The organism is Microbacterium sp. Root61, assembly GCF_001427525.1.
Taxonomy (GTDB): Bacteria; Actinomycetota; Actinomycetes; order Actinomycetales; family Microbacteriaceae; genus Microbacterium.
Map to the genome: position 1 here is coordinate 287,276 of NZ_LMGU01000002.1, position 113,453 is coordinate 400,728.

The following is a 113,453-nucleotide window of genomic DNA, read 5'->3' on the forward strand; positions in this document are numbered from 1 at the left end:
ACGCCGTGGACTCGGTGCTGGATGCCTGGGAGCGCGTCACGGCGCGGCATCCGCGCGCTGACCACCGGCTGCGGCTCGAGCACGTCGGGGCGATGCGCGCCGACCAGTTCCGGCGTGCGGCATCCCTCGGCGTCACCGCGAGCGTGTTCGTGGACCACCTGTACTACTGGGGCGATGTCCTTGTCGACGACCTGTTCGGACCGGAGCACGGTGCGACCTGGGCGCGCGCGGGGTCGGCGCTGGCCGCCGGCCTGCGGATCTCGTTCCACAACGACGGCCAGGTCACGCCGCCCGAGCCGCTGCGCAACATCGAGATCGCCGTGACGCGCCGCAGTCGGTCGGGGCGCATCCTCGCCCCGGAGGAGCGCCTCACGGTGGCCCAGGCGCTGCGCGCGCAGACCATCGACAGCGCGTACCAGCTCTTCTCGGACCACGAGATCGGGTCGATCGCGCCGGGCAAGCTCGCTGACTTCGTGGTGCTCGCGTCCTCCCCGTTGGATGCGGATGCCGCGGCCGAACCCGCCGGCAGCATCGCCGGCATCCCGATCCTGGAGACGATCCTCGGCGGGGTGACGGTCTTCCAGGCGCACGCCTGATCACCTGCCGTAGACTTGTCGCACAATGGACGACCCTCCTAGTTGCAGACCCTCGCCCCACCGCTCCGCCCCTGCTTCGAAGGGGGGTGATGCTTGATGGAATTCGTCATGCTGGGCGTGGGGCTTCTCCTCACCGTGGGAACGGGACTCTTCGTCGCGAGCGAGTTCGCGCTGGTCAATCTCGACCGCGCAGACCTGGAAGCGCGACGCGACAAGGGCGAGACCCGACTCGCGCTGACGATCAGCGCGCTGAAGATTACCTCGACCCACCTCTCCAGCGCGCAGCTGGGCATCACGCTCACCACGCTGCTCACGGGCTATGCCATGGAGCCCGCGCTCTCGAGCCTGCTGCGCCCAGTGCTGACCGGATGGGGCGTGCCGGAGGCGGCCGTCTCGCCGATCGCCGTGTTCATCGCGATCACCGTCGCGACGGTGCTGTCGATGATCCTCGGCGAGCTCGTCCCGAAGAACTTCGCACTGGCGCTCCCGCGCCAGACCGCCAAACTGGTCCTGCCCTTCCAAGTGGGCTTCACGGCGGTCTTCCGCCCCGCGATCACGGTGCTCAACGGCAGCGCCAACGGTGTGCTGCGCATGATCGGCATCGAACCGAAGGAGGAGCTCTCCGGTGCGCGCACCGCGGAGGAGCTCTCCAGCCTCGTGCGTCGCTCGGCCAGCGCCGGCGTCCTCGAGGAGGACACCGCGTCGCTCCTGAACCGCAGCCTCACGTTCTCCCGCCTCAGCGCTGCGGACGTCATGACGCCGCGCCCCAGTGTGCACGCGCTCGCGGCCGGCGACAGCGCGGATGACGTCATCCAGCTCGCTCGTCGCACCGGCCACAGCCGCTTCCCGGTGTATGACGACTCGATGGACGACATCGTCGGCATCGTGCACCTCAAGGCGGCCGTCAGCGTGCCGCGCGACCGTCGCGCCGACGTGCCCGTCGCCGCGCTCTCCAGCGACCCCCTGCGGGTGCCGGAGGCGGTGCATCTGGACACCCTGATCGCCGAGCTCCGCGCCCGCGGCTACCAGATGGCGATCGTGGTCGACGAGTACGGCGGCACCGCCGGTGTGGTCACCCTCGAAGACCTCGTCGAAGAGATCGTCGGCGAGGTGCTCGACGAGCACGACCGTCGTCGCGCCGGGATCGTGCGCTTCGAAGGCTCCGTCACGCTGCCGGGCGACCTTCGTCCCGACGAGGTGCTGGATCGCACCGGCATCCGCGTTCCCGAGGGCGATGTCTACGACACCGTCGGCGGGTATCTGATGAGCGTGCTCGAGCGCATCCCGGTGGCCGGCGATGTGGTCGAGATCGACGACGGCACCCTCACGGTGCAACGGATGGACGGCCGGCGCGTGGATCGGGTGAAGTTCACACCCACGAGCACCCCGATGGATGCCGCGACCACCGAGGCGGGTGAGCGCGATGAGTGACTGGGCCGGAATCGCATGGCTGGTCGTGCTGCTGATCGTCAACGCCTTCTTCGTCGGCGCGGAGTTCGCCGTCATCTCGGCGCGCCGCTCGCAGATCGAGCCGCTCGCCGAGCGGGGCTCGCGCGCCGCCAAGACCGCGCTGTACGCGATGGAGCACGCGACGCTCATGCTGGCCACCAGCCAGCTGGGCATCACGATCTGCTCGCTGCTGATCCTGAACGTCTCCGAACCCGCGATCCACCACCTCCTGGCGGGTCCACTGGGACTCACCGGACTCCCCACCGCCGCGGTGGACGCCATCGGCTTCATCGTCGCGCTGCTGGTGGTGTCGTACCTGCACGTCGTCTTCGGCGAGATGGTGCCGAAGAACCTCGCGTTCTCGGTGCCCGACCGCGCCGTGCTGATGCTGGCGACACCGCTGGTGTGGGTCTCGAAGGTTTTCCACCCGGTCATCGTCGCGCTCAACTGGATCGCCAACAGCATCCTGCGGCTGTTCCGGGTCGAGCCGAAGGACGAGGCGGCCTCCACCTTCACCCTGGATGAGGTGGCCACGATCGTGAATCAGTCGCGCATCGAGGGCGTGCTGGATGACGCGGCCGGAACGGTCGCGGCGGCGGTCGAGTTCACCGACAAGAAGGCGAAGGACATCGCCGTGCCGCTGGCCGACCTGGTCACGCTTCCCGAGACGGTCACCCCGGACGAGATCGAGCGCGCAGTCGCGACGCACGGCTTCTCGCGCTACGTGATCGTGGACGGCGAGGGTGTGCCGGTGGGCTACGTGCACCTCAAGGACATCCTCCGCGCGGCAGAAGGCCCGGGCAGCGCCACCGAGGTGGCCAGGTCCATCCCGGCGAAACGGATCCACCTGATGGTGCCCGTGATGGAGTCCACAGACCTGGAGGACGCCCTCGCGCTGATGCGCCGGGCCGGGCGCCACCTCGCGCAGGTGCGCGACCAGGACGGCGCCACCACCGCCGTGCTGTTCCTGGAGGACATCATCGAAGAGCTCGTCGGCGAGGTGCAGGACGCGACACGGCGCCGCCGTTGAGGTTCCGGAAGGCGGTCATCCACTCGCTAGCGTGAGGGGATGACCGCCTTTCGCATCGACGTCCCGCAGGAGCAGCTCGACGACCTGCAGATCCGCCTCGACCGCGTGCGCTGGCCGGACGCCGTCGCCGACGGCGACGACTGGTCGTGGGGCACCCCGCCGGCGACGATGCGGGTGCTGATGGACCGCTGGCGCGACGGCTACGACTGGCGGGCCACCGAGCGGCGCCTGAACGCCGCCGAGCAGCACCTCGTCGAAGTCGACGGATGCGGTATCCATGCCGTGCGCGCCGGCACTCCAGGGGCGACCCCGCTCCTGCTGCTGCACGGGTGGCCGGACTCGATCCTCCGGTTCGAGAAGGCGCTGCCCCTGCTGGCCGACCGCTTCGACATCGTCGTGCCCAGCCTGCCCGGCTACGGTTTCTCGCAGCGCCCGGCCGTGCCGGGGATGGGCCCGGCGCGCGTGGCGGACCTGCTGACCGGGCTGATGGACGGCTTCGGCTTCACCCGATTCGGCGTGCACGGGGCGGACATCGGCAGCACCATCGCCGAGGCGATCGCGCGGAACGCTCCGGGCCGGGTGATCGGCCTGCACCTGGGCGATGTGCCGCCGTGGCGACGGGCGGGCGTCGATCCCGACACACTCTCTGCCGAGGAGACCGCCTACTTCGCCGAGGTCGCGGAGTGGTTCGGCACGGAAGCCGCGTACCTGATCCTGCAGCGCACCAAGCCGCAGACCCTCGCGTACGGGTTGACGGATTCGCCCGTCGCGCTCGCCGCCTGGTTCGTGGAGAAGTTCCGCGGCTGGAGCGACTGCGACGGCGACGTGTTCACGCGCTTCACGCCGGACGAGCTCATCGACAACCTCATGGTCTATTGGGTCACCGGCACCGCGGGATCGGCCGCGCGCTACTACCGGGAGGCCGCGGCCGGCCCCGGGGGAGACCCCCGCGTGCGTCTGGCCGTGCCCACCGGGTTCGCGAGCTTCCCGTTCGACATGATCCGCGCGCCCCGCGGCTATGCCGAGCGCTTCTACGACGTGCGGCGGTGGACGGAGCCCGCCCGCGGCGGGCACTTCGGACCGTGGGAGGAGCCGGAGCTCTTCGCCGCCGAGGTCCGCGCGTTCTTCGACGAGGTGTAGTGAGAAGCCCGAATGCACCGGGCTCAGCGGCCGAACCGGCCCAGCGATCGAACCGACTCAGCGCCGGGCGCGGAGGTACTGCTTCGGCCAGTAGTCGATGTCGGCGGCGAGCTCGGCGGACGCCCGCAGCGCGAAATGCGGGTCCCGCAGCCATTCGCGTGCGGCCAGGATGACGTCCGCCTCACCTGCGGCGAGCACCTGCTCGGCGTGCGCGGCGTCGGAGATGAGCCCGACGGCGCCGACGGGCAGCCCGGTGGCCCGGCGCACCGCGGCGGCGAACTCGACCTGGTAGCCGGGGAACGGCGTGATCTGCTGGTGCGCGACGAGGCCACCGGTGGATACGTCGAAGAAGTCGGCTCCGCGCTCGGCGGTCCATGTCGCGACCTGGGCGACGTCGGAGACATCGAGTCCGCCCTCGGCCCAGTCGGTCGCCGAGAAGCGCACGATGAGCGGCGTCCGGGGCGCGGCGTCCCGCACCTGCGTGACGATACGCAGCAGCAGGCGGGCGCGGTTCTCCAGGCTGCCGCCGTACTCGTCGGTGCGCAGGTTCGACAGCGGCGAGAGGAACTGGTGCAGCAGGTAGCCGTGCGCGGCGTGGATCTCGAGCACGTCGAATCCGGCGGCGATGGCGCGCTCGGCGGCCGCGACGAAGTCCGCGACGACGGCGTCGATGCCGGCGAGATCCAGCGCCACGGGCTCGGCGTAGCCGTCGAACGCCACCGCGGAGGGGGCGACGGTCGGCCAGCCGCCCTCGACGACGGGCACGCTGCCTCGGTGACCGGAGAACGGCGACCACGTCGAGGCCTTACGGCCGGCGTGGGCGAGCTGCACGCCGGCGAGGGCGCCGCGCGCCTGGATCGCCGTCACGATCGGTGCCCACGCGTCGCGCTGCGCGTCGGTCCACAGGCCGGTGTCGTCGGGGGAGATGCGTCCCTCCGGCGAGACCGCGGTCGCCTCGGCGATGACGACGCCCGCGCCGCCCGAGGCGAACTGCGCCAGATGCGTGTGGTGCCACTCCTGCACGAGACCGTCCACCGCGCTGTACTGGCACATCGGGGCGACCCACAGGCGGTTGCGCGCGGTGACGCCGCGCAGCGTCAGGGGGGAGAACAGCAGGGTCATCGAGGGCTCCGAGCGGGGTGTTTCGCGGGCCAGTATCGTGAGGGCATGGCCGAGCTGTGGGGTGCGACGGACGCGGGACGCGTACTCCGGATGCCAACGGCCGCCGACGACAAGTATTCCCGTGGCGTGCTGGGCATGCGAACCGGATCGACCCGCTACCCGGGTGCCGCGGTGCTCGGTGTCGAGGCCGCGTGGCGCACCGGCATCGGCCTGGTGCGCTACCTCGGCCCGCCCGCACCCACCGATCTGGTGCTGAACCGCCGTCCCGAGACCGTGACGGTCGACGGTCGTGTGCAGGCCTGGGTGATCGGGTCGGGCACGGATCCGCAGGACAGAGCGGATGCCGAGACCGCCGCACTGCGCGGCATCCTCTCCGGCGCCGTGCCCGTCGTGGTCGACGCCGGCGCGCTCGATCTCGCGGTGGGCGCGACGGCGCCGCGCATCCTGACCCCGCACGATCGCGAGCACGATCGGCTCCGGGCGGCACTCGGACTGCGCGCGGTCGGCGCCTCCCGGGAAGATGCGGCTGTGGAGACCGCTCGTGCGCTGGGCGCCACCGTGCTGCTGAAGGGCTCCGTGACGATCGTGGCCGACGCCGACGGATGGATCGCCCACGTGGCATCGGGCACCCCATGGCTGGCGACGGCCGGCACGGGCGACGTGCTGGCCGGTGCCATCGGTGCGGTGCTCGCGGGTGCCGCAGCGGGTGCCGGCGGACCGGTGCACCTCGGTCGGGTCGCCGCGACGGGCGCCTGGCTGCACGGCCGCGCCGCGACGCTGTGCACGCAGGCCGCGGTAGGCGGGGCGGGGACGGGGCCGATCACGGCACTGGATGCCGCCGGGTACTTGCCGCGGGCCGTGGCCGAGGTGCTGCGGGCATCGCCCTAGACTCGGAGGGTGTCGAGGCGGGCGGTCCTGTGGGTGGCGTTCGTCGTCGTCCATGTCGGCGTCGCGCTGTTGGGCTGGTTCCTGCCGAACGCCCCGATGGGGGATGTCTACCTCGTCTACGAACCCTGGTCGAGTGCCGCACTCAGCGGCGGCATCGTCAACGGGGAGAACGTCGGCATCGTCGGTCTGACCGTGCCGTGGGTCTATCCGCAGCTGGCGTTGCTGCCGATGGTGCTGGCTCAGGCGCTCGCCTGGATCGGCGGCGGCGGGGTCTTCGCCTACATCATCGCGTGGGCCGTGCTGGTGACCATCGCCGACGCGCTCGCGTTCGCGATGCTCGTCGGGCGCGGCCGAGCGACCGGCCGCACGGTCGCCGCGTGGTTCTGGCTCGCCCTCATCGCCATGCTCGGACCGGTCGGCATGTATCGACTCGACGGCCTGACCGTGCCGCTCGCGATCGCCGGCTCGCTGTGGCTGGTCGGCCGCCCCTGGATCGGCGCCACTCTCCTCGCGATCGCCACCTGGATCAAGGTCTGGCCGGCTGCGCTGATCGCCGCCGCCGTCATCGCGGTGCGCCGTCGGCTCGCCGTGCTCGGCGCCGCTGTGGCGGTCTCGGCCGTGACGCTGGCGGTGGTGATCGCCTCCGGGGGCGGTGCCTACGCGTTCGGCTTCATCGGCGACCAGACCGGTCGCGGACTGCAGATCGAGGCGCCGATCAGCACCGTCTACATGTGGCGCAGCGCACTGCTCATGCCGGATTCGGCCATCATCTACGACCCGGACATGCTCACCTTCCAGGTGACCGGCCCGCTGCTGGACGTCGTCATCGCCGTGATGACGCCCGTGCTCGTGCTGGCCGTACTCTCGGTCGCGGCGCTCGGCGCGTACAAGGCATGGCGCGGCGCCTCGTTCGTGCGGCTGTTCCCGCCGCTCGCGCTCGGCCTCGTGCTCGCCTTCATCGTCTTCAACAAGGTCGGATCGCCGCAGTACATGACGTGGATCATCGCGCCGCTCGTGGTCGGCCTCGTGATCGACCGGCGGCGCTGGTTCACGCCGGCCGCCCTCGGGCTGGGCATCGCGCTGCTGACCCAGGCGATCTACCCCCTCACCTACGACGGCCTCATGCTGATGTGGCCTCAGGTGTTCCCCGTCGTGCTGCTGACGATCCGCAACATCCTGCTGATCGTCCTGTTCGTGTGGGTGGTGATGCGCCTCGTGCAGGTGCCCGCCCACCGCCGGCAGGCCTCACCTCATCGCGCAACCGCCGTCTCGGCGCCCTGACCCCCACAGGAGGCCTCATGCTGATCGCATTCTCCGTCGCTCCCAGCGGCACCGGAAACGTGGACGGGTCGGTGCACGATGCCGTCGCCGCAGCGGTCCGCGTCGTGCGCGACTCGGGCCTGCCGCACCGCACCACCTCGATGTTCACCGAGGTGGAGGGGGAGTGGGACGAGGTCATGGATGTCGTGCGCCGCGCCACCGACGCGGTGATGCCGTTCGGGTCCCGCGTGTCGCTGGTGCTCAAGGCCGACATCCGGCCCGGCTTCACCGGGGAACTCGACGCGAAGGTCGAGCGGCTCGAAGCGGCGATCGACGACGCGGCACAGCAGTCCGACTGATACTCGGCCCGTCCGGTCGAGCCGATCTCCATCTCGTCTTGGCAGAAATCGAATCGATTCGATAGAATGATGGGCTGGTGCTGAACGTGGCGCCGCTGTCTTCGGTCCGCACTCTCTGTTCTGCGAGCACTTCTCATGGCCACTTCCCTGACCACAGGGCGCCCCTGGCGCGTCATCCTCACCTTCTCCGTACCCCTGCTGATCGGCAACATCGTCCAGCAGATGTACCAGTTCGTCGACGCCATCGTCGTCGGAAGACACCTCGGCGTGGAGTCGCTGGCCGCCGTCGGCGCCACCGGCAGCCTGCTGTTCCTGCTGCTCGGCTTCGCCTGGGGACTCACGAGCGGATTCGCAATCCCCACGGCGCAGGCTTTCGGTGCGGGGGACCACCCGGCCGTGCGCCGCTCGGTGGCCGCGGGCGCGGTCCTCACCGCCATCACCAGCGTTCTGCTGACGGTGATCGCGCCGCTGATCGCCGCGCCGGTCCTCGAGCTGATGAAGACACCGCCGGAGCTCATGGCCGAGGCGACGATCTTCACCCAGGTGAGCTTCATCGGCGCGGGCGCCATGATGTTCTTCAACTTCCTCGCGGCGATCATCCGCGCGATCGGCGATTCCCGCACGCCCCTGGTGTTCCTCACCCTGGCCTGCGTGCTGAACATCGGTCTCGTCATCCTGATGGTGGGGCCCCTGGCCTGGGGCGTCGCGGGTGCGGCGTGGGCGACGGTCATCTCGCAGGCCGTCTCGGTGCTGCTGTGCCTCGAGTACGTCCGCCGGCGCGTTCCCGTGCTGCACCTGCGCCGGGCCGACTGGCGCGTCACGCGTGCCGACCTCGCGGAGCACCTGCGACTCGGTCTGCCGATGGGCTTCCAGGCGTCGATCATCGCCATTGGAACCCTCACGGTGCAGATCGCGCTGAACACGCTGGGCACCGACGCGGTCGCCGCGTACACCACGGCATCCCGTGTCGACGGGATCGCGGTGGCCATGCTCTCCTCGCTCGGCCTGGCCGTGTCGATGTACGCCGCACAGAACCTCGGCGGGCGCCGCCCCGACCGCATCCGCAAGGGTGTCGTGCAGGCGATCTGGATCTCGCTGGCGGCGGGCGCCGTGATCGGTGCCGTCATCATCGCCTTCGGCGTGCCGATGGTCCGCCTGTTCATCGGTGATGGATCCGACGAGGTCGTCGATCTCGCGCACCTCATGCTCGTGGTCAACGGCGCGACCTACTGGGCGCTGGGCGTGCTGTTCGTCGTGCGCGGGGCCCTGCAGGGGCTGGGCTACACCCTCATCCCGACCGTCACCGGCATCGTCGAACTGGCCATGCGCATCTCGGCGGCGATCGTCCTTGGCGCGATGTTCGGCTTCATCGGAGTCGCGCTGAGCAATCCGCTGGCGTGGCTGGGGGCGATCGCGCTCCTCCTGCCCGCGTACGTGCGTGCGCATCGCAAGCTCGGACGGATGCCGGTGGAACCGGTGGAGATGACACTCACCACCCCCATCCCCGTGATCGGCCCGACCGACGGCTCGATGACCGTCGACGCGGTCGTGACCTCGCCGATCCCGGTGGTGTCGCCGAGCCGACGCCGGCGCACCGCACGCAAAGTCGACGCGTGACGTCCGCAACGCCGTCGCGGTCTGCCGCGAGATGGGCGCTCCTGTCGCTCGCCATCGGCAGCTTCGGCATCGGCATGACCGAGTTCGTGATGATGGGGCTGCTGCCTGACGTCGCGTCCGACCTCCTCCCTGACGCCGCGAGCCCTGAGACGGCCATCGCCCAGGCCGGCTGGCTGATCAGCCTGTACGCGCTCGGCGTCGTCATCGGCGCTCCGACGATCGCCGGATCGGTGGCGCGTTTCCCGCGACACCGCGTGATGATCACGCTAGCCGTGGCACTCACCCTGTTCAACGCGCTGACCTTCCTCGCCCCGACGTTCGAGATGGTCGCGGCATCCCGCTTCCTCGCGGGCCTCCCGCACGGCGCCTACTTCGGGATCGGCGCGCTCGTCGCAGCCGACGTCCTCGGGCCGGGCAACCGGGCCAAGGGGGTGGCCTACATTCTCACCGGCCTGACCATCGCCAACGTGGTGGGGGTGCCGCTGGGCACCTTCCTCGGCCAGCAGTTCGGCTGGCGGTACGCGTTCGTGATCGTCGCGGGGATCTTCGCCCTGGCGACGGTGTGCATCGGGTTCTTCGTGCCTGCGCATCCGGGGGACCCGGGGCGGACTCTGCGCGCCGAGCTCGGGGTGTTCCGCATCGGACAGGTCTGGCTGACGCTGGGTATCGGCGCGATCGGCTTCGGCGGGTTCTTCGCGGTCTACAGCTACGTCGCCCCGCTGATCACCGAGGTCTCCGGGTCGCCGGAGTGGGCCGTGCCGATCGTCCTGGTCGTGATGGGCATCGGGATGACGATCGGCAACCTCGTGGGCGGGCATCTCGCCGACCGCGATCTCAAGGGCACGCTGATGTGGGGTTTCGCGGCCCTGGCCGTCGTGCTGGCCGGCGTCGGGATCAGCGCGCCGTGGCTCATCGCCCTCATCCTCTTCATCTTCGCGACGGGGTTCATCTCCGCCGGGCTCAGCCCGTCGATCCAGACGCGGCTGATGGACGTCGCGCACGACAACCAGTCGATCGCCGCCGCGCTGAACCACTCCGCCCTGAACATCGGCAACAGCATGGGGGCTTTCGTCGGCGGGCTCGTGATCGCCCTCGGGTGGGGTTTCGCGGCTCCGCCGTGGGTCGGCGCCGCCCTCGCCCTGGGTGGCCTGGCCATCACGGCGGTGAGCTTCCGCGTGGAGGCTCGGTCGGCGGCGCGTCGTGCGGTGAGTGCCACCGCGGCCTAGAGTCGGTCTCGATGGACGACACGACACCGGGCGAGACGAACGCCGCACGCACGTTCCGAGAACTCGCCGACGCGTTGGGTGAGGCTCGTCCTCGCACCGACGCGGATGCGCACGACCCCGCCATCCCGGTCGCCGCGACCGTCATCCTGCTGCGCGACACGGACGCAGGCCCGGAGGTGCTTCTCATCGAGCGCCCCGATCGTGGCTCGTTCGCCGGCGCCTGGGTCTTCCCGGGCGGCAAGGTCGAGGCAGCGGATCGGATCGGTCTGCCTGCGGATGCTGCGGAAGAGACCGTCGCGCGCGTCGCGGGCGTGCGCGAGACCCTCGAGGAGGTCGGGCTCGTCCTCCCCGAGGACGCCCTGACCACCCTGTCGTGCTGGGATCCGCCGCCGGGTGCGCCGCTGCGTATCCGCACATGGTTCTTCCTCGCCCCGGTGCCCGAGGGCGAGCTCCTCCTGCAGCAGGCGGAGGCCATCGCCTCCCTGTGGGTGCGGCCGAGCGAGATGCTCGCCCGGCATGGACGGGGCGAAGTGCTGCTCTACCCGCCCACCTGGGTCACCCTGCACGGGCTCTCGGATCAGCCGGACGTCGCCACGACGCTCGCCGAGGCCCGGCTGGCCGGCCCGGCGTCCTTCCACACGGCGGTGCGATCCGGGCCGGTGGGGCCCGTCTTCTACTGGGCTGAGGATGCCGAGTACGCCGCCGACCGCCAGGACGAGGCATCCGGGGCCCGTCACCGCCTCGAAGCGGGCGCGCTGCCCTGGACCTACGTCCGCACGCCGTAGCGCGTCAGGGCTCCAGCAGTCGCCGCAGGTGCCTGCCGACCTCGTGGGTCTCGATGAGGAACCCGTCGTGGCCGAAGTCGCTGGTCAGCACGACCGCCTCGTCACCGTCGAGGGTGTTCGGGATGCTGCGCGCGATGCGGTGCTGTCCGTCCACGGGGAAGAGCCGGTCGGTGTCGATGCCGAGCACGAGCGTCGTCGCGGTGACGCGCGCGAGCGCCTCTTCCACCCCACCGCGGTCGCGGCCCACGTCGTGCGAGTTCATCGCCTCGACGACGCGGATGTAGGCGTTCGCGTCGAAGCGGCGCGTGAACTTGTTGCCGTGGAAGTCCAGATACGACTCGACGGCGAACCGGCCGCCGTGCCCGAGCGGGCTGACGCCGGACTGCCAGGAGCGCTGGAAGCGCTGGTTCAGCTCCGTGGGGGAACGGTAGTTCAGCAGCGCCATGCGCCGGGCCAGGGCCAGCCCGCGGTGCGGCCCGTCGCCGGCGTCGGCGTCGTAGTACTCGCCGCCCTGGAAACGAGGGTCGATCTGGATCGCCTCGAGCTGCACCGAGTTCAGAGCGATCTGGTCGGCCGTGTTGGTCGGCGGCGCGGAGAGGACGGCGGCGCGCAGGACGCGATCGGGTAGCCCGACGGCCCACTCGAGGGCGTGCATGCCACCCATCGAGCCGCCCACCACGGCGGCCCACACGTCGATGCCGAGGGCATCGGCCAGACGCGCCTGCGCGGCGACCTGGTCGCGGATCGTGACATATGGGAAGCGTGCGGCCCACTCGTAGCCGTTGGGGGCGATGCTGGCCGGTCCGGTGGACCCCTGGCAGCCGCCGAGCATGTTCGGCGCCACCACGAACCAGCGGTCGGTGTCGATCGGCGCACCGGGTCCGACGATGTCGTCCCACCAGCCGGCGGTGGGATGCCCGGGACCCGCGGGGCCGCGGACGTGGCTGTCGCCGGTGAGCGCGTGCAGGACGAGCACGGCGTTGTCGCGCGCGGCGTTGAGCTCGCCCCACGTCTCGTACGCGACGCGGATGCTGGGCAGCTGCTGCCCGCCCTCGGTGCGGAACGAGCCGAACGAGGCGAAGTGACGGTCGCCGGCCGGGTCGCCGTCGCGCCAGGCTCCCGTGACCGGGGGGCGCCCGAGCAGGGAGCGCGCGTCGGCCTCCGTCACCGGTGCCGAGGGCACGGTGTCTTCGGAAGTCTGCCAGTCCATACGACCATTCTCCCGTGTTCCGGGGAGCACCCCGGTGTTGTTACGCCTCGGGGGCGTTTCGCGGCAGTCGACGCGTGTCGGAGCGGGGGAGTACGGTGCACTGCGTGGACACGATCGAATACCTGCTCGAGGGCGATCCCGCGATCCGTTGGCAGGTGATGCGGGATCTGACGGATGCCTCGTCCGACGAGGTTGCGAAGGCGCGCTCCCGGGTCGCGCACGAGGGATGGGGGGCCCGGCTGCTGGCGGAGCAGGCGGCAGACGGCTACTGGGACGGCGGGGTGTATCGCCCGGGGTGGGTCGATGAGGATCGGCCGTTCTACGACGCCTGGACCGCGACGCATCCCTCGCTGGAGTTGCTGCGGCACTACGGGGCCGACCCGGACGATCCGCTCGTGCAGGAGGCGATCGGTCGCGTGCACGCGAATGTCCGCTGGAACTACGCCGACGAGCCGTACTTCGACGGCGAGGTCGAACCGTGCATCAACGGCGGCGCGCTCGCCGTGGCCGCGTACTTCGGTCAGGACGGCAGTCCGATCGCCGCGACCCTGCTGCGCACCCAGCTCCCGGACGGCGGGTGGAACTGCTGGGACGAGGACGGAACGAGCGCGTCCTCGCTGCACTCCACCCTGTGCGCTCTGGAGGGCCTGTGGGAGTGGGAGAGGGCGTCGGGCACGAGCGTCGATGTGACGACCGCGCGGCTCCGCGGCGAGGAGTATCTCCTGCAGCGGCGGCTGCTGTGGCGCGTCTCGACCGGCGAGATCATCGACCCGCGCTTCGCGATGGCCTCCTTCCCGAGCCGGTGGTACTACGACGTGCTCCGCGCCCTGGACTACTTCCGTCTCGCGCGGCCGGAGGGCGACCCGCGGTGCGCGGATGCCGTCGCGCTGGTCCGCGGCAAGATGCTGCCGACCGGACTGTGGGTGCTCGAGAACAACCACGAGGGGCCGACGCTGTTCAGCATGGACGGGGAGGGCGAGGGCTACCCCAGCCGGTGGGTCACACTCAGGGCTCTTCGGGTCTTGCGCTGGTGGGACGCGACCACGGGGTGATGCGGTGAAACGACGGATGCCCCGACCCTGAGGTCGAGGCATCCGTTCGATGAGGCGGTGGATCAGGCGCGCGCGGCCTCGGAGACCTTGCGCGCGGCGGCGAGCGCCTGCTCGAGGTCGGCGATGAGGTCGGCGATGTTCTCGATGCCGACGGACAGTCGCACCAGTCCGGGGGTCACGCCCGCGGTGAGCTGGGCCTCGGGGCTCAGCTGTGCGTGGGTCGTGGATGCCGGGTGGATCACGAGGGAGCGCACGTCGCCGATGTTGGCGAGATGGCTGAACAGGTCGAGGCTGTTCACGAACTCGCGACCGGCTTCGACGCCGCCCTTCAGCTCGAACGAGAGCACCGCGCCGACGCCCTTCGGGGCGTAACGGTTCGCCGCGGCATACCAGGGCGACGTGGGCAGTCCCGAGTAGTTGACGGTGGCGACATCCTCGTGGTTCTCGAGCCACTCGGCGATCTCCTGGGCGTTCTGCACGTGACGCTCGACACGCAGCGACAGCGTCTCGATGCCCTGCAGGAGGAGCCAGGCGCTCAGCGGGGCGATCGCCGCACCGAGGTCGCGCAGCAGCTGGACGCGCGCCTTGATGATGTAGGCGAGGCCGTCACCGACCGCGGTCGTGTAGCTGGCGCCGTGGTACGACGGGTCGGGCACGGTGAGGCCGGGGAACTTCTCGACGTTCTGCGACCAGGCGAACTTGCCGCCGTCGACGATGACGCCGCCGATCGTGGTGCCGTGGCCGCCGAGGAACTTGGTGGCGGAGTGCACGATGATGTCGGCGCCGTGCTCGAACGGCTTGATGAGGTACGGCGTCGCGATCGTGTTGTCGACGATCAGCGGCACGCCGCTCTCGTGCGCGGCATCGGCGACGGCGCGGATGTCCAGCACGTTGATCTTCGGGTTGCCGATGGTCTCGGCGAAGAACAGCTTGGTGTTGGGGCGCACGGCGGCGCGCCACTCCTCGGGGTCGTCCTGGTTCTCGACGAAGGTCGTCTCGATGCCGAGCTTGGCCAGCGTGTACTTGAAGAGGTTGTACGTGCCGCCGTAGATGGAGGAGGAAGAGACGATGTGGTCGCCGGCTTCGGCGATGTTCAGGACCGCGAAAGTCGTCGCCGACTGGCCGCTGGAGAGCAGCAGGGCGCCGGTGCCGCCTTCGAGAGCGGCCACGCGCTGCTCGACGACATCCTGCGTCGGGTTCTGGATGCGCGTGTAGATGTTGCCGAACTCGGCCAGGGCGAAGAGGTTCGCGGCGTGGTCGGCGTTGTCGAAGACGTACGACGTGGTCTGGTAGATCGGCGTCGCGCGGGCCTTCGTGACCGGGTCGGGCGCAGCGCCCGAGTGGATCTGCTTGGTCTCGAAACGCCAGTTCTCGGGTGCGGACATGACTCACTCCTGCGGGTATCGGGGCCGCGCGGCGGGTTGTTGCGGCTTCTGCGAGAGTACGGATATCGGCGCCTTGTCAACAACGAAGGGGTCATGTTACGTAACCTGCGGCCGATCGGGAGGGGCTTGCGGGGTCGGCGTCTGGGTAGCCTGGAGCCATGAGCAGACGCGCGGTGGTCACGGGAGCGAGTTCGGGAATCGGCGAAGCCACGGTGCGGACGCTCCGCGCCGCGGGCTGGGACGTCGTCGGGGTCGCCCGTCGGGCCGAGCGATTGGAGCAGCTCGAGGCCGAGACCGGGGCATCCGTCTTCGCCGCCGACCTGACGCAGCAGGCGGATGTCGACGCGCTGGCCGCGTGGCTGGCCGAGACCGGCCCCGTGCACGCTGCGGTCATGGTCGCCGGTGGCGCGCGCGGCACCGACCGGGTGGAGGACGGGTCGGCCGACGACTGGCGCTGGATGTTCGAGATCAACGTGCTCGCGACCCAGCGGGTGATCGCGGCCTTGATGCCCCAGCTGCGGGATGCCGCCGCCGCCGATGGTCACGCCGACACGGTGTTCGTCACGTCGACGGCCGCGTACACGCCATATCCGGGCGGGTCGGGCTACAACGCGACCAAAGCCGGGGAGTCGATGATCGCGCACGTGCTGCGCCTCGAGCTCAACGGGGAGCCGATCCGCGTCATCGAGGTCGCGCCCGGCATGGTCTTCACGGAGGAGTTCACCCTCAACAGGCTCGGAGGCGACGCCGACGCCGCCGACCGCGTGTACGAGGGCGTCGAGGCGCCGCTCGTCGCGCAGGACGTCGCGGACGTCATCGGCTACGCCCTGAACGCCCCGGCGCACGTCAACCTCGACTACATCGCGATGCGGCCCGTGGCCCAGTCGGCCCAGCACCTCCTGGCGCGCGGTCCGCTCCGCGTCCGCAGCACCCAGGACTGACCCCCGGGCTCAGATCATCGGGTCGATGACCGGCGCGGCGGTCTCGGCGGCGGTATCCGTCTCCTGGTCCTCGGGCAGCGTGTCGCCGAACGCGACCTTCGGAACGAAGAACAGCAGCACCGCTGCCAGGAAGCCGCCGGCGGCGCAGATCGCCCACACGGTCAGGTAGCCGCCGAGGGATGCCGCGGTCTGGCTGGCAACTGTGCCCGCACCGGCGGCGAGGACTACACCGAAGACCGCGGACGAGAACGTTCCGCCGATCGTCTTGGTCGTATTGGTCAGGGCCGACGAGATGCCGGTCTGCCCGCGCGGAGCCGCCGCGGCGGCCGCCGCAGGCAGCGCCGCGACGAGGGCCCCGGAGCCGAGCCCGGCGATCATGAGGTTCATCAGCACCTGCCACAGCTCCAGGTGGAACGGGATGAACAGGGCGTACCCGACACCGACGAGGGCGGCGGCGCCGATCAGGATGACGCGGGGATTGCCGCGACGCGAGGTCACGGCGAACAGCACGGCGCCGATGATGAGCGAGACGAGGTAGATGCCGATCACGTTCGATCGATCCGTCGCATCCAGCCCGAGGCCGTACCCGAGCGAGCTGTCGGTGCCGGCATACGTCGACAGCGGACCCTGCGCGCCGAGCAGGCTGATGCCGACCAGGAACGCCGTCGCCTGCACGGGCCACATCTCCGGCCGCCGCAGCACGCGGATGTCGACCGCGGGATCGGGCTGGCGCAGCTCGAACCAGACGAACCACGCGAACACGATCAGCCCGAGCAGGATGAGCGGCACGACGATCGCGGCGCCGGGTCCGTCCGGGAGTCGCATGAAGGTCAGCGCACTGGTGATCAGCAGCAGACCCAGCGCGAGGATGACGAAACCGCCGGTGTCGAGCTTGCGACCGGGGAGCGGCTCGGACTCGGGCACACCGAACCAGATGACGAACACGATCGCGGTGACCACAACCGCGGGCACCATCAGCGCGGTGGTGATGTCGCCGCCGTTGGCCGCGAAGATGCGGCCGGCAGCGAGGGCGCCGATGATGGCACCGGCCTGCAGGCCGACCACGAGCAGACCGGCGGCCCGGCGGGTGGTCGAGACGCCGCGCGACTGCGTGCGCCCGCGTTCGAAGATGAGCGCGATCTCCAACGGCAGCCACACGACGTAGAAGCCCTGCAGCGCCCAGGCGAACAGGAACGACCAGAAGTCATCGGCGAACACCAGCCACCAGCTCGCACCGGCGGTCATGATCGCGGCGCCGAGCAGGATCTTCTTGTGCCCGTACATGTCGCCGAGCTTGGCGAGCACGGGCAGCACGAGCGCCGACAGCAGCAGCTGGGCCGCCTCGAACCAGTTCACGTCGGAGTCGTGGATGCCCAGATGCACCACGATGTCGCTGAGCAGCGGTACGTAGTACCCCTGGAGGATGCCGCTGGTGAGCTCGACGAGCACGAACCAGCCGATCAGACCGGCCGTGATACCGAGGGACGAGCCGCGAAGTCGATCGGCGGCGGCAGATGCGCGTGACACGAGGGTGAGAGTAACAGTTCGAAGCCTGAGGGCAGACGTGCCGGACGTAGGCTTGTGGAAACGACCGAAAGGATGCCGGTGACCGGTCAGCGCGAGCAGCTCACATGGGACGCATTCGGAGAGGCGACCCGTCAGATGGCGCGCGCCGTGCTCCGGGACGGATTCGAACCCGAGGTGGTCGTCGCGATCGCCCGCGGTGGTCTGCTGCCCGGGGGAGCTATGGCCTACGCGCTCGGCGCGAAGAACTGCGGCGCGCTGAACGTCGAGTTCTACACGGGCATCGGCGAGGTCCTGGATGCACCCCTGGTGCTGCCTCCGGCCCTGGACATCACCTACCTGTCGGGTCGACGGGTGCTTCTGGTGGACGACGTCGCCGACAGCGGCCGCACCCTGGCGCTCGCCGTCGAACTGCTGCGCACCGCCGGCGCCGACGTGCGCTCGGCCACCATCTTCACGAAGCCGGGATCCATCGCGATGCCGGACTACTCGTGGAAGGAGACCGGGCTGTGGATCGACTTCCCGTGGTCGTTCCAGGGCACCGTCCGCGAAGAGGACGCCGGCATCGCCGCCTCGGGTGCCGCCGGAGTCTGACCCAGTGGTTCTGACCCTCACGCAGCTGGTGGATGCCGGGCTGATGGATCCGGGATGGGCGGAGGCACTGGCCCCCGTTGCCCCGGACATCGCCGCCCTGAGCGACCGGCTCCGCGCCGAGACCGCGGCCGGGCGCGAGTACCTGCCGGCGCCCGACCGTGTTCTCCGCGCCTTTCAGCGCCCGCTCGACGACGTCAAGGTGCTCATCGTCGGACAGGACCCGTACCCGACGCCGGGGCATCCGATCGGGCTGGCGTTCGCGGTCGACCGGCACGTGCGGCCGCTCCCGCCCAGTCTCCGGAACATCTACAAGGAGCTCGACGCCGATCTCGGTATCCCTCCCGCCGCGCACGGCGATCTGGCCGCCTGGAGCGATCAGGGCGTGCTGCTGCTGAACCGCGTGCTCACCGTCGCTCCGGGCGATGCCGGTTCGCATCGCGGGTGGGGCTGGGAGAAGGTAACGCAGCACGCGATCCGCGTGCTCGCCGCGCGTGACCGGCCGCTCGTGGCGATCCTGTGGGGGAAGGATGCTTCGAACCTCCGCCCGTGGCTCGGAGAGACGCCCATCGTGGAGTCGCCGCATCCATCGCCGCTGTCTGCGCGTCGGGGGTTCTTCGGATCACGGCCGTTCTCGCGTGCCGACGACCTGCTCGTGGAGCAGGGCGCGACTCCCGTGGATTGGCGACTTCCGGCGTGAGCCGGGCTAGGATTTCCGCCATGCTCGAAGAGGAATACGAGAAGAAGCGCGTGCTGCCGCGGCACCTGCGCAAGCAGCCGCCCGCTGACGCGCCCTTCACGTTCTCGATCCGCCCCGTGGCCGAGCGCGACATCCCCGATATCCGGGAGATCTACAACTACTACGTCACCAACTCGGTCGTCACGTTCGACGAGAAGAAGTGGACGCTCGCCCAGTGGCGTGACAAGTTCGACCACCTGAAGAAGCTCGGACTGCCGTTCCTGGTCGCCGAGGCGCCCAGCGGCAGCATCCTGGGCTACGCCCTGGTGCAGCCGATGTCCAGCAAGTCCGCGTACCGGTTCTCTGTCGAGAACTCCATCTACCTCGGGCCCGGGGCTGCCGGCAAGGGGCTCGGCCGCGCACTGCTGGAGGCGCTGATCGTCGCGTGCGAGCAGGCCGGGATCCGCGAGATCGTCGCCGTGATCAGCGACAAGGGCGCCGAGGCATCCGTCGCCCTGCACGAGAAGCTCGGGTTCGCGGAAGTCGGACGGATGGGCCGGGTCGGCTTCAAGTTCGGCCGGTGGCTCGGAACGATCTACCTGCAGAAGTCGCTCAAGCCGGTCAAGACCGGACTCTTCCGCCGTCGCTCTCGCGACGCCGACGCCTGAGTCACCGCGGCGTCGTAGGCGGCGTCGTCGCGTCGCGCACGGCGTCGATGAGTTCCCGCCACGGACCCTGCACCTCGGGGTCGGCCAAAGCCGCCGCACGGGCATCCTCGCCGCAGCGGGCGTCCACTCGCCAGACGAACCGGTCCGCGCCGTAGGGCGGCAGCGGTCGGGTCGGGTCCGCCGCATCCCACGGGCACTCCTCGAGCAGTGCGATCCACTGCGGAGCCCCCGCGGTGTCGGCCTCGGCCGCCCAGGTGCGCCGCAGCCCGGCGAAGCCGCCGGAGCGGGTCACGGTGATGCGCACGACGACGCGATCCGTGCGTGCCGAGTCGCGGGGCTCCTCGCCGGGGCCCGTCTCATCAGCGTTCGGTGAACTCATCCTCCAGCACGCCGACACCGATCCACCCCGCGCGGACGGCGTCGACCACCTCCGACTGTTCACCGTACTCCCGCGCGGCCTCTGCCACGGTCGCCCGGGCGAACGCCGCGAAGTCGGTGGTGGGGGAGAGTCCGCTGGTCAGCGTGCGGTACCAGACCAGTCCGGCCCGCTCCCAGGCATGGCCCCCCAGGGCCGCTGCGGCCAGGTAGAAGGCCCGATTCGGGATGCCGGAGTTGATGTGCACCCCGCCGTTGTCGTCGAGGGTGTGCACGTAGCCGTCCATGTGCGCCGGCTGCGGGTCGCGGCCCAGCACGTCGTCGTCGTACGCGGTGCCGGGTGCCTTCATCGAGCGCAGCGCGGCACCCTGCACCTGGTCGGTGAAGATCCCCTCGCCGATCAGCCAGCTCGCCTCGGCCGCGGTCTGCCCGCGGGTGTACTGCTCGGCGAGGGCGCCGAACACGTCGGAGATCGACTCATTGAGCGCACCGGACTGGCCCTGGTAGCGGAGCCCGCCCTCGTCTTCGGTGACGCCGTGGGTCAGCTCGTGGGCGATGACGGTGAGGGATTCCGTGAACCCGCTGAACACGTCGCCGTCGCCGTCGCCGAACACCATGCGCTCGCCGTTCCAGAAGGCGTTGTCGTAGTCGCGGCCGTAATGGACGGTCGCCCGCAGCGGTGCACCCGCCCCATCGATGCTGCTGCGCCCGTAGGCGTCCCAGAAGAAGTCGAAGGTCGCTCCCAGCCCGTCGAAGGCCTGGTCGACGGCGGTGTCACCCGTCGGCGGATCGTCTTCGCCGCGCACCCGCACGCCGGGGAGCACCTCCCGGTTGCGGGCATCGGAGATGGTCCGATCCGGCGCGGGGGCGCTCTCCATCACGAGCGTGCCGGGCTCCTCGATCGACAGACGCACCCGCGACCGCGGCTCGTACCCGCGCGGTGCCGCGAGCGTCGCCTGGGCCGCCGCCGAGGCGCGCGCCAGTCGTGGCTCCTGCGCGGCGGCGATTCGTGCCAGCAGGTACGGCGGAACGATCGCGTGCCTCATGCCTGAAGGCTAGCCCCGCCCCGCGACATCCCTCCGCTGACTCTCAGGACGGGGCGGAGCCGGGGTCGATCGCGGGGATCGAGGCCAGGAGGTGCCGCGTGTAGGCGGCCTGCGGCTGCAGCAGCACCTTCTCGGTCGGGCCCTCCTCGACCACACGTCCGTCCTTCATCACGAGGACCTCGTTGCACAGGTTCTGCACGACGCCGATGTCGTGCGACACGAGCAGCAGGGTGAGGCCGTCGCGGGCGCGCAGTTCGCCGAGCAGTTCGAGGATCTGCGCGCGCACCGTCACATCCAGCGCCGACAGCGGCTCGTCGCCGACCAGCAGCCGCGGGCGGTGGGCGATCGCCCGGGCGATCGCGATGCGTTGACGCTGTCCGCCGGAGAACTCGTGTGCGAAGCGTCCGGCCATGTCGGCCTCGAGTCCGACGTCCTCCAGCACCTCCCGCACCCGTGCGCGCCGGTCGCCCGGGATGCCGAGGGCCCAGAGGGGCTCGGCGATGATGCGCCCGACGCTCATCCGGGGATCCAGCGACGCGTACGGGTCCTGGAACACGATCCCGGTCTGCCGCCGCAGCCAGTGCAGCTTCTTGGCGTGCGCCGTCGGGTCCAGCATCCGCCCGTCGAACTCGACGGTCCCCTCGGTCGGCGCATCCAACGCCAGCAGCAGCCGGACGAGCGTGGACTTGCCCGAGCCCGACTCGCCGATGATCCCGACGGCGGAGCCTTCGCGCACGTCGATGTCGGCGTCCTCGAGGGCGGTCGTGGTGCGCGCCCGCTGGAACAGCGACTCCTTCGGCAGACGGTACCGGCGGGTCAGGCCGCGTCCGCGCAGCAGCACGTCGTCGGTCATGGCAGCCCTCCCGGTCGCCACAGGGTGGCGGTGGCATCCCGCAGCAGACCCTGGGTGACGGGGGAGCGCGGCGCGGTCAGCAGCGTCGCGATGGGCGCCTCCTCCACGACGCGCCCGTCCTCCAGGACGACGCCGTGCGTCGCGATCTGGGACAGCACGGCGAGGTCGTGGGTGATGAAGATGAGCGACATGCCGGAGTCGTCCACGAGCGACTGCAGCAGCTCGAGGATCTCGGCCTGGATCGTGACGTCCAGCGCCGTGGTCGGCTCGTCGGCGATGAGCAGACGCGGCCGGCACGCCAGCGCCATGGCGATCGCCACGCGCTGTCGCTGTCCGCCGGAGAGCTGGTGCGGGTAGCGGCCGACGATGCGCTCGGGGTCGGGCAGGGCGACGCGTGCCGCCTCCGCGATCGCCCGGACCTTCGCCTCGGCGCGGGTCGCTCGCTCGTGGATGCGGATCGACTCGGCGATCTGCCGTCCCACGGTCCGGATCGGGTTCAGGGCCGTGCGCGGCTCCTGGAAGACGATGCCGATGTCGTCGCCGCGGAGTTCGGCGAGCTCCTTGTCGGACAGCCCGATCAGCTCGCGATCACGCCAGCGGATGCTGCCGTGCATCTCGGCGCCCTCCGGAAGCAGCCCGAGGATGGCCAGGGCGGTCAGGGACTTGCCCGAACCGGATTCACCGATCAGGCCGACGCGGGAGCCGTCCGGCACCGAGAACGACACCCCGTCCACGACGCGCCGTCCGCCCAGGTCGATGCACAGGTCGCGTACCTTGAGGCTCACGAGACCACCTCCGGGATGTGGATGCGCGCCTCGGCGGTCCGGCGCGACAGCGTCGGGTCGGTGGCGTCCCGCAGACCGTCGCCGAGCAGGTTCAGTCCGAGCACGGTCAAGGTGATCGCGATGCCCGGCCAGACCACCGACAGCGGATGCACCGCGATGTAGCGCTGCAGATCGGCCAGCAGCAGGCCCCAGGAGGGCTCGGTCACCGGGGCGCCGAAGCCGAGGTAGGAGAGCCCCGCCTCGGCGAGCACCGCCACCGCCATGCCCCAGGACAGCTGCACGATGAACACCGGGGCGACGTTGGGCATCAGGTGGCGCCACAGGTTCTGGCCGGAGGTCAGGCCTGATGCCCGCCCCGCCAGCACGAAATCGCTGTGCAGCACGCGGCGCAGCTCGGGGCGCGTCACGCGCGCGATGTTGACGCCGAATCCGATGCCGACCGACCAGATCACGACCCAGAGCGAGCCGCCCCACAGCGCCGAGATCATCATCGCGATGATCAGCACCGGGAACGCGATCAGGATGTCGACGAGCACCGCGACCGATTCGCGCACCCACCGCGCGGTCAGCGCACCGAGTGCCGCCAGCGCGATGCCGATGATCGTCGCGATGATCCCGGCGCCGACCGCGACGATCACGGTGGTGCGGGAACCGGCCATGATCAGGCTCAGGATGTCGCGTCCCGACCCGTCGGTGCCCAGCAGGTGCGGCCAGCCCGGCGGCGCCCACCGGTCGGTGAGGTTCGTCTGCTGCGGGTCGAAGGGCGTCCAGAAGAGCGAGACCACTGCGGTCGCGAGGATCACGACGACCACGATCAGCCCGAAGCGCCCGGTGGACAGCGCCCACAGCCGGCGCAGCCAGGTCCAGCGGGACGGCGCGGGGTGCTCGAGCGCGCTCACGATGCCTCCCGCTGTCGGGGGTCGATCACGCGGTGCAGCAGGTCGACGAGGAACCCGACGACCAGCACGAATCCGGTCAGGACGAGCAGCTCGCCCTGCACCTTCGGCAGATCGCGGTTGCCGACGTCGGTCACCAGCATCCGTCCGATCCCGGGGAGGTTGAACAGCTGCTCGATGATGACCGCGCCGACGATGATGCCGGCCACCTGGAGTCCCAGCACCGTGATGACGGACAGTCCGACGTTGGGGAGGCCGTGGCGGATGAGCGCCGTGTTGCGGGTCAGGCCCTTCGCGGCCGCGGTGCGGACGTAGTCCTGGCCCACGGCCTGCAGCGTCGCGCTGCGCACGAAGCGCATGAGCATCGCGCCCTCGACGATGCCGATCGTGATCGCGGGCAGCAGCAGCGACCGGATCGCGGCGGCCGGGTCGTCCCATCCGGCGCGCGGGAAGCCCTGGGCGGGCAGCCAGCCGAGCCAGACCGCGAAGACCACGACGAGCATCATGCCGGCCCACACCACCGGCACGGCGGCCAGGGTCTGGGCGCCGACACTCAGCGCCGTCCCATCGGCGCGACCGCGGCGCATCGCCGCGAGCACACCGAACGGCACGCTGAACAACAGGGCGATGGTCATCGCCATGACCCCCAGCGGCACCGTCACCTGCGCCTTCTGCGCGAGCTCGGCCACCACCGACATACCGGTGATCAGCGAGGTGCCCAGGTCGCCGCGGAAGATGCCGCCCAGCCAGTCCAGGTACTGCACCAGCAGTGGCTGATCCAGTCCGAGACTCTCCCTGATCGCCGCAACCTGCGAGGGGGTCCCCGAGGTTCCGGCGATCAGTTGGGCGACGTCACCGGGCAGCACCCGCAACGACACGAGGATCAGCACGCTGGCGACAAGCAGCCCCACCACAAGCAGGGCCAATCTCGTCAGCGCGTATCGAATCACTCCGTCGACACCGTCGCACCGGCGAGCGGGAGCCGCACGTTGAGGGAGTTCTCCGGGAACCCGCTCACGTTCGTGCCGACCGCGGCGATCGGGGTGGCCAGGAACAGCCAGTCGGCCGCGTGGTCCTCCGACACGATACGGGCGGCCTCGGCCAGCAGCTTCTGCGTCTCGGCCTCATCGGTGGACGCCAGCGCCTCGGCATACAGCGACTGCACCTTCGGGTTGTCGTAGTTGAAGTAGTAGTCCGGGTTCGCCCAGTTGGAGAAGTCGCGCGCCTCGACGTGCCGCACGAAGCTCAGGTCGTAGTCCTTGTTCGTGTAGACGTCCTGCAGCCAGCTGGTGAACTCGACCGAATCGACCTTCAGCGTCACGCCGATCTCGTTGAAGTCCGAGACCAGGATCGTCGGGATGGTGGTGCCGTACACCGACGGGATGGTGAGGGTCAGAGTGAGGTTCTTCACGCCGGCCTCGGCGAGCAGCTCCTTGGCCTTCGCCGGGTCGTACGTGACGACATCCGAGAGGTCCTCGTAGCCGGGGTCGAGCGGCGGGATCGGTCCGAACAAGGTGTCACCGGAGCCGAGCGTCTCGATGAGCGCGTCGTGGTCGATGGCCAGGCGCAGCGCCTCGCGGACGCGGACGTCGTCCAGCGGCGCCTTCTTGTTGTTGAACGCGAGGGTGCCCTTGTCGGTCGTCTCACCGCTGACCAGCGTGTAGCCGACGTCGCCTTCGAGCTGCGGGGCGAGTTCGGGGTCGACCTCGGTGACGACGTCGACGCTGCCCTCGAGGGCGGCGTTGACGGCGGCGGTGCTGTCGGCGAAGTACGTCAGGACGACCTCGGCCACGCCGGCCGGGTCTCCCCAGTAGGCGTCGTTGCGCTCGAGGGTCAGGCTGTCGCCCTGCAGCCACGTGCCGACGGTGAAGGGGCCGGTGCCGTTGGCCGCGGTCTTCAGGTCGGTGGTGTCGCCGGTCTTGACGACGAGCCCGGCGCGGCCGGTGAGGTTGAACAGGAAGTTCGAGTTCGGCTCGGTCAGGGTGATGACCACCGTGGTCGCATCCGGTGCCTCGATGGTGGCGACGCCCTGCAGGTCGGCGTGACCCTGGATCGTCTCGTCGTCCTTGGCCGCGGTCAGCGATGACACGACGTCCGCCGAGGTCATCGGGGTGCCGTCGTGGAAGGTCACGTCGTCGCGGATCGTGAAGGTGTACGTCAGACCGTCGGACGACACCTCCCAGTCCGAGGCGAGTCGCGGCACGATCTCGTTGCCGGCGTCGGCGTCGCGCGTGACGAGGCCTTCGTAGACGTTGTCGATGAGGGCCTGCTCGAGGGCGGCGCCGCTCTGGTGGCGGATGTCGAGGTTGGACGGCTCCAGCAGGAGCCCGACCGTCAGCGTCGCGGCGGCATCGGGAGTCCCCGAGCTGCTCGGGCTGGGTTCGGTGCCTCCACCGGTGCAGGCGGTGAGCAGGAGCGCGGTCGTGGCAAGCAGTGCCGTGGCAGCGAGGGTGATGCGGCGGTGCATGTGGGTCCTTTCGCAGGGCCGCGGCATCCGTCCGTTGCTGTGGGGGGATGCCGGGGGGAGTCGACGACTCGGTGCGGTGACCAGCCTAGAGTCCGTTTCGCGATGGCGTGGCCGCTGCTACTTCGAACGAAACAGAAGCGTTAACCCTTCCCGGTCTGCGCGCGCAGCCGGCGGCCGAGATCGACCGGCAGCTCTTCCTGCACATTGTGCCCGGAGGGCACGATCTCGACGGATGCCTGGGGCACCCGTCGAGCGAACTCCGCGGCATCCGCCTCGGTGACATAGCCGTGGTCGCCGCGGATCAGGGTGATCGGGCCCGTGACCTCGGCGAGGTCCTCCCAGCCGGATTCGCCGAGGACCGCGCCGACCGCGTCCTGCTGTGCCGCGGCGGCCCGTGCCATCTCGGGGGAGGCGGCCATCGCGGCGGCGAGGTGGGCGAAGTGGTGCTTCCATTCGACGCGTCCATCGGGACGGATGCGGGAGTTGAGGAAGACGCCGCGCTCGGCGGCCGTTCGGGTTCCGCCGAGTCCGAACGCCAGGGCGCGCTCGACCAGCTCATCGCGCGAGGCCCAGTCGGTGGGGCCGGCGAAGAACTCCCGGATCTGGCTCGCGTCGGCGTTCGGGTCGATGCCGGGCGTGATGTCGATCACGACGAGCTCGCGCACCAGGTCCGGCCGCGAGGCGGCGACGGCCGCGGCGGTCAACCCGCCGAGGGACTGGCCGACCAGCAGTTGCGGGGCATCCGTCCAGGTCTCCAGCGCCACGACCACATCGGCCGCAAGGACCCGCGCGACGTACGCCATGTCGTCGCGCCACGAGGAGTCGCCGTGGCCGGCGAGGTCGATCGCCAGGGCCGGCAGCCCGAGCGCCAGGATCGTGGTGTCCCACGTATGGGCGTTCAGGCCGGCGCCGTGCAGGAACGTGACCTCGGGTGGTCCGTCGCCGTAGCGGAGGGCACTCAGGGTGCGTCCGTCCGGCAGAGTCAGATCGACCCGCTCGGACCGGGGGAGCGGCCCGTCCAGGCCCGCGTCGGCCGCCTGGGCGGGCAGGAAGGAGAACTCGTCGAACTCGATATCGGTCACGCGGCATCCTCGGGGTGACGGAACAGGACAAGCCCATTCTGGCCTCTCCGACGCGGCCTTGGCTCCCATCGGTCTGGATAGGCTGGCTCCATGACCGAAGAACGCCGCGTGCACCTCTCGCGCTCCGCCCCCGAGGCCTACAAGGCCCTCGACGCCTTCTCGCAGGCGGTCGGCGGGATCGCGACCGCCAACGGCATCGAAGACCGGCTCAAGGAACTCGTCCAGATCCACGCGTCGCAGCTCAACGGCTGTGCGTTCTGCGTGCGCATCCACGTCGATCGGGCCGTCGCGGTGGGCATGACCGCCGACGAGATCGCCCAGCTGGCCACGTGGCGCGAGTCGGGCGTCTTCACCGAGCGGGAGCGCGCCGCCCTCGAACTGACCGAGGCGTTCACCTTCATCCACGACGACGGCATCCCCGCCCACGTGTACGACCACGTCGGCGGCATCCTCAGCGAGCAGGAGTACGTCGGCCTCAGCTGGATCCTGGTGTCGATCAACGCCTTCAACCGCGTTGCGATCGCCGGACGCTACCCGGTGCCGCCGCGGACGGCGGCGTCCGCATGACGGCGGCATCCCTGGTTCCCGGGGCGCTGAACTTCCGCGATGTCGGCGGGCTCCCCGCCGCGGACCGCGTCACCCGCTCGGGTGTGCTGTTCCGCTCGGGCAACCTCGCCCAGATCGAGGAGGACGGCACGGCCGCCCTGCGCGGGATCGGGCTGCGGCGCATCATCGACCTCCGCGACGACGACGAGGTGCGCATCTCTCCGAGTCGCGTGGAGGGGCTCGACCTGCAGACGCAGCGGGTGCCGCTGTTCCTGGGCTCGATCGCCTCCTTCTTCGAGCGGGATGCCTCGCTCGACGAGTTCTACCAGGCGCTCGTGGACGACTCGGCCCCGCAGATCCTCGAGGTGGTGCGCGGCATCCTCGCCGATCAGCCCGTGCTCGTGCACTGCACGGTCGGCAAGGACCGCACCGGCGTCACCGTCGCCCTCACGCTCGCCGCCGCGGGCGTGGATGAGGACGCCGTGGTGGCCGACTACGCGCGCACCGAGACGATGCTGCCCGAGGAGCGCAACCGCGCCATCATCGAGCGGCTGCGGGTGCGGCATCCCGATGCCGTGCACCTCGTGGATCTGACGACACGGTCACCCGCACCGGTGATGCGGGGGATGCTCGACGGTCTCACCGCCCAGTACGGCGCGCCGGTCGAGTACCTGCGGTCGCTCGGGCTCACCGACGACGAGCTGACCGAGCTGCGCAGCATCCTGATTTCCTGAGGGTTTGGAACAAAGGTTAGGCAACCCTTTGTTCGTGGGTATACTGGGTGAGCCATGACCCACACCACCGAGCACAACGCGAGCGCGTGCCGCACGTCGCGTCACTCGCGCGTGCAGCACCTGATCACGGCCGACGAGACCTCGCTCACCGAGCTCGAAGCGCTGCTGACGACGCTGCCGCTGTGCTCGACCGGTCGCATCTTCGTCGAGACGCCGGATGCTTCGTGGCAGGCGCCGCTGGACATTCCGGCCCGCATGATCGTGACGTGGCTCGACCGCTCCAGCCGCTCGGGCGCCCCCGGCACCGGACGCGGCTGCGCGCCCGGCGAAGCGCTGTCCCGTGCGGTCAACGCCTGGGCCGACGAGATGCTCTGCGACGCCCCGGAGCACACTGCCGGCGACGGCACCCGCATCTTCCTGCTCGGCGGCTACCTCGGTACGGCCGACATCGTCGATCACCTCACCGTGAGCCGCGGGGTGGACGCGCACGCGATCCACACGCCGGCGCGCTTCGGTCTGGCCACCGCGGTCTGAGGCGCGACCCGCCGCGTGAGCGACGGCACCGACGCGGCGCGCGCCGCTAACGTCGGGCCCATGAGCGCGACCGCCCCCGCACCCGTCTCCGCACGCGACCTGCGCCTGCCGACGTGGGTGATCGTGTGGCTGACCGCCTCGGCGATCATCCAGACCTATGACGCCTGCTACGTGCTGCTCGGCCCGCTCTCGCACTCCGGCGGGCCGCTGGCCGGCATGTGGCCCGGGCACGTCTTCTACTCGAGCTTCGACCACCGCTATGCGGGCTTCGACGCGTTCGGCAGCGCGCAGAGCTGGGCGAACCTGCTCGAGGTGATCGTGATCGTGATCGCCCTGACCCGGGCGAAGCGATGGGCGGGCGTCGTGCTCGCCCTCATCGTGACGACGGCGACCTTCTGGAAGACCGTCATCTACTTCCTCGTGGAAGCCTCCAGCGGACTGGAGATGACCCGCCAGTCCCTCGAGCGCGGAGATCTCCTCGGGTTCCTCGTGGTCGCGATCCTGCCGAACCTCTTCTGGATCGGCTTCCCGCTGGCCGTGGTGATCACGCTCGGACGGCAGGTCTATCGCGTGGGCAGCGCGACGGTCTCCGCCTGATCAGGCTCCGCGCGGCACGTAGTTGCCGTCCTCGAGTCCGGCCTCGATCTCGAAGCGGTTGCGCAGCGGGTTGCGGCCGGCGAGCCCGTACAGCAGCGGCATGAGGAGGCCGTAACGCTGCCATTGGCGCGCGTGCACGGCTTCGTGGCGCAGCAGCGCCTCGGTCACGGGGAGGTCCCCGGTCAGGAAGCAGTCGCCCACGCACGATCCGCCGCGTGGGAACGTCCATTTCGGCATGCCGCGGAAGATCCACAGCCCGGCACGCCGTTCGACCCGGCCGGTGCTCCACAGCGAGCCCCAGATCCATCCGACGGTCCGGCCGTACCAGAAGCCGAGGCGGCTGATGGGGGAGTCCAGTAGGAACCCGGGGATGAACCGGTCGAAGCGCTCGCCGCGGGCGACGGCGCTCGCCGCCTCGGCACGCCACTGCGCCGGAGGCCGGGGGATCGGACTCACGCGAGTGCCCCGACGATGCGCAGGATCGCCCCCAGGTCGTCCACGGCGGCATCCGGCGACGACGGGGAGAAGCCGGTGATGGCAGCGCCCACGAGCGGCGCGGCCTCGCGGAGGGCTGTGATGGTCGCGGTGAGGGCCGAGACGTCCAGCCCGAACGGCTCCGGGCGGCTCAGTCCGTTCAGCGCCGACGGATCGAGCACGTCGAGGTCGACGTGGATGAAGACGCCGGTCGCCGCGCGGTCGGCGACGGCGTCGGCGATCGCCTCGGGTGTGGCGTCGTCGACGGACAGCATCAGGATGCCGAGCCGCTCCACCGCGGTGATCTCCTCCGGGTCGATCGCCCGCACGCCGGCCAGGACGAGCTGGGCGGGCGCGAGAGGCGCCTCGGCGGGCTGCGGAGCCGCGGCATCCACCACGGCGCGCGCGGCCATGGTGTCGAAGGCGCCGGACGGGGAGGTGATGGTGTCGTGCATGCCGGCGTGCGCGCTGAGCCACACGACGACGACTCCGGGGTCGATCCGGCCGCGGGTCGCACCCGCGGCGAAGAGTGCGCTCGTGGTGGCCACGCCGGCGTCTCCGCCGACGGTGACGACCGGCGCTGCCGAGAGGGCGAGCGCCTCGAGCTGGGTCCGCGCGGTGTGGTGCAGCGAGCTGAGCCGGCGTACTCCGGAATCGAGCGACTCGCCGGCCTCGAGCGGGACCTCGACGATCGTGGTCCGCGCGCGCGGGAGATCGCCGGCGATCGCGGCCGCACCGTCCACGAGCTGCATCGCGCGGGAGGACGAAGAGCCCTGCCACTGGGGGACGACGATGAAACTCGTCACGGGCGTGGCCCTGTTGCGCTCATGAACGGACTCTACCGAACCCTGAGCCTCGGCGGGCCCGTAAGACAGCGCCGGGCGCCGCCCCCGAAGGAGCGACGCCCGGCGATTCTGCAGGTTCGGTCAGCTGCCTTCGATGGCGGTCTGCACCGGGGCGTTGCCGCCCTTGAGCAGGGCCAGGCGTGCCTCGACCTCGGTCAGCTCACCGAGGTCGTCGAGGCTGTTGAACTGTGCGTCCAGGCTGGATGCCGCGAGCTCCTGCTTGCCGGCGGCCAGCGCCTCCTGGCGGCGGATCTTGTCTTCGAAGCGACCGAGCTCGCTGGTCGGGTCCATGACGTCGATCGACTTGACCGCGTCGACGACCTTGTTCTGGGCCTCGGCGGTCTTGGCACGGGCCAGCAGCTCGGCGCGCTTGCCCTTGAGCTGCTCGAGCTTCTGCTTCATGCCGTTCAGCCCGTCCTTGAGCTGATCGACGACCTGCGTCTGCGCCGCGATCTGCGGGGCGGTGGCCTTGGCCTGACCCTCTTCGCTGATCTGACGCTGGAGCGCGATCTTGGCGAGGTTGTCGAACTTGTCGGCGTCGGTCGTGTTGCCGGCCGTGCGCAGCTCGTCGGCCTTGCGGCTGGCGGCGAGGGCCTTGTTGCCCCACTCGTTGGCGGCCTGGACGTCCTCTGCGTGGTCGCGCTCGAGGAGGCGCAGGTTGCCGATGGTCTCGGCGATCGCCGACTCGGCGTCGGCGATGTTGTTGGAGAAGTCGCGCACGAGCTGGTCGAGCATCTTCTCCGGGTCCTCGGCGGAGTCGAGCATCGCGTTGATGTTCGCCTTCATGAGGGTGGAGATACGGCCGAAGATGGACTGCTTTGCCATCGGGGTTTCCTTCCTATCGATGGGTAGTGACGGGGTGGAGATGAAGAGCGGATGCCGCGGGTGCGGCGGCTGCGCGGATAGTGGTCAGAATCGACCACCCCCTCGCCTGCCGCGGGTGCCCCCGCCGCCGAAACTGCCGGGGCGCATCCCGCCGCCGGACGGCCGTGAGCCGCCGCCGCCGAAGCCGCCACCGCCGCCGGAGGAGCGACCGCCGCCCCCGCCGCCCAGCATCGAGTTGATGACGATGCCGCCGAGCACGGCGCCGAGCATGTTGCCGGAGCCGCCGGAGTTGCCCCCGCCGCCGCCGAGCATGCCGCCCATGCCGCCGCTCTGGAACGAGCCGACGTCGGTCTGCGCGTACTGGATCGCCTGGCCGGCCAGCTGCGCGGCGCGCTGCGCCTGCTGGAGCGCCTGCTCAGGGGAGGAGGCCTGCAGCTGCTGGGCCTGCACGAGCGATGCGCCCGCCTCGGCCAGGCGGGTGCGCGCCTCGGCACCGACCGCACCGCGACGAGCGGTGATGTAGTCCTCGGCGGCGGAGACCTGCGCCTGTGCCTGTGCCATGGTCTGGCCGAGCTGCTGACGGACCCTCTGGGCCTGAGCCTCGGCATCCCGCACGCCCTTCACGACCGCGTCGATCTGGGTGTTGACGGCCTGGAGTCCCTCGAGCACGGCGAGTGGTCGCGTGCGGCTGCCGGCGAGTTCGGTGCGGGCGGAGTCGACCTGCTGCCGGGTCGCGGCGATCGCGGCGGCAACGCGGCCGTCCGGATCGGGCAGAGCGGATGCCGTCGCGATGTCGGCCTCCAGCTCGGCGATGAGTGCGGCCGCGTTGCTCTCGCCGGCCGTGAGGTCGTCGCCGAGCTTGTCGATCGCCTGCTCGAGCAGACCGGCCTGAGCGATCGCCTCCTCGGCGGCGCGGATGCTGACCGCGGCCTCGCCGCCCTTGCCCGCGCCGATCGCGGTCTGCGCGGCGGCGAGCTGCTCGTCGGCGAAGGCGATGCGCTGCCGGGCCTGCTCCGGGTTGTCGGCGACGGTGCTGAGCGCCTCGGGGGCGTAGCGGGTGGCGAGCTCGGCGAGGTGCGCGTCGGCGGTGCCGATCTCGGCGGCCGCCACGGTGCGTTCTCCCTGCACGCGGACCAGAGCTTCCGGCGCGTGCTGCTCGAGCTGACGCAGTTCGTCGAACGCCTGGGCCTTCTCGTCGAGTCCGGTGTTGGCCTCGTCGCACAACTGGAGGATCTGCGTGTTCCAGGCGCGCGTCTCCTCGTCGGTGTCGGCAGTGGAGTCATCCAGTTGCTGCTTGAGCGTGAAGGCGTGGTTGAGGTTGGTCTTGGCGGTCGCTAAGGCCTGCTCGAACTCGACGGTCGCGGCATCCCCGAACTGGGCCTTGGCGAACCCGAGCTCCTGCTCGCTGGTCTTGACGGCGTCGTCCGTGGCGATGAGGGCGGAGGAAGCCTGACGCGCGAGCTCCTTCAGATCGACCGGCGCGGCGCCGGTGGCGCCGGTGGCGCCCGACTTCTTGCGGCGGCTGCGCACGATCAGCCAGATCACGACGCCGATGACGACGATGACGAGCACGACGATCACGATCGTGCCGATGCCGCCGCCTGCTCCGCCGCCGTTGAGCGCCGTTTCGAACCCGTCGGCGGCCGCGATCGCGGCGCCGGCCCAGTCGCCCTTGCTGAGCAGTGGCTTGATGTCGGCCTCCACTGCGGCGAGCTGCTGATCGCTCATCGGCCCGGTGGTGTCGGCCGAGATGTAGTACTCGCGGGATTCGGTCGCGATCGCCAGCACATACTGCGCGACGCCGAGCCCGTTCGCCTGCGCGACCGTGTCGGCCCACGCCTGGCTGCTGGTCGGGTTCGTGAACTCGTCGACGTAGACGACGTAGAGGTCTGCGCCGGTCGAGGCGTAGAGCTGCTCCATCCGCGTGTTGACGGACGCTTCCTGCGACGCGTCGAGCACGCCGATATCGTCGAGCACGTAGCCGGCCCCGAGTCGGACGGGATCCGTGGCCGATGCCGCGATCGGTGCTCCTGCGAAGAACATCGCGAGTGCCGCAGTGAGCGCCAATGCCCATCGAACGCGCATCGTTTCCCCCTCCATGGGGCATGGACCGCACCCCGAGATTCGAGTCTATTCATGCGCTTGCGCGTGCGGCTACCTCGCGCCATGGGCGCACCGGCCTGCGCGGTGCGTCGGCGGGTCAGTCGGGCGTGAACGGATGCGGCGGTTATGCTCATCGATTCGGGAGGACGCATGGACGACAGATACGGCGCGGATGTACTGGCCAGCGGATGGCGCGACCAGGGTCGCAAGGTGCTCGGCCGTGTCGAGGCATCCCGCGCTCTGGTCGTGGAGGTCGCGGCGGACGGCTTCTGCGGGGCGGTGATGCGGCTGGAGTCCGGGCTGGTCGAGCTGGAGGACCGTCACGGCCGCCGTCGGCAGTTCCCGCTGGGGCCGGGCTTCCTGGTGGACGGCGAAGAGGTCGTGCTGATCCCGCCGACCCGCGCGGCGCCGAGCGCCCCCGCCCGCACCGCGTCCGGCTCGTTCGCGGCCCCCGAATCCCGTGCCCGCGTCGCACGGGCGAGCCGCATCTGGGTCGAGGGCCGCCATGACGCGGAGCTCGTCGAGAAGGTGTGGGGCGCCGACCTGCGCGCGGAAGGCGTCGTGGTCGAGTACCTGCAGGGCGTCGACCTGCTGGACTCCGCCCTCGCGGAGGACCCGCCGTCGGCCGAGCGCCGCTACGGCGTGCTGGTGGACCACCTCGTGCCCGGCTCGAAGGAATCGCGGGTCGCGGATGCCGTGATGCGCGGTCCGCACGGAAAGTTCCTGCGCATCGTCGGACACCCGTACATCGACGTCTGGCAGTGCGTGCGGCCGAGCGCCGTCGGCATCGGGCGCTGGCCGGAGGTGCCGCGCGGCATCGAGTTCAAGGTCGGCGTGTGCCGGGCGCTGGGCTGGCCCGCCGAGGATCAGACCGACATCGCGCACGCCTGGCAGCGCATCCTGGCGTCGGTGCGCACGTACCGTGACCTCGAACCGGCGCTGCTCGGGCGGGTCGAAGAGCTCATCGACTTCGTCACCGGCTGAGTCTCGCCGTCCGGCCGACTCGCTAGCCTGGAACCGTGACCGACGACACCGCAGAGCATGGCGCCTCCCCAGAACGCGGCGCCTTCCGAGAGCGCCCGGTGTCGTTCGTGCGCCGCAGCGGCCGCATGTCCGACGCTCAGGATCGGGCGTGGCTCGAGCTCGCGCCTCGATTCGTCATCGACGTCGAGCGGGATGCCGCCTCCACCAGCGTGCTGCCGGGTTCGGCCATCGACCCCGCCGCGGTCTGGGGTCGCACGGCGCCGCTGATCGTCGAGGTCGGCTCCGGGCAGGGGCACGCGATCATCCACGCGGCCTCACACCGACCCGGCACGGACTTCCTCGCGGTCGAGGTGTTCCGCGCGGGCCTGGCCCGCACGATGCTCGACGCGGAGCGCGCCGACATCGAGAACCTCCGCCTGGCCGAGGCGAACGCCCCCGAGGTGCTCGCGCACCTCGTGCCCGAGGCGTCCGTCGACGAGGTCTGGGTCTTCTTCCCCGACCCGTGGCACAAGACCAAGCACACCAAGCGCCGGCTCGTCACACCCGAGTTCGTCCCCGTCGCCGCCCACGCGCTGCGCTCGGGCGGCGCCCTCCGCCTCGCGACGGACTGGGAGGAGTACGCCCGCCAGATGCGGGAGGTGCTGGACGCCTCCGACGAGTTCGCGCGCGACTTCGACGGCGACTGGGCCGAGCGCTTCGACGGACGCATACTGACCGCCTTCGAGCGCAAGGGAGCGCGCGCCGGGCGGGATATCCGCGATCTGACCTACCGCCGGGTCGACCGGCCGGGCGAGTGAGCGGAACCGACCCCGCGGTGGCCGGCGGCGCGGAGACCGCGCCGCGCCACGACACCTGGCGCGTGCTGCGACCTCTCCGCCATCGCGACTTCCGCATCCTGTTCACGGCCGTCATCCTGTCGGTGCTGGCCGCCGGCATGTGGGCCGTCGTCATGGTCTACGCCGTCATCGCCGCGGGCGGCGGGCCGGTGCAGCTGTCCATGGTGGCCGCGGCCAACGCCGCCGGTCTGCTCCTGTGCGCGATCCCGGGCGGGATCGTGGCCGACCGCGTCTCGCGCCGGCTCGTGCTGCGCGTCGTGGAGTTCGCCAATCTGGTCGCGATCTCGTCCGTCGTGATCGCGGGGTTCAGCGGTCCCGTGCCGATCTGGCACCTCGTCATCGTGGCGGCGATCCTCGGCGCCGGGGCGGGGTTCTTCTTCCCTGCGTACAGCGCGATCCTGCCCCGGATCCTGCCGCCATCGCACCTGCTCGCCGCGAACGGGCTCGAGGGCGCGATCCGGCCCGCGCTGCAGCAGGCCGCCGGTCCCGCAGCCGCGGGCCTGTTGCTGGCCGCGCTCATCCCCACGCACGCCGCCGGGGCGATCGTCGCGGCGCACCTGTGCGCGTTCGTGCTGCTGCTGTTCCTGCACCCGGAGCCCGCGGCATCCGCTCCTCAGGAGGGCGATAAGGCGCGCACGAGCGTCTTCCACGACCTCAAGGAGGCGGTGGGCTTCACCGTCCGCACGCCGTGGCTGCTGTGGACCCTGCTGTTCGCCACGGGGTGGGTGCTGGTCTCGGTCGGCCCCGAGGAGGTGCTGCTGCCGTTCATCACCCGTGAGCGGATCGGCGAGGGCGCGCAATGGTTCGGCTTCCTGCTGGCGGCGCTCGGCGTCGGGGGAGTGGCCGGCTCGATCTTCGTGTCGTCGCGTCCGCTGCCGCGCCGCTACCTGACCACGATGAACGTGGTGTGGGGCATCAGCACGCTGCCGTTCATCGTGATCGGACTGACCGACCAGTACTGGCTGATGCTGCTGTCGTGCTTCCTCGCCGGGTTCGGCTTCAGCTACGGCAACGTGATCTGGGGCACGCTCCTGCAGCGCCGTGTGCCGACGCACATGCTGGGCAGGGTCTCGAGCCTCGACTTCTTCGTCTCGCTGGCGCTCATGCCGTTGTCGATGGCGCTCGCCGGCCCGCTGGCCGAGGTCGTGCCCATCCCCGTGATCTTCATCGCCGCGGGCCTCCTGCCGCCGGTGTTCGGACTCATCGCGATCCTGGCGGCGCGCATGCCGGCGGATGAGATCGCCCACCCGTTGGGGGACTGACATGCCTGCCGCCGCCATCCTCATCGACCGACCCGCGTGGTCGTGGCGACTGCTGCCCGCCCTGTCGGCCTGCCTCGCGGCGCCCGCGTTCTTCGTGGTGCGCATCCCGTGGCTCGGTTGGCTGCTGCTCGCGATCGCCCTGCTGTCGGCGTGGCTTCTCGAGCGGGCGGATGCCGCGGGTGCTCCCGTGGTGCAGGACGAGGGCGTGCGCGCCCCGAGTCTGGTCCGCGATCTCTCGCTCATCGCACTGGGCCTGCTCGTGGTCAGCGTCATCCCGCTCGCCGCCGAGCTCGACAACCTCGCGTTCGTGCGGTTCACGCTCGCCCTGGGCGGAGCCGTCGCACTGCCGTACGTCGTGTCACGGTTCGTGTACCGCGACCGCGCCATCCGGTTCCCGTGGCGCGGCGGCGGACGCTGGACCCGTTTCCAATGGGTGTGGCTGGTCGCGGTCCTGGCGCTGGGCTGGCTGATCCTGCCGTTCTACTTCATCACCACAGGCGTCTACCAGAACTGGCCCGTGGTGGATACGCCCGAGATGATCGCGCGACTGTTCGTCGGGGTGGGCGCGGTCGGCATCTGGGACGAGCTGTTCTTCATCTGCACGGTGTTCGCGCTGCTGCGCCGGCACTTCCCGGACTGGCAGGCCAACGCCTTGCAGGCGATCGTGTTCGTCTCGTTCCTCTGGGAGCTGGGCTACCAGGCGTGGGGTCCGTTGATGACGATCCCCTTCGCCCTCCTGCAGGCGTACATCTTCATGCGCACGCGCTCGCTGGCCTACGTCGTGTCGGTGCACCTGCTCTTCGACGCGGTGGTGTTCCTCGTGCTGGTGCACGCGCACAACCCCGGTCTGCTCGACGGCGTCTTCCTGCTCTGACCCGACGCCCGCTGGGTCTGCGGTGTTTGGGGCGCTTCCGGTCCGTTGGGGCGGGAAATGTGCGCCCCGACGGACGTAGGGCGCCCCAAACCCGGCGAGGGATCGGCAGAGGCTGCACAGGGGGTGCACAGAGCGACCGGGTAAGCTGAGGACCGGATCCCCAACCGGATCCCCGGACGACGGATCAGTACCCGGTGAGCGACAAGACTGGCCATGGAGACGTGTTCATGTCGTGGGTCATCCTTGTCCTGTCCGGAATCCTCGAAGCCGTGTGGGCCACCGCCCTGGGCAAGTCCGAGGGCTTCACGAAGCTCTGGCCGAGCATCATCTTCGGCGTCACCCTCATCCTCAGCATGGGCGGCCTGGCCTGGGCGATGCGTGAGATCCCGACCGGCACCGCGTACGGCGTCTGGGTCGGCATCGGCGCATCGCTGACGGTCACCTACGCGATGATCACCGGCGCCGAGCCGTTCTCGATCGTGCGGATGCTGCTGATCGTCGGCCTCGTCGGCTGTGTCATCGGGCTGAAGCTCGTCAGTCACTAGCGGCGCGAATCCTCGCCCCGGAGTTTCGGCTCCGGGGCGAACTTCGTGTGCGGGCCACCCGCTCGACGCTGCGGTGTGCAACAATGCGCGCGGGAGTTCGAGAGGCGCACTCGAGTCGAGGAGGCCGACGTGACCTCGGATCAGCAGCAGGACCTCGACGAGCACTCGCGCGCCGGGATCCGAGCGGGCGGGTGGCGCCGCGCCGGACACTGGCTGCACGAGACCGCCGTGCGGGTGAGCGGCCGCCGAGAAGGGGTCGCGCCCATCGAGCCGGGCACTCTCGGCCGCGTCCTGGTGCTGTGGGCCGGTGCGCGCGCGCTGAGCCTCCTCCTGCTGTGGGTGGCCTATCAGGCCTCTCGACTCGGCGCCTGGGGCTTCGGCCCCGACCGTCTGCCGGTCACGACGTTCCTCAACTTCCTGGCGGACTGGGATGCCGCGCGGTACGGCCGCATCGCCGACTCCGGCTATCCGGTGTCATTGCCGATGAACGTGGCCGGTGTGATCCAACCGAACGACTGGGCGTTTCTTCCGGTGTTCCCCGCGCTCGAGAGAGGAACGGCGGAGGTCCTCGGCGTCTCCTGGCAGGCGGCGGGTGTGGCCCTGAGCATCCTGGCGAGTGCGGGGGCCACAGTGCTCCTGTTCGTCCTGCTGCGGCGCGTCACCACCCCGCACTCGGCCTGGTGGGCGGTCGTGCTGTTCAGCGTCGGTCCGCTGTCGTTCGTGTTCGTGCTCGCCTACGCGGAATCCTTGTTCCTCGCGCTCGTGTTCGCCTGCCTGCTCCTGGCCGTCGACCGGCGCTACGCGTGGATCGCGCCGATCGGCGTCGTGGCGGCGTTCACGCGCCCGGGGGCCGTCGCGCTCGCGCTCGGTCTCGCCCTCCTCTTCGTGGTGCGATGGCTACGGCGCGCGGAGGACCCGTTCCCGCTCGGTCAGCGGATCGGCCTCGTCGCATCGGGGCTGACCCTCGCCGTCGCGGGTGTCGCGTGGGCACCGATCGTGGAGGCGGTCACCGGCACGACCAATGCCTACGTCCGCACCGAGATGGCGTGGTGGGTGCCTTTCATCGGCTCCGCGGAGTTCGTCCCGTTGACGCCGTGGTTCCGGCTCGCCGGAACCTACCTCGGTGTCGTCGGGATCGCGATCGTCCTGGCCATCGCGGTCGCGTTCGTGCTGTGGCTGCGTTCGCGTCACGTCCGCCGCCTCGGCATCGAGATCACGGCGTTCGCCGCGAGCTACGGACTGTACATCTTCGCCGTGTTCATGCCGCAGCAGAGCATCTTCCGGCTCCTGTTGCCGCTCTCGCCGTTGCTGGCCGACGATCGCCTCCATTCGAGCGCGCGGCGCAGACGCTGGGTGGTCGGCACGGCGGTCGGGTTGCAGGCGGTCGGCGTGCTGCTGCTGTGGACGATCGGGTGGCCCTGAGCGGCATCCGTGTCCTGAAGTGACCCGCACACGGTGATAACCTCGATCGGTACGCCTCCGTAGCTCAGGGGATAGAGCGTTGGTTTCCGGTACCAAAGGTCGCTGGTTCGATTCCAGTCGGGGGCACAGGACAAGACAAGGGATTGCGGGTCGTTCAGACCCGCGATCCCTTTCTTGCACCATGCGCGAGCGTGGGACAGCACCAGGAGACGAGGCCGCACCGTGAACGCAGCATCCCCGAAGAAACCGGTCCTCTACCAGCGCAACGCGTTCGCCCCGGGCATTCTCGCCGCGATCGCCTGCCTGGCGGGCATCTCGCTGCTCAGCCACCCGTACTACGAGTACGTCCGCTACGTCATCGCGATCCTGGCGATCATCATCGGCTGGTTCGCCATCCGCGCGGGGCAGTGGTGGTGGGCGCCGGTGATGCTGGCGATCGCCGTGCTGTGGAACCCGCTGTTCCCGTTCGCGTTCGCCGGCCCGTGGTGGGTCGCCGCGCACATCGTCGCCGCCGCACTCTTCCTGGCCGCCGGCGCATCGATCAAGACCGTCCGCGAGTAGCGCCCGACGCTACGGTCGCGTCGCGGCCGCGGCATCCGTTCTCGCCGAAAGCGCGAGCAGTGCCGCCTCCAGTCGCTCGGCGAGATAGGTGTGCCCGCTCGTGGAGGGGTGGTTGCGACCGATGCCGGTGTCGATGACGGCGGCGTAGTTCTCCGCCGAGACCCACCCCTCGGCGATCGGCGAGATGTACCACCAGCCGCGGGCCGCCGCGAGGGCGGCGAGGTCCCGGTCGATGCGGGCGGTCGCGCGCTGCACCGGCAGCACCTGGGGAGCGGGGCCGAGAATGACGAAGGATGCCGCGGGGTAGCGCGCCGCGAGGGCGTCCCACGCGGCGGTCACGGCTTCCCGGTACCCCTCCGCGGGGAGGCGCCGGTCGTTGATCGAGCCCTGCACGATCACCAGGTCGGGGCTCAGTGCCGGGTCCAGCGCCGCGATGCGCTCGCCGTACGAGCCGCCGTCGATACCGGGCTTGAGGTAGCCGCTGCCCCGGACACCGTCGACCGTGACGTCCCAATCGAGGTCCGCGCCGAGCCGGTACGCGTACCCGAGCGTGGGCAGCGAGGCGGCGGAGCCGTACGTCCACGAGTCGCCGAACACGAGCGCCTTCACCGCGCGGTCGGGCAGGGCGAGCGGCAGGGGAGGGGCCACCGCGGTGTCCTCGCCCGCCGCGACGGGCTGCGTCGTGGCGGTGTTCCACGGCCGCCACAGGGCGAAAGTGCACACCAATGCGATGCCGATCACGAGGACCAGGAGCGGCCAGCGGGGACGGTGCGCGGGCGCGGGCGGGAGCAGGGGCACGGATCGAGGCTAATTCACCTGTCGCCCTCCTTCGCGCACCACTCGGAATCGTGTGGAGAGTGGCCCGTCGGCGACCGTTTCTTGGAGGTTCCCACAGCATGTTCGGAGCGGGTGATCCGGCATGCGAGGATACATCGGTGCAACGCGTCGTGACCGCAGAACTTGACCTCGAACTGGGGTCCTCCGTCGACCTCATCTTCTCCATCACCGCGGCCCAATCCGTGCCCCTCGCGAGCGAGGTCCTGACCTTCCGGCAGGGCGATCGCGAGTACACCCCGACCGAGATCGTGGACCAGTCCGGCAGTCGCCTCCACCGCCTCACGGGCGAGGCCGGACGCCTCGAGGTGCGGTACGAGGCGACCGTCGACGGCACCGCCACGAGCACGCGCACGAGCGACCTCGAAGCGATCACCTACCTGCGTCCGAGCCGCTACGCGCAGTCCGACGAGGTGTTCGCGCAGGCCCGCCGCCAGTTCCGCGGGCTCAGCGGCCACGACCTGGTCGCGGCCGTCACCGAGTTCGTCTCCACGAGCGTCACCTATACGCCGGGGCTCAGTCTCGGCACCGACAGCGCCGTCACAACCCTCATGACCGGCCAGGGCGTCTGCCGCGACTACGCCCACGTCGTCATCGCGCTGCTGCGCGCGATGGACGTGCCGGCACGGTACGCGGCGTGCTTCGCCCCCGGCCTGCAGCCGATGGACTTCCACGCCGTCGCCGAGGCCTACCTCGACGGCGCGTGGTACGTCATCGACGCCACGCGCCTGGCGGACCGTCGCTCGCTGGTGCGGATCGCGACAGGACGGGATGCCGCGGACTGCGCCTTCCTCAGCTACCACGGCGGCCACGTCGGACTGTCACACCTGCGCGTGGACGCCTGGAGCATCCCCGACGCCGCGAGCGCCGACGGACTCGAGGCCGAGGCATCCGCGTCCTCCACCGACGACCACGTCGCGCTGGTGCAGATCTTCTGACGCCTCGCACACAGCGGGAGTGCAGAGGCGGCCGAACTAGACTGGTTCGGTTATGAATCCCGAAGAACTCTCCGCCGCCCTGCTCGCCGTCATCGCTCCGCTCGCGGAGGCGCGACGCGAGGGTTCCAGCGCGGGGCTGACGGCTTCCGATCTGCCCCTCGAGCGTCCGCGGAACCGCGACCACGGCGACTGGTCCTCCAACGCCGCGATGAAGCTGGCGAAGGTGGTCGGTGCGAACCCGCGTGAGTTCGCCGCGGAGATCGCCGTCGGGCTGGCGCAGGTCGAGGGCGTGGCCACTGTCGAGGTCGCCGGGCCCGGGTTCATCAACGTGCGTCTGGATGCTGCGACCGCCGGGTCGCTAGCCAAGACGATCGTCGACGCCGGAGCGGCCTTCGGCACCAACCAGAGCCGCTCGGACGAGGTCATCAACCTCGAGTTCGTCTCGGCGAACCCGACCGGGCCGATCCACCTCGGCGGCACCCGCTGGGCCGCCGTCGGAGATTCGCTGGCGCGTATCTTCACCTCGCAGGGGGCCGCGGTCACCCGCGAGTACTACTTCAACGACCACGGCTCGCAGATCGACCGGTTCGCGCGCAGCCTGGTGGCGGCGTACGAGGGTCGTCCCGCACCGGAGGACGGCTACGGCGGAGGCTACATCGCCGACATCGCGCGTCGCGTCGAGCTCGCCTACGAGGGCGACCTCGCCGCGCTGAGCCCGGAGGACCGCCAGGAGGCGTTCCGCTCCGTCGGGGTCGACTTGATGTTCGCCGAGATCAAGACGAGCCTGCACGACTTCGGCGTCGACTTCGACGTCTACTTCCACGAGAACGACCTGCACGAATCGGGAGCCGTGCAGCGCGCGATCGCCCGGCTCACCGAGCTCGGCCACATGTACGAGGCCGACGGAGCCCTGTGGCTGCGCACGACCGAGTTCGGCGATGACAAGGACCGCGTCGTCATCAAGTCCGACGGGCAGCCCGCGTACATCTCGGGCGACCTCGCCTACTACCTCGACAAGCGCGAGCGCGGCTTCAACCGCTGCATCATCATGCTGGGCGCCGACCACCACGGGTACGTGCAGCGCATGATGGCGATGTGCGCGGCGTTCGGTGACGAGCCCACGGTCAACCTGCAGATTCTCATCGGCCAGATGGTCAACCTGGTGCGCGACGGACAGCCGCTGCGCATGTCCAAGCGCGCCGGCACCGTCGTCACGATGGAGGACCTCGTCGAGATCGTCGGCGTCGACGCGGCACGCTACTCGCTGGCCCGCAGCTCGGCCGACTCGAACCTCGACATCGACCTGGACGTGCTGCAGAAGCGTACGAACGACAACCCGGTGTTCTACGTGCAGTACGCCCACGCGCGCACGCACAACGTCGCACGCAATGCCGCGGCATCCGGGGTCGACCGCTCCGAGTTCGCTCCCGAGCTGCTCACGCACGAGACCGAATCGGCGCTCCTGGGTGCCCTGCAGGAGTACCCCCGCACGGTGGCCTTCGCCGCCGAGGTGCGCGAGCCGCACCGCATCGCGCGGTACCTCGAGGAGCTCGCCGGGCTCTACCACCGCTGGTACGACAACTGCCGCGTCATCCCGCTGGGGGATGCCCCGGTCGAGCCGGTGCACCGCACGCGCCTCTGGCTCAACGACGCGACCGGTCAGGTGCTGCGCAACGGCCTGGACCTGCTCGGCGTCGGCGCCCCCGAACGGATGTGAACCACCCGCGGCGACGCGGGCTGATCGGAGACCTCATGAGTGACACGCACCCGACCGAGCCGTTGCCCGATCCGACCGCGCAGTGGATCCTCTCCACGCAGTCCGAGCTGCAGGAGCAGCCTCAGCCGAAGCGTCGCCGCAAGGTGTGGCCGTGGATCGTCGCGGTGGTGGCGGTGCTCGCACTCGCCGTCGGCGCGTGGTTCCTGGGCGAGTGGATCGCGAAGGACCTCGTCGCCAAGACCATCCGCGATCAGATCGTGACGCGCCTCGCGCTGCCCGCCGACCAGGAGGTCGACGTTCAGATCGAGGGGATGGTGATCCCGCAGCTGCTCTCCGGCACCCTCGATGACGTGACGGTCTCGTCCGACGACGTCGCGCTGGGCGCGTTCTCGGGCGATGTGACCGTGCGTGCGGAGGGCGTGCCGATCACCGGCGGCGCACCGGCGACGGGCGGCACCGCGACGGTCCGGATGGATGCGGCCCAGGTGCAGGCGCTGCTGTCCACGGTCGACGGATTCCCCGCCGACTCGGTCGGACTGGACGAGCCGAACGTGACGATGGCCACGGACGTCAAGGTCCTCGGTCTCGCCGTGCCCGTGGGTGTGGCCCTCACCCCGGGAGCGGATGCCGGGAAGCTCGTGCTGACCCCCGCGGAGTTCACCGTCGCGGGCGCCGAGTTCAACGCCGACGCGCTGCGCGAGCAGTTCGGCGGCCTCGCCGACGTGGTGCTGCGGGACTGGACCGTGTGCGTCGCGGAGTACCTCCCGGCGGGCGTATCGCTGACGACGGTGGGCGTCGACGGCACGGCGCTGGTCGCGGACTTCGCGATCGACGGCCGCATCGTGACGGACCCGGCGCTGCGCGAGAAGGGCACGTGCGCCTGAGCTTCCCCGCGTGACGCGCGGCGAAGGACGCGGTATCCGCGTGCCCTAGACTTCAGGGAATGCCGCGGCGTGTGTTTTCACCGTTCACGGCACCCGCAGAACCCGGGCGAACCCCGTAACCTGCAGCGCTGAAGCATCCATCGATTGGCCCACCCGTGTCTGCTGCATCGTCCTCCCCATGGACGGCCCCGTCCTGGCTCGTCGTGCCGGAGGATGCGAACACCCTCGCCGCCGGCGTCTGGCCCGCCTCCGCCGCGCGCGATGCCGACGGCGCCCTGAGCATCGGCGGAGTGCCGGTCGCCCGACTGCGCGAGCAGTTCGGCACGCCCCTCTACGTCCTGGACGAGAACGAGGTGCGCGACCACGCGCGCCGCACCCTCGACGCCTTCCGCTCCGCCGCGGCCGCCCACGGCGTGCAGGCGCGCGTGTACTACGCCGGCAAGGCGTTCCTTTCCACCGAGGTCGTGCGCTGGGTCACCGAAGAGGGACTCGCCGTGGACGTCTGCACAGGGGGAGAGCTCCAGATCGCGCTCGCCGCCGGAGCGGAGCCGTCGCGCCTCGGCTTCCACGGCAACAACAAGAGCATCCCCGAGCTCGAGCGCGCCGTCGAGATCGGCATCGGCTCGATCGTGCTGGACAGCTGGATCGAGCTGGAGCGGGTCGCCGCGATCGCCACGCGCCGCGGCGTCACCCAGGCTGTGCTCGTCCGCGTCAACAGCGGAGTGCACGCCGAGACCCACGACTTCCTCGCGACGGCGCACGAAGACCAGAAGTTCGGCTTCACGCTGCAGGATGCCGTGGCCGCCGTCGCCCGCATCCGCGAGATCGACGCACTCGCCTTCGTGGGTCTGCACTGCCACATCGGCTCGCAGATCTTCGGCACGGCCGGGTTCCGGGAATCCGCCGCCCGCGTCGTCGAGCTGCACGCCGATCTCCTGGCCGACGGCGACATCCCCGTCCTCAACCTCGGCGGCGGCTTCGGGATCGCCTACACCGCGGCCGATGACCCGACCCCGATCGAGGAGCTCGCCGTCGGCATCGTCGACGCGGTCGCGCAGGAGTGCGCGGCCCGCGGCATCCCGATTCCGAACCTGGCGTTCGAGCCCGGTCGCGTCATCGTCGGCCAGGCCGGCGTCACGCTCTACGAAGTGGGCACGATCAAGCCCGTCGTCGTCTCGGACGAACTTACCCGGCTGTACGTCAGCGTCGACGGTGGCATGAGCGACAACGCCCGCCCCGCGCTCTACGGCGCGCAGTACTCGGCGCGCATCGCCTCTCGCACGAGCGGCGCCGCACCGGCGCTGGCCCGTGTGGTCGGTCGCCACTGCGAGTCCGGCGACATCGTCGTGGATGCCGAGTACCTGCCGGCCGACGTCGCCCCGGGCGACCTCCTGGCCGTGCCCGCGACGGGGGCGTACTGCTTCTCGCTCGCGAACAACTACAACTATGTGCCGCGACCACCCGTGGTCGCGGTGCGCGACGGAGAGGCACGGATCATCGTGCACGGCGAGACCATCGCCGATCTCCTCTCGCGCGACGCCGGGCTGCACCCGGCACCGAAGGAAGGGAAGGCATGATCGACTATCGCCGTCTGCGCGTGGCTCTGCTGGGCGCGGGAGCCGTGGGCTCCCAGGTCGCCTCGCTGCTGCTGAAGCACGGGGCCGAACTCGCCGATCGGGCGGGCGCCTCGCTCGAACTCGTCGGGATCGCGGTCCGCAACCTCGACGCCCCGCGCGATGTGGAGCTGCCCAAGGAGCTGTTCACCACCGACGCCGAGTCGCTCATTCTCGGAGCCGACATCGTCATCGAGCTGATGGGCGGCATCGAGCCTGCTCGCACCTACCTGCTGCAGGCGATCAACTCCGGCGCCGACGTCGTCACGGCCAACAAGGCCCTGCTCGCGACCCACGGCCCCGAGATCTTCGACGCCGCCGACCAGGTCGGTGCGCAGGTCTACTACGAAGCCGCCGCCGCCGGCGCGATCCCGATCATCCGCCCGTTGCGCGACTCGCTCGCCGGCGACCGCGTGCAGCGCATCATGGGCATCGTCAACGGCACCACGAACTACATCCTGGACCGCATGGACACCGAGGGCGCCGACCTCGTCGACGTGCTCGCCGAGGCTCAGGCGCTCGGCTATGCCGAGTCCGACCCCACGGCAGATGTCGAGGGCTACGACGCGGCGCAGAAGGCCGCGATCCTCGCGAGCCTCGCCTTCCACACCACGGTCCCCCTGGAGACCGTGCACCGCGAGGGCATCATGGGCATCTCCGCGGACATGATCGAGGCCGCCCGCAAGGCAGGTCACGTCATCAAGCTCCTCGCCGTGTGCGAGCGCCTGCAGGGCGAACCGGATGCCGGAGCCGCCGGCGAGGCGATCTCCGTGCGCGTCTATCCGGCGCTCATCGCCCGCACGCACCCGCTCGCGAGCGTCCACGGCGCGAACAACGCCGTCTTCGTGCAGGCCGAGGCCGCCGGCAACCTGATGTTCTACGGAGCCGGTGCCGGTGGCGTGCAGACCGCGTCGGCCGTCCTCGGCGATGTCGTCTCCGCCGCGCGCCGCCATGTCGCGGGAGGCGTCGGAGTGGGGGAGTCCACCCGGGCGAACCTGCCGATCGTGCCGATCGGCCGCGTCACCACCCGCTACCAGATCACGCTCGAGGTCGACGACCAGCCGGGCGTGCTGGCCACGATCGCCGGCATCCTCAGCGAGGGCCGCGTCTCGATCGCGACCGTCGAGCAGACCGTCATCGGCGAAGGGGAGGCGGGGTCGGGAACGGCGCGCCTCGTCATCGGCACCCACAAGGCCCGTGAGCAGGACCTGAGCGAGACCGTCGAGCGCCTCGCCGCGAGCGGCGTCGTCGAACGCGTCGCCTCCGTCCTGCGCGTGGAAGGAGACTGACATGGCGCACCTCTGGCGCGGAGTCATGCGCGAGTACGCCGATCGCCTGGGTGTCACGGATGCCTCGACGGTCGTCACCCTCGGCGAGGGCGGCACACCGCTGCTGCCCGCCCCCTCCCTCTCGCGCCGCACCGGCGCCGACGTCTGGGTCAAGTTCGAGGGCATGAACCCGACGGGTTCGTTCAAGGACCGCGGCATGACGGTGGCGCTGTCCCGCGCCGTCGAGCACGGCGCCCAGGCCGTCATCTGCGCCTCCACCGGCAACACATCGGCGTCGGCCGCGGCCTACGCCGCCCACGCCGGGATCACCGCCGCCGTGCTCGTGCCCGAGGGCAAGATCGCGATGGGCAAGCTGAGCCAGGCCGTGGCCCACAACGGCAGGCTCATCCAGGTGCGCGGCAACTTCGACGACTGCCTCGAGATCGCCCGCGAACTGGCCGACCACTACCCGGTGCACCTCGTCAACTCGGTGAACCCCGATCGCATCGAGGGGCAGAAGACCGCCGCCTACGAGGTCGTCACGGTGCTGGGGGATGCCCCGGACTTCCACTTCGTGCCCGTCGGCAATGCCGGGAACTACACCGCCTACTCGCGCGGCTACCGCGAAGAGGTCGCGCGCGGCGTCTCCACCCGCGTGCCCCGCATGTTCGGCCTGCAGGCCGAGGGATCCGCACCCCTCGTGCGCGGTGAAGTCGTCAAGAACCCCGAGACGGTGGCCACGGCCATCCGCATCGGCAACCCCGCCTCGTGGGAGCTCGCCCTCGAGGCGCGCGACGCCACGCAGGGCTGGTTCGGTGCGATCGACGACGCCCGTATCCTCGCGGCGCAGAAGCTGCTGGCCGCCGAGGTCGGCATCTTCGTGGAGCCCGCATCCGCCATCAGCGTCGCCGGACTGCTCGACCGTGCCGAGGCCGGGATCATCCCTGCCGGGTCCCGCGTCGTGCTCACGGTCACCGGCCACGGCCTGAAGGACCCGCAGTGGGCCCTGCGCAACGCCGACGGCACCCAGGTGGAGCCGACCGTGGTGGATGCCGCGACCTCCGAAGTGGCATCCGTGCTCGGGCTCCTGTCTTCTGGGGCCACGCCCCAGACCCCCGGTTCGCTGGCGCACCCCTCTTCCGGAGCCACCGCGTGAGCGACGGTTCCGCACGCGAGGAGGGGCGCACCGTCGCGGTGCGCGTGCCCGCCACCAGCGCCAATCTGGGTCCCGGGTTCGACACCCTGGGTCTCGCTCTGAGCGTCTACGACGAGCTGCTCGTCACCGCCCTTCCGGCCGGACAGGTCGAGGTCGAGGTCTCCGGCGAGGGTGCGGCCGACGTCCCGCGCGATGCCTCGAATCTCGTCGTGCGCTCGATCGCGTACGCCTTCGAGGCGGCGGGGCGCCCGATGCCCGGCATCCGTCTGCGTGCCCGCAACGTGATCCCGCACGGCCGCGGCCTGGGATCCTCCGGCGCCGCTGTCGTCTCGGGTCTGCTCGCGGCCAAGGGGCTGCTCGAGGGCGACGTCGAACTCGGCCCCGACACCCTGCTGCGTCTCGCCACCGAGCTCGAGGGTCACCCCGATAACGTGGCGCCGGCGCTGTTCGGCGGCCTGACGATCGCGTGGATGGACCAGAACGGTCCGCAGCACAAGAAGCTGCTCGTGCACCGCGGCGTCTCGCCGCTCGTGTTCGTGCCCGACTTCACGATGTCCACGAGCGTCGCGCGCAGCCTGCAGCCGCTGCAGGTGCCCCGTGAGGATGCCGTCTTCAACGTCTCGCGCTCCGCGCTGCTGATCGCCGCGATGATGCAGAGCCCCGAACTCCTCCTCGCCGCGACTGAGGACAAGCTGCACCAGAACTACCGTGCGCAGGCCATGCCCGACACGGATCGCCTCGTGCGGACGCTGCGGGATGCCGGGTTCGCGGCGGTCGTCTCGGGCGCCGGCCCGAGCGTGCTGGTGCTCGCCGACGGGCCGGGTCAGCGCCTCGCGGCGGCCGAGGTCGCGGCGCGATCGACAGACTCCCCGTGGGAAGCCCATATGCTGGCCGTCGACTTCAAGGGTGGTACAGTGAAGGGGTACACGGAGGGTTCCACGTAGCACGTGAATCTGGCCTCCGTCGCAATTCTGCGAAAGCACCGCACATCCTCCACCCACTGATGTTCTCGGAGCGACCATTCGGTCCCCGACCTCGTCGAAGGGCGCGCGGGCAGGCACTCGTCGTACACGAGGCCACGTGCGGTCGTGCATATCCACTCTTTTCACAAGGGAGAACTCGTGGAGTCCATCTCCGAGATCCAGTCCGCTGACACTCAGTCCGAAGAGCGCGCAGACGCGCCCGAGGTCGTCGAGACCGTCAGCACCGGCGACGCCGTCGCCGAGTCCACCCCCGAAGCTGCCGCTGAGGCGCCGACCGCAGAAGCGGCACCCGCCGCCGAGGCTGTCGTCGAGGCTCCGGCCGAGGCTGTCGTTGAGGCGCCCGCCGAGCCGGTCGCCCCGGTGAAGGCGCCGCGCAAGCGCGCGCCGCGTCGGGCCAAGAGCACCGACGTGCCCGCCGCCGAGGCCGCTCCGGCCGAGCCTGTCGTCGAGGACGTCGCGCCCGTCGAGGACGTCGCGCCCGTCGAGGACGTCGCGCCCGTCGAGGACGTCGCGCCCGTCGAGGACGTCGCGCCCGCCGAGGACGCCGCGCCCGCCGAGGACGCCGCGCCCGCTGAGGCAGCTGCCGCGGAAGAAACCCTCGAAGAGGCACCCGCTGCCGACGAGACCCCCGCCGCTGCAGAAGCAGCGTCTGCCGCTCCGGCAGAGGACGCGCCCGCCGAGGACGTCCCCGCCGCGACCGATGAGGCCGCTCCGGCCGAGTCCGAGACCCCCGCCGACGGTGGCGAGACCACCGCCGAGGGCGAGGCATCCGAGTCGACCTCCAGCCGCAGCCGCAGCCGGAGCCGCAACCGCAGCCGCAGCCGCAACGGCAAGGCCGATGCCCCCGCGCAGAACGCACCGGCCGGCCAGGGCAACCAGAACACCCAGGCCCAGCCCGCGCAGCAGTCGTCCGACTCGGACGACGAGGGCGCCACCACCTCGGGCCGCAACACCCGCAACCAGCGCAACACCAAGCGCCGCGGTCAGAGCACCGACGAGTTCGAGACCGAGATCACCGAGGACGACGTCCTCATCCCGATCGCGGGCATCCTCGACGTGCTCGACAACTACGCCTTCGTCCGCACCAGCGGCTACCTGCCCGGCACCAGCGACGTCTACGTCTCGCTCGGTCAGGTCAAGAAGTACAACCTCCGCAAGGGCGACGCCGTCGTCGGTGCGATCAAGCAGCCGCGCGAGAACGAGCAGTCCGGTCGCCAGAAGTACAACGCGCTGGTCAAGGTCGACGCCATCAACGGCCTGTCCGTCGAGGACGCCGCGACCCGCGTCGAGTTCGGCAAGCTGACGCCGCTCTACCCGCAGGAGCGCCTCCGCCTGGAGACCGCCCCGGAGAAGCTCACGCAGCGCATCATCGACCTCGTGGCGCCGATCGGCAAGGGCCAGCGCGGCCTCATCGTCGCGCCCCCGAAGGCCGGCAAGACGATCGTGCTGCAGCAGATCGCCAACGCGATCGCGACGAACAACCCCGAGGTCCACCTCATGGTCGTCCTCGTCGACGAGCGTCCCGAAGAGGTCACCGACATGCAGCGCACGGTGAAGGGTGAGGTCATCGCCTCGACCTTCGACCGTCCCGCCGAAGACCACACCACGGTCGCCGAGCTCGCCATCGAGCGTGCCAAGCGCCTCGTGGAGCTCGGCCGCGACGTCGTCGTGCTGCTCGACTCGATCACGCGCCTCGGCCGTGCCTACAACATCTCGGCGCCGACTTCCGGTCGCGTGCTGACCGGTGGTGTCGACGCATCCGCTCTGTACCCGCCCAAGCGGTTCTTCGGTGCCGCGCGCAACATCGAGAACGGCGGATCGCTCACGATCCTCGCCACCGCGCTCGTGGAGACCGGGTCCAAGATGGACGACGTCATCTTCGAGGAGTTCAAGGGCACCGGCAACAGCGAGCTGCGCCTGAGCCGTCAGCTGGCGGACAAGCGCATCTTCCCGGCCGTCGACATCAACGCGTCGAGCACCCGCCGCGAAGAGATGCTGCTCTCGGCCGACGAGGTCAAGATCACGTGGAAGCTGCGTCGCGCCCTCGCCGGGCTCGACCCGCAGCAGGCGCTCGAGGTCGTCCTCGGCAAGCTCAAGGAGACCTCGTCCAACGTCGAGTTCCTCGTTCAGATGCAGAAGTCGATTCCCGCGCCCACCGGTGGCAGCAGCCACAGCCACGAGAACAACATCCGCTGACGTCAGGGAGGGGAGCACGACGTGTTCGACTCCGTGAAGGCTCTGATCGAGGAGCACAAGGCAGTCCAGGAAGAACTCAGCGATCCCGCTGTGCACGCGGATGCCGCGCGCGCCAAGCGGGTCAACCGCCGGTATGCGGAGCTGAGCAAGATCGTGGCCGCCAACGACGCGTGGCACGCGGCATCCGAGGATCTTGAAGCAGCGCGCGAACTCGCTCGCGAGGACGACGCGTTCGCCGAAGAGATTCCCGGGCTCGAAGAGCGCGTCGCGGCCGCGCAGGAGAAGCTGCGCCGACTGCTGATCCCGCGCGATCCCGACGACGCCCGTGACGTGATCATGGAGATCAAGGGTGGCGAGGGCGGCGCGGAGAGCGCCCTGTTCGCCGCCGATCTCCTGCGGATGTACCTGCAGTACGCCGCGTCCAAGGGATGGAAGACGGAGCTCCTGGAGCGCACCGAGTCCGACCTGGGCGGCTACAAGGATGTCCAGGTCGCGATCAAGGGATCCTCGACCGACCCGTCGCAAGGCGTGTGGGCCCACCTCAAGTACGAGGGCGGCGTGCACCGCGTGCAGCGCGTGCCGGCGACCGAGTCGCAGGGCCGCATCCACACCTCCACGACCGGCGTGCTGGTCTTCCCCGAGGTCGACGAGCCCGACGAGGTCGAGCTCAACCCGAACGACCTCAAGATCGACGTGTTCCGCTCGTCCGGTCCCGGCGGGCAGTCGGTCAACACGACCGACTCCGCCGTGCGCATCACCCACGTGCCGACCGGCATCGTGGTGTCGATGCAGAACGAGAAGTCGCAGCTGCAGAACCGCGAAGCGGGCATGCGCGTGCTGCGCGCACGCCTCCTCGCCAAGCAGCAGGAGGCGCGCGACGCGATCGCCTCGGACGCGCGCAAGTCGCAGATCCGCGGCATGGACCGCTCGGAGCGCATCCGCACGTACAACTTCCCGGAGAACCGCATCGCGGATCACCGCACGGGCTACAAGTCGTACAACCTCGATCAGGTGATGGACGGCGCCCTGGAGCCGATCATCGAGTCCTGCATCGCGGCCGACGAGGAAGAGCGTCTCTCCGCCCTCGGCAACGACGCGTAACGACGCGGGCCGCGTGCTCGCGGGCCGCTAGGCTCAGGGCGTGATCACGTTCCTCATCCGTGCGGCCATCTTCGTGGTGTCCGCCGCCCTCGGGCTCATCGTCGCCGATCTGATCCTGCCCGGCTTCTACCTGCACTGGAACGACTGGTGGGGCTTCGTGCTCGCCGTGCTCATCTTCGCGGTGCTGCAGAGCATCCTGGCGCCGTGGATCTTCAAGATCGCCCGGCGGCACGCCTCCGCGCTCGTGGGCGGCATCGGCCTGGTGTCGACGTTCGTGGCCCTGCTGATCGCGGTCATCGTTCCGGCGGCCGGCATCGGCATCGACGGCCCGGTCGCGTGGATCGTCGGCACGCTCATCGTCTGGCTGGTCACCGCGCTGGCGACCTGGCTGCTCCCGCCGCTGTTCATCAAGCGGCGCGTCGACGAGCGTCGGGCGTAGCGGATGCCCCGCCCGACGATGGGGCCGGGCGCCGTCATCCAGAACAGGAGTTCTGGCGCACACAGGACGAATACCGCGCACAACGTCCTGTAGTCGCCAGATAGCCGGATCTGGGCGAATCAGAGATGCCGGACCCCGCCCGACGATGGGGCCGGGCGCCGTCATCCAGAACAGGAGTTCTGGCGCACACAGGACGAATACGGCTCAAATGCCCTGTAGTCGCCAGATAGCCGGATCTGGGCGAATCAGCGATGCGCGCGGCCCGGACGTTAGATCTGGTAGTCGGGGGCCGTCAGGAGCGCGCGCGTGTCCAGCCCCTGGCGGTGGCTGCGCGGCTTAGCCGGCACACCGACGAGCACGCTGTCGGCCGGGGCATCCCGTGTCACGACGGCGTTGGCTCCGATGACGGAGTCGGCGCCGATCGTGATCGGGCCGAGCACCTTGGCGCCCGCGCCGACGGCGACCCGGTCGCCGAGGGTCGGATGCCGCTTCCCGCCCTCACGCTGACGACCGCCGAGGGTGACCCCGTGATAGAGCATGACGTCGTCGCCGACCTCGACCGTCTCGCCGATCACGACGCCCATGCCGTGGTCGATGAAGAACCGCCGGCCGATCACGGCGCCGGGGTGGATCTCGATGCCGGTGAGCCAGCGGGTCAGCTGCGAGCCGGTGCGGGCGAGGAACCGGGCCCGGTGCGTCCACAGCCAGTGGTTGGCCCGGTGCGCCCACACGGCGTGCAGGCCCGGGTACAGCAGCGCGAGCTCGAACGACGAGCGTGCCGCCGGGTCGCGCAGCTTCGCGGCCTCGATGTCTTCCCGGAACCTTCCCCACGCGGACATGTCAGTCCTCGCGCAGATCCTCGAAGAGTGCGGTGCTGAGGTATCGCTCGCCCGTGTCGGGGATGATCACGACGATGGTCTTGCCGGCGTTCTCCGGCCGGCGTCCGACCTCGAGCGCGGCCCACACGGCGGCGCCGCTGGACATGCCGACGAGCAGGCCCTCCTTGGCGGCGAGGTCGCGCGCTACCTGCAGCGAGGGCTCGAATTCGACGTCGATGACCTCGTCGATGACGCCGCGATCGAGGATCTCGGGGATGAAGTTCGGTCCGATGCCCTGGATCTTGTGGGGACCGGGGTGACCCTCGGTGAGGATGGGGGAGTCCTTGGGCTCGACGGCGATGATCTGCACGCCGGGGACCTTCTCCTTGAGCACCTGGCCGACGCCGGTGATGGTGCCGCCCGTGCCGATGCCGGCGACGAAGATGTCGACCTTGCCGTCGGTGTCGCGCAGGATCTCCTCCGCCGTGGTCTTGCGGTGGATCGCGGGGTTCGCCTCGTTCTCGAACTGACGCACCCAGATGGCACCGGGCGTGTCGGCGACGAGCTGCTTCGCGACGTTGACGGCCTCAGTCATGCCCTTGGTCGGGTCGGTGAGTACGAGCTCCGCGCCGAACGCCTTCAGGAGCACACGACGCTCCTTCGACATCGATGCGGGCATCGTCAGGATCACCTTGTAGCCGCGGGCGGCGCCGACCATCGCGAGCGCGATGCCGGTGTTGCCGCTGGTCGACTCGACGATGGTGCCGCCGGGCTTGAGCTCACCGGAGGCCTCCGCGGCGTCGACGAGGGCGATGCCCAGTCGGTCCTTCACGCTGGAGGCGGGGTTGTAGTACTCGAGCTTGGCCAGCACCGTGGCGCCGATGCCCTCGGTGACGCGGTTGAGTCTGACGAGGGGCGTGTTGCCGAATGCGGTGGTGATGTCGGAGTGGAATCCGGACATTGCAGGCCTTTCGAAGAACGGTCGGGGACGCGGAATTCAGCCTACGGCGCGCCGGTCTCCGGCGGGCGGTTTGTGACGATCCACTGGGCGGCGGCGTAACGAATCCCCTGCCCGCGGGCGGCCGCAGGTTCCCCGTTTAGGCTGGGGGACGCTCATGCCTTCCTCAGACGACACCTCCTCCGCTCCTGCCCGCCCGCTGTCCGCCGTCCTGCGCGATGCATCCGCGCGCCTGGAGCGCTCCGGCATCCTCGATCCGCAGGTCGATGTCGAACTGCTCGCCGCGCACGTCCTCGAGGTGTCGCGCGGAGCAGTGCAGGCCGCGTCGATCCGTGGCGATGACATGACGGATGCCGCGGCCACCGCATTCGAGGAGCTCATCGACCGCCGGGCCTCGCGCGAGCCGCTCCAGCACCTGACCGGTCTCGCGCCGTTCCGCCACCTCGAGCTGCGGGTCGGCCCGGGCGTCTTCGTGCCCCGGCCCGAGACCGAGGTCGTCGCACAGCTCGCGATCGACGCACTCGCGGCCGCGGCATCCCCGGCCCCCGTCGCGGTGGACCTCGGCACCGGAAGCGGCGCGATCGCGCTCGCCCTGGCCACGGAGGTGCCGCACGCGCGGGTGTTCGCCGCGGAGAACTCCGTCGACGCCTTCGTGTGGACCAAGGAGAACTTCCGGCTCTTCGGCGGCGACAACGCACGCCTGGCCTTCATCGACCTCGAGCACGCCTTCCCCGAGCTGGACGGCACGGTCTCGGTCGTGGTGTCCAACCCGCCGTACGTGCCGGATGACGCGATCCCGCGCGATCCCGAGGTGCGCTTCTTCGACCCGCCCGCGGCGCTGTACGGTGGCGCGGACGGGCTCGACGTCGTCCGCATCGTGAGTCGGGTGGGGCTCCGCCTCGCGCACGCCGGAGGGCTGATCGTGATCGAGCACGGCGAGTGGCAGGGTGCCGCGATCCGGGAGATCCTCGCCGCCGACGGCTGGCGCGCCACCGCGACGCACTCCGACCTGACGATGCGCGACCGCGCCACCACCGCGCTGCATCCCTGATCCGGGCCGCCTCGCGAGGACACGCAGGCTCTCGACGTAGACTGGGGCCGCTATGGCTCCTCTATACGACTGCCGGGATGAGGCGCAGCTGCTCCCCGGAATGCGCCACGCCCGACAGGCGATCGGCAGAGGTGACCTCGTCGTCCTCCCGACCGACACGGTGTACGGCGTGGCCGCCGACGCATTCAACGCGCGCGCCGTGCAGGCCCTGCTGGACGCCAAGGGTCGCGGCCGCCAGTCGCCGCCACCCGTACTGGTGGCCGGCATCACCACGCTCCGGGCGCTCGCGGCCGAGGTGCCGGAGCCCGTGGAACGGCTCGTCGAGGCCTTCTGGCCCGGCGGACTCACGATCATCCTGCCCGCGCAGCCGTCGCTGTCGTGGGATCTGGGGGAGACGAACGGCACCGTCGCCGTGCGCATGCCCGACAACCGTCTCGCGCTGGAGCTCCTGGAGGAGACCGGTCCGCTCGCCGTCTCCAGCGCGAACCTGACCGGCGTGGCCGCGGCCGTGACCGCAGCGGACGCCCAGAGCATGCTCGGCGACAGCGTCGCGGTGTATCTGGACGGCGGTCCGTCGCGCACGGGCATCGCCTCCACCATCATCGACGCGACCGCGCTCGTGGGCGGCGGCGAAGACGCCCGCATCCGCGTCCTGCGCGAGGGCGCCGTGAGCCGGGAGGCGCTGGTCGAGATCCTCGGCGACATGCTCGAGCCCGACCCCCGCATCATCCAGCCCGCGCCGGATGTCGGGTCCGAGGGCCCCGCCGCGTGAAGCAGTACGTCTTCACGATCATCTTCACCGGCGCGATGACCCTGGGTCTCGCGTGGGCCGTCTGGCGGCTGAGTCTCAAGTACAAGCTGTATCCCGGCATCCGCGAACGCGACGTGCACACCACCCCGACGCCGCGACTCGGGGGAGTGGCGATGTTCCTCGGCGTAGCCGCCGCGTTCCTGGTGTCACGGGAGAACGCGTACTTCTCGATCTTCTGGGAGAACCCGGCACGGGTGTACGCGATCCTCGGCGCCACCCTGCTGATCGTGCTGGTCGGCGTCGCCGACGACCTGTGGGACCTGGACTGGACGATCAAGCTGGGGGCGCAGTTCCTCGCCGCCGGGATCATCGCCGGCTGGGGCGAACTGCAGATCCTCTCCCTCCCGATCGGCGGCCTGACGATCGGCTCCGGCTGGGTCAGCTTCACCCTGACGGTGTTCTCGATCGTGGTCGTGATGAATGCGGTCAACTTCATCGACGGCCTGGACGGGCTCGTCGCGGGCGTCTGCCTGATCGCGAACGTGATCTTCTTCGCCTATTCCTACCTGCTGGTGCGCGACACCGGCGCCAGCACGTACTTCAACCTCGCGTCCTTCATCGCGGCGGTGCTCATCGGTGCGTGCATCGGCTTCCTGCCCTTGAACTGGAGTCCGGCCAAGCTGTTCATGGGCGACTCCGGCGCACTCATGCTCGGGCTGCTGATGGCGTGCTCGGCGATCGCGATCACCGGCCAGTTCGACCCGGCCATGCTCGGCGACCCGAACGAGTTCGGTCGCTCCCAGCTGCTCGGTGCGTTCATCCCGATCCTGCTGCCGGTCGTGGTGGTGCTGCTGCCGCTGCTGGACTTCGGCCTGGCCATCGTCCGCCGCATGCGCGCGGGCAAGTCGCCGTTCTCGCCCGACCGCAAGCACCTGCACCACCGCATGCTCGACATGGGGCACTCCGACCGCGATGCCGTCCTGATCTTCTACGCGTGGACCGCGATCGCAGGCCTCGCCGTGCTGCTGATGTACCTCGGCCCCCTGCAGAACTGGCCGGGACAGTACTGGTTCGGCGTGCTCTTCGGCGTGGTCGGCATCGCCGCCTGCCTCGTCGTCACCCTTCTTCCCGCTCGGCGCCCCGCGCACCGACCCACACCCGAGGAGGCGGCTCGATGAGCTCCAGCCCCGTATCCAGCACCCCGGTCCTGCGGGCCACCCTTCTGTGGTCGGCGGTGGTCACGGGCGTGCTCGCCGTGATCGGCGCCGTGATCGGCTACATGGTGGCCGGCACGGACGGCCTGTGGAGCGCCCTGATGGGCGTCGTGATGGCCGCCGTCTTCCTCGCGATCACGGGCGCCAGCATCCTGATCGCGAACCGCTGGTACGGCGACGATCTGTACGTCCCGCTGTTCTTCGGCATCGTCCTGGGCGGGTGGATCCTCAAGTTCGTCCTGTTCATCGTCGCGCTGCTCCTGCTGCGCGGTCAGCCGTGGATCAACACGACCGTGTTCTTCATCGCGGTGGTCGTCAGCATCCTCGCGGCTCTGGTCATCGACGTCATCGTTCTGCTCCGGATGCGGATCCCGCACGTCAGCGATGTGACCCTTCCCACCGAGTTTGTCGACGAAAATGCGCACAAAGACGCGGATTCGACCGATAAGACCCCCTGAGCGGATTATTCGGGCCCGCGAGTTTGGTAGGGTGGACAAGCGCCCGCCCCTCACTCGTGAGTTGTGCGCGGAGTGACTCTCACCGACCATCGTCGCCCCGGTTCACGCCGGTGCCCCGAAGCTGGAGCCAGCGCTGTTTACTCAAGCCGCGACACTGATCGCCACCGCAGCCGAATCGGACGATAGCGGTTTCCACGCGCCGTCGATCTGGGAATTCTTCCCTGACGCCATCCTCTTCGAGGGCACCTGGTTCGAGATGACCCGGATCAATCTGATCCAGGTCATCGCCACCGTCGCCCTCGTCCTGATGCTCTGGATCGGCACGCGCCGCATGCGCGTCGTCCCGGGGCGCTTCCAGAGCCTCGTCGAGATGGGCCTGGACTTCGTCCGCGTCAACATCGCGTACGACCTGCTCGGCAAGAAGGACGGTGAGCGCTTCCTGCCGATCCTGACGACCATGTTCTTCATGATCCTGTTCATGAACCTGACGGGAGTCATCCCGTTCCTGAACATCGCGGGAACGGCCATCATCGCCGTGCCGCTGCTGCTCGCGCTGGTGTCCTACGTCACCTTCATCTACGCCGGCATCAAGAAGAGTCCGAAGAACTTCTTCAAGAACTCGCTCTTCCCCTCCGGTGTGCCGTGGCCGATCTACATCATCGTCACGCCGATCGAGCTGATCTCGACCTTCATCATCCGTCCGGTCACGCTGACCCTGCGACTCCTGATGAACATGATGGTCGGCCACCTGCTGCTGGTGCTCTTCTTCGCCGCGACGCAGTTCTTCTTCTTCACCGCCGGCGGCTGGTACACCCTCCTGGGTGCGGGCAGCCTCGCGTTCGGCTTCGCCTTCACACTCTTCGAAATCCTGGTGGCCGTCCTCCAGGCTTACGTCTTCGCTCTCCTCACCGCGGTCTACATCCAGCTCGCGGTCGCGGAAGAGCACTGATCCCGGGTCGGCCCAGCCACCCGACAACGAAAGGAAACAACCCGTGGAAGCTACTACGGTTCTCGCTGCAGTCCATGGATCGATTGCAACGGTCGGCTACGGCCTCGCCGCCATCGGCCCGGCCATCGGCGTGGGCATCGTCGTCGGTAAGACGATCGAGGGTGTCGCCCGTCAGCCCGAGCTCGCAGGTCGCCTGCAGGTTCTCATGTGGATCGGTATCGCCTTCACCGAGGCGCTCGCCTTCATCGGCATCGCAACCGCGTTCATCTTCGGCTTCTAAGACCCGCCCACGACGTAAGGAGACAGGGTGCTGAACGCTCTTGTCACAATCGCCGCAGAAGAAGGCGAGGCTGCTCCGAACCCGCTGCTGCCTGCGGCCTATGACATCGTCTGGTCGGCAGTGTGCTTCGTTGTCATCCTCCTGATCGTCTGGAAGGTGGCGCTTCCGCGCATGAAGACGCTCCTGGATGCGCGGTCCGCCGCCATCGAGGGCAACATCGCCAAAGCCGACGAGGCACAGCGCAAGGCCGAGGCCGCGCTCGAGGAGTACACCTCGCAGCTCGCCGAGGCGCGCAAGGAAGCCGGTGAGATCCGTGAGGCCGCCCGCGAGGACGGCAAGAAGATCGTCGCCGAGGCGAAGGACTCCGCCACCACGGAGGCTGCACGCCTGACCGCGACTGCGCACACGCAGATCGAGGCCGAGCGTCAGTCCGCCCTCGTGTCGCTGCGCAGCGAGGTGGGCACCCTTGCCCTCGACCTCGCCGGCGGAGTCATCGGCGAGACGCTGTCCGACGACAAGAAGGCTCAGGCCGTCGTCGACCGCTTCCTGGCCGAGCTCGAAGAGTCCGAGACCGCGAAGGCGTCCAAGTAATGGGAAGCGCGACCACTCAGGCCCGCGAGGCGACGACGGCGGCACTGGCCGCCGCGTCGGCCATCGATCTGGACGTCGCCCGCGAGCTGTTCGCCGTGGCCAGCGCCATCGACGGCTCGTTGCAGCTGAGCGGCGCGCTTGCCGACTCCTCGGCGTCGACCGCCGCACGTGCGAAGGTCGTCGCCGACGTGTTCGGCGCGGCCGTCTCGCCGGCGACGCTGGCACTGGTGACCACGACGGTCGAGCAGCGGTGGTCTTCGGCCTCCGACCTGATCGACGGCATCGAGGAGCTTGCTGTGCGCGCTGCCGCGGTGGCGGCGCCCCAGTCCGACATCGAAGAGGAGCTCTTCCGCTTCTCGCGCACCGTCGCCGAGAACCCCGAGCTCGAGCTCGCTCTCGGCAGCCGGCTGGGGGATGCCTCGGCGAAGGGCACCCTCGTGCAGTCGCTGCTCTCCTCCCGGGTGAGCCCGGCGACGACGCTGATCGCGTCCTCGCTGCTGCAGCACTCGCGGGAGCGACGCGCACGCGTGCTGCTCGCCACGGCGATGAAGCTCGTCGCAGACGAGCGCGGCCGCACGGTCGCGACCGTCGTCTCGGCGGTGCCGCTGGGCACTGCACAGGTGGAACGACTGGCCGCGGCGCTCTCGAGCAAGTACGGCACGGCGATCTCGTTGAACACCGTCATCGACCCGACCGTGGTCGGCGGACTGCGCGTGCAGATCGCCGACGACGTGATCGACGCGAGCGTCTCCTCACGCCTCGCCGACCTGCGCCAGCGACTGGCGGGCTAACAGACTTCCCGCCCCGAGCGGGCGGAGATTTGGGGCTGCGGCCCCACCGAACGAAGGAAGACCATGGCAGAACTATCGATCAGTCCCGACGTCATCCGTGACGCGCTGAAGGACTTCGTCGCCGCCTACGAGCCCACGGGCGCAGCGGCCACGGAGGTCGGCACCGTCATCGACGCCGCTGACGGCATCGCCCACGTCGAAGGCCTCCCCGGTGTGATGGCCAACGAGCTCGTCACGTTCGAGGACGGCACGGCGGGTCTTGCGCTGAACCTCGACGAGCACGAGATCGGTGTCGTCGTCCTCGGCGAGTTCTCGGGCGTCGAAGCCGGCCAGGAAGTCACCCGCACGGGTGAGGTCCTCTCGGTCGCCGTCGGCGACGGCTACCTCGGTCGCGTCGTCGACCCGCTCGGCAACCCGATCGACGGTCTCGGCGAGATCGCGACGACCGGTCGCCGCGCGCTGGAGCTGCAGGCTCCCGGCGTCATGCAGCGCAAGTCGGTGCACGAGCCGATGCAGACCGGCATCAAGGCCATCGACGCGATGATCCCCGTCGGCCGTGGTCAGCGTCAGCTGATCATCGGCGACCGCCAGACCGGCAAGACGGCCCTGGCGATCGACACGATCATCAACCAGAAGGCCAACTGGGAGTCCGGCGACACGAACAAGCAGGTCCGCTGCATCTACGTCGCCATCGGTCAGAAGGGCTCCACGATCGCCTCCGTCAAGGGCGCGCTCGAGGACGCCGGAGCCATGGAGTACACGACGATCGTCGCCGCTCCGGCCTCCGACCCGGCCGGCTTCAAGTACCTCGCCCCCTACACCGGTTCGGCCATCGGCCAGCACTGGATGTACGAGGGCAAGCACGTCCTGATCATCTTCGATGACCTGACCAAGCAGGCCGAGGCCTACCGTGCCGTGTCGCTGCTGCTGCGCCGCCCGCCGGGCCGCGAGGCGTACCCCGGTGACGTCTTCTACCTGCACTCCCGTCTGCTGGAGCGTTGCGCGAAGCTGTCCGACGAGCTCGGCGCCGGCTCGATGACGGGTCTCCCGATCATCGAGACCAAGGCCAACGACGTCTCGGCGTACATCCCGACCAACGTGATCTCGATCACCGACGGCCAGATCTTCCTGCAGTCCGACCTCTTCAACGCCAACCAGCGTCCCGCGGTCGACGTGGGTATCTCGGTCTCGCGCGTCGGTGGTGACGCTCAGGTCAAGTCCATCAAGAAGGTCTCCGGAACGCTGAAGCTCGAGCTGGCGCAGTACCGGTCCCTCGAGGCGTTCGCGATGTTCGCGAGCGACCTGGATGCGGCATCCCGTCGCCAGCTGGCCCGTGGTGCGCGTCTGACCGAGCTGCTCAAGCAGCCGCAGTACTCGCCGTACCCGGTGGAGGAGCAGGTCGTCTCGATCTGGGCCGGCACCAACGGCAAGCTCGACACGGTCGAGGTCGAGGATGTGCTGCGCTTCGAGCGCGAGCTGCTGGACTACCTGCGTCGCAACACCACGATCCTCGACACGCTTCGTGACACGAACGTGCTCGATGACGCCACGGCAGCCGAACTCGCCGCCAAGACGGACGAATTCCTCCTGGAGTTCCAGTCCGGCAAGGGATACGCGATCGACAATCCTGGTCACGAGGAGTTCGCTGCCGCGAACGCCGATGACGTGAACCAGGAGAAGATCGTCAAGGGCCGCCGCTAGGCAGCCGGAGACAGCACACCATGGGCGCACAACTGCGGGTCTACAAGCAGAAGATCACTTCTGCTCAGACGACCAAGAAGATCACGAAGGCGATGGAGCTCATCGCCGCCTCGCGCATCCAGAAGGCGATGGCGCGAGTGCGGGCGTCGTCTCCGTTCGCTCGCGCGGTGACGCGTGCCGTGTCTGCGGTCGCGACGCACTCCAACATCGAGCACCCGCTGACGCGGGAGCGCGAGGTCATCCGCCGCTCTGCCGTCGTGATCTTCGCGTCGGACCGCGGCCTGGCCGGCGCGTTCAACTCGCAGATCCTTCGCGAAGGCCTGGAGCTCTCCGAGCTGCTGCGTTCGCAGGGCAAAGAGGTCTCGTACTACCTCGTCGGTCGTAAGGCGGTCGGATTCTTCCAGTTCCGTCGCATGACCAGCGAGGCAGAGTGGCTCGGCGACACCGACACTCCGCACTTCCGCACGGCGGAGGAGATCGCGGACGTGCTGCTGGAGGCCTACGGTCGCGGAGGCGTGGACGGCGGCGTGGATGAGATCCACCTCGTGTACAACCGCTTCGTGAGCATGATGACCCAGTCTCCCGAGCGCGTGCGTCTGCTCCCGCTCGAGGTCGTCGAGGCATCCGAATCCGACGCGGCACCCGCACAGGTGTACCCGCTGTACGAATTCGAGCCGGATGCCGAGACCGTCCTGGACGCTCTCCTGCCGGTGTACATCCAGAGCCGCGTCTTCAACGCTCTCCTGCAGTCGTCGGCGGCCAAGCACGCCGCGACGCAGAAGGCGATGAAGTCGGCCAGCGACAACGCCGACAAGCTCATCACCGACTACACCCGACTGCGCAACAACGCACGTCAGGCCGAGATCACCCAGCAGATCGCCGAGATCGTCGGCGGCGCCGACGCCCTGTCCTCGGCAAAGTAGACCACCACCTCCGAAAGAGAAGAAGACAATGACCTCCACCGCAACCGCCGAGCAGACCGCGGTCGTCGGCCGCGTCGCGCGCGTCACCGGTCCCGTCGTCGACATCGAGTTCCCTCACGACTCGCTTCCCGACATCTACAACGCGCTGAAGACCACGATCACGATCGGTGACGAGTCGACCGAGATCACGCTCGAGGTCGCTCAGCACCTCGGCGACGATCTGGTGCGCGCCATCGCCCTGAAGCCCACCGACGGCGTCGTCCGCGGCCAGGAAGTGCGCGACACCGGCGGCCCCATCACGGTGCCCGTCGGCGACGTCACCAAGGGCAAGGTCTTCAACGTCATCGGCGAGGTCCTCAACGCCGAGCCCGGCGAGAAGATCGAGATCACCGAGCGCTGGGGTATCCACCGCAAGGCTCCGAACTTCGACCAGCTCGAGTCCAAGACCACGATGTTCGAGACGGGCATCAAGGTCATCGACCTTCTGACGCCGTACGTGCTCGGTGGAAAGATCGGCCTGTTCGGCGGTGCCGGTGTCGGCAAGACCGTCCTCATCCAGGAGATGATCCAGCGCGTCGCGCAGGACCACGGTGGTGTGTCGGTGTTCGCCGGTGTCGGTGAGCGCACCCGTGAGGGCAACGACCTCATCCACGAGATGGAAGAGGCGGGCGTCTTCGAGAAGACCGCCCTCGTGTTCGGCCAGATGGACGAGCCGCCCGGAACGCGTCTTCGCGTGGCCCTGTCGGCTCTGACGATGGCGGAGTACTTCCGTGACGTGCAGAAGCAGGACGTGCTGTTGTTCATCGACAACATCTTCCGCTTCACGCAGGCCGGCTCCGAGGTTTCCACGCTGCTCGGCCGCATGCCTTCCGCGGTGGGCTACCAGCCGAACCTCGCCGACGAGATGGGTGTGCTCCAGGAGCGCATCACCTCGACGCGCGGTCACTCGATCACCTCGCTGCAGGCGATCTACGTCCCCGCCGACGACTACACCGACCCGGCTCCGGCGACCACGTTCGCCCACCTGGACGCCACCACCGAGCTGTCGCGTGACATCGCGTCGAAGGGCCTCTACCCGGCCGTCGACCCGCTGACCTCGACCAGCCGCATCCTGGACCCCCGCTACATCGGCGCCGACCACTACCGCGTGGCCACCTCGGTGAAGCAGATCCTCCAGAAGAACAAGGAACTCCAGGAGATCATCGCGATCCTCGGTGTCGACGAGCTCTCCGAAGAGGACAAGGTCGTCGTGTCGCGTGCACGTCGCATCCAGCAGTTCCTCTCGCAGAACACGTACATGGCCAAGAAGTTCACCGGCGTCGAGGGCTCCACGGTCCCGATCAAGGAGACCATCGAGTCGTTCGACGCGATCGTCAAGGGTGACTTCGACCACGTGGCCGAGCAGGCCTTCTTCAACGTCGGCGGCATCGGCGACGTGGAAGAGAAGTGGGCGCAGATCCAGAAGGAGAACGGCTGACATGGCGCTGCACGTGAGCCTCGTCTCCGCTGACGCGGAGGTCTGGTCGGGGGAGGCGTCGCTCGTCGTCGCCAAGACCGTCGAGGGCGAGATCGGCTTCATGGCCGGGCACGAGCCCGTGCTCGCGATCCTCGCCGAGGGTCAGGTGCGCATCACCGGCACCGACGGCGTCAAGATCATCGCCAACGCGCAGGACGGTTTCCTCTCCATGGAGAACGACGACCTGACGATTGTGGCGGGCAACGCGGCGCTGATCGCCTGACTTCTGCCCATCCAGGCTCTGTGCGCGCCGTCCGGTTCTCCGGGCGGCGCGCACGTCATTTTGCGAGGCAAGAATGCTGATCCTTCTGCCGCCCTCCGAGACCAAACGGGCGGGCGGGTCGCGACATCCGTTCGATCCCCAACGCCTCTCGTTCCCGGCGTTGACGCCTCAGCGCACCCAGGTCATCGACGCGCTCGTCGCGCTGTCCGCGGATGAGGAGCGCGCTGCACGCGTGCTCAAGCTCGGCGGCACCCAGCTGCACGAGGTCGCGGTCAACGCCGCGCTGCTGACCGGACCGACGCTGCCCGCCGTCGACCGCTACACGGGCGTCCTCTTCGACGCGCTGGACGCCGCCTCGTTGTCGACTCCGGCGCGGCGCTGGCTCGGATCCCACGTCGCGATCCACTCCGCGCCGTTCGGGCCGATCGGTGCGCTCGATCCCATCCCGGCGTATCGTCTGGGCGCCTCGACGTCGCTTCCCGAGCTGCCGGCGCTGCGCCGCATCTGGGCGGCGACCGTCACGGAGCAGCTCGCCGCCGCAGCGCCGCGGTTCATCCTCGACCTCCGATCGGAGGCCTACGTCGCCCTCGGACCGGTGCCCGACAGCATCCGCTCGGCGTACGTCCGCGTGGTGACCGAGGGGGAGGACGGCGCCGTGCGCGCCCTCAACCACTTCAACAAGCACGCGAAGGGCGCATTCGTGCGCGCTCTGGCGGAGAGTCGGCCGCGCATCGGGTCGCTCGCGGCGCTGCAGCGGTGGGCGGATGCCGCGGGCGTGCGTCTGCGCGACGGCGCGAGCGGCGAACTCGAGCTGGTCGTCTGACGCGACCCCGTGTCGCCGCGTGACGCGGAGTCCGATATTGCCGTGACGCGCTACTGTCCGCGGCGGGGGCGTGCCGCTACCATGGCGATCGGTGGCGTGCGCCTCGCTCGCCGACAACTGTCACCCCGGAGGATCCAATGAACCCCCACCTGTACACCGACCCGTCGTACGGCGGCGCGATCATCGCGGCCTACATCGGCGTCGTGATCTTCTCCATCATCATCGGCATTGCCGCTTACGTCCTCAGCTCGTGGTTCCTGATGAAGATCTTCGACAAGGCGGGCGTGCAGGGGCGCTGGCGGGCGTGGGTTCCGGTCTACAACTTCATGGTCTTCAGCAAGCTGGGTGATCTGAGCCCGTGGCTGATCCTGATTGCGATCGGCGGCTCGATCGTGCTGGGCTGGATTCCGGTCATCGGCTGGATCATCGGCATCGCCTCGTTCCTGCTCACGCTGCTCGCCGCCTGGCGTGTGGGTCTCAAGCTGCAGAAGGAAGCCGTCTGGCTCATCCTGTACTTCTTCCTCAGTATCGTCTGGCTGGGCATCAACGCGTTCGACAAGTCGCGGTGGAACACCGCGATCCCGGCCGCGCCCTGGGCGGGTAACGGGTTCCTTTCCGACCGGACCACTTGGGCGGGCATCCCGAGCCAGGTGCCCGCGGGCGGGTACCCGGCCAACCCGGCGACCCAGCCCGGCTATGCCGCCCCCGGCGCGTACCCGCCGCCGGCCGGATACCAGCCGCCGCCCGCACCGCCGGCCGGATACCAGCCGCCTGCAGCGCCTGCCGGGGCACCCGTGCCCCCGCCGGCCGCCGCACCGGTCCCGCCCGTCGTGCCCCCGGCTGCCCCGCAGTCGCCGGTCACGCCCGAGCCCCCGGCGGCTCCCGAGTCGCCTGCCGCTCCTGAGCCGCCTGCGGCTCCGGAAGAGCCCAAGGCCTGATCCACACTCAGTCCACGATGAGCCCCTCGACTCGCGAGGGGCTCATCGCCGTTTTCGCGCCGGTAGCGTAGAGCCATGACTACTTCCGCGCTGCGCCGCGTCGGCGCCTCCGGCTTGCTCGTATCCGCCGTCGGCCTCGGCTGCAACAATTTCGGCCGCCCCGGCACCACCAGCCAGACGCTCGAGGGCACGATCGCGGTGCTGGATGCCGCGATCGAGGCCGGCGTCACGTTCCTGGACACTGCGGACATGTACGGCGGGGAACCCGGGCAGAGCGAGACCCTGATGGGGGAGGCGCTGCAGGGCAAGCGCGACCGGGTCGTGCTGGCGACGAAGTTCGGTCACCCCGGCCGCGACATGGGGTACGCGACCAGGGCGTCGCAGGGATCACGGTCGTACATCCGCACCGCGGTCGAGGCATCCCTCACCCGTCTGAAGACCGACTGGATCGATCTGTACCAGCTGCACGTGCCGGATCCGGGCACACCCATCGAGGAGACGATCGCTGCCCTGGACGACCTCGTCCGCGAGGGCAAGATCCGCTACTACGGCCACTCGAACCTCGCCGGATGGCAGGTGGCCGAGGCCGACTTCTCCGCGGTGGGCCGCGGCAGCCGCTTCATCTCGGCGCAGAACCACTACTCGCTGCTGGCCCGCGGTGCCGAGCGCGAGGTCCTGCCGGCGGTGCGTCGCTTCGACCTCGGGTTCTTCCCGTACTTCCCGCTGTTCAACGGCCTGCTCACCGGCAAGTTCACCCGCCAGGGCGGTCCGGAGGGCAGCCGCATCATGGCGCAGCGCCCCCACCTGTGGCGGGATGCCCCGTGGGACGCGCTGGAGGAGTACCAGCGCTTCTGCGACCAGCGCGGCATCACGATGCTCGAGGCGACCTTCGGCTGGCTGCTCGCCCAGGAGGGGCTCTCCAGCGTCATCGCGGGCGCGACCACGCCGGAGCAGATCGCGGCGAACGCGCGCGCGGCGGCGGCCTGGACCCCGACCGCAGACGACCTGACGATCATCGACGGGCTGTTCCCGCTGCCGGCCGACCCCGCCGCGTAGGGGTCCGAGGGGCCTGTTCTCTGCAGGCGAACAGGCCCCACAGGTGGGAGTGAGTGCTCACTCACATAGAATTCGACGGTGACTCCTCCCGAATCCGTGAACGCCGCCGCAGCCGGCACCCGTGGCCGGGCGCGGGCGATGGCGCCGGAGGACCGGCGCGCGATGATCGCCGAGGCATCCATCCCGCTGTTCATCGAATACGGTCCCGGACTGACGACGCGTCAGATCGCCGAGCACCTCGGCATCGCGGAGGGCACGATCTTCCGTGCCTTCGGTGACAAGGACTCGTTGATCCGCGCCACGGTGGGCGCCTTCTTCGATCAGGCCCGACGGCAGCTGCCGTCCGGCCTCGTCGACTCCTCGCTGCCGCTCGCCGAGAAGGTGGCGCTGCTGGTCAGCAACGCCCGCATCCACATGCGCGGCGTGTTCGCCATGCTGGCGCTGATGGATCCGCACGACATCCCATCGGTCGTCGGCGAGCACGACGCCTCCGCGTTCGACGAGGCGGTCGCCGCGGCCTTCGCGCCCGATGCCGCAGAGCTCTCACTTCCCCTCGATCGACTCGGGGTGGTCGTTCGGATGGCTACGCTCGCCGCGTGGGCGCCGCATATGGGCGGCCAGCCGCGCCTCGACGAAGACGAACTCTCCCGATTCATCCTCTACGGCATCGCGGGTCAGCCCCGCGGGAAGGACTGACGTGCTCGGAAAACTCCTGGTGCGCTACCTGCGACCGGCGTGGCCCTTGATCCTCGCGGTCGTCGTGTTCCAGCTCGCACAATCGATCGCGTCGCTCATGCTGCCGACGCTCAACGCCGACATCATCGACAACGGTGTCGTCCAGGGGGACATCCCCTACATCTGGTCCACAGGCGCCCTCATGCTCGGGATCAGCCTCGTGCAGGTCGTGTGCGCGATCATCGCCGTCTACTTCGGCTCGCGCCTTGCCATGGGGATGGGGCGCCAGCTGCGCTCCGACCTGTTCCACCGCGTGGTGGCCTTCTCCCAGCGCGAAGTCGGGCAGTTCGGCGCGCCCTCGCTGATCACCCGCAACACGAACGACGTGCAGCAGGTGCAGATGCTCGTGCAGGTGTCGGCGACGCTGATGGTGTCCGCTCCGATCCTCGCCATCGGCGGCGTGATCTTCGCCGTGCAGCAGGACGTCGGGCTCTCCTGGCTGATGGCCGTCGCGATCCCGATCCTGCTCATCATCGTCTCGCTCATCGTCGTGCGCATGGTGCCCGCCTTCCAGCAGATGCAGAAGCGCATCGACCGGGTCAACCAGATCCTGCGCGAGCAGCTCACCGGCATCCGCGTCGTGCGCGCCTTCGTGCGCGAGAACGAGGAGCGCGCGCGGTTCGCCGACGCGAGCGAGGGCGTCATGGTGACCGCCACGCGCGCCGGCAACCTGATGGCGCTCATGTTCCCCGCCGTGATGCTCGTGATGAACCTCTCCAGCGTCGCGGTCATCTGGTTCGGCGCCTACCAGGTGCAGAACGACGGTGTGCAGATCGGCACGCTGTTCGCCTTCCTGAACTACCTGATGCAGATCCTGATGGGCGTCATGATGGCGACGTTCATGTTCGTGATGATCCCGCGCGCAGCGGTGTGTGCGAACCGCATCGGCGAGGTGCTCGACACCGAGCCGTCCGTCGCGGCACCGCACGTCCCGGCATCCGCCCCCGTGCCTGCCGGACGCATCGAGTTCGACCATGCCGACTTCACCTACCCCGGCGCCGACGATGCCGTGCTGCACGACATCACGTTCACCGTCGAGCCCGGCACCACGACGGCGATCATCGGATCCACAGGCGCCGGCAAGACCACCCTCATCGGTCTGGTGCCGAGGCTGTTCGACGTCACCGGCGGCGCCGTGCGCGTCGACGGCGTCGATGTCCGCGAGTACGACCCCGACGAGCTGTGGCAGCGCGTCGGGCTGGTGCAGCAGCGCGCGTTCCTGTTCTCCGGGACGATCGCCTCGAACCTTCGCTACGGTGATGCCTCGGCCACAGACGAGGACCTGTGGCGCGCGCTCGAACTGGCCCAGGCGAAGGACTTCGTCGCCGCCATGCCCGAGCAGCTCGAGGCGCCGATCGCCCAGGGCGGCACGAACGTCTCGGGCGGGCAGCGGCAACGGCTCGCGATCGCCCGCGCCTTGGTGAAGCGGCCCGAGATCTACATCTTCGACGACTCGTTCTCGGCGCTCGACCTGCGCACCGACCGGGCGCTCCGGCTCGCCCTGGACACCCACCTGCCCGACGCCGCACGACTGGTCGTGGCGCAGCGCGTCTCGACCATTCAGCACGCCGACCAGATCATCGTGCTCGAGCACGGGCGCATCGTCGGAACCGGCACGCACGACGAACTCGTCGAGACGTGCGAGACCTATAAGGAGATCGTGGATTCCCAGCTCTCGGCGGAGGCGGCGGCATGAGCGGCGCAGGGGACTCGAAGCCCGCTGCGGCCCCCGCACCGCGCGGGCCGATGGGCGGCGGCCCGATGGGGCGCGGGGGCGCAGGCGCCCCGGTGCAGAAGGCGCAGAACTTCGGTCCCAGTGCGAAGCGCCTCCTCGGCACGCTGCGCGTCGACCTCACCAAGATCATCGTCGTCATCGGGTTCGGGGTCATCAGCGTCGCGCTGACGGTGCTCGGCCCGTGGCTGCTCGGTCAGGGCACGAACATCGTCTTCGCGGGATTCGTCTCGCTGCAGATGCCCCCGGGACTCACCAAGCAGCAGGTCATCGACCAGCTCGTCGCGAGCGGTCAGCAGCAGCAGGCCGACATGATCGCGCCGATGAACTTCACGCCCGGTGCCGGCATCGACTTCACGGCGCTCGGATGGATCCTCGCACTGGTGCTGGCCATCTACCTGGCCGCCAGCGTGTTCAGCTGGCTGCAGGCGTACATCCTCAACGGTGTCGTCCAGCGCGCCATGCACCGCCTGCGCATGCAGGTGGAGGAGAAGGTGCACCGCCTCCCGCTGTCGTACTTCGACCGGATCCAGCGCGGCGAGCTGCTCAGCAGGGTCACCAACGACGTCGACAACATCGGCCAGACGATGCAGCAGACGCTGTCCCAGGTCATCGTGTCGCTGCTCACCGTCCTCGGCGTGATGGTCATGATGTTCCTGATCTCGCCGCTGCTGGCGGCGATCGCGCTCGTCACGATCCCGCTGACGATCCTGATCACGGTGCTGGTCGCGCGACGCTCGCAGAAGCTGTTCGTCGCGCAGTGGAAGGCCACCGGCATCCTGAACGCCCGCGTCGAGGAGACCTTCTCGGGCCACTCGATCGTGAAGGTGTTCGGCCACCAGAAGGAGGTCGAGTCCGACTTCGGCGACGAGAACGACGAGGTCTACCGCGCGAGCTTCGGCGCGCAGTTCCTGTCCGGCGTGATCATGCCGGCGATGATGTTCATCGGCAACCTGTCGTATGTCGCGATCGCGGTGGTCGGCGGCCTGCAGGTGGCCGCGGGGCTGCTCTCGATCGGTGATGTGCAGGCGTTCATCCAGTACTCGCGCCAGTTCACCCAGCCGCTCAGCCAGCTCGGCTCGATGGCCAACCTGCTGCAGTCGGGCGTCGCCAGCGCGGAGCGCGTGTTCGAGTTCCTGGACGAGGACGAGCAGAGCGCCGATCCGGATCCGGCGCAGACCGCCCCCGACTCGGCGAGCGAGCTGCGATTCGAGAATGTGTCGTTCCGCTACTCGCCCGACAAGCCCCTCATCGACGGACTGAGCCTCGCCGCGCTGCCGGGCAGCACGGTCGCGATCGTGGGACCCACCGGCGCGGGCAAGACCACGCTGGTGAACCTCATCATGCGCTTCTACGACGTGGACTCGGGCACGATCTCACTGAACGGCGTCGACACCCACGCCATGACCCGTGACAATCTGCGTGCGCGCACCGGCATGGTCCTGCAGGACACCTGGCTGTTCTCCGGGACGATCCGCGAGAACATCGCCTACGGACGACCGGATGCCTCGGAGGAGGAGATCGTCGCGGCGGCCACGGCCGCCTACGTCGACCGATTCGTGCACGCACTGCCCGACGGCTACGACACCGTTCTGGACGACGAGGCGACGAACCTCAGTGTGGGGGAGCGGCAGCTGATCACGATCGCCCGGGCGTTCCTGGCTGATCCGCGCATCCTCATCCTGGACGAGGCGACCAGCTCGGTGGACACCCGTACCGAGCTGCTCATCCAGCGGGCGATGGTGCGCCTGCGTGAAGAGCGCACGGCGTTCGTCATCGCGCACCGTCTCTCCACGATCCGCGATGCCGATCTGATCCTCGTGATGGAGGACGGCGCGATCGTCGAGCAGGGCACGCACGATGAGCTGCTGCTGGCGAAGGGGGCCTACTGGCGCCTGTACAACGCCCAGTTCGAGGCGCCGGTCGATGAGGGCGAGCCCGTGCCCGTGGGCGCGCCCCCCGCGGGTGTCGAGTTCGCCGCGGATGTGGAGGGCTTCGAATCGTCGCCCGAGGAGTGAGGCGTCGCCGGTTCGGAAACCCATCGTCCACTAGGCTGTCACCACAATGCGCGTACCGCTTCGGCGGGAAGCCGTCGGCATTTACGGGGAGGACGAAGGCGTGACCGAAGTGTCGACCCATTCGCATTCCGTTGCCGCGCGTGGCGGGCCGATCGAGCTGACCTGGGCCGCCGCGACCGACACCGGTCGGCGTCGCGAGGCAAATCAGGACGCGTTCCTGGCCGTCTATCCGCTCTTCGTGGTGGCCGACGGCATGGGCGGCCACATCGGCGGCGAGATCGCCAGTGCGAGCACCGTCGATCGGCTGCGTCCGCTCGCGGAGTCCGGTGCCGTGACGACCAAGGCGATCGAGAAGGCGCTGGCGAAGGCCGTCAAGGACATCGCCTCGCACCCCGAGACGACCGATGAGGGCACCGGCACGACCGTGACGGGGGTGTTCCTCGACGTCAGCGGCGCGGCCGCGCACTGGGTCACGCTCAACATCGGCGATTCGCGCGTCTATCTCGTGCGGGACGGCTCCATCGTCCAGATCACGACCGACCACTCGGTCGTGCAGGAATTGGTCGCCTCCGGTCGGCTCAGCCCCGAAGAGGCCGAGAACCACCCGTACGGCAACGTCATCACGCGCGCGGTCGGACCGAGCGAGAGCGTCACCCCCGACTACGTGCGACTCGACGTGGTCGACGGCGACCGGTTCGTGATCTGCTCCGACGGGTTGACCAAGGAACTCACCGACTACGGCATCCAGCATTTCCTCGCCGAGCACGCCGACCCCGCCCCTGCGGTCGAGGCCATGCTCGAGGCGGCGCTGGAGAACGGCGGTCGCGACAACATCTCGATCATCGTGCTCAATGCCTCGGTGCCCGGGTCCCCCCGCGCGGCCGACACACAGGGTGAGCGGGCCGACATCGAGCCGTCGGACGCCACCGTGCCGGTGCCCGTGACCGGCTCCTCCCCAGCCTGACGTCGACCCGGCCCGACCCACGGGTCGCCGATCGCGCGTACTCGCCTGGATCCGCGCGGCATTGACTGGGCGGATGGTCAGCACCTTCACCCCACGGCCGGCCGCGGTCGATGCCCGCACGCCGCCCGGTGGTCGCACGGTCGCACTGCGTCCGATGGATCCCGCCGTGCACGAGGCCGCACGGCTGGTGCTGCCTCCGACGTGGACCCGGCCTCCCCGCCCGCCGCTGCCGGTCCTCGCCTCCGTCGTCCCGCTCCTCGGGGCCGTCGTGCTGTGGCTGGTCACCGGATCGATCCTCTCGCTCTGGCTCGCCCTCCTCGGCCCGCTCATCGGCGCCGCGACGATGCTCGACGGCGTGCGCGGGGCACGACGGGCGCGCACGCACGCGGGGAGGGCGGCGGATGACGCGCGTGCGGCCGTCGCCGTCGCGATCGTCGAGCGGCACGGTGCAGAGCGGCTGCGGCGATGGGCGCGGCACCCCGACGTCGCGCACTTCGTGGCGCACGACGATGAGGTGTGGCGTGCCGTGCCGGGCCGGGCGGATGCCCTGGTGGTCGGTGCCGGCGCAGCGGCCAGCGAGCTGCGCGTGGACGGCGGTGAGGACGACCCGGCATCCCGCGAGATCCGGGCACGTGCGGCGATCCTGACGGAGGCTCCGGTGCTCCTGCCGGTCGGCGCGGGGATCGCCGTACTGGGACCGGCCGTGCTCGCCGATGCCGTGGTGCGCGGCCTGGCGCTCCAGCTGTGCCTGAGTGCGCCACCGGGCGAGGTGGAACTCACGCTCGGACGCGGGGGCGCGGGGCACGCATGGGCCGAGCAGCTGCCGCACAGCCGCATGCCCGGGCGCACGGTGCTGGCGGTCCTCGGACCCGACGACGCGGTCCCGGCCGACGCCGATGCCGTACTGGTGAGCGCGCGCGAAGCGGGACCCACACCGCCGCGGTGCGCCGCGGTCCTCACCGTCCATTCGCCGCAGCGCGCCCGTCTGGACTACGCGGGACGTGTGCAGGAGGTCGCCGTCGAGGCGGTGGCCCCCGCGCAAGCCGCGTCTATCGCCGGCAGCCTGGCGGAGCGGGCTGGGACCGTCCTCGGACAGCGGGAGGAGACTTCCACGGTGCTCCTGGCCTCCCTCCTGCCGCAGGAGTCCTCAGGGCCCCGGGAGGGGCTCTCCGCGGTCATCGGCGTCGACGTCGGTCACCCCTTCGCCGTCGACCTCGTCGCCGACGGCCCGCACGCGGTCGTCGCCGGGGTGACGGGCTCGGGCAAGAGTGAGCTGCTGATCACCTGGATCCTGTCGCTGTGCGCCACGTACACGACGCGCGAGGTCAGCTTCCTTCTCGCGGACTTCAAGGGCGGGACGGCGTTCGACGCCCTGGCCGACGTTCCGCACGTCACCGGAGTCATCACCGACCTCGACGGGGCCGGGGCGCGGCGGGCGATCGAGAGCCTCCGCGCCGAGGTGCGCTGGCGGGAGGCCGAACTCGCCCGCGTCGGGGCACGGGACGTGCGAGACGCACGCGCGGAGCTGCCGCGCCTGGTGATCGTCGTCGACGAGTTCGCGGCGCTGCTGGACGGCCACCCGGAACTGCACGCGGTCTTCACCGACGTGGCGGCGCGCGGGCGGGCGCTCGGGATGCACCTCATCCTCGGCACGCAGCGCGTGGCCGGCGTCGTCCGCGATGCGCTGCTGGCCAACTGTCCGCTGCGGGTCAGCCTGCGCGTCACCGATCCGATCGACAGCCGCGCGGTGGTCGGCACCGATCACGCGGCCCAGCTGCCCGGCGGCGCACCGGGGCGCGGCATCGCCTTCGTCCGGCGCTCGGGCGATCGCAGCCCGACCCGAATCCGGGTGGCGCTCACCGTGCCGGCGGACATCGCCGCGGTGCGGGACCGCGACGGGGGAGTGCGTCCGCGTCGTCCGTGGCTGCCGGAGCTGCCTGCGCTGGTTCGGCTCGACGACGTGCGCGGTCCGGATGCCGGGGGCGAGCTCGTCCTCGGCCTCGTCGACGAGCCGGAGCTGCAGCGCCAGCGCCCGGCGGTGCTCGGTGTCACCGACCGCGGACTCCTCATCGTCGGCGGAGCCGGCACGGGCAGGACCACGATCCTGCGCGCGATCGCCGCTCAGGTACCGGCGGAGGCGGTGTGGGTGGACTCGACGCCCGAGCGGGCGTGGGATGCGCTCGCCGCCCTGACCGAGCGTCCCGCGCCGCGCGGAACGGTGCTCCTGATCGACGACCTCGACGCGCTGGCCACGCGATTCCCGCACGAGTACGCGATGGTCGTGACCGAGCGCATCGAGCGCCTGCTGCGTGGGGCGGGGGATGCCGGGATCTTCGTCGCGGTCGCTATGCAGCGGCCGACCGGCGCGGCCGCGCGATTCGCCGAGCTGCTGCCGCACCGTGCCGTCCTCGCGATGCCGTCACGGGCCGAGTACATCGCCGCCGGCGGAGAGTCCGCCCACCACACGCCCGACGCCCCGGCCGGACGGGGCCGGCTGGACGGTCGCGCAGTGCAGTTCTGCGTCGCCACCGACCTCGACCCGGAGCGCAGCGCTGCCGCCGCGCTCGACGCATGGTTCCCGTCATCCGGCATCACGGGCTTCGTCGGCCGCCGCTCCGCGGCCACGCGCGAGGTGCTCGCGGCATGGCAGTCCCGAGGGGCGCGCGTCATCCCCGTCGAGGATGCGGTGCGTGACATCCAGGCACCGACTCCGGGGGAGGCCCTGGTCATCGCGGGCGATCCGGACCAATGGCAGCGGCACTGGTCGCTGCTGGCGCAGGTGCGCGGAGATCACGATCTCGTCATCGATGCGGCCTGCCAGGCCGAGTACCGCCTGATCGCCGGAGAACGCGATCTGCCGCCGTACTGCGCGCCGGGCGGGGCCCGCGCGTGGCTGCGCAAGGCGGACGGGCATCCGCAACGGATCGCTCTCCCCGGCGCCGACCTGCAGTTAGCTCTTGACCGCGTCTGAGCGCGCGCCGTACGGTCAGCGTGTGGCAACCACTCCGATCGACCTTTCCCGACCCGAGGGCAAGGGGCTGGCAGCAGGGACGCTGGGACTGTGGGGGTCGACCGTCATCGGTCTCGCCTCCACCGCGCCGGTCTACTCCCTCGTGGCCACCCTGGGCTTCGTGGTGCTCGCCGTCGGCGCTCAGGCGCCCATCGCGTTCGTCATCGCGTTCATCCCGATGCTCTTCATCGCCTTCGCCTACCGCGAGCTCAACAACGAGATCCCGGACTGCGGCACCACGTTCACGTGGGGCACCAAGGCGTTCGGGCCATGGGTGGGCTGGATGGGCGGGTGGGGCGTCGCCGTGGCAGGCATGGTCGTGCTCGCGAACCTCGCGCAGATCGCGGGCATCTACTTCTGGGCGCTCATCGACGGGATCGTGCGCACGTCGCCCGACGCGCTCCTGGCCGAGAACGTCCCCCTCGTCACCGCGACCGGTGTGGTCTTCATCGCGCTGATGACCTGGGTGAGCTGGCGCGGGGTGGAGATCGGCGAGCGGATCCAGAACGTCCTGCTCGCGATCCAGTACCTGGCCCTCGCCATCTTCGTCGTGGCCGCGCTCTGGCAGTTCTTCGCCGGCACCGCGCCGAACCCCACGCCGTTCGACTGGTCGTGGTTCAACCCGTTCGCCTTCACGGAGTGGGGCGGGTTCGTCGAGGCGATCCTGCTCGCACTGTTCATCTACTGGGGCTGGGACACCTGCCTCGCGCTCAACGAGGAGACCAAGGACCCCAAGCGCATTCCGGGCCGCGCGGCGCTGCTGACCACGGTGATCCTGCTGTTCACCTACGTCGGGGTCACCATCGCGGCGATGATGTACGCCGGACTGGGCACCGACGGCACCGGCCTCGGCAACGAGGCCAACGCCGACGATTTCTTCCTCGCGATCAAGGACGGCCTGCTCGGCCCGGTGGGCTGGATGCTGATCGTCGCCGTCATGATCTCCGCGATCTCATCGACACAGACGACGATCCTGCCGACGGCGCGCGGCACGCTGGCCATGGCCGCGTACAAGGCGCTGCCGAGGAAGTTCGCCACGGTGCATCCGCGGTTCAAGACGCCGTCGTTCTCCACACTGGTGATGGGCATCGTCGCGATCGTCTACTACGTCGGCATGACCCTCATCAGCGACAACATCCTGCAGGACTCGATCCTGTCGCTGGGGCTCGCGATCGCGTTCTACTACGCCATCACGGGATACGCGTGCGTCTGGTACTTCCGTCGCGAGCTGTTCGCGTCGGCGAGGAACTTCTTCTACAAGTTCCTCTTCCCGCTGCTCGGAGCGCTGATGCTCACCTATGCGTTCGTCCAGTCCGCGATCGACATGTACGACGTCGACTACGGCTACACGGTCCTGCTCGGTGTCGGAGGCACGTTCGTGCTCGGCATCGGGTCGCTCGCGTTCGGCGTGCTGCTGATGGTCCTGTGGTTCCTGTTCCCGCGCGCGAAGGCCTTCTTCCGCGGCGAGAGCCTCAACCGCGAGACGCCCGTGCTCGTTCCGGAAGACCCGGCGGACTACAGCCGCTCGATCGACGGCGGGCTCGTCTAGATCCGGGTCCACGTCCCGGAACCCACGATCTCATAACGGTTCGCCCGATCGATGCGGCGCCCGCATACGATGACAGCGTCCGAAGTCCGCGACTGACGAAGGGAGTCCGAAATGGCCCAGCCTGCTGTGCGCTGTTGCCGCATCCCTTCCCTCGAGGCCGCCGCCTGACATCACCGGTGGCCTCCGTTCCCGGAGCTTCCCACCCATGTCTTTCGACACCCCCTTCGGCGCGTCCGCTGACTCTTTGCAGTTCCTCCTCGACGAGCCCGAGCCCGGGCAGCGCTGGTCCACGTGGCCGGCGACCACACCTACCGAGCGCGGGCCGCGTCCGCATCCCGACTGGCTCGTGACCTCCGCCGCCGCATTCGACACCGAACTCGGCATCGTCAAGACAGGCAAGGAGGCCGACGTCTTCCTCCTGGAGCGCGCGATCCCGCGCACCGGCGGCTGCCTCCTCGCGGCGAAGCGCTACCGCGGCGCCGATCGCTCCGACTTCCATCGCTCGCACCAGTACGAAGAAGGGCGGCGGCACCGCAACTCCCGCGATGACCGTGCCGTGGCGGGGAAGACGGCGCACGGTCGCGCCGTCTCCGCGGCGCACTGGGCCGGGAACGAGTTCACCGCTCTGTGCGCGGCGTGGGATGCCGGTATCCCCGTTCCCTATCCGGTGCAGGTGAGTGGGACCGAACTGCTGATGGAGTTCGTCGGCGACGGGCGCACCGCCGCCCCACGACTCGCCCAGGCGCGGCTCACGCCCGCCGAGTACTCCGACGCGTTCGCACAGGTCGTGGCGATCCTGACCGTGTTCGCGCGTGCCGGCTTCGCGCACGGCGATCTGTCGGCCTACAACCTGCTCTTCCACGCGGGCCGGGTCGTCGTGATCGACCTGCCGCAGATCGTCGACCTCGCGGCCAATCCGAGCGCACTCGACTTCCTGCACCGCGACGTCGTCAACGTGTGCACCTGGTTCGCGCGTCGCGGCACGTCGACCGACCCGGAAGCCATGTTCGCCGAGCTGCTGGCCCAGCTCTGGTGAGCCGGGCCGCGGCGATCAGCCCAGGGCGTGGTCGATCGAGCCGGCCACCAGCCCGTGCGCCGTCGCCACACCCGTGTTGACCACGGCGCCCTCGGTCGTGTTCAAGCCGAGCGCGAGTGCCGGGTTGGTGCGCAATGCCTCTCTCCAGCCCATGCCCGCGATCTGCCGGATGTACGGCAGCGTCGCGTTGGTGAGCGCCGACGTCGACGTGTTCGGCACCGCACCGGGCATGTTCGCGACGCAGTAGAACACCGTGCCGTGCACCGGGAAGGTGGGGTCGGCGTGTGTGGTCGGGTGGGTGTCCTCGAAGCAGCCGCCCTGGTCCACGGCGATGTCGACCAGGACGCTGCCCGGACGCATGCGCGCGACCGTCGCGTTGGTGACGAGCTTGGGGGCCTTCGCCCCCGGGATCAGGACCGATCCGATGACCAGGTCGGAGTCCTCCACCGCGCGATCGAGGTCGAGCTGGTTCGACGCCGCCGTCTTGACGCGGCCCTGGAAGTGGTCGTCGAGATAGCGCAGGCGCTGGATGTTCGTGTCGAAGACGGTGACGTCCGCGCCGAGGCCGACCGCGATCACCGCCGCATTGGCGCCGGCCACGCCGCCGCCGATGACGGTGACCTTCGCGGGACGGGTCCCCGGCACGCCGGACATCAGCAGCCCGAGTCCGCCCTGCGAGCGCAGCAGCGTGTTGGCGCCCACGATCGGTGCGAGTCGGCCGGCGACCTCGCTCATCGGCGCGAGCAGCGGCAGCCCGCCGCCGGGGAGCTGGACGGTCTCGTACGCGATCGCGGTGACACCGGAGGCTACGAGGCTGTCGGTCAGCGGACGGTCCGCCGCGAGATGCAGGTACGTGAAGAGCACAAGGTCGGCACGGAAGTAGCCGTACTCGCTCGCGATCGGCTCCTTGACCTTGAGCAGCAGCTCCGCATGCGCCCACACGGTCGCCGCATCGGCCTCGAGCGTCGCACCGGCCGCCTCGTACTCGGCGTCCGACATCGACGAGCCCGCACCTGCGCCGCGCTGCACCATCACTTCATGGCCGGCGCGGACCAGGTCGTGCACGCCCGCAGGGGTCAGCGCGACGCGGTACTCGTTGTTCTTGACTTCACTCGGGACAGAGATCCTCATTGACGTGCCCTTTCCGCTCCTCGTAGGAGCGCCTTTAGAAAGCGGGGCGGATCGCCCCGACATCCGTGCCGCCGCCGAGTACCGACAGCGGAAGCATGTTCATCGCGTCGGAGACATCGGATGCCGCCAGTGCACCGGCGCGCTCCAGCAGGCGCAGCGCGACAGCGGTCGCCGCCCGTCCGCTGCCGTCGAGCATCTTGAGGGCCACCGTGGTGCCGTCCGGGGCGACCATGACCATGACGCCTTCGGCGCCGCCCTTCGCGAAGACGCCGAGGCGCTCGATGACGATCGTGTCGGCACGACCCGGTCCGTCGATCGTCCACGGGTTCTCGCGCACGGCGCGCACCATCGTGCCCGCGCTGCGGTGCAGCGCGAACGGGGACCGCTCGGACGAGTTGCCGATGCGATGGATGGCGCGTGCCAGGCCGAGCAGGCTCATGCCGTACACGGGCGCCCCGCAGCCGTCGATCGCGGTGGCGGTGACCTTCTCGCCGATCAACCGCTCGATGACGTCGCGGATGTGGACCTGCAGCGGATGCTCGGGATCGAGGTAGCCGTCGGTGTCCCACCCGTTGGTGACGCAGGTCAGCAGCATCGCGGCGTGCTTGCCCGAGCAGTTCATACGGATGCGGGATGACTCGGCGTGATCGCGCACCATCTCGTCACGGGTGCGCTGATCGAGTGGCCACGAGACCGGGCAGGCCAGCGCGTCTTCGTTCAGTCCGGCCGCGGCGAGCACGTCACGGACCACCGCGACGTGGCGGTCGGTGCCGGAGTGGCTCGCGGTGGCCAGGGCCAGACGCTCGCCCTCCAGCGGTGCGCCGGCCGACAGGCACGCGAGGGCCTGCAGCGGCTTGAGGCTGGAGCGGGGGAGGATCGGGGTCGTCGTATCGCCGAGCTGCACGGAGATCGTGCTGTCGGGGGCGAGGACGATGGCCGAGCCGGCATGGCGAGACTCGACGAACCCGCTCCGTTCGACCACGGCAAGCTCGACGGCATCAGCGACGGAGAAGGTCTGCGGCACGCAGCAAGCCTACCGCCGCGGGGGAGCGTCCCACCGCTGGTCGTGCGTGCGCGTGCGAGACTGGGCGCATGTTCGGTGAGCATCGATATGCCGTGACGGCGACCTGGACGGGCGACCGCGGAACGGGCACCAGCGGGTACCGCGACTACGACCGCTCCGTGACGCTCGACATCGCGGGGAAGCCGTCGCTGCCCGCCTCGGCCGACAAGCCGTTCCGGGGCGATCCGACACGCTGGAACCCCGAAGACCTGCTCCTCGCCGCCCTCAGCGAATGCCACCTGCTGTCGTACCTGCACGCGTGTGTGCAGGCCGGCGTCGTGGTCGTCGGCTACGAGGACCAGGCATCCGGTCTGATGATCGAGGACGGCAAGGGCGGTGGCGCGTTCACCGAGGTCATCCTGCGCCCGCGGGTGACGGTCGCGGAGGAGTCGATGGTGGAGGCGGCGACCGCGGCGCACGCGCAGGCGAACGCCTGGTGCTTCATCGCGAACTCGGTCAGCTTCCCGGTCCACCACGAACCGGTGATCCTCGTCGCGAGCTGAGGCTCAGCGGCGCTCGTGCGGCAGGACCTGCTTGATGCGCTCGATCGGCGAATGCGCCGGCACTTCGTTGTACGCGTTGGCGAGTTCCTGTCCCGACAGGGCGTGGATCGCCGCCATGATGTCGTCGGTGGCCAGGCGGCGTGCGCGTCCGGAGTTGGCCCCGTGGTGTGAAAGATCCAGCGGTTCGCCGAACTTGACCGTGATGCGCTTGTTGATCGCGGGGACCTTGGCGCCGACCGGCATCACTTCATCGGTGCCGATGAGTCCGACGGGCACGACGGGCGCCCCGGTCTCCAGCGCGAGGAAGGCGACGCCCGTGCGGCCCTTGTACAACCGGCCGTCGAGCGACCGGGTTCCCTCCGGGTAGAGCGCGACGGCCTTGCCGGCCTCCAGGAGCATCCGCTGCTGATCGAGCGCGTCCAGGGCGGCCTGCCCGGCGCCGCGTTTGACGGGGATGGCACCGATCGCGGTGAAGAACTCGCGGCTCAGCCATCCCTTGACGCCCGTGCCGTCGAAGTAGGTCGACTTCGCCAGGAAGTGCACGGGACGGGGCGCCGCGACCGGGATGGCGATGGAGTCGATGAAGGAGAGGTGGTTGCTCGCGAAGATCACGGGGCCGTCCATGGGGACGTTCGAGGTGCCCTCGATGCGCGGCCGATAGATGACACGAGCCAACGGGGTGATGACGAATCGGCCCAGCGCGTAGGTGGCCCCCATCCGCTGGACGGGCGCCGATTCGGCGGTGCCGTCGTCGGACACGTCCGCCTTTTCGGGCGCTGGCGTCTCCTGGGAACTCACCCGTCGAGGGTACTCCCGATTCCATTCCCCGCAGGGCATGCCGAGTTTCCCAGCGGGGTCTTAGGAAAAGTAGGGGAGGATGGAGACCTCCTTCCCCTTCACCTTGAGGTCCATCGTGCGCCTTCGCCCGCTTGCCACTGTGTCCATCGCCGCCGCCGCCGTGCTTCTGCTGGCCGGCTGCAGTTCCGCCGCCACGCCGGACGCGTCCGGATCGCCGAGCCCCTCCGCCTCGGCCGTCGACCTGTGTGCGGCCACCGCACCCTCGGGCGCGGCATCCGAGTCCGTGACCGTGGAGGGCGAGCCCGGCACCGAGTCCACCGCGACCTTCACCGCGCCGCTGGACATCACCGAGCTCGAGCGCACCGTGATCTCGGAAGGCACCGGCGACCCCGTCGAGGCCGGCCAGCTGATCACATACGCGCTGACCGCGTTCAGCGCCGAGACCGGCGAGAAGCTCGGCGCCGTCGGCTACAAGGAGGGCGAGATCCTGCCCGCGCAGATCTCCCCGGACAACCCGCTTGGTCAGGTCATCGGCTGCTCGACCCCCGGCACCCGCCTGGTCGCCACCTTCCCGGCGAGCGACTCCGCCGCCGGCGAGGTCTACATCTTCGACTTCCTCTCGGTCGTCCCCGACGCCGCGTGGGGCGAGCCCGTCGCACCCGTCGACGGCATGCCCACGGTGAAGCTGGATGAGTCGGGTGCGCCGACCATCACGATCCCCGACACCGACCCGCCGACCGAGGTCGAGATCGCCAACCTCAAGACCGGCGACGGTCCGGTCGTGGTCTCCGGCGACCAGGTGCTGGTGCAGTACACCGGCGTGAAGTGGTCGGACGGCACCGTCTTCGACTCCAGCTGGGAGAACGGCGCACCGGCCGCGTTCCAGACGACCGCGGTCGTCGAGGGCTTCAAGCAGGCGCTCGAGGGTCAGACCGTCGGCTCGCAGGTACTCGTGGTCGTGCCCCCCGCCTTCGGTTACGGCGCGAGCGAGGGTCACGAGCTGCAGAAGGAGACCCTCGTCTTCGTCGTGGACATCCTCGGAACGCAGCACCCGAACGCATAGTCGCGCACATCGACTGATCGACGCGCCGCATCCCGCCGTTAGGCTGACGGGATGCGGCGCGTCATTGTTTTGGGATCGACCGGCTCCATCGGGACCCAGGCTCTGGAAGTCATCCGATCCAATCCGCGGCGGTTCGAGGTGGTCGGCCTCGCCGCCGGCACGGACCGCGCGACGATGCAGGCCCAGGCCGACGAGTTCGGCGTCGAGTACACCGCGCTGGGCGCGGTCGAGGCCGAACAGCTGGTGCGCGACGTCGAGGCGGACGTCGTGCTCAACGGCATCACCGGCTCGGTCGGGCTCGGCCCGACCCTGGCGGCGCTGAAGTGCGGGCGCACGCTCGCGCTGGCCAACAAGGAGTCGCTCATCGTCGGCGGCGCGCTGGTGACCGCGCTCGCCGCCCCGGGGCAGATCGTGCCGGTGGATTCGGAGCACTCCGCGATCGCACAGGCGCTGCGCTCGGGCGACCGCAGCGAAGTGCGCCGACTCGTGCTGACGGCATCCGGCGGGCCCTTCCGAGGGCGCTCGGCCGAAGAGCTGCGCGATGTCACCCCGGCTCAGGCCCTCGCGCACCCGACGTGGGACATGGGTCGCGTGGTCACGACGAATTCCGCGACGCTCATCAACAAGGGCCTCGAGGTTATCGAGGCGCACCTGCTGTTCGACGTCGACTACGACGACATCGACGTCGTCGTGCACCCGCAGTCGATCGTGCACTCGATGGTCGAGTTCATCGACGGATCCACCATCGCGCAGGCCTCGCCTCCCGACATGAAGCTGCCGATCTCGCTGGGGTTGGACTGGCCGAACCGGATCGGCGGTGTCGGGCGTCCGCTGGACTGGAGCGCCGCGACATCCTGGACCTTCGAACCGCTCGATGACACTGCGTTCCCCGCAGTGGTGCTCGCCAAGCAGGCCGGTCGCGCGGGACGGACCTACCCGGCGGTGCTCAACGCGGCGAACGAGGAGGCCGTGGAGGCCTTCCACGAGGGCCGGCTGTCCTTCCCCGGCATCGTCGAGACCGTGACGCGCATCGTCGAGTCGCACGAGGCTCCCGAGACCCTGACGCGTGAGAGCCTCATCGAGGCCGAGCGGTGGGCGCGGGAAGCCGCCAATCGCGCGATCGCGAAGGCCGGCTGAGCCCGCTCAGTCGATCGGTCGGGTCGGGTCCGAGGCGATGATCCGGTCGGCCGGGTACGGCACCGGCCAGTGCGGCTCGGGCACGGGCCATCCGGCGTTCTGGAGGGCGCGACGGGCGAGCTCGCGGGCGGAGTACGGCGCGCGGGTGCCGCGGATGTCGCGGTAGTCCTGGTGACCGGGGCCGGCCCAGAGGATCGCGTCGCCGTCGCCGACGAGCTTGACGGCCTCGACGATGGCGCGCTCCGGCGGCGAGAACTCGTGGATCTCGGCGTCGGGCCGCGCCATCCGTGCGCCCTCGATGAGGGTCGCGCGGATCGACTCGGGGTTCTCGAAGCGCGGGTGGTGGTCGGTGATCACGAGGATGTCGCTGCCCTCGACGCCGGTGCGCCCCATGTCGTGGCGCTTGGTCGCGTCGCGGTCGCCGTCGGCGCCGAAGAGCATGACGACCTTGCCGGGCGTGACGCGACGCACCGCCGCGAGCGTCTTCTCGAACGCGTCGGGGGAGTGCCCGAAGTCGACGAAGACGGCAGGACCGCGGTCGCCCGAGACGCGCTCGGTGCGGCCGGGCAGGTGCGCGTCGATGCGCTGACCCTCGAGCGCGGCGACGAGGTCGTCCCACGCGTACCCGGCCTCGAGGATCATGACGATCGCGAGCCCGGCGTTCGCGGCCATGTGCTCGCCGATCACCGGGACGGTCGTGCGCAGTGTGCGTCCCTCGGGTCCGACGAGTTCGAAGCGAGTGCCGTCCTGGTGCTCCTCGAGCACGGTGACGACCCAGTCGGCACCGGCCGCAGCATCCCGATCCGCCGCGATGTCGGGCGTGCCGACCGTGACGTACGGCACCTCGCAGCGGGCGGCGACCTCGAGCCCCGGGCTCGAGTCCAACGAGATCACGGCGCGACGCGCGCGGTCGGCGTGGAACAGCGGAAGCTTCGCCTCGAAGTACTCGCGCATGTCGGCGTAGTCGTCGAGGTGGTCGTGGCTGAGGTTGGTGAACCCGGCGACATCGAACACGATGCCGTCCACGCGACGACGGCTGAGCGCCTGGGCGCTGACCTCGACGGCGACGGCCTCGACGCCGCGCTCGCGCATCAGGGCGAGGAGGGCGTGCATCTCGGATGCCTCGGGCGTGGTCAGGCGGGAGACGATGACGTGCCCGGCGATGTGCCGCTCCGCGGTGGAGGAGAGGCCGGTGACGACGCCCAGCTGACCGAGGATGCCCTCGAGCAGGTGCGAGACGCTCGTCTTGCCGTTCGTGCCGGTGGTGCCCAGCAGCAGCGGCAGGTGGTCGTCGGCGCCGGTGCCGTACACCCACGCCGACAGCTCGCCGAGGAGCCCGCGCGGATCGTCCACGACGAGGATCGGCAGGCCCGCGTCGGCGGCCAGTTCGGCGCCGTCCGCGTCGGTCACGACCGCGACGGCGCCCTTCGCGGCGGCGGCCGCGGCGAACTCGGCACCGTGACGGTTCACGCCGCGGATGGCGACGAACGCCTCACCCGGGCGGAGGTCGGCCGTGGCCAGGGTGATGCCCGACAGCGACCGCCCTTCGGTCGTTCCGCGCACCTCCCGCGCGAAGCGCGCGGCGAGGTCGTCGAGGGACCGCAACGGAGGATTCTCCGGGCGCAGTACGGGGGGCAGGTTCGAGGGAGCGGCATCGGTCGACATGTCGCCTCCATCCTCTCATTCGAGTCTGGGGATCCGGGAAGTGCGGACCAGTGGCGTCCGGCGTGCCAGGGGAGGGCGAGCGCGAGCCCGCCCTCCCCGCGGCGTCAGCCGCGCGAGCGTCGACGCAGCAGGCTCACCGCGAGCGCGGCGATGCCGGCCAGAAGCGCGCCGCCGGCGAGCCACCGGGCGACGACATCGGTGGATGCCGCGTCGCCGTCGGCCGAGGCATCCGCGTGATCCTCCGGGTCCGCGGTCGCCGCACCGTGGCCGCCGTGACCGCTGTCCGTGGCGACGACGTCGCCGACCGTCACGAATGGCGCGGGGCTGTCCACGCTGGACTCGTCCTCGCCGTCGGCCACCACTTCGGTCCAGTCGTTCTGCCCGACCGCGCACACCTGCACGACGGGGAAGGCGACCGTGGTGCCGGCCGTGGCCTCTGTGAAGAGCACGTCCATGGACACGGATGCCTTCAACCCCGGCTCGACGGGCACGTCACTGGTGAACGTGACCTGGGTGGGGATGCCGTCCGAACCGATCTCGCGCTCGACTGTCCATCCGCCCTGGACGACGGGCGTGACGTTACCGATGCCGGCCGGGATGTCGAAGATCAGGGCGGTCGTCGGCGATTCCTCGCAGCCGTGGCTGAACGAGAAGGTGAGGCTGCTCGTGCCGCCTCCGGAGGCGGTGTCGGGGGTCACGCCGATGTGCGCCGAGGCGGCGGCGGGGACGGCGATCGCCAGGATCGCACCGGCGGTGAGGCCGGTGAGGAGGCGGGCGCGGCGGCGGGACGGGGTGGTGGTGCTGTTCATGGGTATCGCTTTCGTCTATGCGCGCGGTCGTCTTCGCGACGGCGCGCGGGAAGGTGCGCCCGACGTCGCCGGCACCGCGGAGCGGGCACGAGCGCGGGGCGCGAAGGAATCAGAAGACGAGAGCGACCGGGGGACCGCGCCGGCTCACGCCGGAGCGTCGGGCGGAGAGCGACGCGGTCGGGACCGACCACGGGATCGCCGTGCGGAGCAGGGTGCGGACGGCGACGACGGGAACCAGGGCACGGCTCAGCACCCGTCCGATGCCGCGCACGAGCGCTCGCAGCATCCGCTCGCCGCGATAGATCACGGCAGCCGTGACCGCGGCAGCGAGGACGTGCGTGAGGAGCATCGCGGCGTCGGGAACGATCTCAGTGCCGGCCGCGGCGGATGCCGGGGCTGCCAGCAGTGCGGAGAGTTCGATGCCGTGCGCGTGCGGGGACGATGATGCCCCGGACGGTGTGGCGGTTCCCACCAGAGCGAAGGCGGTGTGGAACAGCGCCTGGCTGCCGGCCACGATCCCGATCACGCGCAGCCGGGAGAGACGACGACCGACCAGGAGCACCGCCCCGGGGGAGGCGAGGACCGCGATCGCGGCGAGGAAGGCCGGTGCAGGCGCCCCGCCACCACCGAGAGTGTGCGCGGTGGCCGCGAGAACGGTCGCGATACCGGCAGCAGCGACCCCGCGAAGGGTGCGGAGCTGGCGCGGCGACATGGGTTCCTCTCGGCGGGGTGGTTCCACGCTAGCGGGAGCCGACATCCTCGGCGAACTCAAAGCGGGAGCCGAGTACCGTGGGCGTGTGACCGTCCTCGCTTTCATCATCGGCATCCTCATCATCGTGGTGGGGCTCGCCGTCTCGATCGCGCTGCACGAACTCGGTCACCTGCTGCCCGCCAAGAAGTTCGGGGTGCGCGTCGGCCAGTACATGATCGGCTTCGGCCCGACGCTGTGGTCGCGCCGCAAGGGCGAGACCGAGTACGGCTTCAAGGCGATACCGCTCGGCGGCTACATCTCGATGGCCGGCATGTACCCGCCCTCGCCGAAACAGCGCGACGGCCGCGCCGGCGGCGGGTTCTTCGCCGCGATGGTGCAGGACGCCCGCTCGGCCAACGACGAGACCGTGCTCGGCGACGACGATGACCGCGTCTTCTACAAGCTGCCGGTGTGGAAGCGCGTGGTCATCATGCTCGGCGGCCCCACGATGAACCTCCTGCTGGCGATCGTGCTGTTCGCGATCCTGTTCAGCGGCATCGGCGTCGCGACGTCCTCCACCACGGTGTCCGAGGTGAACGCCTGCATGCTGCCGGCGGGTACCACCCAGACTGAATGCGCGCCCACCGATCCGCAGACTCCCGCGGCGAAGGCCGGGTTCCTTCCGGGCGACACGATGATGTCGATCGACGGCACGCCGGTCGCGACGTTCGCCGAGGCATCCGCGATCATCCAGGCGTCGCCGGGCGAATCGCTCGCGGTCGTCATCGAGCGCGACGGTGCCGAGCAGACGCTCACGCTGACGCCGGTGCTGGCCGAGCGCCCGGTCACCGACGCGCAGGGCGCGCCCGTCACCGATGCGAACGGCGACCCCGTGACGCAGGACGTCGGCTTCGCGGGCATCCGCCCTACTAATGAACTGATGCGGCAGCCGCTGTGGGCAGGGCCCCAGGCCGCGTTCGAGAACGTCGGCGCCGTCGCCGGGATCATCGTGCAGCTGCCGGTGAAGATCTACGACACCGCGGTGTCGCTGTTCACCGGCGCCGAGCGGGATCCCAACGGGCCGCTGAGCGTCGTGGGCGTCGGCGTGATCGCCGGCGAGGTGGCGGCGACGGACGCGCCGATCATCAACCGCGTCTCCGGGCTGATCGGTCTGCTCGCCTCGCTCAACATCGCGCTGTTCGTCTTCAACCTCATCCCGCTGCTGCCGCTGGACGGCGGCCACGTCGTCGTGGCGCTGTGGGACGGGATCAAGCGCACGTGGGCCAAGATCTTCCGCCGCCCACCGCCGAAGCCGGTGGATGCGACCAAGCTCGTGCCGGTGACGTTCGTGGTCGTGATCCTGCTCGTCGTGATGGGCGGAATCCTGATCCTCGCGGACCTGTTCAACCCGGTTTCGCTGTTCTGATCGACCGCGCGGAGTTTTTTCGCACGGGTGTCGATTTCGGGGTTGCCCGTTCGCTGTAGGGGTGAAACGGTTCCCCTGACGAAAGGACACCACCGTGAAGTACGTCATCATGTTCACCAGCACTCCTGAACTCGACGCCGCAGTGCCGCCGGAGCGTCGCCAAGAGGTCTATGGCCGCATCTACAGCTGGTTCGGCGAACACGGCGAGAAGTTCGACGACACCGGCGCCGAGCTCGAGTCCGAGACCACGGCGACGACCGTCAAGCACGGCGCGGGCGGACCGGTCGTCGTGGACGGGCCCTTCTCCGAGGCGAAGGAAGTCGTCGGCGGGTTCAGCATCATCGACGTCCCCGACCTCGACGCCGCGATCGAGATGGTCAAGACCTGGCCGTCGCTCGAATTCCCCGGCGTGGCCGTCGAAATCCGTCCGATGGTCGTCGACTACACCCAGTTCGAGCAGTGAGCGAGTCGGATGCCGCGGCCACCCCGTCCCGAGGGACGGGCGCCGCGGCATCCGATCTGCTGCTGGCCCGCACCGTCCGCGAGGAGTCGGCGCGCATCGTCGCGGCGCTCACGGCATCGCTCGGCAGCCTCGATGTCGCGGAGGAAGCGGTGGCCGAGGCCATCGTGGAGGCCGTGCGCGAGTGGCGGACGCGCGGCGTACCGCCCAACCCGGGTGCCTGGCTGACCCAGGCCGCCCGGCACAATGCCCTCGACCGGCTGCGTCGTGAGCAGAGCTACCGCAGCAAGCTCGCCATCGTGGGGGAGCGGCCGCCGGTCGCAGAATCGGCGACGGATGCCCCGGACGAGCGCCTGGCGCTGCTGTTCGGCTGCTGCCACCCGGCGCTGTCGCCCGAGGCCCAGCTCGCGCTGACGCTGCGCGCAGTGTGCGGGCTGACCACGGCGCAGATCGCGCGGGCGACGGTGACCGCCGAATCCACCGTCGCGCAGCGGATCGTGCGGGCCAAGCGGAAGATGGCGACCGCGGGAATCCCACTGCGGATCCCGGAGGGGGCCGAGCGCGCCGAGCGGCTGGACATCGTGCTGACCGTGGTGTCGGTCATGTACAGCGAGGCGCACCTCGTCCCGGGCGGTGATGCGGCCGCCGACCGCGACCTCGCCGACGACGCGCTGTGGCTCGCGCGGGTCGTCGCCCACGCGCTGCCCCGGGAAGCGGAGGCACAGGGCCTGCTCGCGCTGCTGCTGTTCCATCGCGCCCGGGAGGGGGCGCGGGCGGTGGACGGTGAGCTCGTGCTGCTCGGCGACCAGGACCGCGGACGCTGGGACCGGACGCTGCTGTCGGAGGCGCGGGTGGTGCTCGAGCGGGCGGCGACCCTGCGGCACCCCGGTCGGTGGCAGCTGCACGCGGCGATCGCCGCCTGCCACGCGGATGCCCGGGATGCCGCCGACACCGACTGGCTGCAGGTGCTGACGCTCTACGACATGCTGCTCGCGTACGACCGGTCGCCCATCGTGCGGCTCAACCGTGCGGTGGCGCTCGCCGAGGTCGCCGGACCCGCCGAAGCCCTCGCCGAGGTGGACGCGCTGTCCGCCGAGCTCACGTCGTACCACCTCTGGCATGCGGTCCGAGCACGGATGCTGCGGGGCCTGGGTCGAGAGGACGACGCGCTCGCCGAGGACCTCAGCGCGCTCGAACTCACCGCGAACGAGGCCGAGCGCCGCCTGTTGCACGGACGCATCGGGTTCTGAGCCGCGGTCCCCACTGTCAGGCTCTAGGCGAATGCGTGCCGCACGAGGCGCTCGAGTGTCACCATGCCGTCGCGCGACAGGATCGACTCGAGGTGGCCCTGAACCGACGCGAAGCCGGGGCCGCGCAGCGCGTACACATCGCCCGACGCGGGATCGGCCGCGACGTCGGCGACGCCCACGACCGTCGTCCCGGCCGGAACCCGGGCGGTGAACGTGTTGTAGAAGCCGATGGATGCCGGCTCGCCGAAGACGTCGATCGTGTGCTGCAGCCCCTGGTGCGGGGTCGCGAGCGGCGCGAGGTCGAGGCCGAGCGAATCGGCGAGGATCTGATGGCTGAGGCACACCGCCAGCAGCGGTCGGCCCGACTCGCGGCGCAGCGCGACGACCTCGCGCATGCGGCGCAGCCGCGGGCTGTCGGGGTCGCGGGGATCGCCGGGACCGGGGCCGGAGACGACCAGCTCGGCCTCGAGGACCTGCGCGTCGGTCACCTCGCTCCACGGCACGATCGAGACGTCCAGGCCGAGGTGGCGCAGCTGGTGGGCGAGCATCGTCGTGAAGCGGTCCTCGGCGTCGACGACGAGCGCGGAGCGGCCGGACAGCGGGCCGTGCGGGTGCGCCTCCTGCGGGTTCAGCCAGAACGCCGCCAGCCGCGCGTTGCGCGACTGCAGGAGCGCGGCGACCTCGGGGTCGTCGGCGAGCGGTGCCCGCGGGATGACGGGCTTGTCGGGATCCGCCGCGGGATCGGCGACGGCCGCCGCCTCCGCCGCGGTGTCGCGCGCGATCGCGCCGATCGCGCCGAGCACGCCCGCCGCCTTGCCGTGGGTCTCGGCGACCTCGCCGTAGGGGTCGGAGTGCCGTACGAGTGTCGCGCCCACGGGCACCCGCAGCATCCCGTCCACCAGATATGCGGTGCGGATCAGGATGGGGGCGTCCAGGTCGTGCGAGGGCCCTTCTACGGACGCGGACGGGGTGAACAGTGCCGCGACGCCGGAGTAGTAGCCGCGAGGGGTGGTCTCGTGGCGCGTGATGACCGTGCACGCGTTCTGCATCGGCGACCCGGTGACGGTCGGGGCGAACATCGTCTCGCGCAGGATGTCGCGCGGATCGAGCTGGCTGCGCCCGCTGAGCATGTACTCGGTGTGGGTGAGGCGCGACATCTCTTTGAGATGCGGACCGGTGATGCGCCCGCCGTCGGAGCACACGGCGCTCATCATCTTGAGCTCCTCGTCCACGACCATGAACAGCTCCTCGGTCTCCTTGGTGGATTCGAGGAACTCGGTCAGGGTCGCGACGGTCGAACCGCCCGCGGGGTGCCGGAACGTGCCGGAGATCGGGTTCATGGTGACGACCCCCTCGCGGGCGCTGACGTGCGCCTCGGGGCTCGCGCCGACGGCGATGTGCCCGGGGGTCACGATCGCGAACGTCCAGTAGGCGCCCTTCTCGTGCTCCAGGAGCGCGCGGAACCACGTCAGCGCAGCGATCACCGCATCCGTGTCGACGGATGCCGTGAAGTCACGGCGGATAACGAAGTTCGCTCCCTCGCCCCGGCCGATCTCGTCGGCGATGACGGTGCGCACGATTGCGGCATAGTCCTCGTCGGCGATGTCGAACCCGGCGTCGCCGAGCGGCACCGGGGCCGACGGCAGCTGTGCGAGGGCGTCCGCGAGCGGGACGGCATCGTGCTGCGCGACCACCAGGCAGCGCAGCGGCGCGCCGTCGTCGTGGCACACGAAGCCGCGCTCCCGGACCTGTCGGAACGGAACGAGCGCGAGCACCTCGCGAGGTATGCCCGAAGCATCCGTGAGAGGAATGTCCGCGAGCAGGTCGACATCGACGACATCGCCGGTGAGGATCTCGACGGTCTTGCCGTCGCGGGCGATGAGTGCGAAGGGAACGTCACCGGTGGCGAGTTCGCTGAAGGAGAGGGGACTGGGCCCGGTCATCGTCGGTCTTTCGTCGTGGGGGCGGTCGCCCTAACGAAGAAGACCGCCCGAAGGGGCGGTCTGTGGTCTCGCGAACACACCGCCTATGCGGTGTGCCACCAGGAGAGGTTCGCGGACATGGGCCGAAACTACCACAACGACGCGCGCCGGGTCGCGCGGGCCGCGTCCAGCGTCGGCGGCGTAGGCTGGGGACGTGCCAGCTGTGAATCTCGGGATGCCGAAGGTCCCCGAAGTCCTCGCCCCGCGTCGCAAGACCCGACAGATCAAGGTGGGCAAGGTCCTCGTCGGCGGAAACGCCCCGGTGAGCGTGCAGTCGATGTGTACGACGCCGACGACGAACATCAACGCCACGCTGCAGCAGATCGCCGAGCTCACGGCGTCGGGCTGCGAGATCGTGCGCGTCGCGGTGCCGCATCAAGACGACGCCGATGCCCTCAAGATCATCGCCGCCAAGAGCCAGATCCCGGTCATCGCCGACATCCACTTCCAGCCGCGGTACATCTACACCGCCATCGACGCGGGCTGTGCCGCCGTGCGCGTGAACCCGGGCAACATCCGCGAGTTCGACGGCAACGTCGGCGAGATCGCGGCCGCTGCGAAGGCCGCCGGCATCTCGCTGCGCATCGGCGTCAACGCGGGTTCGCTCGACAAGCGTCTGCTGCAGAAGTACGGCAAGCCGACCGCAGAGGCGCTCGTGGAGAGCGCCGTGTGGGAGGCATCCCTCTTCGAAGAGCACGACTTCCACGACTTCAAGATCTCGGTCAAGCACAACGATCCGATCGTCATGGTCAAGGCGTACCGGATGCTGTCGGAGCGGGGCGACTGGCCGTTGCACCTCGGCGTGACCGAGGCGGGCCCCGCGTTCCAGGGCACGATCAAGAGCGCCACGGCATTCGGCATCCTGCTCTCGGAGGGCATCGGCGACACGATCCGCGTCTCGCTGTCGGCTCCGCCGGCCGAAGAGGTCAAGGTCGGACACCAGATCCTGCAGTCGCTGAACCTGCGTGAGCGCAAGCTCGAGATCGTGTCCTGCCCGTCGTGCGGTCGCGCCCAGGTCGATGTCTACACGCTCGCCGACAACGTCACCGAGGGTCTCAAGGACATGACCGTGCCGCTGCGCGTCGCGGTGATGGGCTGCGTCGTCAACGGCCCCGGCGAGGCCCGCGAGGCCGACCTCGGCGTGGCGTCCGGCAATGGCAAGGGCCAGATCTTCGTCAAAGGTCAGGTCATCAAGACCGTGCCCGAGTCCGAGATCGTCGCGACCCTCATCGAGGAGGCCAACCGCCTCGCCGCCGAGATGGGTCCCGACGCCAAGCCCGGCACCGCCCAGGTCATCACGGCCTGAGCTGTCCCCTCTCGCGGCGAGAATGCGGATCCTCAGCGTCGCTGGGCGGCGCGATGCCGTGCCGCACGATAGGCGGCGATCGGCTTGACGAGCGGGATCTCGCCGAACCGGTAGTCCTTGCCGCGCACCAGGCGTGCCGCGAGATCCGGGCGCAGCGTCCACAGATACTCCCGCCCCGCCTCGGCGTGCTGCGAGTGGGACGCGATGATGATCGTTTCGGCATCGCCGATCAGCGGGATCGCGTTGCGGATGTTCTCCCACGTCGTGGTGCTGGTCGTGTCGAGCCGGATCTCGCCCCTGTGTCCGCGTTCGCGGGCGTAGCGCGCCAGCAGCTCCGCCTCGGGAACGTCGCCGGCGACCGTTCCGCCGCACAGTACGAGCACGCTCGACGATGCTTCGGGATTCATCGAACGCAGACCGACACGCACCCGGTACCGGTTGATGGCGTTGGCGCGCCCGCTGCGGTTGCGGAACCCCAGCACGACGACCGCTTCGGAACCACCCGCGGCGACGGCCGTACCGAGTCGCCGATGGGACGCGCGCCAATCGGTGTACTCCGCCCAGGCGAACACGCCGGCGGTGAGGGCGACAACCAACAGGGCGAGGAGACGACGCACACCCCGACCCTAAAGGCATCCTGAGTCATGCCGTCGTGGCATGATCACGAGGGTGTCCCTCGAACGCATCGCCGTCATCTCCGATGTCCACGGCAACCTGACGGCGCTCGAGGCCGTTCTCGATGACATCGCGGCCCGTGGAATCACACGGATCCTCAACCTCGGCGACAACATCGGCAAAGGCCCGCGCGGCGCGGCCGTCGTGGAGCGCGTGCGCGAGGTCTGCGAGATCAACGTCCGCGGCAATTGGGATGACTTCATCGGCGCGATCGGCGACGACGGACCCGTAGAGATGCAGTGGTGGCGCGACGAGCTCTCCGCCGGGCAGCGGGCGTGGCTCGGCGACCTGCCGCTCAGCCACGATCTGACTCTCAGCGGCCGTCGCATCCGGCTGTTCCATGCGTCGGCCGAGAGCCCGCATGTGCGAGTGCGGTTCCGCCATTCCGACGCGCAGTTCGAGGCCATGTTCCACGCGACCGAGATGACCGGGTTCGGTCCCGAGCCGACAGTGGTCGGTTACGGCGACATCCACGACGCGTACATCCATTCGCGCGATGGCCGCACGCTCTTCAACGTCGGCAGCGTCGGCAATCCGCTCGACGAGCCGACCCCGAGCTACGTCATCCTCGAGGGCGTGCTCGATGCCGCCGAGCTCGCCCCGTTCGAGGTGCGGTTCGTGCGCGTGCCGTACGACGTCGAGGCGGAGATCGCCGTTTCGCACAGCCTCGGAATGCCGCGCACCGATGAGTGGGCGCTCGAGCTGCGCAGCGCGGTCTACCGAGGACGGATGGCGTCGTGACCTCTGTCACGCCTTCGCTGTCCCGCCCGATCACTGCCGGGATCGTCACGGCCCTCGTCGGATTCACGAGCTCGTTCGCGGTCGTGCTGACCGGACTCCGCGCCGTCGGTGCGACGCCCGGGCAGGCGGCCAGCGGCCTGCTCGCCCTCTGCATCACGATGGGGCTGGCGTGCATCCTCCTGGCGTGGCGATTCCGGATGCCGATCACGGTCGCGTGGTCGACCCCGGGCGCGGCGCTCCTGGCTGCCACCGGTGCCGTCGAAGGCGGGTGGCCGGCCGTCGTCGGGGCGTTCCTCGTCGTGGCCGCGCTCATCCTGCTGACCGGGCTGTGGCCACAGCTCGGGCGCCTGGTCGCCCGCATCCCGCCCTCGATCGCCCAGGCGATGCTCGCGGGAGTGCTCCTGCCCCTGTGCCTTGCGCCGATCACCGGGATCGTGGTGAACCCCTGGGGCGTGATCCCGGTCGTCCTCACCTGGCTGGTGTTCGCCCGTCTCGCCCCGCGATGGGCGGTGCCGCTGGCCTTCGTCGCGGCCGCGATCGTCGTCGCCGTCGAGCTGGCTCGTGCCGGGGCATCCGTGGATCCGGCTCTGCTGCTGCCGCACCTGGAGTTCACCGCTCCGACGCTCAGCATCGGGGCGCTCGTCGGAGTCGCGCTGCCGCTGTTCCTCGTGACCATGGCGTCGCAGAACGTGCCGGGCGTCGCGATCATGCGCAGCTTCGGGTACGAGGTGCCGTGGCGCCCGGCGATGCTCGTCACCGGCGTCGGCACAGCGCTGGGCGCGACGGCCGGCGGGCACGCCATCAACCTCGCCGCGATCAGCGCCGCGCTCGCCGCCGCGCCCGAGGCCGACCCCGACCCCCGTCGCCGCTGGGTCGCGGGGGTCTCGACGGGCGGGTCCTATCTCGTGCTCGGCGCGGCGTCGGCGGCCTTCGCTGCGCTCGTGCTCCTCGCGCCGCCCGCGGTGATCCCCGCCGTCGCCGGCATCGCGCTGTTCGCGGCTTTCGGCTCGGCGATCCAGCAGGCCATCGACGACCCGGGGGAGCGGCTTCCCGCCGTCGTCACGTTCCTCGTCGCGGCATCCGGGGTGGCGGTGCTCGGCGTCAGCGCCGCGTTCTGGGCGCTGGTGGCCGGGCTCGTCGTGCGCACGGTACTGCACGCCGGCCGCCGCCGGTAGCAGCTGCACGCCTGCCCGCCCCTTCCGCGAGCTCACAAAAGGTGTCCGCTCATCTGACCCGGAGCGCGCCGTTCTTGTGAGCTCGCGAGGCTCGCGAGGGGAGCCGGGGCCACCGACCGATCAGGACACCGCACCGCCGGGGATCGCGGCATCCCGAGACGAGCGGATGCTGGTGCGCACCGCGATCTCCAGCGCCCGGGCGATGTCCTCCAGGGGCAGAGCAGGCGCACCCGCCGGCGCGTGCTCGGTCGACCAGGGCACGTGGATGAAGCCGGCCCGCGTCCGCGGCAAGGCGGATGCGGCATCCATGGCCGCGTAGAACACTTGGTTGCAGACGAACGTGCCCGCGGTGAACGAAACCTCGCCCGGGATGCCCGCGGCACTGATGTCACGGGCGATCGCCTTGACCGGGATCGTCGCGAAGTAGGCGGCAGGTCCGCCCTTCACGACAGGCTCGTCGATCGGCCGGCTGCCGGCGTTGTCGGGTATCCGCGCGTCGATGAGGTTGATCGCGACCCGCTCCGGAGTGACGGCGGCGCGGTTCCCGGCGAGGCCCGTCGCGATCACGATGTCGGGCTCGTGCTCGTCGATCAACGACCGGATGCCGGCCGGCGCGTCGGCGAAGGTCACGGGCAGGACGGCGGTGATGAGCTCGGCAGGGCCGTCCCAGGATGCCGCGAGCAAGCGCACGGCGTCACCGGAGGGGTTGCCCGCATCCCCGCCGAAGGGTTCGAAGCCGGTCAGCAGCACGCGTGTCATCGTCCCAGGCTACGAGCCCTCCGCCACAGGTGCGAACGTGGTCACGCCGGTCGCGACATCCGACGACTCCAGCCGCAGTCGCACGGCGGAGCCCGCAGTCGCGGCGAATCCGGGAACCTTGGCCGTCACCGGAGGGGCCGCCAGCTGCACGCGCGCGCCCGAACCGTTGCCGCCGAGCACCACGGCGTCGAACACCTCGCCCTCGCGTCCCAACAGCAGCGCGGCCTCGACGCGGTCGATCGATGCGGAATCGAGCTGACGTGCGCGCTGGTCGCTGCGCCCCATCAGCTTCGGAATCTCGGGCAGGCTCTGCCGGGCCCACTCCGGCACGGGACGGTCGTTCGCCAGAGCCTCGCAGATGACGAGCGACCAGCGGTCGACGAGGCGGCGCAGCGGCGCTGTGGTGTGCGCGTACGGGGCGCCGATCGCGGCCTGCAGGGTCTGTGCGGGCGGCTCGCCGTCGAAGGTCGCGTAGCCGGCACCGCGGAACAGGGATGCCGCGGCATCCCGCACCGCCATCGCTGCGGGATCCTCACGGTCGAGCGTGCGGAGGAAGTCGCCGTAGGTCACGGCGTCGTGCCACGGGATGCCGAGCGCCGCTGCGCGATCGCGGAAATCGGCGACGTCGGCCGGGTCGGCGGGCGGCATCGTGCGGAGGATGCCGATGCCGCCGCGCAGCATGACGTCGGCCGCCGCCATGCCGGTCAGCAGCGACACCTGCGCATTCCAGTCCTCGATCGGCCGGGGGACCTCACGTTCGAGGCGGTAGCGTCCGCGCTCGAAGGCGATCTCGGTCGACGGCAGGTTGAGGCTGGCTCCGCCCCGCTCGCTCTCGCGCTCCGCACGGAGCGGGCCGAACCAGGCGAGCACCCGCAGCGTCTCGGGCGCTGTACCGGCGATGAGGGCATCGTCCGCCTCGACATAGCTCCACCGGCGTCGCGACCGGATCATCGCGCGGGTGAGGGTCGTCTCGGTGGGGCGGGCGCCGTCGTCCAGGACGAACCGCCATACGAACGCCGGACGGTCTACCCCGGGGAGCAGGGATGCCGCGTCCTCGCTGAGGACCGGGGGATGCAGCGGGATCCGCCCATCCGCGGCGTAGATCGTCTGCCCGCGCAGGCGCGCTTCGGTGTCCACCGCTCCGCCCGGCCGGACGAACGCCGGCACGTCGGCGATCGCGTAATGCAGCACGGCACCAGTCGACGTGCGCTCGAAGTGCATCGCCTGATCGAGGTCCATCGACCCGGCCGGGTCGATGGTGAGGAACTCGAGATCGCGCAGATCGCCGAGGCCATCCGTGCGCACATCCCGGGCCGCGGCATCCGCTTCGGCGAGCACCTCCGCCGGAAACTCTCCCGGGAGATCGAGCGATTGACGCAGTGCAGCGAGGGACGCCGCGAGTGCATCACCCGCCGCCGCGGAGACGAGGTGAGGGCGGTGAGCGGGCACGGGGTCAGTGTAGGGGTGGGTGTCGAGAGGACGACGCGAACCGTGATGAGGCGGACCGCGCCGAGCCCCGGCATCCGCTCGCCCTAGACTTGGTCCTCGTGGTCACACGTCTCTCGCACTATTTCCTCCGCACGCTGCGCGAAGACCCGGCTGATGCCGAGGTCGCGTCGCATCGCCTGCTGGTTCGCGCCGGCTATATCCGCCGCCAGGCGCCGGGTGTGTTCGCCTGGCTGCCGATCGGCCTGAGGGTCAAGGCGAAGATCGAGACCATCATCCGCGAGGAGATGGCCGCGGCCGGCGCGTACGAGGTGCACTTCCCGGCGCTGCTGCCGCGTGAGCCCTACGAGCTCACCGGTCGGTGGGAGGAGTACGGCGACACGCTGTTCCGCCTGCAGGACCGCAAGGGCGCCGACTACCTCCTCGGCCCGACGCACGAAGAGTTCTTCACGCTGCTCGTGAAGGACCTGTACTCGTCGTACAAGGACCTGCCGCTGACGATCTTCCAGATCCAGGACAAGTACCGCGACGAGTTCCGCCCCCGTGCGGGCCTTCTGCGCGGCCGCGAGTTCACGATGAAGGACGCCTACTCGTTTGACTACACCGACGCGGGACTGGATGTCTCGTACCAGGCGCAGCGCGACGCGTACGAGCGGATCTTCGCGCGCCTCGGACTCGAGTACGTCATCGTGCAGGCGGATGCCGGAGCGATGGGCGGTTCGCGCAGCGAAGAGTTCCTGCACCCGACTGCGATCGGCGAGGACACCTTCGTGCGCTCCGCCGGCGGGTACGCGGCCAACGTCGAGGCGTTCACCACGGTGGCTCCCGAGCCGATCCCGTTCGACGGACTGCCCGACCCGGTCATCTTCGACTCGCCCGATACTCCGACGATCGCGACGCTCGTCGCGCACGCCAACGCCCACCTCGACGCTCCGCGCGACGGGGAGTGGACGGCCGCGCACACGCTCAAGAACGTCGTGCTCGCGCTGACCCACCTCGACGGCACGCGCGAACTCGTCATCGTCGGCGTCCCCGGCGACCGCGACATCGACGACAAGCGGGTCGAGGTCGCCTTCGCCCCGGCCGCCGTCGAGCCCGCCACCGAGGCCGACTTCGAGAAGCACCCGCTGCTGGTCAAGGGCTACATCGGCCCCTGGTCGCCGACCGGTGCGATCCTCGGCGAGGAATCCGCCACCGGCATCCGCTTCCTCCTGGACCCCCGCGTCGTCGACGGCACCGCGTGGATCACGGGGGCCAACGCCGACGAGAAGCACGTGCACTCGCTCGTCGCGGGTCGTGACTTCGTGGCCGATGGATTCGTCGAGGCCGCCAGCGTCCGCCCCGGAGACCCTGCGCCCGACGGCTCGGGTCCGGTGGAGCTCGCCCGCGGCATGGAGATCGGACACGTGTTCCAGCTCGGCCGCAAGTACGCCGACGTGCTGGGTGCGAAGGTCCTGGACGAGAACGGCAAGCTCGTCACGGTCACGATGGGCTCGTACGGCATCGGCGTGACCCGCATCCTCGCGAACATCGCCGAGCTGAACAACGACGAGAAGGGCCTCATCTGGCCCGCGTCCGTCGCGCCGTTCGACGTGCACGTGGTGGCGACGGGACGGGATGCCGTGGCGTTCGAGCTCGCCGAGAAGCTGGCGGCCGATCTCGACGCGGCCGGTCTCGACGTGCTCTACGACGACCGCCCGAAGGTTTCGCCCGGCGTCAAGTTCGGCGATGCCGAGCTGGTCGGCGTGCCGCAGATCGTGATCGTGGGTCGCGGCGCGGCCGACGGCGAGGTCGAGCTGTGGGATCGCCGCACCGGTGACCGCACCGCGGTGTCGGTGGCGGACGCTGTCACGCAGCTCACGCGCTGACGCGCGCCGCGCCGGTCAGCAGCTGACCGTGCCGTGTCGCATGGTGTCGTCGGGTGAGTCCTTGGTCACGAGTGACTTGAGCATGCCCGCGGCGGTCACCAGCTTGCCGTGGCGCGGTTCCCAGAACTCGCACTCGCACGGAGTCACCTTGAGCAAGGCGATCCCTGGGGTGTCGAGACCTGACTCGAACCAGACATCGAGCGACGGTGTGTACAGCTCGTCCATCTTGCTCCGATCGTGCACGGTCTCGGCCCGGCCGGCGACCGAGACGAAGCGGTAGCCCTTCGCGTCGGCATAGGACAGTCCGACATCCCGGTCGCTTTCGGACTGGTCGACCTTCTTCGAATCGTCGAGTGTGAAGAACCAGATATCGCCGTTCTCGTCCATGTGGCGCGTGCTCATCGGCCTGCTCACCAGATTGCCCGCGGCATCCTGGGTCGTCAGCATCGTGATGTCGATGTCTTCGACGAGTTCCTTGACCCGGGTGATCGCTTCTGGACCCGTGACTTCTTCCGGCGTGTTCTCTGTCATGTCTCGAGCTTCGGTGATCGTGCCCGCGTCCGGCAGGGGATTGACAAATCCGATGACGCGGGCCATCGGACGTGCGAGTCTGGCTGTATGTCGAACCCTGCGGCCAATCCCGTTCCTCCCGGTGTGACTGAAGCGCTGCGCTCCGTGATCTCCGAGGCGGGGATCACGGAGAACATAGACCTCGTCGCCCGCATCCTCACGACCGGCGTCTCGTTGGGCATGGATCCGGCCGACCGGCTGGATCTGAAGATCACATCGGCCGCGCTCACCGAGATGCGGGCCGCGTTCCGCCTGTTCGCGCCGTACGAGGGCGTCCCGAAGGTCACGATCTTCGGGTCGGCGCGCACCAAGTCGGCGGACACGCTCTACCGATCCGCCGCCTCCGTCGCCGAGGCGCTGGCCGAGCAGGGCTGGATGGTGGTGACCGGCGCCGGTCCCGGCATCATGCAGGCGGCGGCCGAGGGTGCCGGTCCGCATCGGTCGATCGGTGTCTCGATCCGGCTTCCGTTCGAGGAGAAGCCGAACGCCGTCATCGGCTCCAGCGCGAACAACGTCGCGATGAAGTACTTCTTCACCCGCAAGCTCATGCTCGTCAAGGAATCGCACGGCTTCGTGTGCGTCCCCGGCGGGTTCGGGACGCTCGACGAGATGTTCGAGCTGCTCACGCTGCAGCAGACCGGCAAGGCCGAGCCGACCCCGATCGTGCTGCTGGACGCTCCCGGCGGCACGTTCTGGCAGGGGCTCCAGCGGTTCGTCGACGAGCAGTTGGTCGCGTCCGGCGTCGTCTCGCCCGACGATTTCGACCGCGTGCTGGTGACGGACTCGGTCACGGCGGCGGCGGATGCCATCACCGGTTTCTGGCGCAACTACGACTCGATGCGCTGGGTCGGAAAACGGTTGGTCCTGCGTCTTCGGGCCCAGCCGACGGATGCCGAGATCGCCGATCTCAACGAGAGATTCGCGTCCCTGCTCGCGCAGGGGAGCATCGAGCGCTCGGCGCCGCTCGCCCCGGAGCTGAGCGACGACGACCATGTGGACCTGCCGCGTCTCGTGCTCACCCTCGACCAATTCCGGGTCGGCTCGCTGTTCCGTCTCATCCGTGCGATCAACGACCTCCCGAGTGCGTCGGCTCCGGCGGTGCCGGCCTCCACGTAGTGAGCCCGCGCGGCTCAGTGGGCGTCGTGTCCGGCGTGCAGGTGGTCGCGGTGCTTCTCGGACTGACGGCGCTTGGTCGGCATGTCGATCGGGCCGGTCACGCTGAGCTCGTCCTCCCATACGGCGATGCCGCCGATGTCCGGCATCCTGTCGCGCGTGAAGACCGGGTCGCGCCCGGCGCGTCGTTGGCCCGTGTAGTCCTTCAACAGGCGGAACGCGATGCCCGACAGCAGCGCGATCGCGATGAGGTTCACCAGCGCCATCAACCCCATCGCACCGTCGGCGAAGTTCCACACGACGTCGGCGGAGATGACGGAGCCGGCCAGGACGGCGAGCACCGTGAGGATGCGGTAACCGGCCAGCACGGAGCGTCGCGGCGTGATGAACTCGATGTTCGACTCGCCGTAGTAGTAGTTGCCGAGGATGGAACTGAACGCCAGCAGGAAGATGATGACGCTCAGTAAGACGTTCGACCACTCGCCGAGCGTGCTGGTCAGCGCACCCTGGGTCAAACCGATCCCGCGTCCCGCGTTCTCCAGATCCGGCACCGACACCAGGATGATGAAGGCCGTGATCGAGCAGACCAGGAACGTGTCGAAGTAGACGCCGAGCGTCTGCACGAGCCCCTGCTTGACGGGGTGGGTCACGGCGGCGCTCGCGCCCGCGTTCGGAGCCGAGCCGAGCCCTGCCTCGTTGGAGAACATGCCCCGCTTGACGCCGGTGAGGATGATGTAGCCGAGCGTCGCGCCGACGACCTCGTTCGGCCCGAACGCATCCGTGAAGATGGAGGCGATCGCGGCGGGGAGCCGGTCGGCGTGCATCACGACGATGACGAGGCCCAGCCCGAGGTACAGCAGCGCCATGGCGGGCACCAGCATCTGCGTCACCGACGCGATCCGCCGCACCCCGCCGAAGATCACGAGGCCCATCAATGCGGCCAGGATGAGGCCGACCGCCCACGGCAGCCAGCTCTGGACGTCTTCGCTGACGCTGCCGGCGACGGTGGCCTGGATCGTGTTGGCCTGCAACGAGCTGAATGCGATCGGGAAGCAGATGATGAGGATGACGGCGAACAGCACGCCCATCCAGCGCGCCTTCAACCCGCGCTGCATGTAGTACGCCGGACCACCGCGGAAGCCGTCCTTGTCGCGGATCTTGAACAGCTGCGCGAGGGAGGACTCGATGAAGCTGGACGCGCCGCCGACGAATGCCATCAGCCACATCCAGAACACGGCGCCGGGTCCGCCGATGGCGATCGCCGTGCCGACTCCGGCGATGTTGCCGACGCCGACGCGCGAAGCGGCCGAGATGGTGAACGCCTGGAATGCCGAGACCGACTGCGGTCTGCCGCTGGCGTCGCGCGGAGTCTTGTCGGTGAGGGTGCGGAACATCTCCGGAATGAGCCGGAACTGCACGACGCCGGAGCGGATCGTGAAGTAGAGCCCGAGGAGTACCACCACCGGCAGCACGATCCAGGTCCAGAGGTTGTCGCCCCACGTCAAGAGCCAGTCATTCACCGCATCCATCTCGTCAGTATGCCGGTGGGTTTGACGCGGGACCATGATCCAGTGCTGCGCCGCAGTCGGCGGATGCCGCGTCATCCGGCCGTCGCGAGACCCGTGCCGACCTAAAATCAACCGATGGCCTCGAGTGTGTCGGACAGCGTCGACGCCCCCCGCGTTCGCGCGTGGGGCACCCGCTGGAGCGCCCTGCCGCGTCTGCTCGAGCTGGCACCGCCCCGGGTGCTCCTGCTCGTCGGGATCGTGGTCGTGGGCCTCGGCACGCTGATCGTGTTCCGCCCGCTCACCTCCGTGGTGCTGCTGGGCGTGTACGTCGGCGTGAGCGCCATCGTCTCCGGGATCATCGACCTCGTCTCCCAGCGCCGCAGTCCGCGGTGGTGGACGACCGCCTTCGCGCTGCTGTGGATCGCCGGTGGCGCAGCGGTGCTCATCTGGCTCGGGCGCAGCCTCGACCTGCTGCCCGTCGCGCTCGCCGCCCTGCTGATCGTGGGCGGGCTCGCGTCCCTCGGCGATGCGGTCGTCGGCGGACGGGCGAGTGAGCGGGTACTCGCCGCAGCGTGGGGCGGCGCACAGATCCTGTTCGGCATCCTGTCGGTCACCTGGCCCGATGTCACCCTGCTCGTGGTGGCCGTCCTCTTCGGCGTGCGCACGATCGTGTTCGGAGTGACGCTCGTGGTGCGCGGCGGCCGGGGGATGCGGCGCATCGGCGCGCAACTCCCCGGCGGCCCGTCGTTCGATCCGGCGCAGCCTCGGCGGGCCGCCCTCATCGCGGCGGCGGCCGGACGATACGCGCTCGCCGCTGTGCTGGTGGCCGCGGCCGCGGGCGGATGGTGGCTCAACGACTGGCTGGCCGAGGGCGCCCCCGTGGTGGACGCGTTCTACGACCCGCCGGCGCAGGTTCCGGCGGCGCACGGCAGTCTCATCCGGGAGGACGCGTACAACGGTCGCGCGCCGCGATACGGCACGGCGCAGCGCATCCTCTACACGACCCAGGACGCTCTGGGGCAGCCCGCCGTGGCCAGCGCCCTCGTGATCACCCCGAGCGACCCGCCGCCGGGTCCGCGCCCCGTGGTCATCTGGAACCACGGCACGACGGGTGTCGCACGCGGCTGCGCGCCGAGCCTGCGCGATGCATCGGCGACCAAGTGGGCGATCCCCGGACTCGACGACGCGCTGTCGCGCGGCTGGGTGGTGGTGGCATCCGACTACTCCGGGCAGGGCGCTCCGGGTGTCTTCCCGTACCTGATCGGCGCGGGCGAGGCGCATTCGTCGCTCGACGCGGTCCTGGCCGCGCAGGAGCTGCCGGACCTGAACCTGTCGGACGACGTGGTGGTGTGGGGGCATTCGCAGGGCGGGCATGCCGCGCTGTGGACCTCGCAACTCGCCGGCGAGTACACGCCGCAGTTGAACATCGCCGGCACCGTCGCGATCGCGCCCGTCGCCGATCCCCGCGCGCTCGCGCACGAACTCACCCGCGGCGGCGGGCAGGCCGGGGGAGCGGAGCTGTCGGTCATGATCTCGTGGGTGCTCGTGCCCTACGCCGACACCTACTCCGACGTCAACATCCCCACTTACGTTGCTCCTGGTGCGCGCTCGCTCGTGCGGGAGATGACCCAGCGCTGTCTGAGCGAACCGGGCGTGATCGTCTCGATGCTCACCGCCCTCGGCGTCTCCGAGGACCAGCCGCTGTACCCCGCCGACCTCACCGACGGACCACTCGGACGGCGGCTCGGACAGAATGCTGCGACCGGGCCGTTCCCGAGTCCCGTTCTGGTGGCGTGGGGCAGCGCGGACGAGGTCATTCCGACGACCCTGCAGACGCGTTTCGTCGCCGATCAGTGCGCCGAGGGTGCCCCGGTGCGCGGTGTCGAGTACCGCGGCTACAGCCACCTGCGCACGATCATGCCGGGCTCCCGTTTTCTGCCGGTGCTGATGCGGTGGTCGGCGGCGCGCCTGGACGGCGAGCCCGCGCCGGCGGTGGAGTGCGGATAGCAGGCCCGAGGCGGGTGCTGACAGCTGGCTCACGGCCGCGAGGATGCGGCATCCGGTAACGTAGTGGGGATGTCGGAGCGCGTGACGCACCGACGAGAGCTGAATACGGAGAGGGCATTGTGGACATCGATCTCGGATTGCTGAGGACGGTCGAACGCGAGAAGGAGATCCCCTTCGAGGAACTCGTGCGGATCATCGAGCAGGCGATTCTGACTGCCTATGGCAAGCACACCACCGCGACCGGGGAGATCCCGGAGGGCGCTCGCGCCGAATTGGACCGCAAGACCGGCCACGTCGCCGTCTTCATCCCGCTGCGCGACGACGAGGGCATCGTCATCGGCGAGGAAGAGACCACGCCCGACGACTTCGGTCGCATCGCGGCTTTCGCCGCCAAGCAGGTCATCAGCCAGCGCCTGCGCGACATCGCGGATGACGCGGTGCTCGGCGAGTTCAAGGGCAAGGAAGGCGACATCGTCGCCGGCGTCGTGCAGCAGGGGCCGAACCCGCGCATGGTGCACGTCGACCTGGGCACCATCGAAGCGATCCTCCCCCCGGAGGAGCAGGTCGCGGGCGAGGCGTACCCGCACGGCTCGCGCCTCCGCGTGTATGTGACGTCGGTCTCCAAGGGCACGAAGGGCCCGCAGATCACCGTGTCGCGCACCCACCCCGGACTGGTCCGGAAGCTGTTCGCGCTCGAGGTCCCCGAGATCGCGTCCGGTCTCGTGGAGATCGTGTCGCTGGCCCGTGAGTCCGGCCACCGCACGAAGATGGCCGTGCGTGCGACGGACCCGACGATCAACGCCAAGGGCGCCTGCATCGGCGAGCTCGGCCGGCGCGTCCGTGCCGTCACCGAGGAGCTCGGCGGCGAGAAGATCGACATCGTCGACTACGACCCCGAACTGGCGAAGTTCGTCGCCAATGCGCTGTCGCCCGCGAAGGTGACCTCCAGCTTCATCCTGGATGCCTCGACCAAGGCCGTCCGTGCGCTCGTGCCCGACTACCAGCTCTCGCTGGCGATCGGCAAGGAAGGGCAGAACGCCCGCCTGGCCGCGAAGCTCACCGGCGCCAAGATCGACATCCAGCCCGACAGCATCCTCGACGAGGCGTAGAGCCCGCCGAGCAGCCGCGAGACTGCAGCGGGGGAGCGCGAGAGCGGGTGGCGACATCCGTCTCGCGTCCCGCGTGCAGTCCCGCCGGGCGCCGACGAAGATCAGGACCCCAGGCCGGAGGTGTAGGATGGAACCCGTACGAACGTGCGTCGGTTGCCGTACGCGTACCCCTAGGTCCGCCCTTCTCAGGGTGGTGGCCATCCAATCCGCTCTCGTTCCCGATGAGCGCGCGACGATGCCAGGTAGGGGCGCGTGGGTGCATCCGACAAGCGAGTGTGTGGATGTCGCTCTGCGGCGTCGTGCCTTCGTACGCGCATTGCGTGTGTCGGGTCCTCTCGACGCGCAGACGTTAGAGAACAGGCTGAACGGCTATGGAAACAAAGTGAACGGCTCGAAATGAGTCCCGTCCGCGACTAACGGTCTGCCCTGCCTGGGTGGGCCCCAGACAGGAGAATTGTGGCTGCCAAACCACGCGTGCACGAAATCGCCTCTGAACTCGGAGTCGACAGCAAGGTGGCTCTCGCCAAGCTGAAAGAACTCGGGGAATTCGTCAAGAGCCCCTCATCGACCATCGAGCCCCCCGTGGCTCGCAAGCTCCGTGCTGCCCTCGAGGCAGACGGCGCGAGCACCGCGTCGGCACCCGCCGCCGCTGCTCCGACGGCTCCGGCCGCCGGTGGTGCTGCTCCCCGCCCGGCAGGCCGTCCCGGCCCCGTGCGTCCCACCGCTCCCGCGGCACCCGCCGCGGCGACCCCGGCTGCTCCGGCACCGGCGGCTCCGGCTCCGGCCGCTCCCGCTGCACCGGCGGCACCCGCCGCACCCGCGGCGGAGGCTGCTCCGGCCGCTCCGGCTCCGGCCGCTCCCGCGGCACCTGCCGCTGAGGCCCCCGAGGGATCCGTTCCGGCGGCACCCGGCGCACCTGGTGTGCCGCGTCCCGGTGGCGCACCGCGTCCGGGCAACAATCCGTTCGCTTCGGCGCAGGGCATGGGACAGCGTCCCGCCGGCCCCCGTCCGGGCAACAACCCGTTCGCTTCGGCGCAGGGCATGGGCCAGCGCCCGGCTCCGTCCCCCGGCAACATCCCGCGTCCGCAGGCTCCGCGTCCGGGCGCACCGCGTCCCGGTGCTCCGCGTCCGGGTGGCGCAGGTCGCCCCGGTGGCGCAGGTCGCCCCGGTGCTCCGTTCCAGCAGCGTCCCGGCGGCCCCGGCCGTCCGGGCGGTGCAGCCGGTGGCGGCTTCGCGCGCCCCGGTGCTCCGGCAGCCGGCGGTTTCGCCGGTCGTCCCGGTGGTGGTGGCGGTCGTGGCCGTGGTCCCGGCGGTGGTACCGCAGGTGCCTTCGGCAAGGGTGGCGGCAAGTCCAAGCAGCGCAAGTCGCGTAGGGCGAAGCGTCAAGAATTCGAGATGAGGGATGCCCCGACCGTCGGTGGCGTCAACGTCTCGCGCGGTAACGGCGAGATCATCCGGATGCGCCGCGGCGCGTCGATCTCCGACTTCGCGGACAAGATCGAGAACATCACCGGCTACACGGTGCAGCCGGGCACGCTCGTCACGATCCTCTTCAACCTCGGCGAGATGGCCACGGCCACCGAGTCGCTGGATGAGGCGACGTTCGAGGTGCTGGGTGCCGAGCTGGGCTACAAGATCCAAATGGTCTCCCCCGAGGACGAGGACAAGGAGCTCCTGGAGAGCTTCGGTCTGGACCTCGACCAGGAGCTCGAGGACGAGAACGAGGACGACCTCGAGATCCGTCCGCCGGTCGTGACCGTCATGGGTCACGTCGACCACGGTAAGACCCGACTGCTCGACGCGATCCGCAACGCCAACGTCGTTGCCGGAGAAGCCGGTGGCATCACGCAGCACATCGGTGCGTACCAGGTCTGGACCGAGCACGAGGGCATCGAGCGCGCGATCACCTTCATCGACACCCCGGGTCACGAGGCGTTCACCGCCATGCGTGCTCGTGGTGCGCAGGTGACCGACCTCGCGATCCTCGTGGTCGCCGCCGACGACGGCATCATGCCGCAGACGGTCGAGGCGCTCAACCACGCCCAGGCCGCCGGTGTGCCGATCGTGGTCGCGGTCAACAAGATCGACAAGCCCGAAGCCAACCCCGGCAAGGTGCGCCAGCAGCTCACCGAGTACGGCCTGGTCGCAGAGGAGTATGGCGGCGACGTCATGTTCGTGGATGTATCGGCCCGTGCGGGCACGAACATCCAGGCGCTTCTGGACGCCGTGCTGCTCACGGCGGACGCGGGTCTGGACCTCACGGCCAACCCGAACAAGGCTGCCCGCGGTGTCGCGATCGAAGCGAAGCTCGACAAGGGTCGCGGTTCGGTTGCCACGGTGCTCATCCAGTCCGGAACGCTGCGCGTCGGCGACGCGATCGTCGCCGGTACCGCTTATGGCCGCGTTCGTGCCATGGCGGATGAGAACGGCGAGCCGGTCACCGAAGCGGCTCCGTCGCGTCCGGTCCAGGTGCAGGGTCTGAACTCCGTGCCCCGCGCGGGTGACACGTTCATCGTCACCGACGAGGATCGTCTGGCCCGCCAGATCGCTGAGAAGCGTGAAGCGGCCGAGCGCAACGCCCAGCTGGCCAAGGCCCGCAAGCGCATCTCGCTCGAGGACTTCACCCGCGCTCTTCAGGAGGGCAAGGTCGAGTCGCTCAACCTCATCATCAAGGGCGACGTGTCCGGTGCCGTCGAGGCGCTGGAGGAATCGCTCCTCAAGATCGAGGTCGACGAGTCCGTGCAGTTGCGCATCATCCACCGCGGTGTCGGTGCGGTGACGGAGTCCGACGTGAACCTGGCGACGATCGACAACGCGATCATCATCGGCTTCAACGTGCGCCCCGACTCGAAGGCCCGCGAGCGGGCTTCGCGAGAAGGCGTGGACATCCGGTTCTACTCCGTCATCTACAACGCGATCGACGACGTCGAGCAGTCCCTCAAGGGCATGCTCAAGCCGGAGTTCGAAGAGGTGCAGTCGGGTGTGGCCGAGATCCGCGAGGTGTTCCGCTCCTCCAAGTTCGGCAACATCGCGGGTGTCATCGTCCGCTCCGGAACGATCACGCGCAACGCCAAGGCGCGCGTCATCCGCGACGGCGTCGTGCTGGCCGATGGCCTGGCCATCGAGTCGCTGCGTCGCTTCAAGGACGACGTCACCGAGGTGCGTACGGACTTCGAGGCCGGTATCGGTCTCGGCAAGTTCAACGACATCCAGATCGGTGACGAGATCGAGACGACCGAGATGATCGAGAAGCCGCGCGGCTAGGAACACTGGCTGAGCTTTACCGGATGCCTCGACCCGCACGGGTCGGGGCATCCGGGGTATCGTCAGACCTCACCGTGCGAGCGGTGCGAGAGTGGGAGACAAGAAAATGGCTTCGGAACGACAGGCAAGGGTCGCGGATCGCATCCGCGTAGTACTGGCAGAACGCCTCGAGAAGGGGCTGCGCGACCCGCGGCTCGGATTCGTCACGATCACCGACGTGAAGGTGACCGGTGACCTCCAGCACGCCTCCGTGTTCTACACGGTGATGGGCGATGAGGCGCTGCGCGCCGACACCGCTGCGGCGCTGAAGTCCGCGACCGGGCTGCTGCGCACCGAGGTGGGCAAGAACCTCAACACGCGACTGACGCCCTCGCTCGAGTTCATCCTCGACGCGATCCCGGAGAACGCCGACCACATCGCGGCGCTGCTGCGCGAGGCCCGCGAGCGCGACGCCGCCGTGGCGGCACTGGCCGCCACCGGCTCCTACGCCGGCGACGCAGACCCGTACCTCAAGCCGCGCGAGGAAGAGGCCGAGGTCGAGGACGAAGAGACCGACGCCGAAGAGGCCGAGTCCGAGGACGACGCGTCCGAGGACGAGGCGCCGGCTTCCTGACCCGAGTTGCACGAATGGGCATGCCCCGCGCTGACAGCGCCGGGCATGCCCATTCGCGTACCGGTCAGGTGGTGGGGTGCCCGGGCAGCCGTAGGAGTCCGTCGGATGCCTCGGCCAGCCCGTCGGCGATGAGCGAGTCGATCGCCCGGTCGCGCTGGTGCGAGTCGGGCCAGGTCGCGGCGGCCGCGTCGATCGGCACGGCGCGGGGCGCGGCATCCCGCAGCGCCTTCAGCACCGCCCCGCGCGCCTGGCGGTCGCTGCCCTCGTAGCGCGCTTGCCGACGGCGGGTGTCGCCGGTGTCGGGGGAGTCGGCGGCCACCCAGGCACAGGCATGCCGGATCGGGCATGCGTCGCAGCGAGGGCTGCGAGCCGTGCAGATCACCGCGCCGAGTTCCATCGTCGCCGCGTTCAGGATCGCGGCGTCGACGGGATCCGCGGGGAGGATCGCCTCCATGTCGGCGAGGTCACTGCGCGCCGGCGGCCCGGGCTGCGAGCGGCCGTCCACTGCACGAGCGAGCACGCGACGCGTGTTGGTGTCGACGACCGGATGCCGGTCACCGTACGCGAACACGGCCACCGCGCGGGCGGTGTAGTCGCCGATCCCGGTGAGGGCGAGAAGCGCATCCACGTCGCGCGGAACCACGCCGCCGTGACGCTCGGTGATCTCGACGGCTGCCCGGTGCAGCCACAGGGCGCGCCGCGGGTAGCCGAGGTTCGCCCACTGGTGCACGGCCTCTGCCGGGGCATCCGCCGCCAGTGCGGCCGGGGTCGGCCACCGCAGCAGCCACGCCTGCAGATGCGGGATGACGCGCGACACCGGGGTCTGCTGCAGCATGAACTCGCTGACGAGGACTCCCCAGGCGCCGAAACCCTCGGCCCGCCAGGGCAGGTCGCGCGCGTCCTCCCGGTACCAGGCGATGAGCGGAGTCGCGAGGTCGGGCACGTCCTCCAGCCTAGGCGGGGACCCGCGCCGGGCGCGCCCGCGGCCTAGGCTGGAGGCATGCGCCTGCCGACCACGCCGACCACGACCCTGTGGCGGCAACTGCGCGACGAGGTGCTCCGCAGCTACCCCGCGGGTCGTGTGATCGTCGCCGTCGACGGTGTCGACGGCGCGGGCAAGAGCACGTTCGCGGATGGCTTCGCCGAAGCGTTCGCGGAGGTCGGGACCGCCGTGTTCCGCGCGAGCATCGACGGCTTCCATCGTCCGCGCGCCGAGCGATACGCGCGTGGGCGCCACAGCCCTGAGGGGTTCTACCGCGACTCGTTCGACTACAGCGCGCTCCGGCGCGTGCTGATCGATCCGTTCCGCGACGGCGCGCAGACGTCGGGCACGACCGGGTTCCAGCTCGAGGCGTTCGACGTCGCGCGCGACACTCCGGTCGAGGCGCAGTGGGTCACCGCGCCCAAGGACGCCGTCCTCATCATCGACGGGGTCTTCCTGCTGCGGCCGGAGCTGCGCGACCTGTGGGACTGGTCGGTCTGGCTCGAGGTGCCGTTCTCCGTGTCGTATGCCCGGATGGCACTGCGCGACGGCTCCAGCCCGAACCCGGATGCCCGTTCGAATGCGCGCTACCGGCAAGGACAGGCGATCTACCTGAGCGAAGCGCGGCCGCAAGCCGAGGCATCCGCCATCGTCGACAACAGCGACCTCGGGCACCCCGTGCGTGTCGCGGAGGACTTCACCTGATGACCCACCCACCCTCCGGAATCCTGTTCGTCGACAAGCCGGGCGGCATCACCAGCCATGACGTCGTCTCGCGGGCGCGCAAGGCGCTGAACACCCGCAAGATCGGCCACGCCGGCACACTCGACCCGATGGCCACGGGCCTGCTGATCCTCGGTGTCGGACCGGCCACCCGCCTACTCACCTACATCGTCGGCCTCGACAAGACGTATGTGGCCACCATCCGGCTCGGTGCGACGACCGATACCGATGACG

Annotated in this window: 108 protein-coding genes, 1 tRNA gene and 1 riboswitch (2 of these 110 running past the window's edge); of the genes, 77 read left to right on the forward strand and 32 right to left on the reverse strand. The window is 70.0% G+C overall.

Going from position 1 to position 113,453, the window contains the following annotated elements; translation table 11 throughout:
* The 4 genes from ASD65_RS17565 to ASD65_RS17580 form a co-directional block, all read left to right on the forward strand.
* Window positions 1-596 carry the final stretch of an amidohydrolase gene (locus ASD65_RS17565; RefSeq protein ID WP_056225759.1) on the forward strand. 1,054 nt of this gene lie to the left of the window's left edge, so the window shows 596 of its 1,650 coding nt (coding positions 1,055-1,650); its start codon lies beyond the left edge, outside the window; its stop codon occupies window positions 594-596.
* Between the two features lie 96 nt (window positions 597-692).
* Window positions 693-2,027 (forward strand): hemolysin family protein, encoded by a 1,335-nt coding sequence (locus ASD65_RS17570; RefSeq protein ID WP_056225762.1) that lies wholly within the window; start codon window positions 693-695, stop codon window positions 2,025-2,027.
* Window positions 2,020-3,075 (forward strand): hemolysin family protein, encoded by a 1,056-nt coding sequence (locus ASD65_RS17575; RefSeq protein WP_056226443.1) that lies wholly within the window; start codon window positions 2,020-2,022, stop codon window positions 3,073-3,075. The genes ASD65_RS17570 and ASD65_RS17575 overlap by 8 nt, the downstream gene beginning before the upstream one ends.
* Before the next feature lie 39 nt (window positions 3,076-3,114).
* A complete protein-coding gene (locus ASD65_RS17580) occupies window positions 3,115-4,215 on the forward strand; it encodes an epoxide hydrolase family protein (protein WP_056225765.1) in 1,101 nt (366 codons plus the stop codon).
* A gap of 57 nt (window positions 4,216-4,272) precedes the next feature.
* Here ASD65_RS17580 and ASD65_RS17585 read toward each other — a convergent pair whose 3' ends face one another.
* The gene (locus ASD65_RS17585) at window positions 4,273-5,337 is read right to left on the reverse strand and encodes an NADH:flavin oxidoreductase/NADH oxidase (protein ID WP_056225767.1); all 1,065 of its coding nucleotides are present in this window, start codon (window positions 5,335-5,337) and stop codon (window positions 4,273-4,275) included.
* A 45-nt stretch (window positions 5,338-5,382) separates the two neighbouring features.
* On the opposite strand from ASD65_RS17585, the gene ASD65_RS17590 reads away from it, so the two are divergent.
* The 6 genes from ASD65_RS17590 to ASD65_RS17615 all read left to right on the forward strand — a co-directional run bounded on the left by ASD65_RS17590 (window position 5,383) and on the right by ASD65_RS17615 (window position 11,472).
* Window positions 5,383-6,225 carry an ADP-dependent NAD(P)H-hydrate dehydratase gene (locus ASD65_RS17590; protein WP_056225769.1) on the forward strand — a complete coding sequence of 281 codons (843 nt, stop codon included), beginning with the start codon at window positions 5,383-5,385 and terminating at the stop codon, window positions 6,223-6,225.
* Window positions 6,226-6,234: 9 nt separating this feature from the next.
* Window positions 6,235-7,506, forward strand: a complete 1,272-nt coding sequence (locus ASD65_RS17595) for a glycosyltransferase family 87 protein (protein WP_056225774.1) — start codon at window positions 6,235-6,237, stop codon at window positions 7,504-7,506.
* 17 nt (window positions 7,507-7,523) lie between these two features.
* The gene (locus ASD65_RS17600) at window positions 7,524-7,844 is read left to right on the forward strand and encodes a thiamine-binding protein (RefSeq protein WP_056225777.1); all 321 of its coding nucleotides are present in this window, start codon (window positions 7,524-7,526) and stop codon (window positions 7,842-7,844) included.
* Window positions 7,845-7,979: 135 nt separating this feature from the next.
* A complete protein-coding gene (locus ASD65_RS17605; RefSeq protein WP_056225781.1) occupies window positions 7,980-9,461 on the forward strand; it encodes an MATE family efflux transporter in 1,482 nt (493 codons plus the stop codon).
* Window positions 9,458-10,687 (forward strand): MFS transporter, encoded by a 1,230-nt coding sequence (locus ASD65_RS17610; RefSeq protein ID WP_056225784.1) that lies wholly within the window; start codon window positions 9,458-9,460, stop codon window positions 10,685-10,687. The genes ASD65_RS17605 and ASD65_RS17610 overlap by 4 nt, the downstream gene beginning before the upstream one ends.
* A gap of 11 nt (window positions 10,688-10,698) precedes the next feature.
* Window positions 10,699-11,472 carry an NUDIX hydrolase gene (locus ASD65_RS17615; RefSeq protein WP_056225786.1) on the forward strand — a complete coding sequence of 258 codons (774 nt, stop codon included), beginning with the start codon at window positions 10,699-10,701 and terminating at the stop codon, window positions 11,470-11,472.
* A gap of 4 nt (window positions 11,473-11,476) precedes the next feature.
* On the opposite strand, the gene metX is transcribed toward ASD65_RS17615, so the two are convergent.
* Window positions 11,477-12,682 (reverse strand): homoserine O-acetyltransferase MetX, encoded by a 1,206-nt coding sequence (gene metX / locus ASD65_RS17620; protein WP_056225791.1) that lies wholly within the window; start codon window positions 12,680-12,682, stop codon window positions 11,477-11,479.
* 104 nt (window positions 12,683-12,786) lie between these two features.
* On the opposite strand from metX, the gene ASD65_RS17625 reads away from it, so the two are divergent.
* Entirely contained in the window at window positions 12,787-13,734 is a 948-nt protein-coding gene (locus tag ASD65_RS17625; protein ID WP_056225793.1) for a hypothetical protein, read from the forward strand.
* A 62-nt stretch (window positions 13,735-13,796) separates the two neighbouring features.
* On the opposite strand, the gene ASD65_RS17630 is transcribed toward ASD65_RS17625, so the two are convergent.
* On the reverse strand, window positions 13,797-15,119 hold the full coding sequence (locus ASD65_RS17630) for a bifunctional o-acetylhomoserine/o-acetylserine sulfhydrylase (RefSeq protein ID WP_056225795.1): 1,323 nt from the start codon (window positions 15,117-15,119) through the stop codon (window positions 13,797-13,799).
* Between the two features lie 158 nt (window positions 15,120-15,277).
* On the opposite strand from ASD65_RS17630, the gene ASD65_RS17635 reads away from it, so the two are divergent.
* Entirely contained in the window at window positions 15,278-16,060 is a 783-nt protein-coding gene (locus ASD65_RS17635; protein WP_200948733.1) for an SDR family oxidoreductase, read from the forward strand.
* A gap of 9 nt (window positions 16,061-16,069) precedes the next feature.
* Here ASD65_RS17635 and ASD65_RS17640 read toward each other — a convergent pair whose 3' ends face one another.
* The gene (locus tag ASD65_RS17640) at window positions 16,070-17,587 is read right to left on the reverse strand and encodes an MFS transporter (protein ID WP_056225798.1); all 1,518 of its coding nucleotides are present in this window, start codon (window positions 17,585-17,587) and stop codon (window positions 16,070-16,072) included.
* Window positions 17,588-17,659: 72 nt separating this feature from the next.
* Here ASD65_RS17640 and ASD65_RS17645 point away from each other — a divergent pair, with 72 nt between their 5' ends.
* From ASD65_RS17645 to ASD65_RS17655, 3 genes are read left to right on the forward strand one after another with little or no spacing between them, the layout of a single operon-like run.
* A complete protein-coding gene (locus ASD65_RS17645; protein ID WP_200948734.1) occupies window positions 17,660-18,178 on the forward strand; it encodes a phosphoribosyltransferase in 519 nt (172 codons plus the stop codon).
* A gap of 43 nt (window positions 18,179-18,221) precedes the next feature.
* Complete coding sequence (locus ASD65_RS17650) at window positions 18,222-18,875, forward strand: uracil-DNA glycosylase (protein WP_082561998.1); 654 nt, start codon at window positions 18,222-18,224, stop codon at window positions 18,873-18,875.
* 20 nt (window positions 18,876-18,895) lie between these two features.
* Complete coding sequence (locus tag ASD65_RS17655; protein ID WP_056225804.1) at window positions 18,896-19,522, forward strand: GNAT family N-acetyltransferase; 627 nt, start codon at window positions 18,896-18,898, stop codon at window positions 19,520-19,522.
* A 1-nt stretch (window position 19,523) separates the two neighbouring features.
* On the opposite strand, the gene ASD65_RS17660 is transcribed toward ASD65_RS17655, so the two are convergent.
* The 8 genes from ASD65_RS17660 to ASD65_RS17695 form a co-directional block, all read right to left on the reverse strand.
* Window positions 19,524-19,901 carry a protealysin inhibitor emfourin gene (locus tag ASD65_RS17660; protein WP_056225806.1) on the reverse strand — a complete coding sequence of 126 codons (378 nt, stop codon included), beginning with the start codon at window positions 19,899-19,901 and terminating at the stop codon, window positions 19,524-19,526.
* On the reverse strand, window positions 19,882-20,943 hold the full coding sequence (locus ASD65_RS17665; protein WP_056225810.1) for a M4 family metallopeptidase: 1,062 nt from the start codon (window positions 20,941-20,943) through the stop codon (window positions 19,882-19,884). The genes ASD65_RS17660 and ASD65_RS17665 overlap by 20 nt, the downstream gene beginning before the upstream one ends.
* 43 nt (window positions 20,944-20,986) lie before the next feature.
* Complete coding sequence (locus ASD65_RS17670) at window positions 20,987-21,796, reverse strand: ABC transporter ATP-binding protein (RefSeq protein ID WP_056225812.1); 810 nt, start codon at window positions 21,794-21,796, stop codon at window positions 20,987-20,989.
* A complete protein-coding gene (locus ASD65_RS17675; RefSeq protein ID WP_056225815.1) occupies window positions 21,793-22,581 on the reverse strand; it encodes an ATP-binding cassette domain-containing protein in 789 nt (262 codons plus the stop codon). Before ASD65_RS17675 ends, ASD65_RS17670 begins: the two co-directional genes overlap by 4 nt.
* Window positions 22,578-23,480: an ABC transporter permease gene (locus ASD65_RS17680; RefSeq protein ID WP_056225818.1), complete on the reverse strand. Its 903-nt coding sequence runs from the start codon at window positions 23,478-23,480 to the stop codon at window positions 22,578-22,580. Before ASD65_RS17680 ends, ASD65_RS17675 begins: the two co-directional genes overlap by 4 nt.
* Window positions 23,477-24,427: an ABC transporter permease gene (locus tag ASD65_RS17685; protein WP_056225820.1), complete on the reverse strand. Its 951-nt coding sequence runs from the start codon at window positions 24,425-24,427 to the stop codon at window positions 23,477-23,479. The genes ASD65_RS17680 and ASD65_RS17685 overlap by 4 nt, the downstream gene beginning before the upstream one ends.
* Window positions 24,424-25,944: an ABC transporter substrate-binding protein gene (locus tag ASD65_RS17690; RefSeq protein WP_056225822.1), complete on the reverse strand. Its 1,521-nt coding sequence runs from the start codon at window positions 25,942-25,944 to the stop codon at window positions 24,424-24,426. Before ASD65_RS17690 ends, ASD65_RS17685 begins: the two co-directional genes overlap by 4 nt.
* 140 nt (window positions 25,945-26,084) lie before the next feature.
* Window positions 26,085-27,026 (reverse strand): alpha/beta fold hydrolase, encoded by a 942-nt coding sequence (locus ASD65_RS17695; RefSeq protein ID WP_056225825.1) that lies wholly within the window; start codon window positions 27,024-27,026, stop codon window positions 26,085-26,087.
* A 90-nt stretch (window positions 27,027-27,116) separates the two neighbouring features.
* Between ASD65_RS17695 and ASD65_RS17700 the strand changes: the two genes are divergently transcribed.
* The 4 genes from ASD65_RS17700 to ASD65_RS17715 are packed head-to-tail and all read left to right on the forward strand — an operon-like array spanning window position 27,117 to window position 29,437.
* Window positions 27,117-27,593 carry a carboxymuconolactone decarboxylase family protein gene (locus ASD65_RS17700; RefSeq protein ID WP_056225828.1) on the forward strand — a complete coding sequence of 159 codons (477 nt, stop codon included), beginning with the start codon at window positions 27,117-27,119 and terminating at the stop codon, window positions 27,591-27,593.
* Window positions 27,590-28,306: a tyrosine-protein phosphatase gene (locus tag ASD65_RS17705; RefSeq protein WP_056225831.1), complete on the forward strand. Its 717-nt coding sequence runs from the start codon at window positions 27,590-27,592 to the stop codon at window positions 28,304-28,306. Before ASD65_RS17700 ends, ASD65_RS17705 begins: the two co-directional genes overlap by 4 nt.
* Window positions 28,307-28,360: 54 nt before the next feature.
* Window positions 28,361-28,840 (forward strand): SIP domain-containing protein, encoded by a 480-nt coding sequence (locus ASD65_RS17710; RefSeq protein WP_056225834.1) that lies wholly within the window; start codon window positions 28,361-28,363, stop codon window positions 28,838-28,840.
* Window positions 28,841-28,900: 60 nt separating this feature from the next.
* On the forward strand, window positions 28,901-29,437 hold the full coding sequence (locus tag ASD65_RS17715; RefSeq protein WP_056226454.1) for a hypothetical protein: 537 nt from the start codon (window positions 28,901-28,903) through the stop codon (window positions 29,435-29,437).
* Here ASD65_RS17715 and ASD65_RS17720 read toward each other — a convergent pair whose 3' ends face one another.
* From ASD65_RS17720 to ASD65_RS19415, 4 genes are all read right to left on the reverse strand, one after another.
* A complete protein-coding gene (locus ASD65_RS17720) occupies window positions 29,438-29,893 on the reverse strand; it encodes a hypothetical protein (RefSeq protein ID WP_056225838.1) in 456 nt (151 codons plus the stop codon).
* Entirely contained in the window at window positions 29,890-30,717 is an 828-nt protein-coding gene (locus ASD65_RS17725) for an arginase family protein (RefSeq protein WP_056225840.1), read from the reverse strand. Before ASD65_RS17725 ends, ASD65_RS17720 begins: the two co-directional genes overlap by 4 nt.
* Window positions 30,718-30,837: 120 nt before the next feature.
* Entirely contained in the window at window positions 30,838-31,581 is a 744-nt protein-coding gene (locus ASD65_RS17730; RefSeq protein WP_056225843.1) for a PspA/IM30 family protein, read from the reverse strand.
* An 84-nt stretch (window positions 31,582-31,665) separates the two neighbouring features.
* Window positions 31,666-33,666, reverse strand: coding sequence for a TPM domain-containing protein (locus ASD65_RS19415; RefSeq protein WP_056225847.1), 2,001 nt, complete (start codon window positions 33,664-33,666; stop codon window positions 31,666-31,668).
* A 168-nt stretch (window positions 33,667-33,834) separates the two neighbouring features.
* On the opposite strand from ASD65_RS19415, the gene ASD65_RS17740 reads away from it, so the two are divergent.
* The 8 genes from ASD65_RS17740 (at window position 33,835) to ASD65_RS17775 (ending at window position 40,168) form a co-directional block, all read left to right on the forward strand.
* Entirely contained in the window at window positions 33,835-34,668 is an 834-nt protein-coding gene (locus tag ASD65_RS17740) for a DUF3097 domain-containing protein (RefSeq protein WP_056226457.1), read from the forward strand.
* A gap of 125 nt (window positions 34,669-34,793) precedes the next feature.
* Window positions 34,794-35,465 carry a tRNA (guanosine(46)-N7)-methyltransferase TrmB gene (trmB, locus tag ASD65_RS17745; protein WP_235566832.1) on the forward strand — a complete coding sequence of 224 codons (672 nt, stop codon included), beginning with the start codon at window positions 34,794-34,796 and terminating at the stop codon, window positions 35,463-35,465.
* A gap of 17 nt (window positions 35,466-35,482) precedes the next feature.
* The gene (locus ASD65_RS17750; protein ID WP_442922458.1) at window positions 35,483-36,766 is read left to right on the forward strand and encodes an MFS transporter; all 1,284 of its coding nucleotides are present in this window, start codon (window positions 35,483-35,485) and stop codon (window positions 36,764-36,766) included.
* Between the two features lies 1 nt (window position 36,767).
* A complete protein-coding gene (locus tag ASD65_RS17755) occupies window positions 36,768-37,640 on the forward strand; it encodes a CPBP family intramembrane glutamic endopeptidase (protein ID WP_056225852.1) in 873 nt (290 codons plus the stop codon).
* 151 nt (window positions 37,641-37,791) lie between these two features.
* A riboswitch (guanidine-III (ykkC-III) riboswitch) is annotated at window positions 37,792-37,856 on the forward strand.
* Window positions 37,857-37,867: 11 nt separating this feature from the next.
* Complete coding sequence (locus tag ASD65_RS17760; RefSeq protein WP_056226463.1) at window positions 37,868-38,185, forward strand: DMT family transporter; 318 nt, start codon at window positions 37,868-37,870, stop codon at window positions 38,183-38,185.
* 129 nt (window positions 38,186-38,314) lie between these two features.
* Window positions 38,315-39,607 carry a hypothetical protein gene (locus ASD65_RS17765; protein WP_056225855.1) on the forward strand — a complete coding sequence of 431 codons (1,293 nt, stop codon included), beginning with the start codon at window positions 38,315-38,317 and terminating at the stop codon, window positions 39,605-39,607.
* A 53-nt stretch (window positions 39,608-39,660) separates the two neighbouring features.
* Window positions 39,661-39,733, forward strand: a tRNA-Arg gene (locus ASD65_RS17770).
* A gap of 96 nt (window positions 39,734-39,829) precedes the next feature.
* Window positions 39,830-40,168 carry a DUF6804 family protein gene (locus ASD65_RS17775; protein ID WP_056225856.1) on the forward strand — a complete coding sequence of 113 codons (339 nt, stop codon included), beginning with the start codon at window positions 39,830-39,832 and terminating at the stop codon, window positions 40,166-40,168.
* 9 nt (window positions 40,169-40,177) lie between these two features.
* On the opposite strand, the gene ASD65_RS17780 is transcribed toward ASD65_RS17775, so the two are convergent.
* On the reverse strand, window positions 40,178-40,966 hold the full coding sequence (locus tag ASD65_RS17780) for an SGNH/GDSL hydrolase family protein (protein WP_235566827.1): 789 nt from the start codon (window positions 40,964-40,966) through the stop codon (window positions 40,178-40,180).
* Between the two features lie 137 nt (window positions 40,967-41,103).
* Between ASD65_RS17780 and ASD65_RS17785 the strand changes: the two genes are divergently transcribed.
* The 10 genes from ASD65_RS17785 to ASD65_RS17830 all read left to right on the forward strand — a co-directional run bounded on the left by ASD65_RS17785 (window position 41,104) and on the right by ASD65_RS17830 (window position 53,297).
* A complete protein-coding gene (locus ASD65_RS17785; protein WP_056226470.1) occupies window positions 41,104-41,940 on the forward strand; it encodes a transglutaminase-like domain-containing protein in 837 nt (278 codons plus the stop codon).
* Between the two features lie 52 nt (window positions 41,941-41,992).
* Window positions 41,993-43,657 carry an arginine--tRNA ligase gene (gene argS / locus ASD65_RS17790; RefSeq protein ID WP_056225861.1) on the forward strand — a complete coding sequence of 555 codons (1,665 nt, stop codon included), beginning with the start codon at window positions 41,993-41,995 and terminating at the stop codon, window positions 43,655-43,657.
* Window positions 43,658-43,692: 35 nt separating this feature from the next.
* Complete coding sequence (locus ASD65_RS17795; protein WP_056226473.1) at window positions 43,693-44,541, forward strand: LmeA family phospholipid-binding protein; 849 nt, start codon at window positions 43,693-43,695, stop codon at window positions 44,539-44,541.
* A 155-nt stretch (window positions 44,542-44,696) separates the two neighbouring features.
* Window positions 44,697-46,118 (forward strand): diaminopimelate decarboxylase, encoded by a 1,422-nt coding sequence (gene lysA / locus ASD65_RS17800; RefSeq protein WP_056225863.1) that lies wholly within the window; start codon window positions 44,697-44,699, stop codon window positions 46,116-46,118.
* Window positions 46,115-47,443: a homoserine dehydrogenase gene (locus tag ASD65_RS17805; RefSeq protein WP_056225866.1), complete on the forward strand. Its 1,329-nt coding sequence runs from the start codon at window positions 46,115-46,117 to the stop codon at window positions 47,441-47,443. Before lysA ends, ASD65_RS17805 begins: the two co-directional genes overlap by 4 nt.
* Before the next feature lies 1 nt (window position 47,444).
* Window positions 47,445-48,578 carry a threonine synthase gene (gene thrC / locus ASD65_RS17810; protein ID WP_056225869.1) on the forward strand — a complete coding sequence of 378 codons (1,134 nt, stop codon included), beginning with the start codon at window positions 47,445-47,447 and terminating at the stop codon, window positions 48,576-48,578.
* Window positions 48,575-49,522, forward strand: coding sequence for a homoserine kinase (thrB, locus tag ASD65_RS17815; protein WP_056225872.1), 948 nt, complete (start codon window positions 48,575-48,577; stop codon window positions 49,520-49,522). The genes thrC and thrB overlap by 4 nt, the downstream gene beginning before the upstream one ends.
* 177 nt (window positions 49,523-49,699) lie before the next feature.
* Window positions 49,700-51,757 carry a transcription termination factor Rho gene (gene rho / locus ASD65_RS17820; protein WP_056225875.1) on the forward strand — a complete coding sequence of 686 codons (2,058 nt, stop codon included), beginning with the start codon at window positions 49,700-49,702 and terminating at the stop codon, window positions 51,755-51,757.
* Window positions 51,758-51,778: 21 nt separating this feature from the next.
* Window positions 51,779-52,858 (forward strand): peptide chain release factor 1, encoded by a 1,080-nt coding sequence (prfA, locus tag ASD65_RS17825; protein ID WP_056225878.1) that lies wholly within the window; start codon window positions 51,779-51,781, stop codon window positions 52,856-52,858.
* Window positions 52,859-52,898: 40 nt separating this feature from the next.
* Complete coding sequence (locus tag ASD65_RS17830) at window positions 52,899-53,297, forward strand: phage holin family protein (RefSeq protein ID WP_056225882.1); 399 nt, start codon at window positions 52,899-52,901, stop codon at window positions 53,295-53,297.
* Between the two features lie 269 nt (window positions 53,298-53,566).
* Here the strand turns inward: ASD65_RS17830 and epsC are convergent, their stop codons facing one another.
* Together epsC and cysK are read right to left on the reverse strand one after the other, a co-directional pair.
* Entirely contained in the window at window positions 53,567-54,136 is a 570-nt protein-coding gene (gene epsC, locus ASD65_RS17835; RefSeq protein WP_056225885.1) for a serine O-acetyltransferase EpsC, read from the reverse strand.
* Between the two features lies 1 nt (window position 54,137).
* On the reverse strand, window positions 54,138-55,076 hold the full coding sequence (cysK, locus tag ASD65_RS17840) for a cysteine synthase A (RefSeq protein WP_056225887.1): 939 nt from the start codon (window positions 55,074-55,076) through the stop codon (window positions 54,138-54,140).
* 154 nt (window positions 55,077-55,230) lie between these two features.
* Between cysK and prmC the strand changes: the two genes are divergently transcribed.
* The 22 genes from prmC to ASD65_RS17950 all read left to right on the forward strand — a co-directional run bounded on the left by prmC (window position 55,231) and on the right by ASD65_RS17950 (window position 79,382).
* Window positions 55,231-56,124, forward strand: a complete 894-nt coding sequence (prmC, locus tag ASD65_RS17845; RefSeq protein WP_056225890.1) for a peptide chain release factor N(5)-glutamine methyltransferase — start codon at window positions 55,231-55,233, stop codon at window positions 56,122-56,124.
* Window positions 56,125-56,176: 52 nt separating this feature from the next.
* Window positions 56,177-56,896, forward strand: coding sequence for an L-threonylcarbamoyladenylate synthase (locus ASD65_RS17850; protein WP_056225893.1), 720 nt, complete (start codon window positions 56,177-56,179; stop codon window positions 56,894-56,896).
* Entirely contained in the window at window positions 56,893-58,053 is a 1,161-nt protein-coding gene (locus ASD65_RS17855; RefSeq protein ID WP_056225896.1) for an MraY family glycosyltransferase, read from the forward strand. Before ASD65_RS17850 ends, ASD65_RS17855 begins: the two co-directional genes overlap by 4 nt.
* On the forward strand, window positions 58,050-58,547 hold the full coding sequence (locus tag ASD65_RS17860) for a hypothetical protein (RefSeq protein ID WP_056225899.1): 498 nt from the start codon (window positions 58,050-58,052) through the stop codon (window positions 58,545-58,547). Before ASD65_RS17855 ends, ASD65_RS17860 begins: the two co-directional genes overlap by 4 nt.
* A gap of 256 nt (window positions 58,548-58,803) precedes the next feature.
* Window positions 58,804-59,496: a F0F1 ATP synthase subunit A gene (atpB, locus tag ASD65_RS17865; protein WP_235566828.1), complete on the forward strand. Its 693-nt coding sequence runs from the start codon at window positions 58,804-58,806 to the stop codon at window positions 59,494-59,496.
* A 43-nt stretch (window positions 59,497-59,539) separates the two neighbouring features.
* On the forward strand, window positions 59,540-59,776 hold the full coding sequence (gene atpE, locus ASD65_RS17870; protein ID WP_056225902.1) for an ATP synthase F0 subunit C: 237 nt from the start codon (window positions 59,540-59,542) through the stop codon (window positions 59,774-59,776).
* A 27-nt stretch (window positions 59,777-59,803) separates the two neighbouring features.
* Window positions 59,804-60,367, forward strand: coding sequence for a F0F1 ATP synthase subunit B (locus tag ASD65_RS17875; protein ID WP_056225905.1), 564 nt, complete (start codon window positions 59,804-59,806; stop codon window positions 60,365-60,367).
* Window positions 60,367-61,158 (forward strand): F0F1 ATP synthase subunit delta, encoded by a 792-nt coding sequence (locus tag ASD65_RS17880; RefSeq protein ID WP_056225908.1) that lies wholly within the window; start codon window positions 60,367-60,369, stop codon window positions 61,156-61,158. Before ASD65_RS17875 ends, ASD65_RS17880 begins: the two co-directional genes overlap by 1 nt.
* Before the next feature lie 63 nt (window positions 61,159-61,221).
* Window positions 61,222-62,859 (forward strand): F0F1 ATP synthase subunit alpha, encoded by a 1,638-nt coding sequence (gene atpA / locus ASD65_RS17885; protein WP_056225911.1) that lies wholly within the window; start codon window positions 61,222-61,224, stop codon window positions 62,857-62,859.
* A gap of 20 nt (window positions 62,860-62,879) precedes the next feature.
* Window positions 62,880-63,782 (forward strand): F0F1 ATP synthase subunit gamma, encoded by a 903-nt coding sequence (locus tag ASD65_RS17890; RefSeq protein WP_056225913.1) that lies wholly within the window; start codon window positions 62,880-62,882, stop codon window positions 63,780-63,782.
* A 28-nt stretch (window positions 63,783-63,810) separates the two neighbouring features.
* Entirely contained in the window at window positions 63,811-65,259 is a 1,449-nt protein-coding gene (gene atpD / locus ASD65_RS17895; protein ID WP_056225916.1) for a F0F1 ATP synthase subunit beta, read from the forward strand.
* Window position 65,260: 1 nt separating this feature from the next.
* Window positions 65,261-65,521 carry a F0F1 ATP synthase subunit epsilon gene (locus ASD65_RS17900; RefSeq protein ID WP_056225919.1) on the forward strand — a complete coding sequence of 87 codons (261 nt, stop codon included), beginning with the start codon at window positions 65,261-65,263 and terminating at the stop codon, window positions 65,519-65,521.
* Window positions 65,522-65,594: 73 nt separating this feature from the next.
* Entirely contained in the window at window positions 65,595-66,344 is a 750-nt protein-coding gene (locus tag ASD65_RS17905) for a YaaA family protein (RefSeq protein ID WP_056225921.1), read from the forward strand.
* Window positions 66,345-66,481: 137 nt separating this feature from the next.
* Entirely contained in the window at window positions 66,482-67,282 is an 801-nt protein-coding gene (locus ASD65_RS17910) for a hypothetical protein (protein ID WP_056225924.1), read from the forward strand.
* 75 nt (window positions 67,283-67,357) lie between these two features.
* A complete protein-coding gene (locus ASD65_RS17915; protein ID WP_056225927.1) occupies window positions 67,358-68,338 on the forward strand; it encodes an aldo/keto reductase in 981 nt (326 codons plus the stop codon).
* A 78-nt stretch (window positions 68,339-68,416) separates the two neighbouring features.
* Window positions 68,417-69,034 carry a TetR/AcrR family transcriptional regulator gene (locus tag ASD65_RS17920; protein WP_082561983.1) on the forward strand — a complete coding sequence of 206 codons (618 nt, stop codon included), beginning with the start codon at window positions 68,417-68,419 and terminating at the stop codon, window positions 69,032-69,034.
* Between the two features lies 1 nt (window position 69,035).
* Window positions 69,036-70,769, forward strand: coding sequence for an ABC transporter ATP-binding protein (locus ASD65_RS17925; protein ID WP_056225933.1), 1,734 nt, complete (start codon window positions 69,036-69,038; stop codon window positions 70,767-70,769).
* Entirely contained in the window at window positions 70,766-72,823 is a 2,058-nt protein-coding gene (locus ASD65_RS17930; protein ID WP_156378979.1) for an ABC transporter ATP-binding protein, read from the forward strand. The genes ASD65_RS17925 and ASD65_RS17930 overlap by 4 nt, the downstream gene beginning before the upstream one ends.
* 100 nt (window positions 72,824-72,923) lie before the next feature.
* Window positions 72,924-73,787, forward strand: a complete 864-nt coding sequence (locus tag ASD65_RS17935) for a PP2C family protein-serine/threonine phosphatase (protein ID WP_056225937.1) — start codon at window positions 72,924-72,926, stop codon at window positions 73,785-73,787.
* 73 nt (window positions 73,788-73,860) lie between these two features.
* Window positions 73,861-76,758, forward strand: coding sequence for an FtsK/SpoIIIE domain-containing protein (locus tag ASD65_RS17940; protein WP_056225940.1), 2,898 nt, complete (start codon window positions 73,861-73,863; stop codon window positions 76,756-76,758).
* A 22-nt stretch (window positions 76,759-76,780) separates the two neighbouring features.
* On the forward strand, window positions 76,781-78,346 hold the full coding sequence (locus tag ASD65_RS17945; RefSeq protein ID WP_056226479.1) for an APC family permease: 1,566 nt from the start codon (window positions 76,781-76,783) through the stop codon (window positions 78,344-78,346).
* A gap of 205 nt (window positions 78,347-78,551) precedes the next feature.
* On the forward strand, window positions 78,552-79,382 hold the full coding sequence (locus tag ASD65_RS17950; protein ID WP_056225942.1) for a serine protein kinase RIO: 831 nt from the start codon (window positions 78,552-78,554) through the stop codon (window positions 79,380-79,382).
* Between the two features lie 15 nt (window positions 79,383-79,397).
* Here the strand turns inward: ASD65_RS17950 and ald are convergent, their stop codons facing one another.
* Complete coding sequence (gene ald, locus ASD65_RS17955; RefSeq protein ID WP_056225945.1) at window positions 79,398-80,513, reverse strand: alanine dehydrogenase; 1,116 nt, start codon at window positions 80,511-80,513, stop codon at window positions 79,398-79,400.
* 34 nt (window positions 80,514-80,547) lie between these two features.
* Complete coding sequence (locus tag ASD65_RS17960) at window positions 80,548-81,537, reverse strand: asparaginase (protein ID WP_056225948.1); 990 nt, start codon at window positions 81,535-81,537, stop codon at window positions 80,548-80,550.
* 68 nt (window positions 81,538-81,605) lie between these two features.
* Between ASD65_RS17960 and ASD65_RS17965 the strand changes: the two genes are divergently transcribed.
* Entirely contained in the window at window positions 81,606-82,079 is a 474-nt protein-coding gene (locus ASD65_RS17965) for an OsmC family protein (protein WP_056225951.1), read from the forward strand.
* Window positions 82,080-82,082: 3 nt separating this feature from the next.
* Here the strand turns inward: ASD65_RS17965 and ASD65_RS17970 are convergent, their stop codons facing one another.
* On the reverse strand, window positions 82,083-82,796 hold the full coding sequence (locus tag ASD65_RS17970; RefSeq protein WP_235566833.1) for a lysophospholipid acyltransferase family protein: 714 nt from the start codon (window positions 82,794-82,796) through the stop codon (window positions 82,083-82,085).
* Between the two features lie 160 nt (window positions 82,797-82,956).
* Here ASD65_RS17970 and ASD65_RS17975 point away from each other — a divergent pair, with 160 nt between their 5' ends.
* Window positions 82,957-83,940, forward strand: a complete 984-nt coding sequence (locus ASD65_RS17975) for an FKBP-type peptidyl-prolyl cis-trans isomerase (protein WP_235566829.1) — start codon at window positions 82,957-82,959, stop codon at window positions 83,938-83,940.
* A gap of 51 nt (window positions 83,941-83,991) precedes the next feature.
* Window positions 83,992-85,077, forward strand: a complete 1,086-nt coding sequence (dxr, locus tag ASD65_RS17980; RefSeq protein ID WP_056225956.1) for a 1-deoxy-D-xylulose-5-phosphate reductoisomerase — start codon at window positions 83,992-83,994, stop codon at window positions 85,075-85,077.
* A 6-nt stretch (window positions 85,078-85,083) separates the two neighbouring features.
* On the opposite strand, the gene ASD65_RS17985 is transcribed toward dxr, so the two are convergent.
* From ASD65_RS17985 to ASD65_RS17995, 3 genes are all read right to left on the reverse strand, one after another.
* Window positions 85,084-86,742: a Mur ligase family protein gene (locus ASD65_RS17985; protein WP_056225959.1), complete on the reverse strand. Its 1,659-nt coding sequence runs from the start codon at window positions 86,740-86,742 to the stop codon at window positions 85,084-85,086.
* A gap of 104 nt (window positions 86,743-86,846) precedes the next feature.
* Window positions 86,847-87,551: a DUF1775 domain-containing protein gene (locus tag ASD65_RS17990; protein ID WP_056225962.1), complete on the reverse strand. Its 705-nt coding sequence runs from the start codon at window positions 87,549-87,551 to the stop codon at window positions 86,847-86,849.
* A gap of 109 nt (window positions 87,552-87,660) precedes the next feature.
* Window positions 87,661-88,263 (reverse strand): hypothetical protein, encoded by a 603-nt coding sequence (locus tag ASD65_RS17995; protein WP_056225965.1) that lies wholly within the window; start codon window positions 88,261-88,263, stop codon window positions 87,661-87,663.
* An 85-nt stretch (window positions 88,264-88,348) separates the two neighbouring features.
* Here ASD65_RS17995 and ASD65_RS18000 point away from each other — a divergent pair, with 85 nt between their 5' ends.
* The 3 genes from ASD65_RS18000 to ASD65_RS18010 all read left to right on the forward strand — a co-directional run bounded on the left by ASD65_RS18000 (window position 88,349) and on the right by ASD65_RS18010 (window position 91,378).
* Window positions 88,349-89,668, forward strand: a complete 1,320-nt coding sequence (locus ASD65_RS18000; protein ID WP_056225968.1) for a M50 family metallopeptidase — start codon at window positions 88,349-88,351, stop codon at window positions 89,666-89,668.
* A 94-nt stretch (window positions 89,669-89,762) separates the two neighbouring features.
* The gene (locus ASD65_RS18005) at window positions 89,763-90,131 is read left to right on the forward strand and encodes a YciI family protein (protein WP_056225971.1); all 369 of its coding nucleotides are present in this window, start codon (window positions 89,763-89,765) and stop codon (window positions 90,129-90,131) included.
* Window positions 90,128-91,378, forward strand: a complete 1,251-nt coding sequence (locus tag ASD65_RS18010; RefSeq protein ID WP_056225972.1) for an RNA polymerase sigma factor — start codon at window positions 90,128-90,130, stop codon at window positions 91,376-91,378. The genes ASD65_RS18005 and ASD65_RS18010 overlap by 4 nt, the downstream gene beginning before the upstream one ends.
* 23 nt (window positions 91,379-91,401) lie before the next feature.
* Here ASD65_RS18010 and ASD65_RS18015 read toward each other — a convergent pair whose 3' ends face one another.
* Window positions 91,402-93,321 (reverse strand): anthranilate synthase family protein, encoded by a 1,920-nt coding sequence (locus ASD65_RS18015; protein ID WP_056225975.1) that lies wholly within the window; start codon window positions 93,319-93,321, stop codon window positions 91,402-91,404.
* A 214-nt stretch (window positions 93,322-93,535) separates the two neighbouring features.
* Here ASD65_RS18015 and ispG point away from each other — a divergent pair, with 214 nt between their 5' ends.
* A complete protein-coding gene (ispG, locus tag ASD65_RS18020) occupies window positions 93,536-94,666 on the forward strand; it encodes a flavodoxin-dependent (E)-4-hydroxy-3-methylbut-2-enyl-diphosphate synthase (protein WP_056225978.1) in 1,131 nt (376 codons plus the stop codon).
* A gap of 32 nt (window positions 94,667-94,698) precedes the next feature.
* On the opposite strand, the gene ASD65_RS18025 is transcribed toward ispG, so the two are convergent.
* Entirely contained in the window at window positions 94,699-95,283 is a 585-nt protein-coding gene (locus ASD65_RS18025) for a YdcF family protein (protein WP_200948735.1), read from the reverse strand.
* A gap of 52 nt (window positions 95,284-95,335) precedes the next feature.
* Here ASD65_RS18025 and ASD65_RS18030 point away from each other — a divergent pair, with 52 nt between their 5' ends.
* Both ASD65_RS18030 and ASD65_RS18035 read left to right on the forward strand, forming a co-directional pair.
* Window positions 95,336-96,082 carry a metallophosphoesterase family protein gene (locus tag ASD65_RS18030; RefSeq protein ID WP_056226488.1) on the forward strand — a complete coding sequence of 249 codons (747 nt, stop codon included), beginning with the start codon at window positions 95,336-95,338 and terminating at the stop codon, window positions 96,080-96,082.
* Complete coding sequence (locus ASD65_RS18035) at window positions 96,079-97,257, forward strand: benzoate/H(+) symporter BenE family transporter (protein ID WP_056225981.1); 1,179 nt, start codon at window positions 96,079-96,081, stop codon at window positions 97,255-97,257. Before ASD65_RS18030 ends, ASD65_RS18035 begins: the two co-directional genes overlap by 4 nt.
* Window positions 97,258-97,377: 120 nt before the next feature.
* Here ASD65_RS18035 and pcp read toward each other — a convergent pair whose 3' ends face one another.
* On the reverse strand, window positions 97,378-98,016 hold the full coding sequence (pcp, locus tag ASD65_RS18040; RefSeq protein WP_200948737.1) for a pyroglutamyl-peptidase I: 639 nt from the start codon (window positions 98,014-98,016) through the stop codon (window positions 97,378-97,380).
* A 9-nt stretch (window positions 98,017-98,025) separates the two neighbouring features.
* A complete protein-coding gene (locus tag ASD65_RS18045; protein WP_056225985.1) occupies window positions 98,026-99,465 on the reverse strand; it encodes an RNB domain-containing ribonuclease in 1,440 nt (479 codons plus the stop codon).
* A gap of 98 nt (window positions 99,466-99,563) precedes the next feature.
* On the opposite strand from ASD65_RS18045, the gene ASD65_RS18050 reads away from it, so the two are divergent.
* The gene (locus ASD65_RS18050; protein ID WP_056226494.1) at window positions 99,564-101,330 is read left to right on the forward strand and encodes a proline--tRNA ligase; all 1,767 of its coding nucleotides are present in this window, start codon (window positions 99,564-99,566) and stop codon (window positions 101,328-101,330) included.
* A 15-nt stretch (window positions 101,331-101,345) separates the two neighbouring features.
* Here ASD65_RS18050 and ASD65_RS18055 read toward each other — a convergent pair whose 3' ends face one another.
* Window positions 101,346-101,861 carry a pyridoxamine 5'-phosphate oxidase family protein gene (locus ASD65_RS18055; protein ID WP_056226496.1) on the reverse strand — a complete coding sequence of 172 codons (516 nt, stop codon included), beginning with the start codon at window positions 101,859-101,861 and terminating at the stop codon, window positions 101,346-101,348.
* 87 nt (window positions 101,862-101,948) lie between these two features.
* Between ASD65_RS18055 and ASD65_RS18060 the strand changes: the two genes are divergently transcribed.
* Complete coding sequence (locus ASD65_RS18060) at window positions 101,949-103,016, forward strand: TIGR00730 family Rossman fold protein (RefSeq protein ID WP_056225988.1); 1,068 nt, start codon at window positions 101,949-101,951, stop codon at window positions 103,014-103,016.
* A 14-nt stretch (window positions 103,017-103,030) separates the two neighbouring features.
* Here ASD65_RS18060 and ASD65_RS18065 read toward each other — a convergent pair whose 3' ends face one another.
* A complete protein-coding gene (locus ASD65_RS18065; RefSeq protein ID WP_056225991.1) occupies window positions 103,031-104,542 on the reverse strand; it encodes an alanine/glycine:cation symporter family protein in 1,512 nt (503 codons plus the stop codon).
* Between the two features lie 114 nt (window positions 104,543-104,656).
* Here ASD65_RS18065 and ASD65_RS18070 point away from each other — a divergent pair, with 114 nt between their 5' ends.
* From ASD65_RS18070 to rbfA, 5 genes are all read left to right on the forward strand, one after another.
* Window positions 104,657-106,528, forward strand: coding sequence for a lipase family protein (locus ASD65_RS18070; protein WP_056225993.1), 1,872 nt, complete (start codon window positions 104,657-104,659; stop codon window positions 106,526-106,528).
* Window positions 106,529-106,647: 119 nt separating this feature from the next.
* On the forward strand, window positions 106,648-107,637 hold the full coding sequence (gene nusA, locus ASD65_RS18075; protein ID WP_056225997.1) for a transcription termination factor NusA: 990 nt from the start codon (window positions 106,648-106,650) through the stop codon (window positions 107,635-107,637).
* 127 nt (window positions 107,638-107,764) lie between these two features.
* Window positions 107,765-108,037: a YlxR family protein gene (locus ASD65_RS18880; RefSeq protein WP_082561985.1), complete on the forward strand. Its 273-nt coding sequence runs from the start codon at window positions 107,765-107,767 to the stop codon at window positions 108,035-108,037.
* Between the two features lie 74 nt (window positions 108,038-108,111).
* Window positions 108,112-110,901 (forward strand): translation initiation factor IF-2, encoded by a 2,790-nt coding sequence (gene infB / locus ASD65_RS18080; protein WP_056226000.1) that lies wholly within the window; start codon window positions 108,112-108,114, stop codon window positions 110,899-110,901.
* A 106-nt stretch (window positions 110,902-111,007) separates the two neighbouring features.
* Window positions 111,008-111,514, forward strand: coding sequence for a 30S ribosome-binding factor RbfA (gene rbfA, locus ASD65_RS18085; RefSeq protein WP_056226004.1), 507 nt, complete (start codon window positions 111,008-111,010; stop codon window positions 111,512-111,514).
* Window positions 111,515-111,578: 64 nt separating this feature from the next.
* On the opposite strand, the gene ASD65_RS18090 is transcribed toward rbfA, so the two are convergent.
* The gene (locus ASD65_RS18090) at window positions 111,579-112,457 is read right to left on the reverse strand and encodes an adenine glycosylase (RefSeq protein ID WP_056226006.1); all 879 of its coding nucleotides are present in this window, start codon (window positions 112,455-112,457) and stop codon (window positions 111,579-111,581) included.
* A gap of 57 nt (window positions 112,458-112,514) precedes the next feature.
* On the opposite strand from ASD65_RS18090, the gene ASD65_RS18095 reads away from it, so the two are divergent.
* The gene (locus ASD65_RS18095; RefSeq protein WP_056226009.1) at window positions 112,515-113,201 is read left to right on the forward strand and encodes a hypothetical protein; all 687 of its coding nucleotides are present in this window, start codon (window positions 112,515-112,517) and stop codon (window positions 113,199-113,201) included.
* Window positions 113,201-113,453, forward strand: partial view of a tRNA pseudouridine(55) synthase TruB gene (truB, locus tag ASD65_RS18100; RefSeq protein ID WP_056226011.1) — the beginning only. The gene runs 650 nt beyond the window's last position; only the first 253 of its 903 coding nucleotides appear in the window; its start codon is at window positions 113,201-113,203; its stop codon lies off the right edge, out of view. The genes ASD65_RS18095 and truB overlap by 1 nt, the downstream gene beginning before the upstream one ends.

Coding starts and splice junctions, on each gene's coding strand:
- ASD65_RS18060 (WP_056225988.1), top strand. CDS start 101,949: ATGTCGAACCCTGCGGCCAATCCCGTTCCTCCCGGTGTGACTGAAGCG.
- epsC (WP_056225885.1), bottom strand. CDS start 54,136: ATGTCCGCGTGGGGAAGGTTCCGGGAAGACATCGAGGCCGCGAAGCTG.
- ASD65_RS17950 (WP_056225942.1), top strand. CDS start 78,552: ATGTCTTTCGACACCCCCTTCGGCGCGTCCGCTGACTCTTTGCAGTTC.
- ASD65_RS17915 (WP_056225927.1), top strand. CDS start 67,358: ATGACTACTTCCGCGCTGCGCCGCGTCGGCGCCTCCGGCTTGCTCGTA.
- ASD65_RS17700 (WP_056225828.1), top strand. CDS start 27,117: ATGACCGAAGAACGCCGCGTGCACCTCTCGCGCTCCGCCCCCGAGGCC.
- prmC (WP_056225890.1), top strand. CDS start 55,231: ATGCCTTCCTCAGACGACACCTCCTCCGCTCCTGCCCGCCCGCTGTCC.
- ASD65_RS17805 (WP_056225866.1), top strand. CDS start 46,115: ATGATCGACTATCGCCGTCTGCGCGTGGCTCTGCTGGGCGCGGGAGCC.
- ASD65_RS17630 (WP_056225795.1), bottom strand. CDS start 15,119: ATGTCCGCACCCGAGAACTGGCGTTTCGAGACCAAGCAGATCCACTCG.
- ASD65_RS17650 (WP_082561998.1), top strand. CDS start 18,222: ATGGATCCGGGATGGGCGGAGGCACTGGCCCCCGTTGCCCCGGACATC.
- ASD65_RS17730 (WP_056225843.1), bottom strand. CDS start 31,581: ATGGCAAAGCAGTCCATCTTCGGCCGTATCTCCACCCTCATGAAGGCG.
- atpB (WP_235566828.1), top strand. CDS start 58,804: ATGACCCGGATCAATCTGATCCAGGTCATCGCCACCGTCGCCCTCGTC.
- ASD65_RS18070 (WP_056225993.1), top strand. CDS start 104,657: ATGGCCTCGAGTGTGTCGGACAGCGTCGACGCCCCCCGCGTTCGCGCG.
- ASD65_RS17635 (WP_200948733.1), top strand. CDS start 15,278: ATGAGCAGACGCGCGGTGGTCACGGGAGCGAGTTCGGGAATCGGCGAA.
- ASD65_RS17665 (WP_056225810.1), bottom strand. CDS start 20,943: ATGAGGCACGCGATCGTTCCGCCGTACCTGCTGGCACGAATCGCCGCC.
- ASD65_RS18095 (WP_056226009.1), top strand. CDS start 112,515: ATGCGCCTGCCGACCACGCCGACCACGACCCTGTGGCGGCAACTGCGC.
- ASD65_RS17705 (WP_056225831.1), top strand. CDS start 27,590: ATGACGGCGGCATCCCTGGTTCCCGGGGCGCTGAACTTCCGCGATGTC.
- ASD65_RS17570 (WP_056225762.1), top strand. CDS start 693: ATGGAATTCGTCATGCTGGGCGTGGGGCTTCTCCTCACCGTGGGAACG.
- ASD65_RS17975 (WP_235566829.1), top strand. CDS start 82,957: ATGGAGACCTCCTTCCCCTTCACCTTGAGGTCCATCGTGCGCCTTCGC.
- ASD65_RS17615 (WP_056225786.1), top strand. CDS start 10,699: ATGGACGACACGACACCGGGCGAGACGAACGCCGCACGCACGTTCCGA.
- ASD65_RS17910 (WP_056225924.1), top strand. CDS start 66,482: ATGAACCCCCACCTGTACACCGACCCGTCGTACGGCGGCGCGATCATC.
- ASD65_RS17575 (WP_056226443.1), top strand. CDS start 2,020: ATGAGTGACTGGGCCGGAATCGCATGGCTGGTCGTGCTGCTGATCGTC.
- ASD65_RS17995 (WP_056225965.1), bottom strand. CDS start 88,263: ATGTCGCCGCGCCAGCTCCGCACCCTTCGCGGGGTCGCTGCTGCCGGT.
- ASD65_RS17740 (WP_056226457.1), top strand. CDS start 33,835: ATGGACGACAGATACGGCGCGGATGTACTGGCCAGCGGATGGCGCGAC.
- ASD65_RS17600 (WP_056225777.1), top strand. CDS start 7,524: ATGCTGATCGCATTCTCCGTCGCTCCCAGCGGCACCGGAAACGTGGAC.
- ASD65_RS17590 (WP_056225769.1), top strand. CDS start 5,383: ATGGCCGAGCTGTGGGGTGCGACGGACGCGGGACGCGTACTCCGGATG.
- ASD65_RS17860 (WP_056225899.1), top strand. CDS start 58,050: ATGAGCTCCAGCCCCGTATCCAGCACCCCGGTCCTGCGGGCCACCCTT.
- ASD65_RS17660 (WP_056225806.1), bottom strand. CDS start 19,901: ATGAGTTCACCGAACGCTGATGAGACGGGCCCCGGCGAGGAGCCCCGC.
- pcp (WP_200948737.1), bottom strand. CDS start 98,016: ATGACACGCGTGCTGCTGACCGGCTTCGAACCCTTCGGCGGGGATGCG.
- ASD65_RS17900 (WP_056225919.1), top strand. CDS start 65,261: ATGGCGCTGCACGTGAGCCTCGTCTCCGCTGACGCGGAGGTCTGGTCG.
- argS (WP_056225861.1), top strand. CDS start 41,993: ATGAATCCCGAAGAACTCTCCGCCGCCCTGCTCGCCGTCATCGCTCCG.
- ASD65_RS18065 (WP_056225991.1), bottom strand. CDS start 104,542: ATGGATGCGGTGAATGACTGGCTCTTGACGTGGGGCGACAACCTCTGG.
- ASD65_RS17985 (WP_056225959.1), bottom strand. CDS start 86,742: ATGTCGACCGATGCCGCTCCCTCGAACCTGCCCCCCGTACTGCGCCCG.
- ASD65_RS17890 (WP_056225913.1), top strand. CDS start 62,880: ATGGGCGCACAACTGCGGGTCTACAAGCAGAAGATCACTTCTGCTCAG.
- ispG (WP_056225978.1), top strand. CDS start 93,536: ATGCCGAAGGTCCCCGAAGTCCTCGCCCCGCGTCGCAAGACCCGACAG.
- ASD65_RS17850 (WP_056225893.1), top strand. CDS start 56,177: ATGGCTCCTCTATACGACTGCCGGGATGAGGCGCAGCTGCTCCCCGGA.
- ASD65_RS17580 (WP_056225765.1), top strand. CDS start 3,115: ATGACCGCCTTTCGCATCGACGTCCCGCAGGAGCAGCTCGACGACCTG.
- rbfA (WP_056226004.1), top strand. CDS start 111,008: ATGGCTTCGGAACGACAGGCAAGGGTCGCGGATCGCATCCGCGTAGTA.
- ASD65_RS17905 (WP_056225921.1), top strand. CDS start 65,595: ATGCTGATCCTTCTGCCGCCCTCCGAGACCAAACGGGCGGGCGGGTCG.
- ASD65_RS17795 (WP_056226473.1), top strand. CDS start 43,693: ATGAGTGACACGCACCCGACCGAGCCGTTGCCCGATCCGACCGCGCAG.
- thrC (WP_056225869.1), top strand. CDS start 47,445: ATGGCGCACCTCTGGCGCGGAGTCATGCGCGAGTACGCCGATCGCCTG.
- ASD65_RS17940 (WP_056225940.1), top strand. CDS start 73,861: ATGGTCAGCACCTTCACCCCACGGCCGGCCGCGGTCGATGCCCGCACG.
- trmB (WP_235566832.1), top strand. CDS start 34,794: ATGTCCGACGCTCAGGATCGGGCGTGGCTCGAGCTCGCGCCTCGATTC.
- ASD65_RS17990 (WP_056225962.1), bottom strand. CDS start 87,551: ATGAACAGCACCACCACCCCGTCCCGCCGCCGCGCCCGCCTCCTCACC.
- ASD65_RS18015 (WP_056225975.1), bottom strand. CDS start 93,321: ATGACCGGGCCCAGTCCCCTCTCCTTCAGCGAACTCGCCACCGGTGAC.
- ASD65_RS19415 (WP_056225847.1), bottom strand. CDS start 33,666: ATGCGCGTTCGATGGGCATTGGCGCTCACTGCGGCACTCGCGATGTTC.
- ASD65_RS17690 (WP_056225822.1), bottom strand. CDS start 25,944: ATGCACCGCCGCATCACCCTCGCTGCCACGGCACTGCTTGCCACGACC.
- ald (WP_056225945.1), bottom strand. CDS start 80,513: ATGAGGATCTCTGTCCCGAGTGAAGTCAAGAACAACGAGTACCGCGTC.
- ASD65_RS17755 (WP_056225852.1), top strand. CDS start 36,768: ATGCCTGCCGCCGCCATCCTCATCGACCGACCCGCGTGGTCGTGGCGA.
- ASD65_RS17655 (WP_056225804.1), top strand. CDS start 18,896: ATGCTCGAAGAGGAATACGAGAAGAAGCGCGTGCTGCCGCGGCACCTG.
- cysK (WP_056225887.1), bottom strand. CDS start 55,076: ATGTCCGGATTCCACTCCGACATCACCACCGCATTCGGCAACACGCCC.
- ASD65_RS17880 (WP_056225908.1), top strand. CDS start 60,367: ATGGGAAGCGCGACCACTCAGGCCCGCGAGGCGACGACGGCGGCACTG.
- metX (WP_056225791.1), bottom strand. CDS start 12,682: ATGGACTGGCAGACTTCCGAAGACACCGTGCCCTCGGCACCGGTGACG.
- ASD65_RS17710 (WP_056225834.1), top strand. CDS start 28,361: ATGACCCACACCACCGAGCACAACGCGAGCGCGTGCCGCACGTCGCGT.
- ASD65_RS17670 (WP_056225812.1), bottom strand. CDS start 21,796: ATGACCGACGACGTGCTGCTGCGCGGACGCGGCCTGACCCGCCGGTAC.
- dxr (WP_056225956.1), top strand. CDS start 83,992: ATGCGGCGCGTCATTGTTTTGGGATCGACCGGCTCCATCGGGACCCAG.
- ASD65_RS17760 (WP_056226463.1), top strand. CDS start 37,868: ATGTCGTGGGTCATCCTTGTCCTGTCCGGAATCCTCGAAGCCGTGTGG.
- atpD (WP_056225916.1), top strand. CDS start 63,811: ATGACCTCCACCGCAACCGCCGAGCAGACCGCGGTCGTCGGCCGCGTC.
- ASD65_RS17605 (WP_056225781.1), top strand. CDS start 7,980: ATGGCCACTTCCCTGACCACAGGGCGCCCCTGGCGCGTCATCCTCACC.
- ASD65_RS17930 (WP_156378979.1), top strand. CDS start 70,766: ATGAGCGGCGCAGGGGACTCGAAGCCCGCTGCGGCCCCCGCACCGCGC.
- ASD65_RS17965 (WP_056225951.1), top strand. CDS start 81,606: ATGTTCGGTGAGCATCGATATGCCGTGACGGCGACCTGGACGGGCGAC.
- ASD65_RS18880 (WP_082561985.1), top strand. CDS start 107,765: ATGGAACCCGTACGAACGTGCGTCGGTTGCCGTACGCGTACCCCTAGG.
- ASD65_RS18055 (WP_056226496.1), bottom strand. CDS start 101,861: ATGACAGAGAACACGCCGGAAGAAGTCACGGGTCCAGAAGCGATCACC.
- ASD65_RS17970 (WP_235566833.1), bottom strand. CDS start 82,796: ATGGGGGCCACCTACGCGCTGGGCCGATTCGTCATCACCCCGTTGGCT.
- ASD65_RS17645 (WP_200948734.1), top strand. CDS start 17,660: ATGCCGGTGACCGGTCAGCGCGAGCAGCTCACATGGGACGCATTCGGA.
- atpA (WP_056225911.1), top strand. CDS start 61,222: ATGGCAGAACTATCGATCAGTCCCGACGTCATCCGTGACGCGCTGAAG.
- ASD65_RS17585 (WP_056225767.1), bottom strand. CDS start 5,337: ATGACCCTGCTGTTCTCCCCCCTGACGCTGCGCGGCGTCACCGCGCGC.
- ASD65_RS17715 (WP_056226454.1), top strand. CDS start 28,901: ATGAGCGCGACCGCCCCCGCACCCGTCTCCGCACGCGACCTGCGCCTG.